The following is a 108,585-nucleotide window of genomic DNA, read 5'->3' as shown; positions in this document are numbered from 1 at the left end:
CCGGGGCGACGCGGACGGGGAAGTGATCGCGGTGGCGCGTGCCTCCGAGCGCCCGCCCGCCTCGCGGCTGGGGCTTCGGTGGTGTTCGTGTCGGCAACTGAGAGACGACCAGCAACCGCGTACGGCCGTGCGACCCGACGTTCGGCGGGCTCCCCCCGACACACGGATTCGCCGGGCTCCGCGATACGCGGGAACCGATCAGCGACCGAGTGTAGCCGGTGACACGTGTGTCCCCACCCACACTATAGGGGTAGAAACCCTACCGTGAGCTATGAATCAGCTCGTGAACGGCGAGTGGCGCACTGACACGTACGAGACGACGAACGAGGAGGGAGCCTTCGAGCGCGGCGAGACCACCTTCCGGAACTGGATCGCCGGCAGCGACGTCCCCGCCCACGTCGACGCCGAGCCCGACGAGCGCTTCCAGCCGGAGGCCGGCCGGTATCACCTGTACGTCTCATACGCCTGTCCGTGGGCGCACCGCACGCTCCTCGCCCGCTCGCTCTTGGGCCTCGAGGACGCGATCAGCGTCTCGGTCGTCGACCCGTACCGCGACGAGGACGGCTGGCAGTTCACCCCCGAAAAGGAGGGCTGTACCCGCGATCACCTCCGCGACAGCGACTACCTCCGCGAGCTGTACGTCGAGGCCGACCCCGACGCAACCTGCCGGGTGACCGTGCCCGTGCTGTGGGACACCGAAGAGGACACCGTCGTCAACAACGAGTCCCGCGAGATCCTGCGGATGCTCTCGACCGCGTTCGCGGACCTCGGCAACGGTACGTCCCTCCTGCCGGCCGACGACGACGACGCGACCGTCGGGGACGTCGACGAAGTGATCACGGACATCTACGAGCCGATCAACAACGGCGTCTACCGCGCCGGCTTCGCCACCTCGCAGGCGGCCTACGACGACGCGATCGACGAGCTGTTCGACGCGCTCGACCGCTACGACGACCACCTCGCGGACCAGCGCTACCTCGTCGGCGACTCGCTGACCGAGGCGGACATCTGCATGTTCACCACCCTGGTCCGCTTCGATCAGGTGTACCACACGCACTTCATGTGTAACCGGCAGTTCGTCCACCAGTACGACGACCTCTGGCCGTACCTGCGTGACCTCTACCAGACGGAGGGCGTCACCGAGACGGTGAACATGGCACACATCAAAGAGCACTACTACACCACGCACCCCGACGTGACACCGACCGGGATCATCGCGCGCGGTCCCGACCTCGACTTCGAGGCGAGCCACGACCGCGACCGGTTCGCCGGCGAAGCGCCGACGCCCGACGCCGCGGACTGAGCGGATGCGGACCGTTTCGTTCGGGGCCGCTTTTTTCGCCCGTGTGGGTTCGAGCAGTCGCGTCGTCAGTCGTCGCCGGGAACCTCGGCGTCGCTGAGCGATGCGTCGGGCTGGAAGACGACGCCCGGGTCGAGGTCGTCGAGCGGTTCGCCCGCCCAGACCCGGTTGGGCCAGTCGTGGTTGGCGAGGGCGCCGGTCCCGAGCGTGATCAGGTCGGCCCCGTCCGCCAACGCCGCCCGGGCCTTGTCGGGGTCTCCGAGACTCCCGTTGGCGATCACGGCCGCGTCGTCGACGTGCTCGACCGCGAGCTCCGCGAGCGTGCGGTCGGTGTCGGGCACTTCGGGAGCGGTCGCGTCGCCGCCGGTGACGTGGACGTAGTCGGCGCCGGCCTCGGAGAGGGCGCCGAACAGCGCGGCGGCGGTCGCCTCGCCGTCGGGCCAGGCCCGCTCCTCGTCGGTCACCGCCGCCTGCGAGGCGCGGACTCCGACGACGAACTCGTCGGGCGTGGCCTCGTCGATGGCCGCGGTCACTTCTGCGGGGAACCGCGCCCGGTTCGCCGGCGAGCCGCCGTACTCGTCGTCGCGGTCGTTGACCAGCGGGTCGACGAACTCGTGGAGCAGGTAGCCGTTGGCGGCGTGGACCTCGATGCCGTCGAAGCCGGCGTCGCGCGCGCGCTCCGCCGCGGCGACGAAGCCCGCTTTCACGTCGTCGAGCCCTTCGTCGTCGAGCCCGTCCGCCTCGGGGAACTCGCCCGAACCGCCGTACAGCTCCGCCATCTCGCCCGGCGGGCGGTACGACGAGGGGGCGACGGGGCCGAAGCCGTAGCGGTTGCCCTGCGACTGTGCCCCGGCGTGCATCAACTGCGCGAAGATCGGACTGCCCGCCTCGTGGACGGCGTCGACGACCGGTTCCCACGCCGCCGCCTGTTCGTCGGTCGCGAGGCCGGGTTGGTTGTGGTAGCCCTGGCTGTGGGTCGCGTCCGGGTGAACGCCCTCGGTGACGAGGAAGGAGAAGCCACCGCGGGCGAAGGAGGCGTAGTACCGGGCCATCCGGTCCGTGGGACGACCTTCGTCCGTCGCGCTCGTCCGCGTCATCGGCGCGAGGCCGACGCGGCCGTCGAGGATGTCACCGTTCAGTTCGAACTCGTCGAAGAGCGGGTCGTCAGCCATCACCGTTCGGTACCGGAGTCAGGCAGATAAGGGGACGGCGGCTGTGCGCGACCGAGTACACAACACGTGTGGTATGACCTCGCATTTACCGGGCGGTCCGGAGATCATCAAACGACGGAGACCGACCGTCGGGCGTCCAAGACCGACCGTCGCACGACGGAAACCGACCCGAGCCACTCGACCGGGACCGGCAAAAACGAGACGTGAAACGCGCGGCCGCGGACGGCGGGACTACCCTTCCATCCCGCCGAACGAGAGGCCGTCCTCGACGGAGCGCTGCGCCGCGAAGTAGACGATCGCGACCGGCAGCGCGAACAGGTTCGCGAACGCCGCGAACTGGGTCCACGGCGTGGAGAACCGCCCCTGCGTCGCGATGTTGTACAGCTCCACCGACAGCGGATAGTTCTCCGGGCGGAGCAGCGTCTGCGCGATGATGAACTCGTTCCAGCCGGCCAGCCAGACGAAGATGAGGACGACGGCGAGCCCCGGCTTCGTCAGCGGGATGATGATCTCTCGGATCGTCTCCAAGAAGCTCGCGCCGTCGACCATCGCCGCCTCCTCGTAGGAGACGGGGATGTTGTCCATGTACGTCTTCAACAGCCACGTGTTGAACGGGATCGCCGACGCGGCGTAGAACAGCCCGAGGACGAACAGGTTGTTCGTGAGCCCGTAGCTGCTGAACAGCGAGTACAACGCCACGAGCGTCGCGATCGACAGCCCGGCGCCGATCTGCGTGAAGAGGACGTAGCCGTAGAGAATGCGCTTGCGACCCACGAACTGTCGCCGAGAGAACGCGTACGCGGCCGGGACGATCATGCCGAACCCGGCGGCGAGCGTCACGCTGACGATGTAGAGGCTGTTGAACAGCGCGCCGGGACCGGTCTCGGTGCCGGCCCACCGGAAGCTGACGAGCCCGTCCGCGCCGCCGAGGACGAGCTGCGGGTACCCCCAGTCGCCGTCGACGAAGAAGAAGTCGGACTCGAAGATCACCCACCGGTACGCGCCGAGGTTGTACGTCGACGGGTCCGGGAAGATGCCGCTGGTGTTGAACAACCGCGAGCCCTCCGCGAGCGACGCGGTGGTGATCCAGAACAGCGGAAACAGCAGCACCAGCACCATCGCGAGTCCGAACAGCGTGAATAAGACGCTCTTCGTGACGTCCCACGCGCTGCGTTTGCCGGTCCGAACGTCGTAGATGGCCCGCTGGATCATGACGACGAACCGCTTCGGCGCGGTCGCGAGCGCGACCAGTTTCGCGGCGACGAGCGACGCGAACGAACGGAGCGCGCTCATTCGTCACCCACCCCCTCGGCGAGGCCGCCGTAGCGCACGGCGGCGTACATGAACAGCCCGACGACGGAGATGCCGACGATCAGTATCGCCGCCGACAGGCCGAACTGGTTGAACGTGATCGCCTCGCGGTAGCCGTACACGATGATCAGCTCGTTCTGTCGCGACGGGCCGCCCTGATTGAACACCCACGGGATCAGGAACTGCTGGAAGGAGGTCGCGGCCGTGAGAATCGACGCGAACAGCACCGGCCCCTTGATCGCGGGCAGCGTCACGGTGCGGAACCGCTGGAGCGCCCCCGCGCCGTCGACCATCGCGGCCTCGTGGAGCGACCGGGGAACGTCCTGTAAGGCGCTCACGATGATGATCACCATGAACGGATACGCCAGCCACACCTCCGTGGTGACATACGCGAAGAACGCCTCCCAACGACCGCTGAGGAAGCCGATCGGAACGTCGAACAGGAGCGCCTGCGGGGCCGACAGCGACGCCATAACGTCGTTGTACCGGCCGAGGATGGTGTTGAACACGCCGTAGCGCGCGTCGCTGAACATGCCGCGCCAGACGGTGATCGTGAAGATGCCGGGGAAGCCCAGCGGGACGATCACCGCCGCACGCATGTACCGCTTCCCGGCGACCCGGACGTGGTTCAACAGGAGCGCGATCCCCACGGCGAGGATCACCTTGAGCACGAGGGAGACGGCGACGAACAGCCACGTCGTCGTCATCGACGTCCAGAACTGCGAGTCGGAGATCAGCTGAACGTAGTTCGCCAGCCCGATCAGCTCGGCGCCGCCGCCGATGACCGACCCGGCGAACGTCGCGTTGGTCAGGGAGATATAAAAGAGGTAGAAGATGGGGTACAGCATGAAACTCGAAAACAGCAGCACGCCGGGCGCGACGAGCAGCAACCCCCAGTCGCGACTGGAGAACGGCAGCGCCGATCGGAGGCGCGCCAGTCCGCTCGCGGCGGTTCCGGGTTGCGAAGAGGCCATCGCTCCGGGCGGGAGTTACAGCGCCTCCCGGATCTCGGAGGCGGCCTGGTCGAGCGCGGCGTCGCTGTCCTGCTCGTCGTTGAAGACGCGCTCGAGGGCCTCCGTCACGGGCGTCCAGACGCTGTCCATGTCCGGATGCGTCGGGATGGGGACGCCGTGGTCGACCTGCTGGGCGAACGCCTGGACCTCGCTGGAGAGGTCGTCGTTGCCCACCACGTCGGCCAGCACGGGGATGTACCCCTGCTCTTCGGCGTTGGTCTGGATGATCTCCTCGTTCGTCGTGTACCACTCGGCGAGGCCGGTCGCGGCGTCGACCGTCGGCTGTTCCGCGTCGGCCAGCATCGACGAGAAGTAGAACAGCTGGATGCCGGAGTACGAGCGCGGGTGGTTGCCGTCGACGGTCGGCAGGGTCGTGACGCCGAGGTTCTCGATCTCGCCGCTGAGGTTGCCGAGCTCCCACGGACCGTTGATCGCGAACGGCGCGAGCCCGTCCGCGAACGCGACGATCTGCGACTCGTAGCCGGGGTCGGCCGGGACGTACCCCGACAGGGTCTCGAGCGCGTCGAACCCGCGCTTACACGCGTCGCTGTCGACGCCGACTTCGAGGTTGCTCTCGTCGAAGATGTCGCCGCCGTACGCCTGGAGGAACCCGCTGACGAAGTACGGGTCCGTCACGGGGTACGAGAGGCCGTACTCCCCGTTCTCCGGGTCGTGGTACTCGTCCATGATCGAGACCATCTCCTCCATCGTCTCCGGGGGCTCGTCGACCATGTCCTCGTTGTAGAACAGCGCGACGGTCTCGGAGGCGAACGGGAGCCCGTAGAGGCCGCCGTTGAACTGCGCCGCCTCCCGCGCCGCCTGCGTGTAGCTGTCGAGCGAGACGTCGACGTCGTCGCTCGCGTCGTAGAGGAACGGCGGCTCCTCGCGGACCGCGAACCGGCCGACCCAGTCGTGCGCCCAGATCCACGAGTCGGGGCCGTCACCGGCCGGGATCGCGGTTTCGAGCTGCTGGTCGAGCTCGCCGCCGGGCGCCTCCTTGTTGATGGTGTTGCCCGTGTCGGACTCGTACTGGTCGATGTACTCCGAGATCGCCTCGTCCTCGGCGTCGGCGAGGTCGGCCCACAGGCGTGCGGAGCCGGTGGTGCCGCCGTCGGAGCCGTCACTGCCGTCCGAACCGTCCGAACCGTCCGAGCCGTCACTGCCGTCCCCACCGTCGCCGCCAGTGCTGATGCAGCCCGCGAGCCCCGCGAGCGCAGTCGATCCCCCCATCGCCTTGAGCAGCGTTCTACGTTTCTCGTTCATGTGGCTAGAACAAATGATGAATTATATTTTCATACATTTAGTGTTTGGGGTATGTTCCGATCGATCCGGATCGATTCGTCGTCGATCGCGGCCACCGGCCCGTCACTGAGGGCGGCCCGGCCGGGCAAATATCTGAGAAGAGATTGTTTACCACATATCAAGAAAACAGCAAAGAACTCATATGCGAGGGGGACCGTCATCAGGGAAATGGCACGCGTCACGCTCGATACGCTCCGGAAGGAGTTCGACCGAGGAACCATCGTCGCCGTCGACGACTTGGACCTGGAGATCGACGACGGGGAGTTCGTGACCGTGGTCGGGCCGTCGGGCTGCGGGAAGACGACGACCCTCAGGATGGTCGCGGGCCTGGAGGAGCCGACCTCCGGGACCGTCGAGTTCGACGACGAGGACGTCACCGACATCCACGCGAAGGAGCGCCCGGTCGCGATGGTGTTCCAGAACTACGCGCTGTACCCGCACAAGACGGTCCGTGAGAACATGGCGTTCGGGCTCAAGATGAGCACCGACATGACGACGGAGGAGCGCCACGAGCGCGTCCGCGAGATGGCGGAGATGATGGGCATCGAGGACCTCCTCGACGACAAGCCCGACGAGCTCTCGGGCGGGCAGAAGCAGCGCGTCGCGCTCGGCCGCGCCATCGCACGCGAGCCCGAGGTGTTCCTCTTCGACGAGCCGCTCTCGAACCTCGACGCGAAGCTCCGCACGGAGATGCGCGCGGAGATTCAGAAGCTGCAAAAGGAGTTCGGCGTCACCGCGATGTACGTCACCCACGACCAGGAGGAGGCGATGACGATGGGCGACCGCCTCGCCATCCTGAACGACGGCGAACTCCAGCAGGTCGGCGCGCCGACCGAGGTGTACCAGAACCCCGTGAACAAGTTCGTCGCCGGCTTCATCGGCTCGCCGTCGATGAACTTCCTCGACGTCGGCGTGGAGACGGACGGGACGACGGCGACGATCCGCGACGAGTCCTCGGGGCTCGCGTTCGCGCTCAGCCGCGACTACGTCGCGGGTCACGACCTCGAAAGCGGCCCGTACACGCTCGGGATCCGCCCCGAGAACATCGGGATCGTCGAGGACCCGACCGGCGGGGAGACGCTGACCGCGACCGTCGAGGTCGTCGAACCGATCGGCTCCGACAACTACGTGCACCTCGACGTGAACGGCGACTTCCTCGCTCGGGCGCCCGCGAACGTCCAGCCCGAGGCGGGCGACGAGGTCGGCGTCGTCTTCGAGGAGACGGACCTCCACCTGTTCGACGCTGAGACCGGCGAGGACGTGTTCCTCACCGACGAGGAGATCGCGGCCGCGGTCGCTTAAGAAGGGTCGAGTCTCGGAGACTGCCCCGGTGTGTGAATCGATCGTTCGTACTTTCTCATCGGATCGGGAAACATCAGAACATCGTTCACGAGATCGGAAACCGCTGCCATCGCGGTGAACACCGCCAAAGCCCCAGCCGCGAGGACGAAGACGCGCGACGTAAGCACCGCAGCGAAGGAGCGATAGCGACTGAGCGAGGAGCGCAACGAGCGCATCGAGTCCTCGCGGCTGCCCCTTTGAGTCCCACCCCGCACAGCACCGCCCCGCACCTCACACCTCCCCAGCCTCGTCAGTCGCCTCCGCTACGCGCCGACGACCTCGCGCGTGCGACTCGCGGCCTCCGGCCGCTCGTCGGCACGCGCCACCGCAGTTTTGTTTATCAATGGCAAATTCGCTGGGCTTCAGTCCGTCTGGCGTCGGCGCGGCCGACAACGGCTTGAAGTGCGCGCTCGTCAGACGGAGCGTACGAATGGAGCCGCCAGACATCGAGCGGTTGGACGAGCGCACCGTCCAGCGGATCGCGGCCGGCGAGGTCGTCGAGCGCCCCGCGAGCGTCGTGAAGGAGTTGATCGAGAACAGCCTCGACGCGGGCGCGAGCCGCGTCGCCGTCTCGGTCGAGGCCGGCGGCACCGAGGGGATCCGCGTCCGCGACGACGGCGTGGGCATCCCCGCGGACCAGTTGGAGGCGGCCGTCGCGGAACACGCCACCTCGAAGATCGGCGACATCGAGGACCTCGACCGCGGCGTCGCGACGCTCGGGTTCCGCGGCGAGGCCCTGTACACGGTCGGCGCCGTCTCCAGACTCACCGTCCGGTCGCGGCCCCCGGACGCCGACGCCGGCGCCGAGATCACCGTCGACGGCGGGAACGTCGGCGACGTCCGCCCCGCGGGCTGTCCCGAGGGGACGACCGTCGAGGTCGAGGACCTCTTCTATAACACCCCCGCCCGCGAGAAGTTCCTCAAGCGGACCGCCACCGAGTTCGACCGCGTGAACGCGGTGGTGACCGGCTACGCGCTGGCGAACCCGGGCGTCGCGGTCTCGTTGGAACACGACGGCCGCGAGACGTTCGCGACCGAGGGGAACGGCGACCTCCGGTCGGCCGTCCTCGCCGTTTACGGCCGCGAGGTCGCCGAGTCGATGATCGACGTCGAGTGGACGCCGGCGGGAGATGGCGCCGGCGCGGACGGCGCCGCGGGGGACAGCGCCGAAGCCGACGCGCCCGTCGGGCGAGTGGCCGGACTGGTCTCTCACCCCGAGACGACCCGTTCGACGCGCGATTACCTCTCGACGTATGTCAACGGCCGGTACGTCACCGCGAGCGCGCTCCGCGAGGCGACGCTCAACGCCTACGGCGGACAGTTGGCCCCCGACCGGTACCCCTTCGCCGTCCTCTTCGTCGAGGTGCCGTCCGGGGACGTCGACGTGAACGTCCACCCGAGGAAGCTAGAGGTGCGCTTCGACGAGGAGTCCGCGGTCCGGTCTGCCGTCGAGACGGCCGTCGAGGACGCCCTGCTCGACCACGGGCTGATCCGGTCGACGGCGCCCCGCGGCCAGTCGGCGCCAGACGAGACCGTCGTCAGCCCGGAGACGCCCGACTCCGAGGCCGTCGGCGGGGCGAACACGGGCCACGAACGCGCCGCGCGCGAAGGGCGCGGGCCCGCGACGACGGGCAACTCGGAGGACACCGAGGACGCCTCCGTGGAGAGCTTCTCCGCGGACTCCGGGGCAGCCACCGACGCGGGCTCGGAGGCCGACTTCGACGCCGGTTCGGACGCCGCCGAAGAGTCGGGCAGCGACTCCGGGAACGCGGACGGCGACTCCGGGAACCCGGAAGCGCCGTCCGAGTTGGATCCGACGGACGACGCGGCGTGGGCCGTCGACGACCTGGGCGGGGGCGGTTCGACGGAGGAACCGGGCGAGGCATCGGCCGAGAGCGGAACGGAGCGCATCGACTCCGGCGCCGACTCGGCAGGTGCCGGCTCTTCAGATGCCGGCGCGTCGGTCGAACCGGCTCCGGGCGCGGACGGATCGACCGACCGGGCGGCCGGAGTCGACGGGAACGAACGCGACCGCCGAGCCCCGGGAACGGGCGAGACCGGACCGGACGCCGGCGTCGAGTCCGCCTCGGACTCGACGGCGCCGCGACCGACTCCCTCGGCGCGCGCCGCGGCGCGACAGCGGACGCTGGACGGCGAGGCGACCGAGGCCGAACGCGAGTTCGACTCGCTGCCCGCCCTGCGAGTGCTCGGCCAACTTCACGACACGTACGTCGTCGCCGAGGCGCCCGACGGGCTCGTGTTGATCGACCAGCACGCGGCCGACGAGCGCGTGAACTACGAGCGGCTCCGGGCCGTCTTCGCGGACGGCGCGGACGCGCAGGCGCTCGCGGAGCCGGTCCGCATCAAGTTGACCGCGCGCGAGGCGGCGCTGTTCGAGGAGTTCGTCGACGACCTCTCGGGGATCGGGTTCCGGGCCGAGCGGGCGGGCGACCGCGAGGTGGCGGTCACCGCGGTCCCGGCCGTCTTCGACGCCGCGCTCGACCCGGACCTCCTCCGAGACGTGCTGTCCGCGCTGGTCGACGACGCCGCCGCGGGCGACGCGCCGGTCGCGGACGTCGTCGACGAACTGCTCGCCGACCTCGCGTGTTACCCCTCGGTGACGGGGAACACTTCGCTGACCGAGGGGCGGGTGGTCGACCTCCTCGACCGGCTCGACGGCTGCGAGAACCCGTACGCCTGTCCGCACGGGCGGCCGGTCGTGATACGGTTCGACGGCGAGGAGATCGGCGCGCGCTTCGAGCGCGACTACCCCGGTCACGGCGGCCGACGCGCCGAGTGAGGCCGCGTGCGTCGTCGGTCGCTGGCCGGAGGGTCGGAGCGCCCGCGGCGATCGATCCGGCCGGTGAGTATCGATTCTGATACGTGGGGGAGGTCGTTTAACAGGCCGGTGTCCTTGATCGCTTACATGCCGATAGCAGCGGTGAAAAACAGCTATGGAGCGAAACTGGGCGTCGGATACGTCGCGACGGGCGCGTTCATCGTCGCCGTCGGTCTCGTCACCGACGACGCGAATGCGACCATCGTCGCGGCCGTCGCCGGACTGTTGACGCTCGGGTCGATCAACGCGGCCGAAACGATCGCCAGCGTCGCGGAGATCGGCGCGCAGACGCAACGCGTCGCAAACGGCGACATCAACCAAGAGGTCCAGTCCACCCGGACCGACGAGTTCGGACAGCTCGCCGGCTCGATCGAAAAGATGCGTCTCTCGCTGAAAGAGCGCCTCGCGGAGATGGAACGGACGCGAGACGAACTCGAGGAGGCGCGAACGGAAGCTACCGAGATGGCGGACCGGTATCGACGGACCGCCGACCGCTACGCGGAGGTCATGGAGGAGGCGGCGACCGGCGACCTCACCCGGCGCGTCGACGTCGACGAGACCGACGAGAGCCTCGCGACCGTCGGCGAGTCGTTCAACCGGATGATGGACGACCTCCAGGGGACGGTGGAGACGGTCCGGGAGATGGCCGACCGGATCGAGGCCGACGCCGGCGAGATGGCCGAGATGAGCAACGAGGTCGAACAGCGCGTCGCCAGCGCGACGGGCAGCGCGACGACGATCCGAGGGCAGGCGAGCGACCAGCGCGCGGAGCTCGAATCCATCGCGTCCGACATCGAGAACGTCAGCGCGTCCGCCGAGGAGATCGCGGCGACCGTCGACGACCTGTCCGACCGGAGCGAGACGGTGGCGACGACGAGCGACGACGCCCGCCAGTCCTCACAGAGCGCGCTAGACGAGATGGCGGAAGTCGAGTCCGAGGCGGAACGCGCCGTCGACCGGGTCGAGCAGCTCGAAGAGGGGATGGACGAGATCACCGAGATCGTCGACATCATCGGCGAGATCGCGGAACAGACCAACATGCTCGCGCTGAACGCCTCGATCGAGGCGGCCCGGGCGGACGGCTCCGGCGACGGGTTCAGCGTGGTCGCCGAGGAGGTGAAGTCGCTCGCCGAGGAGACGCAGTCGCGCGCGAACGAGATCGACACGATGATAGACGACATCGCCGACCAGACCGAGGAGGTGACGGTGTCGATCCGGTCGACACAGGAGCGCGTTCAGACCGGAACCGACACGGTGGAATCGACGCTGAGCGACATCGAGACGATCGCCGACTCCGTCGACGAGATCAGCCGGTCGCTCGACGAGATCCGACGGACGACCTCGGACCAGGCCGACACGGTGCAAGAGACCGCCGGCTCCGTCGACTCGATAACGGAACTCAGCACGGAGACCGCCGAGACGGCGGAGCGGACCGCGACCGAGGTAGAGGAGGGTCAGTCCGTCGTCGAGGACGTGTCCGACTCGCTTCGCGAGTTCCAGACCGACGCCGTGAGGACGCTCCAAGACCGAGTCGCGGCCTTCACCGTCGCCGACGGCGAGTCCGATTCCGGCCCGACGGCCGAGGCCGGGACGGGTCGTTCGCGGGCGACGACTGACGGGGGTGCCCGATGACGGGCGCCGTCAGCGTCGCCTACTGGGTGGCGGCGCTCGGGTTCCTCGTCGGGCTCGGGATCACGGCGGCGCTGTACGCGAAACTGAGCGAGTCGGAGCGGCGGGGTCGGCTCGCCGCCCTGGCGGTGATCCCCGGCTTCGCCGGAATCTGTTACGTCGGGATGGCGCTCGGGATCGGGACGGTCACCGTCAACGGCTCCGAGTTCGTCGGCCTCCGCTACGTCGACTGGATCGTCACCACGCCGCTTCTGGTCGGGTTCATCGGGTACGTCGCCGGCGCGTCGCGCCGCGCAATCGCGGGCGTAATGCTCGCCGACGCGCTGATGATCGCGTTCGGCGCCGGCGCCGTCGTCGCCGGCGGGACGCTCAAGTGGGCGTTGTTCGGCGTCTCAGCGGTGTTCCACCTCTCGCTGTTCGCGTACCTGTACGTGATCTTCCCGCGGGCGGTTCCCGACGACCCGATGCAGCGGGGACTGTTCAGCCTGCTGAAGAACCACGTCGGACTCCTGTGGTTGGCGTACCCGTTCGTCTGGCTGATGGGCCCGGCCGGCATCGGATTCACCGGCGCGGTGAGCGCCGCGCTGACGTACGCCTTCCTCGACGTGCTGGCGAAGGTCCCGTACGTCTACTTCTTCTACACTCGGCGGCAGGCGTTCACCGACGTGACGGCGTCATCGACGGCGGGGGCCGAGAGCGACCCCGCTGCGATAGGCGACGACGCCCCGACGGCGGCCGACTGAGTCGGCGGGCGCGTCTCGCCGCGCTCGACAGGGGGAGACCGAGCGGCGACCGCAGAGAGGTACGTTTTAGGCGACAGCGGTGGACCCACCGGTATGGAACGCGTAGCGATCGTCGGCGCGTCGATGACCCCGTTCGGGCAGCGCGACGCCTGGGTCCGCGAGCTGCTGGCGGAGGCGGGCGCGGCCGCGCTCGACGACGCCGGCGTCGACGGCGACGGCCTCGATCACCTGTACGTCTCGAACATGGCCAGCGGCGAGTTCGAGGGACAGACCGGCGTCCCCAACGCGCTCGCTCACGACCTGGCGGCGCAGCCGGCCTACACCGCCCGGATCGACCAGACCTCCTCGTCTGGCGGCGCGGGCGTGTACGCGGCGTGGCAGTCGGTCGCCTCCGGCGCGAGCGACCTCACGATGTTGGTCGGCGGCGAGAAGATGACCCACCGGACGACCTCGGAGGCGACCGACGTGATCGCGTCGCTCACCCACCCGGTCGAGTACAAACACGGCGTGACGCTCCCCTCGTTCGCGGGGCTCACCGCGCGCCTCTACCTCGACGAGTACGACGCGCCCCGCGAGAGCCTCGGGAGGGTCGCGGTGAAGAACCACAGGAACGGCGTGGACAACCCCCACGCCCAGTTCCGGAAGGAGGTCGACCTCGACACGGTGCTGGACTCGCCGATCGTCGCCGACCCCCTCCGGCTGTACGACTTCTGTCCGATCACCGACGGCTCCGCGGCGCTCGTATTCTGTCCCGAGTCCGTCGCAGAGGAGTACGCCCCCGACGGCAACTACGCCGTCGTCTCGGGGATCGGCGGCGCGACGGACACCCACGTCGTCCACGAGCGCACCGACCCGACGACGATGGGCGGCGTCGTCGACTCCTCCGATATCGCCTACGAGATGGCCGGGATCGGCCCGGACGACGTGGACGTGGCGGAGCTCCACGACATGTTCACCATCCTAGAGTTCCTCCAGAGCGAGGACCTCGGCTTCTTCGAGAAGGGCGGGGGGTGGAAGGCTGTCGAGGAGGGCGTCACCGACCGCGACGGCGACCTCCCGATCAACACCTCCGGCGGCCTCAAATCGAAGGGACACCCGCTCGGCGCCAGCGGCGTCGCACAGGTGTACGAGATATTCAAGCAGGTCACCGGCGACGCCGGACCGCGACAGGTCGAGGCCGACACGGGGCTCGCCTGTAACGTCGGCGGGTTCGGGAACTGCGTGACCACGACGGTCCTGGAGGGAAGCCAATGAGCGACAACGATAGCGGCGAGACGGAACAGGGCGCCGAACCGACCTTCGAGGCCGCCGAGTACGCCGACGGGACCGTCACCTACCCGCCCCACACCGTGGGCCCGAACGGCGCCGAGCGCGTCGGAACGGTCGACCTCCGCGAGTACGAGGGCCGCGTCGTCACCTGGACGACCTCGACCGCGACCCCGCCGGGCGTCCGGGAGCCGAACACCCTCGCGATAGTCGAGTTCGACATGGGCGACGGGTACGACGGACCCCCGGTCCGCGCGCTCGGACAGATCGCGGCGCGCGACGAGGGCGCGAGCGCCGACTCCGAGGACGCCGAGCAGTACGACGTCGACATCGGCGACCGCGTCGAACCCGTCTACGCCGACGAACTCAGGGAGCCGGGCGCGGGGATCCGCGAACCGGAGAGCCAAGACTGGGACGGCTTCCGGTTCCGCCCGGTCGAGTAGTCGGGCAGTCCGCGATCGGCCGACGGCACCGCTGCCGCCGCCCCGGCCGCCGTCGTCCCTCCTTCACGCCCTGAAACGGGCCGCCGCCGAGTCCGTGAGCGGTCCGAGCGTCTCCTCGTGAACCCCGTCGAGCGTGTACACGTCGGGGCGGTACCGTATCTCCTCGGTCACGCCGTGCGCCTCCCTGAGTCGGCGGCGCACTCGGTCGACGTCCGCCCGGTCGAAGTAGTTCGGCGTGAACACGAGCACCGCGTGGTCGGTCTCTCCGAACGCCTCGCAGCCTGCCCGGGTCGAGACCTTCGCGTCCCAGAAGCGGCCGGCCTCAACGTCCGCGACCACGCCCTCCCAGAGGTCGGTCACCGCCTCCGGCGGGCGCTCGACGAGCCACTTGCCGCTCAGATACGTCGAGTCGAGAGCGAGTCGATCCGCGTCAGCGACGGTCGCCGCGTCGACGACGGCCTCCGCGTCGGTCGGCAACACCCCCGGAGTCGCCCCGTCCACCGGCGGCAGGTCCGCCGCCGTCGTCGCCGCCGGTCGCGTCACGTCGTGGGCCGGGAAGTAGCCGTCGCGGGCGTTTCTCGGGAACCCGGTCACGTCTTTCGCCCGGAGCCAGTGCCGGCCGGGGTCGTCGATCTCGGTCGGAGCGCGGTCGACCACCATGGGGTCCGTTCCGGCCGGCGAGAGAAAACGCTCCCGGCGCGGTCGACGCGCTCGCGCCGCGTTCAGATCCCCCGGAACCCGCCGAGTCGCGTCCCGTCCAACAGGTAGGCGTCGCCGGCCGGTAACGCGTCGGGGAGGAAGGGCGCGAGGAACGACTGGCCCTCGACGTTGACCCACGTCCCGCCGGAGCGCTCGTTGAACGCCGGGAAGATCACGAGTTCGGGCGGGTCGTCGACGGCCGCGGGGTTCGGCTCGTCGTCCCCGACGAAGGCCGCCGGATCGACCCGTCCGCGGAGCCACGCGCGCTCCACACGGGATCCGCCGACCGGGTCCTCCAGTCGGACCTGCGGGTGTTCGTGGCCCATACACACCACGTCGGCGCCGAGGAGGGCCGGGTCCGGCCACGTGTGACCGTGGACGACGCCGACGGCTCCCTCGCTCTCCTCGACGGACCCGCCCCCGATCACGCTGCCGGCGGGGTCGATCACGTCCAGGTCGGCCGCGAACGCCTCCGCGACGCCCGCGTCGTGGTTCCCCTCGACGAGCGTCATCGGGACGCGGTCGGTCACGGAGCGGATCAGGGTACCCAGCTCCTCGCGCTCGTCGCCCTCGGGCGCGGCGATCCGGTGTGCGAGGTCGCCGAGGACGACGAGCCGGTCGGCGTCCGTCTCGTCGATCAGGCCGCAGAGCCGCTCTCGGCGCGCGTCGGCCCGGGATTCCAACTCGACGCCGCGCTCGTAGCGCAGGCCGACCTCGATGCCGGCGTGGACGTCCGCCACGAGCAGCGCGCGCTCGCTTCCGAGGTCGGCCACGGCCGCCGGCTCGCCGACGACCGGCTCGACGCGCGCCATCAGATCGGCTTGAGCAGCCCGTCGCCGGGCTCGTAACACTGGCCGCTCATCAGGGCGTCCTGAATGGCGTCTTCCACCGCCTCGGGGTCGACGCCGTGGTCGTCCGCGACGCGCTCGACGACGGCCTGACGGGGCGCACCGTCACCGTCGTCGAGGTCGGACATCGCCTCGACAGACGCGGCCTCGAGGTCGACGTCCTCGCCGTCCGCCTCGGCCTCCGCGTCGTCGGACGCGTCGGCGGTCTCCGCTGCGGGTTCGGCCGCCTCCTCGTCGCCCGCGGGGTCGGCCGCGTCGCTCGCGGTCGGATCGGCCCCGCGGTCCGGTTCCTCGGCCATCTCCTCCGGCTCGGGCACGTCGATGTCGGCCTCGCCGGGCTCGTCGACCTCGGTCCCGGTCGAGAAGTCGGTGCCGAACTCGGACTCGATCTCCTCGCGTTCCTCGTCGTCGAGTTGGTACATGTCGTCGCCGTCGGAGTCAGCCCCCGCGTCCGCGCCGGAGGGACCTCCCTCGTCGGCGCCGGCGTCGAAGTCGCCGAGCCCGCCGCCGTCGTCAGTCGCGGAATCGGGAGCGTCCGCGTCCGCGAGCGGCTCTGACTCCTCGACGGCCGGTTCCGAGTCGGTCGCGGCGCCGACCGCCGTCTCGGCCGATTCGTTCGTCGCCGCCTCGGGCTCGGAGACAGATTCGGCGTCCGCGGTCGAACCCGAGTCAGTCGCCGACCCGGCGTCGGCGGTCGATTCCCTGCCCGCGGTCGGTTCGACGTCCGCGGTCGACTCCGAGTCGACCGTCGGTTCGAGGTCAGAGTCGGGGCCGCCCTCTTCGGAGTCATCGACGGTCCCTTCGAGGTCATCGGCGTCGGCCGCGTCAGAGTCGGTGATCGGCTCGGCGTCGACCGCCGCCGGTTCCGCGATGGTCACGTCCGTCTCGGGGAGGGGTCCGAGCGCCGTCTGCTCGCCCTCGTCGGGGGCGATGTCGAGGGGACGCACCTCGTCGCGGTCGCCAGCGACCAGTTCGAGGGCGTCGACCGCGAGTCGGCGGACCGCCTCGGCGTAGGCCGCGGTCGTCCCGTAGTGATCGAGCGCCTTCGGGATGCCGGCGGCGAGGGGTGCCGGAGCCCCGCCTGCCTCCAGCGCGGCGCGGAGGTCGTCGCCGCGCAGGTCGGAGTCGAGCGCGACCGCGAACACCGCGAGGCGGTCGAGCGTCGCCTCCGCCGCGGTGACGACCCACCGGTTGCGGGTGTCGGCGTCGACCTCGTTGAGACTCTCCGGGCGAACGGAGGTGAAGACGCGGTCGGAGTCCTCGGGCTCGAAGGTGCGTGCCTTGCCCGTGAGCGCGACGAACTCGGGCGGTTCGGCGCGTTCGAGGAACGTCTGCGCCTCGGGCTGGTACTGGCCCGCGTAGGTGACGAACGCGCCGGAGGGGTCGACGACCCGGCCGCGTCGCGTCTCGTCGTTCACGCGCTCTATCTCGGTGAGCACGCCCGCGACGAACAGGCGGTTCACCCGCGCGCCGGTCGGCGTCACGACGTAGTTGGGGGCGCGCTCCTCGTCGCTCTCGGAGTACGACAGCGACGCGTCGTCGAACTCGGCGGCGAACAGCCGGTAGGCGACCTCCCGCGCGCCGGGACCGTCGTCGCTCATTCGCCCACCTCCGCGAGCGCGGCGCGAGCCGCGTCGGCGGGGTCGTCCGTCGCGAGTTCGAATTCGGCCGCGTCGAGGTTGGCGCCGTAGTCGTCGACCGAGAGGTTCCCGCGGACGCGGTAGGCACAGCCCACGAGGTCGTCCGCGATGGCGTCGGCGACGACCTCCTTGTCCATCGCGTCCTTCGCCGCGGCGAGGGCGTCGTCGAGGCCGCCGCCGTACACCTCGGCGGTCAGTTCGTCGTCCAAGACGACGGTGACGGTGTCGGTCCCGTCGTCGAGGATGGCCTTCACCCGCAGGTCGTCCTCGCCGTCGACGTCGCCGTGGCTTCGGCACTGCCCGTTCTGAACGACGCGGCCGCACTCGGGACAGCGCTCGATGAGCCCGGAACCGTCCCGGATCTCCAAGACGTTCCCGACGACCTCGACGTCGAACATGCCGCCGGAGCCGACCGCGTCGGCGACCGACAGCCGCGGGGCGTCCTCGGCGACCTCCACCGGGTCGGGCAGCGGGGTCACGGTCGAGAACTCGGTGAGGTTGAGCGAGGGGACGCCGCGGAACTCGCGGACGTACACGTCCTCGATCCGGAGGTCGGCGCCCGGTTCCAGTTCGGAGCGGGGCTGCCAGTCGGTGAACGGGAGCTTCGCCGTCTCGTCGCCGACGACGCCCTCTAAGATCTCCGTCTCTCCGTCCCGTCCGGAGATGGTCTTCTCGTCGACCTCCAGCACGCGGACCTCCACGTTGCGCCCGCGGTCGCCGGCCGCGATGTCGACGAGGCGCCGGTCGCCGCCGACCTCGTGGTCCACCTCGACCGGCTCGTCGGCGATCGCGACGGTCGTCGAGTCGTTGAGGTTGAGCTCCGGCTCCCCCTCCCACTCGCGGACGCCGGCGTTGCCGATCGTCAGCGAGTCGCCCGGCTCGAACCCGAAGTCCTGCCACGCGGTGTAGGAGATGACGCCCGTCTCGTCGGCGATCTCCCCCTCGCGGATCGTGAGGTCGTCGCCCTGATAGCGGATGGTGCGCGTCCCCTGCGTGAGCACGCGGACCGTCACGGTCACGCCGTCGTTGTCGGTCGTGATCTCGCCGACGTTCACGGCGTCGGGCGTGGGCGTCGACCCGCCGCCACCGCCGCCGTGTTTCCGCCGGACGCTCTGTTTCGCCTCGTCGACCGGGACGCTGTACTCCAGCAGGTTCTCTAGGTCGGCTTTGACCTCCTCTTTGTCGACGCCGAGGTCGGAGGCGAGCTCCTCGGCATGGCTGTTGACGTCCATCGGAATCGGATTCGGCGCGGCCGCACAAAAGGATTCACCACCGTTCGACCGGGCGGCGCGTCGGTCCCGCTCGCCCGTGGCCGCGACACGCCGGCACAGCTAAACGGCTCCCGTTCGCAGGAGGCCCCATGGACGACTCCGACATCGAGATCGACGCGCGCGTCACCGACGAGCGGACCGTGATCGACGTGACCGGCACGCGTGACGTGGCCGTCGTCGTGCGCTCGAACGACGGGGAACGGATCTACCTCCCGCCGGAGGGGTTCGACGACCCCGTCTCGGGCTCGCCGTACACCTCGCCGTATCAGGGGGCCGGCGCGGGCGGCGAAGAGAGCCCGTACGGCGGCGCGAGCGGCAGCACCCGCGGCGTGATCGAGACCGCGGACGGCTTCCGGGTCACGCACCCGGAGGCGGCGAGCGAGTTCGACGTCTACCGCGGCGCGGAGTGAGTCGGGAGAACGGCCGTCCGGAGCGAGCCGCCGGGAGGACGGCGAGGTGGGAAACGCGTGCGGCCGACTACGCGACGTCTTCGTACACCGCGAGCGTGTCCTCGGCGACCGCGGACCACTCGCGGCGCTCGTACTCCGGCAGCTCCTCGCGGTCGAGCGCCTCGATGAGCCCGTCGACGATGGACTCCGAGTCGGTCTCGACCTCGACGAGACAGCCGTCGGGAAGCACCTCCGCGACGCCGGACGGCGTCGCGACGACCTGCGTCCCCGCCTCCAGCGCCTCCGTGATCGTGATCCCGAACGGCTCCGCGTACGAGGGCGAGACGAACGCGTCCGAGGCGGCGTAGTAGTCGCCGAGCTCCGACTCGGGAACGTACCCCACGAACTCGACGCGGTCGTCGATTCCGAGCAGCTCGGCGAACCGCTTCAGCTGTTCGGTCTGGTGACCCGATCCGCCGACGACGAGCGTCGTGTCGCGACCGCGGAGCTTCTTCATCGCGTACAGCAGGTGCGAGATCCCTTTCTGGTCGGTGTGGCGGCCGACGAAGAACAGCATCTCTCCGTCGATTCCGAGGTCGGCGCGCACGTCCTTGCCCGAGAACTGCGGCGTCGAGAACCCGTTGTACACGACCCGCGAGTCGGCGTCGTACAGCTCTTGGATGTCCTCGCGGACGAGTTCGCTGACGGCGATGTTCGTGTCGGCGGCGTTCGCGAGCCGTCGCTCGGTCTCGACCTCTCGGCTCGGCGGGTCGATGTTGCGGTCGCTCGCGAGCGAGTGGAACGACGAGATCCACGTGGCGTCCGACTCGCGGGCGGCGGCGCGGCCGGGACCGTAGCCGAACCAGTCGTGCGTGTGGATCACGTCGTGGTCGGTCGCGAGTTCGGCGAAACGGTCTGAGAGCTCGCCGATTCGCGCGGCGATGTCGCCGTCGCCGGTCGCGACCGGTTCGAGTCCGGGCCTGTCGTCGGGAGCGAACTCCGCCGGTAACACGAGCGTGACGTCGACGCCGAGGTCGTCGCGCAGTCCGGTGAACAGTTCGCCCACGTGGACGTCGAGCCCGCCGGTGATGTTCGGCGGAAACCCCCATCCCAGCATGAGTACGCTCGGCGGCATACTCCCCCGTTTCGGGAGTCACCACTTAGGTATGCCCCTCGGGTGCGAACGGCGAGGGCGTCGACGACCGCGTAAAACGAGACCGCGAGTCCGCTCGGGAAGTACGTCCGGTCAGGCCGCGTGGACCGCGTCGCGCAGCGTGTCCGTGCGTTCGGTGATCGACTCGGCGGCGTCGGCGAGCACGTCGAGCGGGTCGCCCTCCGCGGCCTTGACGGTGAGGACCGGCTCGGTCTGGCCGCCGGACTGCTCGGGGTTCACGTCGTAGGTCGCGGCCGCGACGTCGTCCGACTCCAGCAGGGCGCCCTTCAGCACGTTCATGAACGTGTGGTCCTCGCCCGCGATCTCGATGTGGAGTTCCGTGTCGGTCTTCTCGATGACCCGCAGTTCCATACCCGAGAGGTCGGGCGAGCGGCGTTTCAAGCTTTCGTCTCCGGGTTCTCGCCGGATGCGGACCGGTCGCACACGACCCGAAACGGTTTGTCGGCCCCGCCGGTGGCCGCCGTATGGAGATCCGACGGCTGCCGGCCACCGAGGCCGCGGTCGAACGCCACGCGAGGGAGCTGTGGCTCCCCTACCACCGCGACCTCGCGGCCGCGGTCGAGGCCCACGCCCTCGCCGACCGGCCCGACCGGTTGTTCGTCGGGGACCTCTGCGTCGCGCCCCCGTTCCGCGGGAGCGGGCTCGCCGACCGGCCACTGGACCGCGCGGTCGCCGACGCCAGTGACCGCGGCTGCGGCCAGCTCCGGCTCGACGTGGACGTCGACAACGGGCGCGCCGCGGCGTTCTACGATCGGAGGGGGTTCGAGACGTACCGGAAGGATCTCACGATGGGGGTCGGGCGGGCTTGAGCGCGACGGTCAGGCGGCTCCGCGAGGGCGACGTGCGGCCGCTGGTCGAGGACCTGTGGCTGCCGTTCGCCCGCGAGATGGAGTCGGTCGCCGACCGCAACCGCCTCGCCGACGACGTCGACCTCGTCGAGAGGGGCGTCGAGCACCGGGAAGGCCGCCTCGCCGCCGACGGGGCGGTGACGTGGGTCGCCGTCGACGGCGGCGACCTCGTCGGCTACGCGGCCGCGAGCGTCGAGTCACCGCCGCCCGTGTTCGCCGCGGGCGACCGGCTCCACCTCGGCGAACTGTACGTCCGCGAGCCGTACCGCGGCGAGGGCGTCGCCGGCGCCCTGCTCGACCGAGTCGACGAGACGGCCGCGGCCCGGGACTGCGAGCGCGTGACCCTCGACGTGGACGTCGCCAACGAGCGAGCGCGTGCGTTCTACGAGAAGCGGGGGTTCGCGGTCGCGCGTCACCGCATGACCGACCGAACTCGCGATGGGGAGTGAACGCATCCGGCGCCGCGGCTAGGGGCGAGAATAAACGAAAAACGCCTGTCCGCTGTCGACGAGCCTACTCGTCGGCGTCGACCGCCACTTCGTCGGCGTCGACGTCGACGGCGGCCTCCTCTTCGGCGGCGACCTCGCGCGGTCGCGCTTCGAGGGTCAGCTTCTGGACCTCGACGCGGCGGAGCGGGTAGATCTCCTTGGCGTCGCCGTAGATGGCCGACGAGAGGTTCCCGTCGACGATCGCGTCGACGAACGCCTCAAAGGTGCGCTCCTCGGCGGCGGCGTGGACCTTGTCGATCATGACGCGGCGGATCGCCTTCTCCTGGGAGCGGTCCGCCTTCTTGGTCGTCAGCGCGACGGGCTGGACGCGGATACGGTAGTCGTCAGTCGTCAGCACCGTGATCGACGCCTCGACCTTCGAGGCGCCGCGGCGGACGAGCGAGCGCAGGTAGTCGCGCGTCAGCTCGTACTTGATGAACTCGGTGTACGCCGAGTCGCTGCCCACGTCGGTGATCTTGAAGGTCAGCTTCGTGTTGTTCGCGTTGGAGTCGCCCGTCAGCTGGTCGAGCGTCGTCGTGATGGTGCGCCCGACGACCTGCTGGGGCTCCTCGGCGAGGGTCTCGCCGAGCTGCTGTCGGTCGAACTGTTCGGGCGCCAGCACGTTGTACCAGCGCTTCTGTTCTCTGCTCTTGGATACGGATCGTTCGCTCATGTGTCGGGTAGTGTGTCGGTGTCGGTCGTCTGCGGTTCGTCTGTGGAGTCGGAGTGGAGTTCGGCTGCGGTGCCGCCCGGCGGCTCGTCCGCGGTGTCGGCCGACCGGTCGGCGGCGCCGTCGGCCGGCGGCGCGTCCCGGGCGTGCTCGCCGGCGCGCTCGATCACGCGGTCGGCGACGCGGAGGTTCACGAGGTGGTCGTCCAGCGTGGACTGGAGCCCCCCGGTCGTCGGTCGCGCGACGGTACAGGCGACGGTGTCGCCGTCGACCCGCGTGCGCATCGAGTTGGTCTCGTCCGGGCCGAGCGCGGCCGCGACGGTCGCGGCGTCGGCGTGCGTCGTGCGGACCGTCGCGGTCCGGTCGGCGTCGTCGGCCATCTCAGATCGCCTCCCTGAGCGCGGCCAGCGCCGCCGTCACGTCGCCGCCGGCGTCGGTCGCGCCGGTCTGGTTCGCACCCGTCTCGTCTGCGTCGCCGACGGAGACCCCGCCGCGTGCGGCGGTCCCCCAGCCGGTGCCGCCGACTTCGCCGGCGGCGGTCCGGCAGGCGTCGCCGAGTCCGATCGGATCGGCGGCCGCGGCCGCGAGTCGCCCCGCGCTCTCGTCGAGCGCGACCGCGACCGGCTCCGGCGACCGGAAGTCGCGGACCAGCCGAGCGACCGTCGGGAGGATCGCGGGCGACCCGTCGGCCGCCGCGGCGTCGACGCGAGCGACGACGCAGCCGTCGTATCGGCCGATCGTCGCGGCGTCGACCGCGCGGTGGGCCGCCAGTCCGTGGCGGCGCCACGCGTCGAGCGCGGCCGTCAGGAGCGACTCGTCCGGGTCGCCGGCGAGCGCGAGCGCGACCCCCGTTCCGGGCGCTTCCCGGGCGAGGGCGTCGAGCACGTCGGCGTAGCCGCCGACCGTCTCGAAGGGGCCGTCCGTCGCGTACGGGCGGAGCGCGCGCTCGACCGACGAGGCCGCGCGGGCGCTCACGCCGTCGCCGTCGACGGCGTCGACCGCGACCAGCGACGCGAGTCGCCGGCGGTCGTCCGCGGTCGGCTCGGCCGGCAGTTCCAGGGGGGCGAGCGCGTCGCGCGCCGCCTCGGGGTCGCCGGAGTACCGCGTCGACGCGAGCGTCGAGGCCGCGAGGGCCTCGAATCGCGACGGAGCCGCTTCGGAGCCGCCGGAGACCGGAAGCGCGACGCCGGGGCGCCGCTCGACGCGACCGGCTCGCTCCGCGGCGTCGAGCGCGTCGCCGGAGCCGTCGGCGCCCGGGATCGACCCGGCCGCGACGACGCCGGCGAGCGCGACCACGGGGTCGGGCTCGGCGCCGAGCGCGCTGGCGACCGCGAAGGCCGCCGCGCTCGTCGGTCGTCCGTCCGCGTGGACCGCGTGCGGTCCGCGATCGACGCCGACGGCTACCGCGACGCCGTCGTCGACGTCGCCGGGCACCGGGTCGCGGCCGATCCGCGCCTGGAACGGCGTGCCGGCCGCTCGGAGCGCTCGCGCGAGCAGCCCCGCGGCTGCCAGCGCGTCGCCGTCGTCGGTCGCGACGAGCCGAACGAACGGCGCGTCTGCGAGGACGCCGGCGAGCGCGTCGGGGGCGGGCGTGGCGGACGTCGCTTCGGTCATGTGGGTGAGGTGGTCGGCGTGGTGGCTACCGCTCGGGCCGCGTTACTCCTCGAGGTACTCGACGGCGTTCTCGTAGGTGTACGTGAACTCCTCGTCGATCTCGTCGCCGCGGTAGTAGTTCGCGAGGCGACGGATCTTCGACTCCGTGTTCTGGAGCGCGCGCTTGTTCTGGTGGTCCTGCCCGTTCTCCTCCATGTGCTCGCGCAGGCCGATCGCCTGCGACATGAGGTTACGGAGGTCCTCGGGGATGTCGGCGTCGGCGTCGTGTTCGTCGAGGATCTCGGTGACCTTCTTGCCGGTCGCCAGCTTCACGTCGGGGACCGGGACGCCCTTGACGCCCTCGTCGCGCAGCTTGAGGCCGATGACGCTGGGGTCGTGGCCCTGTTCCGCCAGTTCGACGACGCGGGACTCGATGTCCTCGGCGTCGACGTCGCTCCACTCCGGGGTCTCGTCCGTCGCCGGTTTGTCCGAACCGGACGAACCGCGACGGCGCGTGTGCATTCGTGCCATTGTCTGTCTGGTTGGAACGGCACAACCGCAACGTGACCGCGACTCCGCGCGGCGCGGCTACGAACCACTCCCGATCGAGCGGTCCGACCGGACGGCCCGCGCGAGCGGACGGTCCGACCGCGACGCCGGAGGCGTCGGCGCACTGCTACATTCCCAAGCCGCGGGCGAAAGAGCCCCGGCGAGTCGGATCTGCAGCTGTGCTGTTCCCGTTCCGACGGTCGCCGTCGGGGGTCTTAAGGGTGTTCTTGTCGGCCCGGACGCCACCCGTTTCGGGCCGCACACGGCCCCTGACGGGGCTTCCGTCGCCGTGTTTCGCGTCGGGTCCGTCAGACGGAGCGGACACGGGGATTTAGGTAGGTCGTCGGCATGCGGGGGCGTGTGAGAAAGAGATGACCGAAACAGCAGACGGCGCTCCGTCCGCGACCGACGGCGGGGGGCAACCCGACGGCGGCGAGTTCGGTATCGACGACGGGGGCGACGACGGCCCGCGGATCGAGTTCCGCGGCGGGAAGTGGGCGAGCACGGTCCCGCTCGTCTTCTTCATCGGGTGGGCGATCCTCCAGAGCGGCGTCCTCGGTATCGGCGACACCAACGGCCTCGTGGTGGGCGCGCTTATCGGAACGACCCTCGGGATGTTCCTCGTCCGGGGCGACTGGAAGGCGTACGCGGACACCATCTTCGAGGGGATGACCCAGCGCGTGGCCGCGACCGCCATCGTCGCGTGGCTGTGGGCCGGGATGTTCGCCGAGACGCTCCAGGTCGGCGGGTTCGTCGAGGGACTCATCTTCGCCGCCGACGCCCTCGCGATCGGGGCGGCGTCGTTCCCCGCGGCCGCGTTCGTCCTCTGTGGCCTCCTCGCGACCGGGATCGGGACGGGGTACGGCGCCACCGTGGCGTTCGTGACCCTCTTTTTCCCGGCCGGGGTCCTCATCGGCGCGAATCCGGTGCTGCTGTTCGCGGCCATCCTCTCGGGCGCCGTCTTCGGCGACAACCTCGCGCCCGTCAGCGACACGACGATCGTGAGCGCGGTGACCCAAGACGCCGACATCGGCGGCGTCGTCGCCTCGCGGTTCAAGTACGCGATCACGGCGGCGGTGCCGGCGTTCGCCGCGTACCTGATCGCGGGCTCGATCATGTCCGGCGTGGAGCTTGAGGGCGCCGTCGCGCTCCGCGAGTCCGCGAACGCCCTCGGGCTGGTTCACCTGCTCTCGATGGGCGTCGTCATCGTCACGGCGGTCGCGGGCCGCCACATCGTCGAGGCGATCTCGTGGGGGCTCGTCGTCGCCGTCGTCTTCAACCTCCTGTTCGGCCTGGCGAGCGCGAGCGACATCGTGGTCTTCACCGTCACGGAGGCCGGGTCGCTCTCCGGGCTTCCGGTCGTCGAAGTCGGCGAGACCGCCGGCGTCGGCGGGAGCCTCTACTCCGGCGCCGTCGGCTTCTTCCCGCTCATCGTCCTCACGCTGCTCATCGTCGCGATGGCGCAGATCATGATCCGCGGCGGCGGCTTCGAGGCGATCCAGACGTTCCTCCTGAACCGCGTCGCGACGACCGTCCGCCGGGCCGAGTTGACGATGGTCCTCGGCACCGCGGCGGTCAACGGGATGATCACGATCAACACCGCGGCCGAGATCGCGATCGCTCCGTACATCGCCCGCATCGGTGAGAAATTCAACATCAACGGCTACCGGCGCGCGAACATCTTAGACGCCAACACCTCCGCGCTCGGCTACATCTTCCCGTGGGCGGGCGGCGTCCTCGTCGGCTACCAGGTGATGGTCGGGCCGGACGGCCTCGGCGCCGAGTACGGCCCCGAGATGGTGGTCAACCCGATCGAGGTCGTGCCCTTCGTCTTCCACGGCTGGTTCCTCGTGGCGGTGTTCCTGATCGCCGCGGTGACCGGCTTCGGTCGGGAGTACATCCCCGACCGCACCTCCGAGGAGGTGTCGCGCGCATGAGCGTCTTCGACAAGTTCCTCGCGGGGTGGTCGTTCCGCGGGTCGACCCCCGATTACGCGGCCGGCGACGCGCTCGAAGTCATGGTGACCGGCGTCGAGGACGGCGGCAGGACCGCCGTCGCCCGCATCGGCGACTCGACGCTGCGGATCGAGGGAGCGCCCGCGGACGCCGTGAACACCCGCGTGCTCGTCGACGTGGAGTCGTGGGACGAGTCGGCCCACGCCGGGCGAGCGACCTACCGCGAGACGGTCGGCGAGAGCGCGTTCTGATCGGCGGTCGACGGTTCGGTTTACTTTTCGATCGATTCCGTCGATCACGTATGGATGGGGAGCAACGAGGCAGTGACGAACTCTTCCAAAGCCCCAGCCTCGTCGGCGGACTACGTCCGGCTGTAAGCGAGAGCTTTGGTCTCGCCCCGTCAGTCGCCTCCGCTTCGCGCCGGCGACCTCGCGCGTGCTGTCGCCAGCGCAAAGCGCCGGCTTCCAGAGGGACCGGAGGTCCCTCGGGGCTCGGCCGCGGGGCGGCCTCGCAGGCACGCGCCACCGTGTTATTTTAAATAACATATCGCCGGAGCGGTGTTCAGCCGCCGCGAATCGACGTGGAGCGGCGCGGACCGGGGCGCTTTTGAAGACCACGCTCGAAATCGTACGCGTGCTATCGGTCGAGCTACACGCGCACTCCGCGCTGTCGTACGACGGGCGCGACCCGGTCGACCTCCTCTTAGAGCAGGCGGCCGCGGTCGGCCTCGACGCGCTCGCCGTCACCGACCACGACGAGATCGACGCCAGCATCGAGGCGGCCGAGAAGGCCCCCGACTACGGCCTCGTCGGTATCGTCGGCATGGAGGTGACGAGCGCGGTCGGCCACGTCCTCGCGTTCGGCATCGAGGAGCGCGTCGAGAGCGGGCTTCCCTTCGACGAGACGCTCGACCGGATCCGCGATCAGGGCGGGATCGCGGTCGTCCCCCACCCCTTCCAGAAGTCCCGCCACGGCGTCGCCGCGCACGTCACCGACGAGCAGCTGGCGAGCGCCGACGCGATCGAGGTGTACAACTCCCGGCTGTTCACCGGGCGCTCGAACCGACAGGCCGAGAAGTTCGCGGTCCGCAACGGGCTCCCGATGACCGCCGGCAGCGACGCCCACATCTCCGAGATGGTCGGACAGGCCGTGACGGAGGTGGGCGCCGACGACCGCTCCGCCGCCGCGATCCTCGACGGCATCGCGGACGGCCGGACGAGCGTCGTCGGGAAGCGCACCCCGTGGCGGGTGTCGCTCAGACAGTTCGGCGGGGGCGCGAAACGCCGCGCGCTCCGCGCGATAGACGCCTTGCGGTGACCGCGATGCCGCCGACCTCCTCCGAAGACGCGGCGCTCCGGGGCGCCGGCGCCGAACGCGTCCGAGCCGCCCTCCGCGACGCGGACCCCCTTCCCGGCGGACGCGGATTCGCCGGTCTTCTGACCGAGCCCGCGGACCGAAGCGAACCGGTACTCGTTCGGGACGTCCTCGGCCGCCAGCCGCTGTTCGTCGAGCGCGACGCGCTCGACCCGAAACGCGACCGCCGACCGACGGCGGCCGACGCGTGGGGCTTCGACCGGCGTGCGCTCGACGACCCGGAGCCGGTACCGGCCGGAAGCGTCGTGTCGACGGCCGGCACCGAGCGCGTCTGGCGACTCCCCGACGCCGGCCCGACGACCGACCGAGCGGCCGCGCAGTCCGCGGTCGACGACGCGGTGACCGCCGCGCTCGACGACCTCGCCGCCGCTGCGGCGTCCGAGGGACCCGACGGCGGCGACCTCGCTGTCGCCTTCTCCGGCGGCGTCGACTCCGGGCTCGTCGCCGCCGCGGTCCCGGACGCGCCCTGCTACGTCGCCGGCTTCGAGGGGTGTCACGACGTCTCAGCCGCTCGCGAGGCGGCGGTCGAGATGGACCGCGACCTGCGGGTCGTCGAGATCACGCACGACGACCTCACGCGCGCCGTCCGCGCGGTCGCGGCCGCCACCGGGCGACGGAACCCGATGGACGTCGCCATCGCGGTGCCGCTGTTCCTGACGGCCGAGGCGGCCGCGGCCGACGGAATCGACCGACTCGCCGTCGGCCAGGGCGCCGACGAGCTGTTCGGCGGCTACAGTAAGGTCGTCGACCCCGCCGAGGACGCCCGCGTCGACGCCGACACCGTCCGCGGGGCGCGGACCGAGACGGTCCGGAGCCTCCCCGGCCAACTGGAGCGCGACGTGCTCGCGCTCCGGGCGGCCGGCGTCGAACCCGTGACGCCGCTGCTGGACGACGGGGTGATCGCGGCCGCGCTGGCGCTGCCGGGCGACCTGCTCGTCGACGGCGACGAGCGGAAGGTGGGACTTCGGCGGGTCGCGGCGGGACGCGTGCCGGCGTCGGTCGGCACCGCGGACAAGAAGGCGGTCCAGTACGGGACGTACGTCTCCCGGGAGCTCGATCGGCTCGCCCGACAGGCGGGGTACAAGCGGCGGATGGACGACCACGTCGGGCGGTACATCGAGGCGCTGTGCGCCGAGGAAAAACCGGCCGGTGAGGGCCGGAACTGACCAAGTCGCCGCACGGAGTACCAGTCCTGCGGCCGACGCCCGTTTCGTCGGGCGTCTGTTCGAAAATCGGGCGGATAGGTATAAAATACGGGTAGTACCGACAAATATGACGCCCGTAAGGGAAGAATCAAAAACGAACGGGCAACTATCTCAGCAATTACTGTCGTATCTCTGTATCGGAAACGCCATTTGCCGGTGAAAATTCACGCCTTCCGGTCGAACCGTGATCGGACGGCGTCTCTCGATCCTCGTCAGCGGACCAGATACGGGTCGTTCCCGGCGACGAACCGGCCGAGGTCGCTCTCGCGACGGAAGTCGGTCGATCGGAGCTCTCGGAGCGCCGCGACGAGTCGCTCGGCGTCTCCGTCCGACCAGTCGGCCGGGTCTTTGATCGGGACGACGAGCCAGCCGGCGCCGAGCAGCTCCTCGCCGTGGAGCGCGTCCATGTCGACCTCCGTCTTCCAGGCTCGCGCGGTGTAGGCCTCTAACACGTGACCGGTCGCTCGCGCGCCCACCGGGAGCAGGACGTGGGCCGCGATGGCGCGGAGTTCCGCGTCGAAGAAGCGCTCCATGTCCGCGTACGACCCCTCGTCCGGGGCCTCGTCGCCCCCGCACATGTGGAGGTACGAGAGGAACGTCCGGTCGGTCCGGATCGGGTCGAGCGCGGTCGGATCGCCGTCGATCGCGACCCCGTCGGCGTCGACGCCCTCGGCGAGCCCCGCGATCAGTCCGGCCTCGGTCAGCGCCGACAGGAACGCCGGTGACCACGGTTCGCCGGTGAAGGGGACGCCCGCCGCGGTCCCGCCGTGGACCCCCGGCCGGTCGCCGACGACGTGGAACTCGGCGTTGGCGTCGCCGTAGCCGGGAACGAACGAGGGGCAGTCGGGGCGCATCCCGAAGGGATTCCGGATCCGGTCCGTGACGTTCTGCACGCGACGAGGTAGGCGCGGGTCGAGTTAAATCTCGTTCGGTCCGGCGCGGACCGCGGCGGACCGGTCCCGCCGCGACACCGGGCGAGCGGCCCCGATGCGAGGCGCACGAGCCGCCTTGGATTCACATAACTTACAGAGAAGAACGCGGTCCGACCCGCTTGGGATACGCCTCGATCGCCGGAGTGCGGAAGATGTTTCAGGATCGTTAATTTATGATCGAAAACCGCACGACAGCGTCGGGATCGACTCGGCGGTCGGCACGGAAGGTATTTATATATCCCTCCGTTCGGGTAGGCCAGAAGTCCAATGTTCGACCGCATCCGCACGGCGGCCCTCTTCGGGCTCCACCAAGCGACCGTCGCCGCCGGGATCTCGCTTTTCCCGGTGGCCGTCTTCGCGCGCCAGCGACTCGGTATCAACGTTCCCCTCGGCCGACTCGTCGAGACGACGGGTCAGGCGTACGAGACCGTCAGCGAGGAGTGATCGCCGGCGCTCGGCCGCCTTTTTCGCGTCAGACTTCGTTCCGAACCGGTCCGGAGCGCCGGCGTCGTCGATCGCGACGGACGGTTCGAACCCGGTCCCGTCGGGCGATCGCTCCGCGGCGACGGATAGGCTCGTCGGAACCGGTCGGCGGCCCCCGAAGGGTTGCTTTTATCAGCGCGCCGGGCTTACAGATGGCTAATGCGAACACCGACTGACAACCTCTCGGACGGCCCGTCCGTCGAACTCGGCCGCGACCAGCCGGTCTTCGGACCGGAGCTCGGCGAGTTCGACCAGAGCGAGCAGCGCGCCGCCGCCGGAGGCGACGGCGAGGGCATGAAGACGGGGACGACGACCGTCGGGATCAAGACGGCCGACGGCGTCGTTCTCGCGACCGACATGCGAGCCTCGCTCGGCGGCATGGTCTCCTCGAAGGACGTCCAGAAGGTTGAGGAAGTCCACCCCCGCGGCGCGCTCACCATCGCCGGCTCCGTCTCCCCGGCACAGAATCTCATCTCCACGCTCCGCGCCGAGACGAGCCTCTACGAGGCCCGCCGCGGCAAGGACATGTCGATGGAAGCGCTGTCGACTCTGACGGGGAATCTCCTCCGCTCCGGCGCGTTCTTCGTCGTCAGCCCGATCCTCGGCGGCGTCGACGACGAGGGCTCGCACATCTACTCCATCGACCCCCTCGGCGGCACGACCGAAGAGGAGTACACCGTCACCGGCTCCGGGTCGCAGTACGCGCTCGGTGTCTTAGAACAGGAGTACCACGACGACGTCGACATCGACGAGGCGGAGACCATCGCCGCGAAGGCGATCCAGTCCGCGGTCGAGCGCGACCTCGCGTCCGGCAACGGGATCAACGTCGCCGTCGTCACCGACGATGGCGTCGACATCACCCGCCACAAGGACTTCGACGGCCTCCTGTAAGCGGTCACGCCGAGCGGTCGAGGACGGCTCGCGGTCGAGGACCCCTCCGTATCGACACACTGTCTCGAATTTTCCCGAAAGCGCTACCGACGGGACCGATCCCCTGATCGGCCGGGGATCACCGCTTGAGTCCCGGCGGCGCGCGGATCCCGTCGCCCCAGTAGAACCGCGGGCCGAAGAGGAGATAGCCACACGAGAGGAAAAGCAGCGCGAACGCGAACCCTTCCCCGATCCACGCGGGAAGCGCGTTCGTCGCCATGTGGCCGGCCGGCGTGAGGATCACCGCCGCCTGAACGGCGCCCATCACGAGCGCGTCCTGCGCGTGGAGGTCCGGGTAGGTGACGCCGGTGCCCATGAGCAGCGCGAACGCGGTCGTCGCCGCGACGAGGAGGAACGGGGCCGTGTAGCCGGCGATGACGGCGGCCGCGAGCACCGTCGCCGCCAGCGTCGTCGGGACGCCGACCGTCTCGCGGGCGCCGTCCTCGTCGGCGGTGTAGAGCCCGAGGCGGGCGACCGCGGCGGCGACGAACAGCGCGCCGGCGCCCACGCCGCCGGCGACGAGAACGGGGTCCGTCGCGAGCGAGCGTCCGTCGCGAACGACGGCCGCGACGAGGACGGCGGGCGCGACCCCGAAGGAGGCGACGTCCGCCAGCGAGTCGAGGTACGGGCCGGCCGGCGTCGAACCGCGGTGGCGGGCGACGACCCCGTCGAGCCCGTCCGCGACGGCGGCGAGGAGCACCAACCGGGCCGCGAGCGCGACGTCGACCGTCGCGGCGACGACGGCGAGGAAGCCGACGCCGGCGTTGGCGACGGTCACCGCGTCCGCGAGCCCGAGGCGCCGAACGAACCGCAGAGGCATACCGTATCGGTCGACGAGGCGGGTTTTAGGGCTTGTTATCTCGTCGACTGCGGGCCGACCGCCGGGGATTCACGCGCCGGCGACGGCCGCGGCGCCGTGAGAACGAGACCGGACAGAACGGAGACCGGCCGTCAGGGCACGTGCCAGATGCCGCGGCCGAAGTCGAGCCACTCGCCGACCACGACGTGCGGCATCGCGATGACACAGACGAAGATGGTGTAGAAGGCGACGGCGCCAGACAGCAGCGAACCGCCGGAGAGCGGGTTGGGCGCGACGGTCCACAGGGCCGTCGCGACGCCCGCCGTGGCCAGCGCGCCGACGACGAGGACGCCCCACGCCACGACGAGCGAGACGCCCTCGGTCCGGCTGGGCCGCTCGCGCTCGACGATCATGCTCCGCGCCGACTGCCGCATGGAGTACCAAAGCGGGAAGTAGAGACCGATGGCGACGACCACGGGCACGAGCGCGAAGTACGCGACGAGCAGCAGCGTCTCGGCGGCGTCGAGGAGCCACGACCGACTCACGCCGCCGGTCGAGCGCCAGCTGGTCGCGAGCCCGCCGCCGAGGTGGACGAGCACCGCGAGCCCGTACGCGGCGCCGATCGCCGTGGTGAACGCCTCCGGCGAGGAGGCGGCGGGACCCGCCAACTGGCCGTCGAAGACGCCGAGCATGATGCCGGTGAAGCCGTAGAAGGTCTCCGTCCAGAAGACGGCGGGGACGAGCATCACGGCCCCGCCGCGGACCAGCGCCGCCAGCGCCCGCTGGGAACGGGTCCGGAGGTGGTCGGTGCCGACCAAGGCGTCCATCACGCGGAGGTCCCCGTGGCCGCCCTTCGCGACGGCCGTCCCGAACGCGAGCGCGAGCGCGGGCAGCGGCGCGACCACGAACAGCGCCACGAACGAGGCGACGAAGCCGACGTAGAGCCCGACGTACCGCGCGCCGAACGGGACCCCTCGCCGTCGGAGGTTCGAGAAGTGTTCGTAGCCGCCGTGCGGGAGGTTCAACGCGACCATCCCGACGAGGTACGCGATCATCTGGGTTCGGAGCGACACGTCGGTGCCCGCCGCGGACAGCGCGCCGAAGCCGACCGCGAGCAGGAGCAGCGACGCGCGAGACGCACCGATGGCCGTCCGTTCCGGTTCACCGAGGAGCCGCCGCACCGGGCTCACCGTCGATGTCGACATGGACGGACGTACGGTCGGTACGGGGTTAGGGCCTCGTCGTCATTATTGGGTATTTTATATTCCCCTCGTCGCGGCGAGGACGCCCTCCGGAGCGTTTCGACGGGGACGGTCGGTGCGAACGTCGCGGGACCGCAAAATCGCTCGGTGCGTGCGGCTCGTTGCCACGGGAGCCGCGATCGCTGTCAGTACGTGTGGATCACTTCGCCGCAACGCACGCACTCGATCGTGTCCGAGCGGAACAGTCGTTCCTTCTTCTCGGTCGGCCCGTTACACTCGGGGCAGACGCCGAGGTTGCGCCCGTCGGCGACGCGGGCGGAGAGGTCGAGGAACTGGTCTTCGAGCTTGTCGATCTGCTCGGACTGTTCCTCGACGACCGACTGGAGGTCCTCGATCGTCTCCTCGCGCTCTTCGACCGCGGTGGACAGCTCGTCGATGCGCTGTTCGTAGGCGTCGATCGCCTCGACATCGATGGTGACGTCGTCGGTCTCCTCCGCCTCCGCTTCGGCGGTGGTCTCGATCGATTCGGTCTCCGTTTCGGCTTCGTCTTCGGCCATGTGCCACCTAACGTGCCCCAGGGTCATTACTTTCAGCCCGACAAGGTTCCCCCCGAGCGGGGACGCGGTCGGGACAACGACCGCCGAGACCCCCTCGCGATTGACCCGCTGTGGCCGCCGATACCTGACTGGGTTGGCATCGGTCTCAATAGAGTATATACAGTATCAGGAAGTGGGTATGGACCCGATAGCGCTACAGGCTGGGGCTGACCTCCTTGGGGACGGTCGGCCTGAGACACTCTGGCTGGGAATCGGCACGATACTAATGCTCATCGGCACCTTCTACTTCATCGCCCGCGGTTGGGGCGTGACGAACAAGGAGGCCCGTGAGTACTACGCCATCACGATCCTGGTGCCGGGGATCGCGTCGGCCGCGTACCTTGCGATGTTCTTCGGTATCGGCCTGACGGAAGTCGAGCTCGCCAGCGGGCAGGTGCTCGACATCTACTACGCCCGGTACGCTGACTGGCTGTTCACGACGCCGCTGCTGCTGCTCGACCTCGCGCTCCTCGCGAAGGTCGACCGCGTGACCATCGGCACGCTCATCGGCGTCGACGCGCTGATGATCGTCACCGGTCTCATCGGTGCACTGTCGAAGACGCCGCTCGCGCGGTACACCTGGTGGCTGTTCAGCACGATCGCGTTCATCTTCGTGCTCTACTACCTCCTCACGAGCCTCCGGAGCGCGGCTTCGGAGCTCTCTGAGGACGTACAGACCACCTTCAACACGCTGACCGCACTGGTCGCCGTCCTCTGGACGGCGTACCCGATCCTGTGGATCGTCGGGACCGAGGGAGCCGGCGTCGTCGGCCTCGGCGTCGAGACGCTCCTGTTCATGGTGCTCGACGTGACGGCGAAGGTCGGATTCGGGTTCGTCCTGCTCCGCAGCCGCGCCATCCTCGGCGACACCGAGGCGCCGGAGCCCTCCGCGGGCGCCGACGCCCAGGCCGCGGACTAACGGTCGACCCGTCGACCGTTCCGTGACCGTATCGCACCGCACCAACCGACTTTCACCATTCATTTTTCCATATGACTGACACCGACACCGAACAGCCGCCAGCGATGAACAAACGGTCCGTCGTCGGACTCGCCGTCTGCCTCGTGATCGCGCTCGCCGGGATCTTCCTGATTCCGACCTTCGAGTCGCGAGCGGGGTTTAGCGTGACGTTCTGGACGATGGCGGCGGTCGAGCTGATCGCTATGCTCGGCGTCGCCTACTTCGTACTCAACCTCCACGAGGAGTAGTTCCGGCGCAGCTACGAACCCTTACTCCGCGGGCGGCTCGGCGTCGCCGCGCCCGTCGCGGGTCGAGGGCGACGTCTCGGCCAGCGCGCGTTCGAAGTGATCGCGCCCGATGATCGAGTCGGAGGCCGGGCCGTCGTCGACGATCGCGTCCTCGATCGCGAGCAGTCCGGCCTCACGGACCAGCGCCGCGATGTCGCCGCCGCTGTACCCGGCGGTGCGGTCGGCGAGCGCGTCGAGGTCGACGTCGACCGCCGTCGGCGTCTTCCCGGCGTGAATGGCGAGTATTTCGCGACGCGCGTCCCGGTCCGGGAGCGGCGTCTCGACCGCCTTCTCGATCCGGCCCGGCCGGAGCAGCGCCTCGTCGATGTTGTCCGGCCGGTTCGTCGCCGCGATCACCACGACGTCGGTCAGCGGCTCCAGCCCGTCGAGTTCGGTCAGCAGCTGCGACACCACGCGCTCGCCCGCGCCCGTGTCGTCGCCGCGGCGCTTCGGCGAGATCGCGTCGACCTCGTCGAAGAAGATCACGGCGGGCGAGTTGTCGCGCGCCGTGGCGAACAGGTCTCGGACCGCCTTCTCGCTCGCGCCGACGTACTTGTCGAGCAGCTCGGGGCCGTTAACCGGGATGAAATTCGCGTCGCTGAGGCTCGCCGCGGCCCGCGCGAGCAGCGTCTTCCCGGTGCCCGGCGGCCCGTACAGCAGCACGCCGGACGGCGGGTCGATCCCCAGCTCCGCGAAGCGGTCGGCGTACTCGAGGGGCCAGTACACCGCCCGCACCAGTTCCCGCTTGGCCGCGTCGAGCCCGCCGACCTCGTCCCAGCCGACGGCGGGAAACTCCACCGTGACCTCGCGGAGTCCGGTGGGTTCGACCTCGTCGAGCGCGGCCTCGAAGTCGGCCATCCGGATGGCGGTCCGACCGTCGCGACGGATCGCGCGCTCCAGCGCCGTGTCCGCGAGGACGACCAGGTCGGCGAACACGTAGCCGTTGAGCCGCTCGGCCACCGACTCGAAGTCCACGTCCATCGCGAGCGGCGCGCCCTCACAGAGCGATTCGAGGGCGTCGCGGCGCTCCGCGGTCGTCAGGGGTTCGACCTCCAGTTCGCGGTCGAACCGGCCGCCGCGCCGAAGCGCCGACGGCACGCCGCTCGGGTCGGTCGTCGCGCCGACGACGACCGTTCGGTCCCCGTCGCGGAGTTCGTCGACCGTGGAGCGGAGCCGGTCGGCGAGCGCCGATCCGCCGTCTTCGGCCCCGAGCGCTTCGAGGTCGTCGAGGAGGACCACGGTCGGCTCGCCCGGAGGAACGGCCTCGACGAGCCGGTCGAGTCGCTCGGTCCGGTCGCCGGTCCGCTCGCCGCGGAGCCGCGCCGCCGAGGCGCGGACGAGCGTCGCGTCGGTCGCGGCCGCGACGGCCTCGACTAGCGTCGTCTTCCCCGAGCCGCGCGGGCCGTGAAGGAGGATTCCCAGCGTCGGGTAGCCGGCCGACTCGAAGGCCTCGGCCGCCTCGAACCGGGTCGAGACGGCGTCGCGGAGCCGTTCGAACGTCGCCGTCTGCACGACGTTCGGCCCGTCCTCGCTCGGCCGTTCGGCGACGACCTCGGTCGTGCCGTCGTCCGCCCTGACGACGATGTCGGTCTCCTCGCCGACGACCGCCGGCGAGGAGGGGGCCACGTCCAGCACGTCGAACCGGAGCGTGAGGGCGCCGCCGAGGCGAGTGACCTCGACCTCGTCGCCGACGGCGATCGCCCGGCGGTGCAGCCGGCGGCGGATGGCGTCCTCGCCGCGGGCCAGGTCGACGGACTGCCGGAGCCGTAGCGTGACCGACGACGCCGCCGGGAGGTCCGCGGCAGCCACGGCCGCGGTGTCGCCCGGTTCGACGCCGGCGGTCTCGCGGAGCCGCTCGGACAGGAAGACGGCTCCGTCCGTCTCGTCGACCGCGTCGACCGGCGCGACGACGGTGTGTACGCCCTCGACGCCGACCGAGTCGCCCGGTGCGACGCCGAGGTCGGCGAGGGCTGCCGCAGAGAGTCCGACGCGGCCCTCGGGAAGCGACGCTGGCGGCTTCTGAACCGGGAGGCGCACGGTCATTGCTCTCGGATTCGATCGCGGGATGGCCCGCCGGCGACGGTCGTCGACAGCATACGGCGATCGCTACGCTCAGCGAGCACAAAGTAGTCATGGCCTGACTGACCGTGGTCGGGGCCCGGCGATCCCCGTCCGCAGAGCGGTCGAGGCGCGGTCGGACCGACGAGAATCGGGCGACGGCGGAGACCGCGGAGCGATCGAACCGCGACGAGCCGGCGCGTAGGAAGACTGGCAACCATTAACCCGTACCGGTTCGAACGGTCGGGCATGGCGAACGCTCGGGCTCTGCTCGTCCATCCGGACGAGGGGAGCGATCGGATCGAGACGGCGCTCGACGCTGCGGGTTTCGACGTGACTCGGACGGACACCGCGGCGTCCGCGGTCGCGAAGGCGACGACCGGCGAGTACGACTGCGTCGTCAGTGAGTACGCGCTGTCGGGCGACGACGGGGTGACGCTGGCGACCGCGATCGAGGAGTCCGACACCGGCGTGCCGGTCGTGATGTTCACCGAGACGGACGAGGACGCGGTGACGGAGGCCGCCTTCGAGAACGGCGTCGACAGGTTCCTCCAGAAGAACGGGTCGGCGTCGATCGAACGGCTCGTGGCCGACGTGTCCGCCGTCTCCTCGGGGGTCGCGGACTCCGAGCCGCGGCAGGACATCTCCGATCACGAGCCGACGGCCGGCGAGGTCACGCGGGCCGTCGAGGACGCGCCGATCGGGATCAGCATCAGCGACCCCGATCTGCCGGACTACCCGCTCGTGTACGTCAACGACGCCTGGAAGGACCACACGGGCTACTCGGTCGAAGAGGCGCTCGGCCGCAATCCGCGGTTCCTCCAGGGACCGGGAACGGACCCGGAGACCGTCGAGGAGATATCGGACGCGATCCGGAACGAGGAGGAGGTCACCGTCGAGATACGCAACTACAGGCGGGACGGGACCCCCTTCTGGAACGAGCTGACGGTGGCACCGGTCTACGACGACGGCGGGGAGCTGGCGCACTACGTCGGGTTCCAGAACGACGTCAGCGACCGGAAGGCCGCGGAGCGGCTCGCCGAGGAGCGGGCCGAGAAGCTCGCGACGGAGCGGCGCGCGCTCGACAGGGTACTCGGTCGGGTGAACGGGCTCCTCAGCGAGATCAGCCGGATCCTCGTCGAGAACTGGGACCCCGAGGTCATCCCGAAGCGGGTCTGTGAGGTCGTCGCCGACGAGCCGGACTACGCCGGCGCCTGGATCGGCGAGGTCTCCTCGGCGACGGGGCGCTTCGAGATCGACGCCGCGAGCGGAGTGGCGGTCGAGCCGGGGACGACCCTCGCCGTCGAGGAGACGCCGGTCGAGGTACAGGAGGCGATCGAGGCGGAGGAGCTTCGAGGCGGCTCGGTCCAGGGCGGCGGCGACGGGCCGCTCGCGCCGGAGTCCGTCGGCGGGACGCGGCTGCTCGTCGTCCCGCTCACGTACGGGAAACGGCGGTACGGAGTGTTGGGGATATACGGCAACGGCGCGAACGTCCTCGACCGCCGGGAGCGGAAGGTGTGCGAGTCGGTCGGCAAGATGATCGCCAACGGCCTCCACTCGGTCGAGACGACCCGGATCCTCACCACGGACCGGGTCTGTGAGATCGTCGTCGAGATCCGCGATCCGACGGCGGTGCTCACCCGGATCGCCGACGCGGTCGGCGGGCAGATCGAACACCTCGGGACGACGCGCCTCGACGACGACGCCGGCGAGCTGTACTTCCGCGTCGACAGCAGCGACGTGAGCCTCGAAGACGTTGAGGACCTGCCGATGGTCGAGTCGATGCGGCTGGTCTCCGAGACGAACGGCGGCGTCAGTTTCGCCGTCACCGTCACCGAGTCGCCGCCGCTCACGCAGCTGGCCGACCACGGCTGCGTCCTCGTCGGCGCGACCGCGACGGCAGACGCGGCGACGCTCACGATCGAGACGCCGCCCGAGCGCGACGTGCGGTCGATCCTCGACGTGTTCCGCGCGGAGTACGAGGGCGTCGAGCTCCGGTCGCGCGTCGAGCGCGAGAGCAGAGACCGGACCGTCGCGGAGTTCGCCGCGGCGGTCGACGAGCGGCTCACCGACCGGCAGCGCGCGGCGCTGAAGACCGCCGAGCTGAACGGCTACTTCGAGTGGCCGCGCCCGGTCGACGGGTCGGAGATCGCAGAGCGCATGGGGATCACCCGGCAGACGTTCCACCAGCATCTCCGCGCGGCCGAGCGGAAGCTGGTCGAGGCGTACGTCGACCCGCGGTCGGACGAATGACTCGGAGAGCGGCGGGAGGCCGCGGCGAGCGATGAGCGACGACCCGTTCGCCGCGAGCGACTCGATCCGCGTGGCGGCCGACCCCGAGACCGTGTTCGCGTTCCTCGACGATCCGGCGAACCACGCGGCGATCACGCCGGGACTCACCGACGTGCGGGACGTCGAACCGCTGGCGAACGGCGGGAAGCGCCTCGCGTACACCTACCGGATGGCGGGCGTCGGCATCGACGGCGAGATCGTCCAGACCGTCCACGAGCCACCCGAGCGCCACGCGTTCGAACTCCGCGGGCGACTCTCCGGGACCATCGACCTCCGGCTCGCGCCCGTCGACGGGGGGACGGAGCTGACGTACGCCGCGACGTACGGCCTGCCGGAGAACGCGATCACGAAGGCCGGCGCACCGGTGATCCGCCGGTTCAACGAGCGACAGCTCCGCGCGGCGTTAGAGAACGTCGCGGCGCGGTTCGACGGGAGCGGCTGAGGGGAGGCGACCGCGCGCTGCGACCCCGCGGAGGGGCGACGGAGTCTGCGACTGCGCGGCCGGGAGACCGCGAGCTGACGGGGTGGCGGGCGAACTATTAAGCGTGCGATGCGCTAAGTGAGAGGTATGGATCTGATCCCCCTCCAACTCGGTTTCGGGCTCGTGAGCGTCGGGCTGCTCGCGCTCCTGCTCGTGGTCGTCACGCTCTGGCAGTCGTTCGAGATCGTCGACGCCTACGAGAAGAAGACCCTCACCGTCTTCGGTGAGTACCGAAAGCTGCTCGAACCGGGTATCAACCTCATCCCGCCGTTCGTCTCCCGAACGTACCCGTTCGACATGCGGACGCAGACGCTGGACGTGCCCCGCCAGGAAGCGATCACGCGGGACAACTCGCCGGTGACCGCCGACGCCGTCGTCTACATCAAAGTGATGGACGCCAAGAAGGCGTTCCTCGAGGTCGACGACTACAAGAAGGCCGTCTCCAACCTCGCACAGACCACCCTCCGGGCCGTCCTCGGCGACATGGAACTCGACGACACGCTGAACAAGCGCCAGGAGATCAACGCGAAGATCCGCAAGGAGCTCGACGAACCCACCGACGAGTGGGGGATCCGCGTCGAGAGCGTCGAGGTCCGCGAGGTCAACCCCTCGAAGGACGTCCAGCAGGCGATGGAGCAGCAGACCTCCGCCGAGCGCCGCCGCCGCGCGATGATCCTCGAAGCGCAGGGTGAACGCCGCTCCGCGGTCGAGCAGGCCGAGGGTGACAAGCAGTCCAACATCATCCGCGCGCAGGGTGAAAAGCAGTCGCAGATCCTCGAAGCGCAGGGTGACGCGATTTCGACCGTCCTCCGCGCCCGCTCCGCCGAGTCGATGGGCGAACGCGCCATCATCGAGCGCGGCATGGAAACGCTCGAAGAGATCGGGAAAGGCGAGTCCACGACCTTCGTCCTCCCGCAGGAGCTGACGAGTCTGGTCGGCCGCTACGGCAAGGCCCTCTCCGGCTCCGACGTCCAGCAGATGGAGGGGCTCGACGGCAAGGAGTTCGACGCCGACACTCGCAAGATGCTCGGGCTCGACGACATCGACGAGATCCTCGGCCAGATCGAAGAGTCCGCGGAGATGGACGTCGAGGAGCTCGAGAAAGAGGCCGAGGCCGTGAAGGCGGGCGACTCCGGCGCGAGCATCAAGTCCGCGAACGAGGTCATCCAAGAGATGGATGAAGAAGAGGTGAGCGCCGACATCGAGGGCGAGGAAGTCGAAAAGGAGAGCTAAAGCGGCGCGAGACGCCGCCGACGCTCCGATATTCAGCACCGAACCGGTCCCCGAGCGAAGTGCTTTTGTCGAGGCGTAGACTAATACGCTCGTGACAGAGGGGTTCGACGGACGGAAACGGGAGACGCTCCGCCGGTTCGCCGCGGTCGGAGCCGCCGCGCCGTTCGTCGGCACGGCGAGCGCGGCCGACGGGGACGCGGACACCAACGAGACGCGGGAAGCGATCCGCGGCTACGTGCCGACGACCCCCGGCGCGCACTTCTCCAAACTCCGCGACGACCTCCGACTCGGGACCGGCGAGGCGCAGTACCATCTCCGGAAGCTGGAGGAGTCGGGAGCGATCGAGTCGGTGAAAGACGCCGATTACCGCCGGTTCTTCCCGGCTGGCCGGTTCGACGAGACCGACAAACGGGCGCTCGGCTACCTCCGCCGGGACACCCCGCGCGGGATGATCCTCGCGCTGTTGCGCGACCCCGACGCGACCGGGGCCGACCTGGCGAACGCTCTCGGCGTCTCCCGGCCGACAATAAGCGCCGCGGCCGCGGACTTGGAGCGCGCCGGCCTGCTCGACCGGACCGACGGCTACGCGCTGACCGAGCCGGAGCGGCTGCTCACGCTCGTGGTCCGGTACGCGGACTCCTTCGACGCCGAGGCGGTCGCGCTCGCCGACGACGCCGCGTCGCTGGTCAGGTACGACCCCTGAAAGCGCCGCTGGGAGCGGGAGGGACGAACGAAGCGACTCGTCGAGACGACTGCCGGTCTGCCGAGCGACGCGTCAGTCAGGTCGTGACCATCCACGTCGTCCCCGAGGAGTAGCCCCACTTCTCGACGTCGACGTCGGTGGCCGCGTCGGCGACGGCACCCATGTTCGCGCCGACCTCCTTCGCGGAGAGGTCGAGGTCGTCGGCGATCAGCCGCGACTTGAAGTACGTCCGGTCGGTCGCGTTCTCGCGGAGGTATCCCAGGATGCGGGCCTGCTTCGCGGAGAGGTCGTGCGACTCGACTGCGACCGCGTCCAGTTCCGCGGCCGCGTCCGGCGGGACAGTGCTCATACGGGTACCACGTCGACATCCCGCATAAGGCGGTTGGTAGAGGGAGTTAACACGCCGCTGTCTTGCGGTTTTCGTCCACACGACCGCCGAGAGCGGCGGCTCGACGCTCCATTTGGGTACGGTCTTCGAACCCCGACGCCGGGCGGGCCCGACTCAGTAGCGGTCGGAGACGAACGGGCAGAGCGCCCCGCTCACCGCGGCCGCGAGCGCCTCGGCGCGGTCGACGCGACCGTTGGTGAGCGCGCCGGCCGCGCCCCCGCGCTTCGCGACGCCCTCGGTATCGAGGAGGTCGTCCATCACGGGGCCGAGCTCCGCGCCGTCGTCGACCCGAGCCGCGGCGTCCGCCGGGAGCGCGAGGCTGGGGCCGGCGCCGCGGCCGACCCGTTCGCCGTCGGCGACGGCCGCCCACATGATCAGGAAGAGGCCGTCGGTCCCGTCGAAGCGCGCGACGCCGCCCTCGACCCCGACGCCGAGGTCGTAGTCGGCGGCCGCGTCCGGCTCCGATCGCCCGGATTCGAGGACGGCCGCGGCCCGGTTCTCCGCGCCGGCGATCGTCTCCACGTGGCCCGTCGGCTGTTCGCTCACGCCCGAGTCGACGGCGACCGAGTCGATCGCGACGCCGGTCGGCTCGCCGGGGAGGTCGAGGTCCGCGGCCGACCCGAGCGCCAGTTCGACGGCTCGCCGCTTCACCGGGTTGCCGCTGCCGACGCCGACTCGCAGAGTGCTCATACGGAGGGGTGGTCGGCGGCGACCGAAAACGCGTCGGGATGGAACAGCGCGGCCAGCCGTTCGATCCCGTCGAGGAGCGCGGGGCTCGGCTGGTTCAGGAGGGAGTCGTCAATCACGTGGACGGGAGCGTCGACCCCCCAGTCGCGCGATTCGACCGTCTCGGGGTCGATCCGGTCGCCGTGTCCGCAGACGTGGACGACGACGTGATCCGGGTCGGCCGCGGCGACGGCGTCGAGGTCGACCTCGCGGGAGCGCTCGCCGGGGTCGACGAACGGGTAGCGGCCGCCCGCGGCGCGGACGGCGCCGGGGACCCAGTTGCCCGCGGCCATCGGCGGGTCGGACCACTCCTCGCAGTAGACGGTGGGACGGGGGCGGTCGGCCACCGCGTCGGCGACGCGGTCGAGGCGGTCGCGGGCGTCGACCGCGAGTCGCTCGCCGGCCTCGTGGCGCCCCACGTCGGCGCCGCGGGCGGCGAACCCAGCCACGGCGTCGTCGACGGTCGCCGGCTCGCGGTGGGCCACGTCGAACCCGCGGTCGCGGCAGTCGGCCGCGAGGTCGGCCTGAAGCCCGTCGCTCGTGAGGACGACGTCGGGGTCGAGGGAGTCGACGCGGTCGAGGTCGGGGTTCAGCCAGCCGCCGATCGGCGCGGGGCCGTCGGTCCCGTGCGCGTCGCCGGCGTCGGCGGGCGGGTCGCAGTGATGCGTGACGCCGACGAGCAGGTCGGCTGCCCCGAGCGCGGCGACGGTCGCGGTCGCGCTCGGCGCCAGCGAGACGACGCGGGGCTCGGTCATGGAGCCACTTCCGTCCGCGATCCGCTCAACCGTTTCGGTCGCGGCGGCGCACCGATCCCCGTCCGTCGAGAGACCGACGAAAACGCGTGATAGATCGTGTTCTTTCGTCGGGTTTCGAGCGACACGTTCCGGTCGTTTTAAGTTGTGTTCCGTCGACGGTAAACTAAGATCGCTTCCGGGCAGTTTCAGTTTCCGGGGGCAACCGAGCTATGAGTGAACGAATACACACGCGGGGGAGTCGCTCCCGAACGGAGACGAACGAGGAAGAATCGGAACAGACTGACGAGACGCTGAGCTGCCCGGAGTGTGGCGGACACGTCGTCAACGACGAGGAACACGGCGAGACGGTCTGTAGCGACTGCGGGCTCGTCGTCGAGGCGGACTCGGTCGACCGCGGCCCCGAGTGGCGCGCGTTCGACTCCCGCGAGAAAGACGAGAAGAGCCGCGTCGGCGCCCCGACCACGAACACGATGCACGACAAGGGGCTCTCGACGAACATCGACTGGCGCGACAAGGACGCGTACGGTCGCTCGCTCGGCGCGCGCCAGCGCCAGAAGATGCAGCGGCTCCGCAAGTGGAACGAGCGGTTCCGCACCCGCGACTCCAAGGAGCGCAACCTCAAGCAGGCGCTCGGCGAGATCGACCGCATGGCCTCGGCGCAGGGGCTCCCGGACAACGTCCGCGAGACGGCCTCGGTCATCTACCGTCGCGCGCTCGACGAGGACCTGCTCCCCGGCCGCTCCATCGAGGGCGTCTCCACCTCCTGTGTGTACGCCGCCGCGCGGATGGCCGGCGTCCCCCGCTCGCTCGACGAGATCGCCGACGTGTCGCGCGTCGAGAAGGCCGAGATCGCGCGGACGTACCGCTACGTCGTCCGCGAGCTCAAGCTCGAAGTGAAGCCGGCCGACCCCGAGCAGTACGTCCCCCGCTTCGCCTCCGACCTGGAGCTCTCGGAGGAGTCCGAGATGCGCGCGAAGAGCCTCCTCCGCAACGCCAAGGAGAAGGGCGTCCACTCCGGCAAGTCGCCCGTGGGCCTCGCCGCGGCCGCCGTCTACGCCGCCGCCCTCCTCACGAACGAGAAGACGACGCAGGCCGCGGTCTCCGAGGTCGCCGACATCTCCGAGGTCACCATCCGGAACCGGTACCACGAGCTCCTCGAAGCCGAGGACGGACTCGTCGCGTAACCGCACGACCGACTCCGCGGTCCGAACGTTTCTGTCGGATCGCCCCGACCCCGACCAGCTAAGACCCCGGCGAGTGAACCGCGAGCCATGTTCGAAGAGTTCGTTCTCGCCGCGAGCACGGCCGACCTGGGCGAGGAGCCGGCGGCCCGTGCCCACGCGGACGCGGTGGAGTTCCGAATGGACCTGGCAAACTCCCCGCTCGACCAGCTGGCGAGCTACGACGGCGCCCTCCCGCTTCTCGTCACGAACCGCGCGTCGTGGGAGGGCGGCGAGGCCGACGGGACCGCGCGGTACGACGCGCTCTCGACCGCGGTCGATCACGACGCGGTCGCGGCCGTGGACGTCGAACTCGCGGCGCTGCGCGGCACGCGACCGGACGACGCCGAGGAGTCGCACGCGGTCGCCTTGCGCGAGACCGCCCGCGAGGCGGGCGTCGACGTGGTCGCGTCGGTCCACGACTTCGAGTCGACCCCCGAACCCGCCGCGCTCGTCGACCTGCTCGCGGACGCCGCGAGCGAGGGCGACGTGGGAAAGCTGGCGACGACCGCGACCGCCCCGGCCGACGCGCTGGCGATGCTGGAGGCCACTCACGAGGCGACCGCCGCGGGCCACCGCGTCGCGACGATGTGTATGGGCGAGGCGGGGCGCCACACCCGCGCCGTCGCGCCGGTCTACGGCTCGAAGATCGGCTACGCGCCGGTGGAGGCCGCGGACGCGACCGCCCCCGGCCAGTACTCGCTCGCGACGCTCCGGCGACTCGTCGACGACCTGCGGGCGAGCGAGGCAGGAGATCCGAGCGGGGACTGATTCTCTCACCCGCGGTGGCGCGTGCCTGTGAGCGCCCGGAGGGCGCGAGACAGCACGCGCGAGGGAGTCGGCCGACCGAAGGGAGGCCGACGAGGCTGGGGAGGCGTGAGGCTGCGGTGCCGTGCGGGGCGGGACTCGGAGGGGCAGCCGCGAGGCGGGCGCAGGGGACGCAAGCACCGCAGCGAGGAAGCGATAGCGACTGAGCGAGGAGCATGGTTCGAAACGGCTCCGCCGTTTCGTCGTCACGAGACGCCGGAGGCGTCTCGAACGACAGCGAGCGTGCGCCCGCCTCGCGGCTGGGGCTTCGGTGGCATTCGAATCGGATATCGATCCCAATCAGGTACCGGAGCACGCGACGGCGCCCGAGAGGAATCCGAGCGCCTCGTACGAGAGCCAAACCGCTTTACGACCGCCCGCGTAAGTGACGCCAATGGCGACGTGCGACGTGTGCGGGGAGTACGAGAACCTCCCGTACCAGTGTAAGCGGTGCGGGAAGACGTTCTGCGCCGAGCACCGGCTCCCCGAGAACCACGACTGTCCCGGCCTCGCCGAGTGGGACGACCCCGGCGGCGTCTTCGACAGCGGGTTCGACGAGAGCGTCGAAGGGAACGACGGTGGGGGCGCGAGAGGTGGCGGCGGCCGTACCGTGAGAACCGGCAGTGCCGGCGGCGTAATCGACCGGGTCAAGCGCCGTATCGACCGCGAAACCAGCACCGGGGGGTTCGTGAGCTTCTTCCGCAACAACGCGACGTACGCGATCCTCGCGGCGATCTGGGCCACCTTCGTCGCACAGCTGATCGTGTTCTGGGGGATCAGCCCGACGCTCCACAACACCCTGTTCGTTCTCCGGCCCGACGCGCTCGGCAACGTCTGGACGGTGGTCACCTCCGTGCTCTCGCACTCGCCGGTGAGCCTCTACCACATCATCGGCAACAGCGTCGTGATCCTGTTTTTCGGCCCGCTCGTCGAGCGCGCCGTGGGGTCGAAGAAGTTCGTCGCGTTCTTCTTCGCGTCCGGGATCATCGCCGGCCTCGGTCACATCCTCTTCGCGATCGCGACGAGCGCCCCCCTCGCGGGCATCCTCGGCGCCAGCGGCGCCGGGTTCGCGATCCTCGGCGTGCTCACCGTCTGGCGGCCGAACATGCAGGTGCTCCTCTTCTTCGTGATTCCGATGAAGATCAAGTACCTCACGTGGGGAATCGCGCTGGTATCGGCGGTGCTCGTGGTCCGGAGCCTCCTGGCCGGCGGCGGCGGCGCCGCCGGCGGAATCGCCCACCTCGCGCACCTGATCGGCTTCGCCATCGGGCTCGGGTTCGGGAAGCGAAACGAGGGCCTCGCCCGGTCCGCCGGCGGCGGAGGTGGTGTCTCGATGGGGAGCGCTCGCGGCCCGCGCGGGCCGGGCGGTCCCGGCGGTCGGTTCTGATGCCCCTCGCCCGGCCCGACCTCCGGCCGGACCCCTCGCTCTCGCGGGACGAGATGGAGGCCCTCCAGCGCGACATCGCGGCGGCCGCGACGTTCGACGACGACCACGCGCTCGACCCGGCCGGCGTCGCCGTCAGCGAGGCCGCCTCGCTCGCGGACGGACTCCCCCCGGCTCGCGACGGGGACCAGGCGTGTCTCGACGCGGGTACGGACTCGGCGACCGCGCACGACGCGGACGCCCCGGTCGTCGTCGGCGTCGATCAGGCGTTCCGCACCGACCGGGCCGACGCGCCCGACGCCGCCGTCTCCGCCGCGGTCGCGTTCCGCGACGGCGACGTGATCGAGTACGCGAGCGCGACGACCCCGCTCTCGATCCCGTACGTTCCCGGACTCCTCGCCTTCCGGGAGGGCGGGCCGATCCTGGCCGCGCTCGACGCCCTCGACGCCGACCCCGACCTGCTGGTCTGTGACGGCTCCGGTCGGATCCACTTCCGGGAGGCCGGACTCGCGACGCACGTCGGGGTCCTTCACGACGTGCCGAGCGTCGGCGTCGCGAAGAGCCTCCTCTGTGGCGAGCCGGACGAACCGACCGACGAGCGCCCCGCCGGCTGGCGAACGCCGGTCCGCGCCGGCGACGCGGTGACGACCGCCGAGACGGGGACCGTGATCGGCCACGCCTTCCAGTCGCGGCAGTACCCGACGAGCAAGCGGGTGAATCCGCTGTACGTGAGCCCGGGGCACCGCGTCTCGGCCGCGAGCGCGGTCGACCTCGTCGACGCGCTGTGTGCGGGCTACAAGCTCCCCGAACCCACGCGGCTCGCCGACGCCTACGCGGACGCCGCGAAGCGGGACGAGGAGTGAAGCGTCGACGGAGTTGAGAGAGACGCCGACGCGCGACCCGGAGCGCGGACGGCCGCAGCTCGTGCCATGAGTTGTCACGGGCAGGCGGTTTTTAGACGATCGCCTGCGAACGCGAACACATGGGAGACGACGACACGGAGAGTCCGATGTCCGCCGAGGAGTTCCGGTCGCTGACGGACGGGTTGGTGCGCCAGAGCTCCGGCGGCGGCACGACGGTGTACAAGAACGCGGCCGGCGTCGGCTGTCCGAACCCCGACTGCGACCGCGGCGTCTTCCAGACGCTGTTCGTCAGCGACCACGGCTGGCAGCAGATCGGGGCGACCCGCGACGGGATCGACCTCTGTCTCGTCAACACGGACTCGAAGCGGCTCGTCTTCATTCACGACGACTGAGTCCGCCGCGGCGGGGACCCCGGCGTTCGGACGCCGCGAGCCCCGCGTTTTTTGAGCGGTCCGCCGCCAACGGGGGCATGGTCGCCCTCCCGATCGGCTTCGACGACCTCGCCGACGCGCTGTTCATGCTGTTGACGACCGCCGTGGGCTTCCTCCTCGGCGGCGTCGTCGGCCTCGTCGTCGGGCTGTCCGCCGGATACGCCTACCTCGAACTGTTGAGCCGCGTCGCCGACCTCGAAGCGACCGTGAACGCGCTCGTCCGCGAGAAGGAGGACCTCCGCGACCGCGTGGAGACGCTGGAGGCCGAGGGGGACTGAGCCGGGTGGGACCCCGCCGCGCTCAGTCGTCGTCGGCCGTCGAGCCCGACCCGGAGTCCGCCGCACAGCGGTTCGGCCCGAGTTCGAGTTCGATCGCCGCGGTCTCGTCGGGCGGCGTCTCGACGCCCCGGTTGGCCGCGATCACCGACTCGTAATTCGGCGGCTTCTCCGGCAGCGTCCGCGTGATCCGGTCGACGAACGCCTCTCGGTCGAGTCCGAGGACCTCGATCCCGCGGCGGGCGTCACCGACCGTCGTGAACACGGGCTCGCCCGGGACCACGTCCCCGGTCGTCCCGTCGTTCGCGACCGCGAAGTGGCCGGGACAGACGGCGATGTCGTCGGGTTCGGCGAGCAGCGTGCCGTGGAGCGAGTCGTAGAGCCGGCGGGCCGCGCCCGCGGCGCCCTGGTCGGACGCGCCGTCGTCTTCTTCGGCGTCCTCGCCGTCCTCGCCGGCCGAGAACTGGAGTTCCGTCCGTCCGACGCTGTCGGTGAACAGCGTGTCGCCCGTGAGCACCGCGGCGTCGCCGACGAGGTAGCTGGCGCCGTCGTCGGTGTGGCCCGGCGTCGCGAGCGCCTTCAGGTCGATCCCGCCGACGTCGAGCGTCTCGTTGCGTCCGATCGGTTCGAACTCGGCGGCCACGTCGCGGTCGGCCGCCGCGGCGGGCAGGTAGTACGGGACGCCGAGGTCGTCCGCCAGCGCCCGGCCGCCGGAGAGGTGGTCGGCGTGGACGTGCGTGTCGAGGACCGCCGCGATCGACGCGTCGCGTTCGGCGGCGGCCTCGACCCACTCGTCTCCGTGTCGGGAGACGTCGATAGCGACGGCGACGCGGTCGGAGCCGTCGGAATCAGCGACGGCGACGCGGTCGGAGCCGTCGGAATCAGCGACGGCGACGCGGTCGGAGCCGTCGGAATCAGCGACGGCGACGCGGTCGGAGCCGTCGGAATCAGCGACGGCGACGCGGCCGGAGCCGTCGGAGTCCGAGGCGCCCGGAACGTGGTCCGCCGACCCGCGCTCGCGTCCGCCGACGGCGAGGTATCCCAGACACCCCTTCGCGCGACGCTGAATCTGAACGATGTCGAGCCCCGGGGCGGCGTCGGACCCGTCGGCGATGGGGACGGCGGTCCGGTCGTAGACGGCGGACCAGCCGCGCATGCCGTCGGCGACGACGACGACGTCCTCGTACCCCGCCGCGTCGAGTTCGGCGGCGAAGTCGTTCGAGGCCTTTCCCTTGGCACACAGCGTGACCACGCTGTCGTCGGGCGAGAGGCCCGTCTCGCGCTCGAAGTCGTCGAGGTCGAACTCGTGGAACGGCTTGTAGAAGTAGTGGATCGCGTCCGCCACGTGCCACCCCGCGAAGCTCTCCTCCGGGCGCGTGTCGACGAGGGCGAACGAGCGGTCGCCGCGCCGTCGCGCGTCGATCATGTCCCGGAACGTCGCTGCGTCGACGGTTCTGACCATGTACACGACTCGCGTCCGACCCTGAAAGCTCTCCCGCTCGGACCGGTCGTCTGGGGCGCGGAGAGACGCTACCGCGCCGGGAGACCGGTCGCGCGATGGACAGCTTTTAGCCCGACCGACCGGAGAGCGGGCGTATGGTCGAGGCGTTCGCGGTCGCCAGCGGCAAGGGCGGCACGGGGAAGACGACGAGCACGCTCGCGCTCGGGATGGCGCTCGCCGAGGACCACGACGTGACGGTCGTGGACGCCGACACGGGCATGGCGAACCTCCTCTTTCACGCCGGACTCGACGACGCGGCGGTCACCCTCCACGACCTGCTCGTCGCCGGCACCGCGACGGACGTGACCGAGGCCACCTACGACCGGTTCGGGCTCTCGGTCGTCCCCTGTGGCACCTCGCTGGCGGGCTTCGAGGCCGCGGAACCGGAGCGGCTCCGCGACGTGGTGGCGGAGCTCGCGCGCGACACCGACGTGCTCCTGCTCGATTCGCCGGCCGCGCTCGGGTCGAAGTCCGCCGTGCTGCCGGTGGTGTTGGCCGACCGCGTCGTGGTCGTCGTCGAGCCGACGATACCCGCGCTCTCGGACGGCCTGAAGGTACAGGAGTACGCGCGCTCGTACGGCACCGAGACCGCCGGGGTCCTGTTCAACAAGGTGCGGAGCGAGGCCGACGACGTGGCCGCGCAGGCGGAGCGCCACTTCGGCGGCCCCGTCCTCGCGAACGTCCCCGAGAGCGACGCCGTCCGAGCGGCGCGGCGGGCGGGAGAGCCGCTGCTCGCTCACGCGCCCGAGAGCGAGGCGGCCGCGCGCTACCGTCGGGCCGCCGCCCGGCTCGACGTGCGCGACGGCGACGGTGACGCGGTCGCCGACCGGTTCCGCAGCGCGGTCGTCCCCGACACGCCATGAGCGGCGAGTCGGAGCGGCGACCCTCGGAGCCGGCCGCGCTCACTATCCCGAGAGGGACGCTGCTGCGCTCGCGGGTGGTCTCGGACGTCGGAACGACGCTGTCGCGCGCGCTCGACCGGGAACTCACCGGCTACGCGACGCTCGTTCCCCAGGAGACGCTGCTCCTGTCCGGCGAGGCCCGCGGCGTCATCACCTTCGCCGACGGCGTCCCGGTGTTGGCCTACAACACGGTGACCGACAGCGGCGGCCCGGACGCGCTCGCGGAGCTCGCGGTCCCCGGCCCGTATCGCGTCGAACTGTACGCCGTCGACGCGGACGGCCTGGCCGCGGCTCACGAGGAGGACGCGCTGCGGGTCGCACCCGACGCGGCCGCGACCGAGTTGGCCGACGCCGCCGACCTCGCGGAGCGGACCCGGGAGGCCGCGCCGGACGAGCGCCTCGGGGACGGCGCGGACGAGGACGACGCGGTCGCGGCGTTCCTCGAGGACGACGACCGGATCGAGGCGATCCGCGAACAGGCGCGGGCGGAGGCCCGCGACCGCGCCGCCGAGTGGGGCCTCGACGACGCCCTCGACGATTCCGGTGGGGCCGGCGAGGACACGGGAGAGCCGGCCCCGACCGATGACCCATTCGAAGGCCGGGGCGGTTCGCCCCGGTTCGGGCGCGATTCGAGCGAGTGAGACGGGTCGCGTGTCGACCCCTCCAGAACGGTTATTTCGACTCGACCCCTCCCTCCGGTATCACGGTCCTCCGACTCCTGCGACTGACGACGCCCGCCGACTTCGCCGCCTGGTACGCCGCCGGTCGCGCCTACACGACCGAGGTCGCCGAGGGCATGGGATTTTCCGGGGTCGACGCCCTCGACGACGACCGGACCGTCGAGCGGCTCCGAACGGCGCCCGACGAACTGACGCCGGCGGCCGCCCGGTCAGTCGCGGCGACGTTGCTCGCGGACGGCGCGTTCTCGGAGCCGTACTGCGAGTGGCTGCCGACGTGGTACGAGCTCGCGCTGATCGCTCCGGTCCGGTACGCCGACCGGCAGCTTCGGAAGGTCGCCGGTAGGGTCGCCGCGGGCGCGTCCGTGACCGCGACCGCACCCCGGTTCTCGCGTCCCGCCGACGTCTTCATCGACGGCGAACCGGCGCTGTCGCGGGTCTCGGGCTTCCGTGGGCGGTTCCTCCTCGCCGACTCGCTGCTTCACTTGGAGTGGTTCGACCACGTCGCCGCCGCCGACGAGATCGACGTGCCCGCCGACCTCGTCGCCCGGACCCGCGAGGAGTCGCTGTCGTACTACGGCGGCGACCGCGACCGACTCTCCCCGGAGGTGCGGCGGTTCCAACGCCACCTGTTCGCCGACGACGCGTGGGTTCGACGCGTCGACGACGCCTACGACCTCGACAGCCGCCTCTTCGGCCTCTGGGAGCGACTGCTACGCGACGAGCGACGACGGCTCGAGGACGCGTAGCCGCAGCGAGGCGGTGTCGGCGGCGTTCGCCGCCGCGCGGATGTGTTACAACACCTGTAACACGTGTTAGGACCTGTTCGTGGAACGGTGGATAAGTATAGGCGGAAACGGCCCGTCAGAGAGAGTACGAACCGCAGGGCGGTTCGCTGTCTCCGACGCTTCGGCCCTCGTCTTCGGTCGGCGTCCCCGCGCTTCGGCCCTCCCCTTCGTTCGTTCCCGTGAGCGTCGCGTCTCTCAGGACACTCACGGTTTCTGTGGACGGCGTTCCGGTGCGAGCGGCCTTCGCGTCGTCAGGAGACAACTCGCCGGCGAGTAACATTTTATTCAGTGTTGTTCCTGCCGGAAGCTTCATACGTCGTCTCGCGGATCGTCCGGGTACACGAATGGCAGTACTCTTGCTGGAGGACGTCAACGCCGACGACGTCGGTACCGTCGGCGGGAAGGCGGCGTCGCTCGGCGAACTCATCGGTGCGGGGCTTCCGGTGCCGCCGGGGTTCGTCGTCACCGCGGGCACGTATCGCACCTTCATCGAGGAGGCCGGAATCGACGAGGAGCTGTTCGACGCGGTCGACGTCGACCCGGAGGACTCCGCCGCGCTCCGCGAGGCCGAGGCGACGGCGGAACGCCTGATCCTCGACACGCCGCTGCCCGAGGAGGTGCGTGAGGAGATCCTCGAACGGTACCGGTCGATGGGCGAGGACGGCGCGGAGGCGTTCGTCGCGGTCCGGTCGTCGGCCACGGCCGAGGACCTGCCCGACTCCTCGTTCGCGGGCCAACAGGAGACGTTCCTCAACGTCCGGGAGGACGACCTCCTCCGGCGCGTCAAGGAGTGTTGGGCCTCGCTTTTCACCCAGCGAGCGATCTACTACCGTCAACAGCGGGGGTTCCCGCACGCCGACGTCGACATCGCGGTCGTCGTCCAGCGGATGGTCGACGCCGACAAGTCGGGCGTCATGTTCACGAGTCACCCCTCGACGGGCGAGCCGCAGGTCACCATCGAGGCCGCGTGGGGGCTCGGCGAGGCGGTGGTCTCCGGCACCGTCTCGCCCGACAACTACGTGTACGACCGCGGGCGGGGCGAGGTCGACGAGGTCACGATCGCGGACAAGAAAGTCGAGATGATGAAGGACCCGGAGACGGGCGAGACGGTCCAGCTCGACGTCGACGAGGACCGGCGGAGCGAGCGAGTGCTCTCGGACGCGGAGATCGGCGACCTCGTCGCGCTCGGCGAGCAGGTCGAGGCGCACTACGAGACCCCCCAAGACGTCGAGTGGGCGATCTACGACGGGGAGATCTACATGCTCCAGTCGCGGCCGATCACGACGATCCGCGAGGGCGAGGGCGAAGCTGACGCGTCCGGCACCGGCGGCAAGACCCCGCAGAAGTCGACCGCCGGCGACGCGTCGTCGGGTCGGCCGGGCGCGACCGGCGTCCCGAACGGCGGCGAGGCCGACGACGCCGACGTCCTCGTCGACGGACTCGGCGCCAGCCCGGGAATTGTCTCGGGCGCCGTCCGGATCGTCCACAAGCTCGACCACCTCGATCAGGTCCAAGAGGGCGACGTGATGGTGACGGAGATGACGATGCCGGACATGGTGCCCGCGATGAAGCGCGCGGCCGGCATCGTCACCGACGAGGGCGGGATGACGAGCCACGCGGCGATCATCTCGCGCGAGCTCGGCGTCCCGGCCGTCGTCGGGACCGGTAACGGGACGCGGGTCCTCGAAGACGGGCAACAGGTCACCCTCGACGGCGACAAGGGGACGATCCGGGCGGGCGAAGACGAGTCCGCCGAACCGGGCGAGGAGTTCGAGCCGGTGGAGGCCGCGCGGCCCGAGACGCCCGTCAAGCCGATGACGGCGACGGAGGTGAAAGTGAACGTCTCGATCCCGGAGGCGGGAGAGCGCGCCGCCGCGACCGGCGCCGACGGCGTCGGCCTGCTCCGGATCGAACACATGGTGTTGTCGCTCGGGAAGACGCCCGAGAAGTACATCGCCGACCACGGCGCCCGCGCCTACCAGGACGAACTCATCGAGGGCGTCCGGCAGGTGGCCGACGAGTTCTACCCGCGTCCGGTCCGGGTGCGGACCATCGACGCGCCGACCGACGAGTTCCGCGAGTTGGAGGGCGGCGACGGCGAGCCGGCCGAACACAACCCGATGCTCGGGTGGCGCGGGATCCGGCGGAGCCTCGACAAGCCGGAGCCGTTCCGGCAGGAGCTGGCCGCGTTCGCGCGCCTCTACGAGATGGGGTACGACAACCTGGAGGTGATGTTCCCCCTGGTCAACGACGCGGCCGACGTCGAGGGGATCACGCGCCACATGCGCGAGGCCGGGATCGACCCCGAGACGCACCGCTGGGGCGTGATGATCGAGACGCCCGCCAGCGCGCTCCAGATCGAAGAGCTGGCTGCCGCCGGCATCGACTTCGCCTCCTTCGGCACGAACGACCTCACGCAGTACACGCTCGCGGTCGACCGCAACAACGAACACGTCGCCGACCGGTTCGACGAGCTCCACCCGGCCGTGCTGCGGCTCATCGGCGACACCATCGAGGCGTGCCGCGAGCTCGGCGTCGACACCAGCATCTGCGGACAGGCCGGCTCGAAGCCCGAGATGGTCGATTTCCTCGTCGAGAAGGGCGTCTCCTCCATCTCCGCGAACATCGACGCGGTCCGGGACGTTCAACACGAGGTCAAACGGACCGAACAGCGCCTGCTGCTCGATTCCGTCCGTTGACGACGTGACGTGGGTCCGAGACGGCGGGTCAGAGAGCGGAACGGGTAAGACCCGTCCCCTGTAACGGGAGGGCGGATGCAACAGCCGGAGCCGCGACCGCAGTCGTTCGACCGGGTGCTCTCGTCGATGTGTACCGAGCCGCATCCGGCGGCCCGCGCGGCCGCCGAACGGTTCCTCGCGACGAATCCCGGTGACCCGGCCACCTACGAGACGGTGGCGTCGCTGGAGGAGCGCGCGGTCGAGCGGCTCGCGACGCTGGCGGACCACCCGAGCCCGAGCGACGCCGCGGGGTACGTCACGAGCGGCGGCACGGAGGCGAACGTTCAGGCGGTGCGGTCGGCGCGGAACCGACACGACCGGAGCGACGTCAACGTCGTCGTCCCGGAGAGCGCACACTTCTCGTTCACCAAGGCGGCCGAGGTGCTCGGCGTGGAGCTCCGGACGGTTCCCGTCGACGACGCGTACCGGGCCGACACGGCGGCGGTCGCGGCGGCGGTCGACGACGCGACCGCGCTCGTCGTCGGCGTCGCCGGCAGCACCGAGTACGGCCGCGTCGACCCGATCCCGGAGCTGGCCGCGATCGCGGACGAGGCGGGCGCGCGGCTCCACGTCGACGCCGCGTGGGGCGGCTTCGTCCTGCCGTTCACCGACCACGCGTGGTCGTTCGGCGACGCCGCGGTCGACACGCTGACCGTCGACCCCCACAAGTTCGGCCAAGCGCCGGTCCCCGCCGGCGGGTTGCTCGCCCGCGACGACGCCGCCCTCGACGCGCTCGCGGTCGACACGCCGTACCTCGAGAGCCGGTCGCAGGCGACGCTGACCGGGACCCGGAGCGGGGCGGGCGTCGCGGGAGCGGTCGCGGCGATGGACGAGCTGTGGCCCGCCGGCTACCGCGAGGCCGCCGAGCGCGCGGCCGACAACGCCGCGTGGCTCGCCGAGGGGCTCGCGGACCGCGGGTACGAGGTCGTCGAGCCCGAGCTCCCGCTCGTCGCCGCGGCCGTCCCCGAGCCGGAGTTCGCGGCGCTCCGCGACGCCGGGTGGAAGGTCTCGCGGACCGGCGCGGACGAGCTGCGCGTGGTGTGTATGCCCCACGTGACGCGGTCCGCGCTGCGAGCGTTCCTCGACGACCTCGACCGCGTTCGCCGGTGATCGGGGCTCGGTCGCTCCGCGACGTTGGCTTTTGACGATCCCTCGACCGAGATCGGCCGCGAGAGACGCGTGAAACGGGCCGACGCCGGGCGGGCGTGAGATGACCCGCTCCGCGGTCGGATCAACATATTCACTACGGGTCATCACGAACCGGGCAGTATGAGCTCGGACGACGTCTCTCGGCGCGCGTTCATGCGGACGGCCGGCGGTGCGACGGTCGCCGCCGGCGCGGCGACGGCGACGGCGGGGACGGCGGCGGCACAGGAAGTTGAACCCGACTGGCCGAGCGGTGCCTCAAGCGGGAACGTCGGGTCCTACACGGACGCTCGCGGGCAGGACTCGGTGACCATCTCGGTGGGCGCCGGGGACCAGGGCCTCGCGTTCGACCCGACGCTCGTGTGGGTCGACGAGGGGACGACGATCACTTGGGAGTGGACGGGCGCCGGCGGCAGCCACAACGTCCAGACGGTCGAGGGCGGCGGCCCGGCCAGCCTCGACAGCGGCAACCCCGTCGGCGAGGAGGGGACCACCTACGAGTACGAGACCTCCGGCGAGGACGCCGGCATCACGCACTACCACTGCGTTCCCCACACCGCGGTCGGCATGCACGGCGGCATCGCCGTCGGCGGCGACATCGCCACCGTCGAGGTCGGCGGCGGCAGCTCTGACGCCGTGTTCGTCCCGGACGCCGCCCGCGCGCTCGGTATCGCGACGTTCATCGCGATGGTGAGCACGCTGGGGCTGGCGTTCGTCTTCATGAAGTACGGCGGCACGATCAGGCGGGGAGACGAAGCGTAGCCGAGCCGGTTCGACTCCCGACCCCGGTGTGACCCGACCCGGGGCCGATTCTTGACTCCGGGCCGATTCCTGGCTCGGGGCCGATTCTTGACTCCGGGTCGACTTCCGGCCCGGGCGTTTTCTGACTCGTTCCGGTTTTCCACGACTCGAAGTCGCGAAGACACCGGAGAGCGGGGGCAACGCGCTCAGTCGTCGGCGGCGAGCGCCTCGTAAAGCGCGACGTAGCGGTCGATCACCGCGTCGTGGTCGTAGCCGGCGAAGTCGCGGTCGACGGAGCGGCGCTCCAAGTCGCCGACCGCGACGAACTCGTCGGCCAGCTCCGCCGGACTGGTCACGAGCCGGCCGCGCTCGCGTCCCTCGACGAGCTCGTGGGCGCTGGAGTCCGCCTGGTACTCGACGAGGGCGACGCAGCCGCACGCGACCGCCCACAGCAGGTCGGTCGCGAACGTCTCCCACGTGGCGGTGGCGACCGCGACGTGCGTCCCCTTGAATATCGGTATCCGCTCCGCCGTCGGCAGGTCGCCGAGGAACGTCACGCGGTCCTCGATGCGGAGGTCGCGGGCGGTCGCCTCGATCCGACCCCGCTCGGGGCCGTCGCCGATCACCGCCGCGGTCCAGTCGCGACCGCGGAGCTCGGCGAGGCCGAGGAGGAACGTCTCGACGTTGGCGTGGCGGTCGAGCCGGCGCGAGTACACGGCGTCGAACCGGTCGTCGACCGACGCGTCCTCGACCGCGCCGAAGTCGATGCTCTCGGGGACGACGCGGACGTCGTCGCCGTCGGCGCCGTACTCGCGGACGCGGGTCTTCGTGGTCCGCGACGGCGTCGTGACCGCGTCCGCGCGCCGCGCGAGCGGGCGGTACCAGCGACGGGCGTCGGCCGGGTGGTCGCGCCACCAGTCGACGACGACCGGCGTCCGCGAGAGCGTTCCCCCGACCGTGGCGGCGAGCGCCGGGGTCGGCGGGGTGTTGACCGCGTGGACCACGTCGGGGGCGGCGCGACGGAGCGCCCCCGGGAGCCGGGCGGAGAAGGCGCCCGGCGCGGGCTCGGCGGTGACGGAGCGATACTCGATGCCGTCCTCGTCGAAGGCGTCGTGGTCGCCGCCCCACCAGCGGGCACAGAGCCAGACGACCTCGTGGCCGCGGTCGGCGAGGCGCCGGGCGGTCCGGAGGGTTCGCGTTCGTGCCGGGGTCTCCCCGTGTCCGGGAGCGAAGAGCGAGACGAACGCGACGCGCATACGCCGACCGGACGGCGGGCGCCGATAAAAAGACACGGCATCCGGGCGGGAGACGGCGTGCCGCCGGCCCGTCGACGGCGCGTCGAACACCGACCGAGCGGGGCACCGCCACCCGAAACGGTTTCCGGTCACGCGCGGAACCGAGTGACATGCGACAGTACGACATCGAGCGCTACCTCAACGTGCGGAACGCCGGCGGCGCCGACCTCGGTCCCGACGGACGGCTATCCTTCCTCCTCAACACGACCGGGACGGGGCAAGTGTGGTCGCTCCGCGAGACCGAGTCGTGGCCGGAACAGCACACCTTCTTCGAGGAGTCCGTCTCCTTCGTCGACTCCTCGCCGGAGCGCTCCGAGGCCGTCTTCGGCATGGACGAGGGCGGCAACGAGCGCGCGCAGCTCTACCGGCTCGACTACGAGTCCGGGGCGATCACCGACCTGACGGCGAAGCCGGAGTCGAAGCACCGGTGGGGCGGCTGGGACTCCGCGGGCGACCGGTTCGCGTTCGCGTCGAACCGCCGCGACGAGGCCGTCTTCGACGTGTACGTCCAGGGCCGCGACGAGACCGGCGACGACGCCGAACTGGTCCACGAGGGCGACGGCTGGCTCTCGGTCGCCGGGTGGTCGCCGAGCGACGACCGCCTGATCGTCCACGAGGCGTCCTCCTCGTTCGACCACGACGTGTACACCCTGGAGCTGGAGAGCGGCGAGTTGACCCACCACACTCCCCACGAGGGCGACGTGCGGTACGCCAGCCCCGAGTGGGGCCCCGACGGCGAGGGGATTTACCTCGTCACCGACCGGGGGAGCGACACGCTCCGGTTGGAACGGCTCGACCTCGCGACCGGCGAGTTCGCCGTCGTCGTCGACGGCGACGAGTGGAACGTCGACGGCATCGCGATAGACGAGGACTCGGGGCGGCTCGTCTACTCCCGGAACGTCGACGGCTACACGGAACTCACCGTCGGCGAACTCGACGGTCCCGGTCGGATCGACGAGCTCCGCGCGCCCGACCTGCCCGAGGGCGTCGCGGGCGGCGTGAGCTTCGGCCCGGACGGCGAGCGGTTCGCGGTGACCGCGACGGGCAGCACGCACAACGCGAACGTCTACGTCGTCGACGCCGCCACCGGGGAGGCCGAGCGGTGGACGCGCGCCTCGACCGCCGGGATCCCGGCGGACTCGTTCGTCGAGCGCGAGCTCGTCCACTACCCCACCTTCGACGGGCGGGACATCCCGGCGTTCTTCTCCGTGCCGGAGACGGAGCCGCCCGAGTCGGGGTACCCGGTCGTCGTCGACATCCACGGCGGCCCGGAGTCGCAGCGGCGCCCCTCCTTCGCGTCGGTCACGCAGTACCTGCTGAACAACGGGTACGCCGTCTTCGAGCCGAACGTCCGCGGGTCGTCGGGGTACGGGAAGGCGTACTCCGGGCTCGACGACGTGGAAAATCGGATGGACTCGGTGAAGGACATCCGCGAGGGCGTCGGGTGGCTCCACGACCACCCGGAGGTCGATCCCGACCGCGTCGTCGCGATGGGCGGCTCCTACGGCGGGTTCATGGTGCTCGCGTCGCTCACCGAGTACCCGGAGCTGTGGGCCGCGGGCGTCGACATCGTCGGCATCGCGAACTTCGTCACGTTCTTGGAGAACACCGGCGACTGGCGGCGCTCGCTCCGCGAGGCCGAGTACGGCTCGCTCGACGCGGACCGCGAGTTCCTCGAATCCGTCTCCCCGATCAACAACATCGACCGGATCGAGACCCCGCTGTTCGTCCTCCACGGCGAGAACGACCCGCGGGTGCCCGTCGGCGAGGCCGAACAGATCGTCGAGAAGGCGCGGGAACAGGGCGTCCCCGTCCGGAAGCTCATCTTCGACGACGAGGGGCACGGCTTCGCGAAGCTCGACAACCGGATCGAGGCGTACCGCGGGATCGTCGACTTCCTCGCCGAACACGTCTGAAGGGTCGCCGTCCGGTCCCTCGTCGCCGCGCTCAGGACCGGCACGCCCGTCCCGTGGCCGCCGAATGCGGGCCCGGTGTGGACGGGACGGCTGTCACCGTCGTTCGTCTCTCCGATTTTTCCAGAGCGGATACAGCTCCAAGAGCGCGATCAGCGAGATCGCCACACCCGCTACCAACATCAGCGTGTCCGGATCAATGTCACGCATGCTCACAGTACGGTCCGCGGCCTCAAATCGTTTCGTGCGGTTCGTGGGAAGGTGGGCCGGCCGTCGGCGGTCGAGAGACGGCGTCCGCTCGTGCGGAGTCGCCAGTGTTGACGGGGACGAAGCGCGTTCGTCGCCGATACCGAGATACATTAGGGTGGGGGCCGTACCGGAAGTATGCTCCAAGATCCGGTCGACGCCGTGATAGACGACGAGCGCGTGTTCGCGGCGGTCATGATCGTACTGTCGGTCCTGATCTTCGTGCTCGTGTTTCGGAGCGAGCGGTCCCGGTCATCGTGACGCCGCCGCCGGCGACGTGAGACGGATACGGCCCGAAGTAGAGCTCACAGCAAGGAAACACATATGCCCGTCTGGGGCGTTCGTTGTATGTGAGCGATACAACAGAGGAAACGGCGGCCGAAGTTGTCGAAGAGGTCGGTAGTGACGGACTCGGACCCGCGGTGTTCGCGTCAGTGGGGTCGGTGGCACTCGCGCTGTACTTCTACTACGTGCGCGGCGACAAGCAGCGCGGGCAGTTCGTCGGGCTGTGGCCCGTGACGATACTCGGTCTCGCGTCTTATTTCAAGCTGGAAGAGATTCGAGAAGCGCTCTCGGCGAGCGACGACTGAACGGAGTCCACTCGGACCGTCCGGTTGCGTCCCGACACGCCGTGGTCCCTTCCGGTGCCGTAGTTCGTCCGTGACCGCCGACGGACACGAACGGCCGTGACGGTTATACGCACGCGCGGAGGAGCATGAGGGAATGAACGGGTCCGAACCGCTCGGGTTGCTTCTCGATCAGGCCCGAGACAAGATCGCCCTGGTCGACGACGAAGGGCGGTTCACGTTCGTCAACGGGGCTTCAGAGCGGATTCTCGGCATCCCGCCGGCGGAGCTCGTGGGCGAGATCTCCTTCGAGTACATGCACCCGGACGACCGCGAGGCGATCCGTGCGGCGTTCCAGCGAGCGATCACCAGCGACGAGTTCGCCGAGGAGACCGTCGAGTACCGCCACCGCACCGCGGACGGGTCGTGGGTCTGGCTGGAGAGCCGGATGTCGAATCTCACCGACGAGGAACTCGACGGGTACGTCGTCAGCTCGCGGGACGTCACCGACCGCGTTCAGGCCGAACGCGACCGCAGAGAGACGGCGTCGCACCTCCAGGAGCTCGCCGCCGTCTCCAGTGACGCCCTCTGGATGTTCAACGCCGACTGGTCGGAGCTCCTGTTCGTGAACCCCTCCTACGAGGAGATATACGGGTCGTCCGTCGACACGCTCGAAGGCGACCCGAAGGCGTTCCTCGAAACGGTCCACCCCGACGACGTGCCCGCGGTCACGGACGCGATGGACCGGCTCGCCGAGGGCGACTCCGTCGACATGGAGTACCGGGTGAACCCCGAAGAGAACTACAACCGGTGGGTGTGGGTCCAAGGCGAGCCGATAATCGAGGACGGCGAGGTCGTCCGCATCACGGGGTTCACGAAGGACGTCACCGACCGCCGCCGTCGGGAACGACAGCTCGTCGTGATGGACAACCTCCTCCGCCACAACCTCCGGAACGATCTCAACGTCGTCCTCGGGCAGGTCGAGGTCCTCGAGTCCGAGGTCCCGGGCGTAGACGGACAGACTGCGGTGATCCGACGGGTCGGGGAGCGGCTGCTCGAGACCGCGGAGAAGGAACGCGAGATAATCGAGCTGATCACCGAACAGGCGGAGACGGAACGGATCGCCCTCCACGAGGTGGTCGCCGACTGCGCCGAGACCGTCCGGGAGCGGTATCCCGACGGAACGGTCGTGGCCGAGGCGCTCGACGCCGCCGTCGTCGACGGCCGCGCGGAGCTGCGGTCGGCGGTGATCGAGCTGCTCGAGAACGCGATCCGACACGCGGACGGGGACGACCCGACCGTGACGGTCGCCCTCCGGCGCACCGAGGACGACGCCGAACTCGTCGTCAGCGACAGCCACGCGCCGATACCCGCCGTCGAGCGACGCGTGCTCACCGGCGATCACGACATGACCGACGTGTACCACAGCAGCGGGCTCGGGTTCTGGCTCGTCTACTGGAGCGTGGAGCTCTCGAACGGATCGATCGCCGTCGACGCCGACGCCGCCGACGGCAACGAGATCACGGTCAGCCTTCCGCGACGGCGCGACTGACCGGCGACTTCACTCCCAGTCGGGCCCGAAGTCGGGGTTCAGCTGGCGGTCGGTGCGGCCGAGCGTGTCGATGGCCTCGACGTCCTCGTCGTCGAGTTCCAGGTCGAGGCTCGCGAGGTTATCGCGGATGTGGTCGATCCCGGTCGCCTTCGGGATGGCGGTGATCCCGGACTCGCGCAGCCACGCGAGGCTCACCTGTGCCGCGCTGACGCCGTGTTTCTCGGCGATGTCGGACACCGTGGGGTCGTCGAGGATGTTCCCGCGGGCGAGCGGCGAGTAGGCCACGAGTTCGACGTCGTTCGCGTCCGCGTACTCGCGGAGCTCCTCCTGTCGGAGCAGCGGGTGACACTCGACCTGGTTCGCGAACGGCGCCTCCCCGAGCGCGTCGGTCGCGGCGTCGAGGTGGTGCGGCTCGAAGTTCGAGACGCCGATCCGGTCGATCAGCCCCTCGTCACGCAGTTCGGCGAACGCCGGCAGCGTCTCCTCGGGCTCGTACTCCCCGGCCGGCCAGTGGACGTACATGAGATCGACCGAGTCGACGCCGAGCTTGTCGAGGCTCTCGCGGGTCGACGAGGCCACGTCCGCGGGCGAGAGCTGGTCGATCCACACCTTCGACGCGAGGAAGATCTCGTCGCGGTCGACCTCGCTCTCCGCGATTCCCTTCCCGACGGCCGCCTCGTTGCCGTAGATCTGTGCGGTGTCGACGTGGCGGTAGCCGGCGTCGAGCGCGTTCGTCACCGACTCGGTACACTGGGCCGGGTCGTCGTTCTCCCACGTGCCGAGCCCGAACACGGGCATCCCGTTGCTGGTCGGCACCGCCGGCTGCTGCTGTTGGTCTGTCATCGATCGCTCCTACTCGCGTGAGCCGAAAACCGTTTGCGGTAGGGGCGGGGGCCGCCGCGGAAGCGGCGCGGGCGACCGGGCGGCGGTCGCGATCGGGTGCGGCGGCCGTCGCGCCTCAGTCGTCCAGCAGCGCCCGCGAGGAGTTGGTGACCACGAGCAGGCTCGACGCCCCCATCGCGACCGCGGCGAAGAGGGGGTTGAGGAGGCCGGTCGCCGCGAGCGGGATGGCGACCGCGTTGTAACAGAACGCCCAGCCGATGTTCCCCTTGACGCGGCGGCCGGCCGCGCGCGAGAGCTCGAAGACGGTCGCCACGGAGCCGAGCTCGTCGTCGACGATGGCCACGTCGGCGGCGTCGGCCGCCATCGCGGTGCCGCCGCCGAGCGCGACCCCGAGGTCGGCCGCCGCGAGCGCCGGGGCGTCGTTGGTCCCGTCGCCGACCATCACGGTGACGCCGCGCGCCTTCAGCCGCTCGACCGTCTCGGCTTTGCCCTCCGGCGGGACGCCGGCGAACACCGACGAGACGGCGTCGTGCTCGGCGAACACCGTCGCGGCGCGCTCGTCGTCGCCGGTGAGGACGATAACCTCGACGCCCGACTCGTCGAGCGCCGTCACCGTCTCCTCCCAGCCGTCGCGCAGCTCGTCGCCGACGACGACGAACCCCTCGGCGGCGCCGTCGCGCCCGACCGCGACCGGGACGCGGCCCACGTCGCGCGCGTCGGCGACCGCCTCGCGGATGTCGCCGGGGACGGCCCACCCGCGCTCGTCGAAGAGGTCCGGGTGACCGACGACGACTTCGGTCCCGTCCACGACGCCTGAGACGCCCCGCGCGTGGCTCTCGAAGGACTCGACCGCGGGCGCGTCGGGCTGAGCGTCGCCCGCCGCGGCCGACTCGGCCGACTCCGTGCCGCCGTCGGCGACCGCGGGCGACGCGCCGGCCGTCGGGTCCGCGTCGGGGCCCGCGGCTTCGAGGTCGGCCCGGGCCGCCGCGATGGCCTGTCCGACCGGGTGCGCGGAGCGCGATTCGAGCGCGGCCGCGAGCCGAAGCAGGTCGTCGTCGACCTCGCGGGCGGTGAGTCGCATCTCGCCGGTCGTCAGCGTCCCCGTCTTGTCGAAGACGACCGTGTCCGCGTCGCGGATGCGCTCGAAGACGGTGTCGTCGAAGACGACGATGTTCCGCTCCAAGGCGTCGCGGATCCCGGCGGCGACCGCGAGCGGGGTCGCGAGCCCGAGCGCGCACGGACACGAGACGATGAGCACCGTGAGCCCGACGAGCATCGCGTCGGTCGGGCCGCCGCCGAGCGCGAGCGACGCGCCGGCGGCCACGGCCGCGATGACGAGGACGGCGGGCACGAAGACCGTCGCGAGCCGGTCGGCGAGCTTCTGGACGCCGTGGTTCCCGCTCTGGAGGTCGTAGACGAGCTCGGCGACGCGGTCGAGGCTGGAGGTCGCGTCCGGGCCGACCGCGACCGTGAGGGAGCCGTCGGCGACGACGGAGCCGCCGACCACGGCGTCCCCGGCGACCTTCCGGACCGCGAGCGACTCGCCGGTGACGACCGACTCGTCGACCGCGGCGTCGCCGTCGACCGCCTCGCCGTCGACGGGGATCCGCTCGCCGGCGCGGACGAGGATCCGGTCGTCCGGCCGCAGCGCGTCGACCGCGACCGACTCCGTCTCCCCCGCGTCGGTCAGCCGCCGGGCGTCGTCGACTTGGACCGCGGAGATCTCGGAGAGCAGCTCCGTCGCGCGGTCCTTCACCGAGTCCTCGTAGTGGTTGCCGACGGTGACGATGACGATGATCGCGACGGTCACGTCGTAGTAGATCGACGGGGAGTCGACAAATATCACCGCGAGCGTGCTGTAGAGGTAGGCGCTCACCGCCGCGATGGCGACGAGGAGGTCCATGTTCGGCGAGCGCGTCTTCGCGCTGACGTACGCCCCGCGTAAGATCGGCTTCCCGGTGAAGAAGAGGACGATGGTGGTCAACACGGCGATGACGATGAAGAAGTACGTGCCCGAGGTCGAGGCCATCGCCTCGTTGAGGTAGTCGAGGGTCCGTTGGTTGTAGAAGGGGAACGCGAAGTACGTCGGATAGATGAGGACGATGTACTGCAGCATGACGGCCATCCCGACGAGGACGCCGGCCGCGAGCCGCGCTGTCGCCATGTTGCTCGCCTGCCGGCGCGAGAAGGCGTCGTCGCGGGCGTACGCGCTGTACCCCAGCCCGCTCACCGTCTCCGTGAGGTCGTCGATGGTGATCGCGGTCGGGTCGTGGTCGATCCGGACCGTGTCGGTGACGTAGCTCGCGCTCGCCGCGCTGACGCCGTCGGCGCCCGTCGCCACCGTCTCGATGAACGCCTCGCAGGTCGCGCAGTGCATCCCGTCGACTTCGAGGAACGTCGCCTCGTGGTCGTCGGGGACGTCGCGGTCGTCGAGATCACCCGCGTCAGTCTCGACGGCCCCTTCATCCGCCCGCCGGCGCTCGCGGACCGCGTCGGCGTCGACGTCCACGTCGCCGAGGGCGCCGTACACGTCGCGACAGCCGGTACAGCAGAACCGGTTGCCGTCGCCGTCGGTCACGTCGACCCCCTCGGTCGGCAGCTCACAGAGGGTACACTCGCCGGCTGTCGTCTCGCTCATCTCACATCCCTCCGTGGCCGGCGCCGGCGACGTCGAGCGGGTTCCAGAACGGGAGCCGCGGGTGCGGGATCTGGACCCCGATCGCCATCAGTCCGTGCGCGAACAGCACGTAGCCGAGCGCGACGAACGCGACGCCGAGCAGCCGGTGGACCCGGCGACGGTGGACGGGGTCGATGCCCTCGATCAGCGTCCCGTAGACGAAGACGGCGGGGATCGTCCCGAGCCCGAGCGCGGCGAGGGCGACGCCGCCCGCGGCCGGCGAGCCGCTCGCGAAGGCGTACAGGTACGCCGGGTAGAGGATCGGACAGGGGAGGAGTCCGTGGACCGCGCCGAGCGCGACGATCCCGGGGCCGTTCGCCAAGCGGTCGACGTGGCCCGTGAGCCAGCCCGTGACGCGTTCGAGCCCGGGGAGATGGACGCCGCCGGTGGCGCCGCCGAGGAGATAGCGGACGCCGACGAGGATCACGGCCGCGCCGACGAGGAGACCGACCCCGCCGCGGACGGCCTCGGCGGCGCCGGTCAGGGTCGCGGTGGTCACGAGGACCGCGCCGCCGAGCGCGCCGAGGGCCGTCCCGATGGTGGCGTAACTCGCCGCGCGGCCGACGTTGAACAGCGCGTGCTGGCGGACCTCGTAGGTGGTGAGGTGGCCGTCGCGAGCCCCCGTCCGGCCCGAGGTCCCGGCGGCGTTCGCGCCGCCGTCGGTCCGCCCGGCGTCGGCGTCCATCCGGCTCGCGTACACCGTGACGAGCGGGCCGCACATCCCGATACAGTGTGCGCCGCCGAGCAGCCCGATGGCGAGGAACAGCAGGACGTCGGCCCCGAGGAGCGCGGAGAGGGTCATTCGGGTCGGTCACTCCTCCACGACGACCGTCCCGAACATCCCGCCCTCGCGGTGCGGGATACAGACGTACTCGTAGACGCCCGGGACGGTGAACGTGTGTTCGAACCGGTCGCCGCTCTCCAGTAGCCCGCCGAAGTCGGCGTCCCACGCCGTCTTCGCGGACTGGTAGTCGTCGAATCCGCCCGAGGCGAAGAACTCGGCGGCGTCCGGGATGCCGCCCTCGGTGGCGGTGACGGTGTGCCCCCGCGCGCTCGTGTTCTCCCAAATGACGGTGTCGCCGGTCGAGACCGTGATCTGTCGGGGTTGGTACGCGGCGGCGAGCATGCCGACGTCGTAGTCCGGTTCGCCGCCCACGCCCGCGCACCCGGCGAGACCGACGGTCGTCGCCGCGCTCCCGACGGCGCCGGCCCGTCGAAGGAACCGTCTCCGGTACATACCATGACTCGGGGCCTGAGCCGTTTCAATATCGCGGTCGCCCCCGCCGACTGGGAAGGAGTGCTCGCCGGCCGCGGGTCGGTCTCAGCCGCCGACCAGTTCCTCGAAGACGCGGCGCTGCGCGGCCGCGAGGTGCTCGGAGAAGGTGGCCCGGGCGATACCGATCGCGTCGGCGACCTCGGTCGCGCTCGCCCCGCGGGGGTGTTCGAAGTAGCCGAGCCGCTGTGCGGTGCGGACGACCTCGCGCTGTCGCTCCGTGAGCCGCGCGCGGTCGACGACGACGGGGTCCGACCGGGTGTCCGCCCCGCCGGAGCGCGTGAGCCGTTCGAGCCGCACCGACCCGCCGGTCGCCTCCAGCGCGTCGACGACGTCGCCGAGGGGGTCGGCGGTGGGCAGCGAGAGCCCGAGCCGGACCCGATCGGGCGCCGTCCGGACCGAGACGGTCGAGACCGGGTAGCCGAGCGACTCGACGGCGTCGGCCGGGTACGGACCCGTCGCTCGGCTCCGACACCGGTAGACGAACTCGCCGCCCCCGTCGAAGACGAGTTCGGCGTCGACCGCGCTGTCGGCCCGGAACTGCGAGACGACCGCGTCGTCGACGCGCACGCGGTCGACGTCCTCCGCGACCGCTCCAGGCGGCAGCGCCTCCGCGACCGGGGCGGGAGCCGGGTCGCGGACGACGAGCTCGACGCGGACCCCCGCGTCCCCGGACGCGCCGCGCGGCGTCTCGGAGGGCCCGGCGCTCGCGTCCGTCACGGTTCCCCCGTCGTCCGTCGCGGCGTCGACCGCGGCGGCGTCGACCCGGTCGGCGCGGCCGGCGGCGTCGGCGCCGGTCGACCCGGAGCGCAGGCGGTCCACGGAGCCGGAGTCGGACGACTGTGACCGCCGTTCCATACATCGATCGTGTGTTCGGAGCCGGAAAAAAAGCGAGCCGAACGAGTAGGCGTCCGCCCGCCGCGTCGGCGGTCCTCATAAAGCCCCGTCGAAAGTTGGCAACCGCTCACACGGCCCGAGTGCGTACTGGGCGTATGGGCGATGACGCACTCCGAGGGCAGTCGATCGGGGTGGTAGGCGGCGGGATCGGCGGGCTCTCCGCGGCGGCCTACCTCGCGGCCGCCGGCGCGGAGGTGACCGTGTACGAGCGCGGCGAGCGCGTCGGCGGCGTCGCCGGCCGACTCGAAGTAGACGGGTTCCAGTTCGACACCGGGCCGTCGTGGTACCTCCTTCCGGACCTGTTCGAGCGCTTCTTCGACGACTTCGGGCGGTCGCCGGCGGAGTTCTACGACCTCGCGCGGCTCGACCCGCACTACCGCGTGTTCTGGGACGACGGCGACCGCGCCGACGTGCCGGCCGATCCCGCGGCGGCCGCCGACCTGTTCGAGTCGTACGAGGAGGGGGCGGGAGCGGCGTTCCGACAGTACCTCGCCGACGCGGAACAGGCGTACGACGCCGGGATGGAACGGTTCGTCCTCCCGGGTCGGTCGCGGTTCCGCGACTACCTCTCGCTGGACGTGCTCGCCGGGGGGCGGGAGCTGGACCTCCTCTCCAGCCTCGACGAGACGGTGCGCTCGTACGTCGACCACCCGAAGCTCAGGCAGCTGCTGGAGTACACGCTCGTCTTCCTCGGGGGATCGCCGCACAACACGCCGGCGCTGTACCAGCTCATGAGCCACGTCGACTACGGGCTCGGCGTCTACTACCCGATGGGCGGGATGTACGAGGTCGTCGAGGCGGTCGAGACGGTCGCCCGCGACACCGGCGCCGACGTCCACACCGGCGTCGAGGTGACGGGGTTGGACCCGCTCGGCGACGGAATCGAGGTCGAACTCGGCGGCGACCGCTACGTCCACGACCGGGTGGTCTGTAACGCGCCGCCGGCGCACGTCGAACGCGAGCTGCTCCCGGAGGGGACGGTCCCCCGGCTCGGCGACTACTGGGAGCGGCGGACGTACGGGCCGGCGGCGCACCTGCTGTACCTCGGCGTCGAAGGAGAGATAGAGGAGTTGACACACCACACGCTCGCGCTCCCGACCGACTGGGACCCGCACTTCGCGGCGATCTTCGACGACCCCGCGTGGCCGACGGGAGAGACGGAGCCGGTCGTGTACGTGAACGTCCCGTCGCGGACCGACCCCGCGGTCGCGCCGGACGGCCACGAGGCGGTCGTGACGCTCGTGCCGCTCGCGCCCGGCCTCGACGACACGCCGGAAAACCGGGCCGCGCTCAGGGATCGCGTCCTCGACGCGGTGGCGTCGCGGACCGGCGTCGACCTCCGCGACCGGATCGTCGTCGAGGAGTCGGCGTGCGTCTCGGAGTTCGCGGAGCGGTTCGACCAGCCGGGCGGGAGCGCCCTCGGACTCGCGCACACGATGCGCCAGACCGGACCGCTCCGCCCCGGACCGCGCGTTCGAGGAACCGACCGCCTCTACTACGTCGGCGGAAGTAGCAATCCCGGGATCGGCGTGCCGATGTGCCTGCTGGGCGGCGAACACTGCGCGGCCGCGATCGAGGCGGACGTTGCCGGCGGGCGGTTCGACCGGCTACCGCTTGTTGGACGCTGAACGGCGTGTTCGTAAATTCTCGTCCAATTTTGGTACAGAGAACAAGAATATTTCTAATAATCCGGCACAAGATGAGAATCCGTAAGAAAAGCCTTACCTGTCAGGTTGGTCCTTTTAATTGATACGTTACGTACCCGGGGACGTTACATGCTCGAAACAGCAGCGGCCGACGTACTCGCGCAGGGAATCGTCCCGCTCGAAATGACACAGACCGAGATATTCGAATACATTCAGGCGGACGCGCTGTTGAGCGCCTCGCTGTGGGTGAACATCGCTCTCGCGGGCCTGTCGATCCTCGCGTTCGTCTATATGGGGCGGAACGTCGAGGACCCGCGCGCGCAGTTGATCTTCGTCGCGACGCTGATGGTCCCGCTGGTATCGATCTCCAGTTACACCGGGCTCGTCTCCGGGCTCACCGTCAGCTTCCTCGAAATGCCGGCCGGACACGCGTTGGCCGGGGCGGGGACCGGACCGAACGGCGGCGTGTTCACCCCGTGGGGGCGGTACCTCACGTGGGCGCTGTCGACGCCGATGATCCTCATCGCGCTCGGCCTCCTCGCCGGCACGAACATGAGTAAGCTGTTCACCGCCGTGGTCGCCGACATCGGAATGTGTGTCACCGGTCTCGCCGCCGCGTTGACCACGTCCTCGTACCTGCTGCGCTGGGTCTGGTACGGGATCAGCTGTGCGTTCTTCGTCGTCGTCCTCTACATCCTGCTCGCCGAGTGGGCCGAGGACGCCGAAGTCGCCGGCACCGCGGACATCTTCAACACGCTGAAAGTCCTCACCGTGGTCCTCTGGCTCGGCTACCCGATCTTCTGGGCGCTGGGCGCAGAGGGGATCGCGGTGCTCGACGTCGCCGTCACCTCGTGGGCCTACAGCGGGATGGACGTCATCGCGAAGTACCTCTTCGCGTTCCTCCTGCTGCGGTGGGTCGTCAACAACGAGAGCACGGTCGCCGCCATGGCCTCGGGCCTCGGCTCGGCCTCTCGCGGCGGCGCGGCTCCCGCGGACGACTGACGACGCGGTTTCGGTCGGCGTTTTTTTCAGTCGCCGCTCGCCAGCCGAAGCCGCGGCGGTCGAGAGAAAAGCGCTAAACCCGCGGCGGCGGTGGAGACGGTATGAAACAGGCGATCGTCGCGCGCGCTGACATCGGGATGGGCGAGGGGAAACTCGCCGCCCAGGTCGCGCACGCCTCGCTGTCGGCGTACCAGGACGCGGGCCGACGGACGCGGAAGAAGTGGCAGGGGGAGGGACAGAAGAAGGTCGTTCTCAAGGCGAACTCCGAGGGCCAGCTGTTCGAGCTGGCCGACAAGGCCGACACCGAGGGACTGCCGTACGCGATCGTTCGGGACGCCGGCCACACCCAGCTAGAGCCCGGCACCGTCACCGCGCTCGCGGTCGGGCCGGGGCGCGACGAGACCGTCGACCGCGTGACGGGCGACCTCTCGCTGTACTGAATGGCCCCCGAGTACACCCTCCGCGAGGCGCACCCGACGGAGCGGGCGGTCGGGATCGAACACTACGTCAGCGGCGCCGAGGGGATCGGCGGGCGGCTCCGCGCCAGCCCCGAGGACTTCCGCGTCCGAGAGGTCGAGGCGTTCGACGCGGAGCCGCTCGACGCCGACGTCGGGAGCTACCCGGAGCTCGTCGTCCGCGTCACGCTGCGGGATTGGGACACCAACGACTTCGCGCGACGGGTCTCCGACGCGCTCGGGATCAGCCGCGAGCGCGTCTCGTGGGCGGGGACGAAGGACAAGCGCGCCGTCACCACGCAGCTGTTCACCCTCCGCGGCGTCGACCACGGGGACCTCCCCGAGATCCGCGGGGCCGAGATCGAACCGCTCGGGCGGGCGGGCCGGCGGCTCTCCTTCGGCGACCTCGCGGGCAACGCCTTCGACATCCGGGTGGCCGACACCGTCGACGAGGCCCCCGAGCGCGTCGCCGACGCGGCGAGAGACCTCCGGGCGTTCGCGGGTGACGACTCCGATGGCGACCCCCTGACCGACGCGACCGTCGGCGTCCCGAACTACTTCGGCCAGCAGCGGTTCGGGAGCCGACGACCGGTCACGCACGTCGTCGGCCTCGCCGTCGCCCGGAACGACCCGCGCGAGGCGGTCCGCCTGTACGCGGGCAACCCGGCCGAGACGGAGCCCGACGACACCCGGGCCGCGCGCGACCGGGTCGACGCCGCCTTCGGCGTGGACGCCGCCGTCGCCGAGGGGGGCGTCGCGACCGGCGGCGACGACGCGGAGCGTTCCGCGGCCGACGGCAGCGGCGACGGCGACTGGAGCGGCTGTCTCGACGCGATTCCGGGCAAGCTCCGGTTCGAGCGCTCCATGGTCCACCGGCTCGCCGACCGCGACGTCGACCCCGCCGCGCCGCCGGACCACGACGACTGGTGGCACGCGCTGGAGGCGGTGCCGTCGAACCTCCAGCGGCTGTTCGTCAACGCCGCCCAGTCGTTCTGCTTCAACCGGATCGTGAGCGAGCGGCTGCGTCGCGGGCTCCCGTTCGACCGCCCCGTCGCCGGCGACGTGGTCTGTTTCGCGGACGACGACGCGCCCGACGGGCTGTACGCGCCGGACACGGACCGGCTCCAGCGGGTCGACGCCGACCGCGTGTCGGTGGTCTCGCGCCACTGCGAGCGCGGACGGGCGTTCGTCACCGCGCCGCTCGTCGGCACCGAGACGGAACTCGGCGACGGCGAACCCGGGGAGATCGAGCGTGAGGTCCTCGCCGACGCCGGGATCGAGCCGAGCGACTTCGCGCTTCCCGGCGAGTTCGACTCGAAGGGGACCCGGCGGGCGCTCCTCCTCCGGACCGACCTCGACGCGTCGTTCGCGGGCGGCGACCCCCGCTTCGAGTTCGCGCTCCCGAGCGGCTCGTACGCGACCGTGCTGCTACGCGAGTTCACGAAGAGCGGCCCGCTCGACCTCTGAGGAGGGGGAGTCGGTCGCGCGGGATCGAGCCGTTTGATCCACGTCTGTGTATTTCGAGAGTCGTTCAGTCACCGGAACCACCACGATACTGCGTTCGTTCCGAGCCGCTTTTGTGCGGGTGCCGTCAATCGGAGCCATGACTCGGATCGTCGTCATCGACCTCCACGGCCAGTTCACGCACCTCGAACGGCGGGCGCTCCGCGACATCGGCGTCGACACCGAGATCGTCTCGGCGGACGCGCCGGTCGACGAGGTGGAGGCGGACGGGATCGTCCTCTCGGGCGGCCCGGACATGGACCGCGTGGGCAACGCGCCCGAGTACCTCGACCGCGACCTCCCCGTCCTCGGGATCTGTCTCGGCATGCAGCTGATCGCCGCCGAACTCGACGGCACCGTCGGTTCGGGCGACTACGGCGGCTACGCCGACGTCGACGTGGAGATCGTCGACGAGGAAGACCCGCTCGTCGGCTCGCTCGCGCCGGAGACGCGCGTCTGGGCCTCCCACGCCGACGAGGTGACGGAGCTTCCCGACGGGTTCGCCCGCACCGCCACCTCCGACGTCTGCGGCATCGAGGCGATGTCCGACCCCGACGCGGACCTGTACGGCGTCCAGTGGCATCCGGAGGTCGCACACACCGAACGCGGCGAGGAGGTCTTCGAGAACTTCGTCGCGATCTGCGAGTCGACGTAAGCGCTCGGCGCTCAGGGTCCGAGCCGCGCGGTCAACACCGGAACCTCGCTGTGTCGCACGACCCGCTCGGCGACCGACCCGGCGGTGAGGAACCGTCCCACGCCGGTCCGGCCGTGCGTTCCCATCACGATCAGGGCGGCGCCGTAGTCGGTCGCGGCGTCGAGGATCTCCTCGTGAGGGCGACCCCGTCGGAGGTGTTTCTCGACCCGGACGCCCCGTTCGGCGCCCGCTGCGCCGACAGCGTCGAGCGCCCGCTCGCCGCGCTCCTCCTCGCGCTCGACGATCATGTCCCACCTGTCCGCACCCGCGGTCATCTCGTCGACCACGAACAGCGCGTGTATCTCCGCGTCCGCCAGGTCGGCGAGGGAACACGCGTGCTCGACGGCCGCGTCGCTTCCCGGACTCCCGTCGGTCGGACAGAGGATCGCGTCGTACATCGCAAGGCGGCCGCTTCGTCCGTCTCAGAGCCGATACCGTCGGACGTGCTCGGTCCCGCAGCTCGGGCACTCCCGGCGGTACTCGACGGTCGCCCCCGTAGTGGCCGCCTCCCACTCGCTCGCGTCGTCGACGAACCCGCACTCCTCGCAGGCGTGCGACCGCTCGTCGAGACGCGCGCGCAGCCGCTCGAACGCCGACCTGCCGCCGCGCTTTATTGACATGCGCTAACAGTTCCCACGCAGGTGGCTAATAGCTATCGGTGGTCGAGTGCCGCAGGGACGAGACGGCCTGCGCGCGCCGGTTTCGGTCGGAAACCGTGCGGAAACGCGTGGAGACGTGGCTGAGCGTCGGCTCGTGGACCGTAGAAAACGAGAGGAGACGGCCACCTACTCCGCGAACAGCTCGTCGACCGCCTCGCCGGCGGTCTCGGCCGCCTCGCGGGCGACCTCGTCGGGGTCGGGGTCGTCGGGGGCGTTCAGGTAGACGTCGACGTCGAGCACGCCCTCCTCGAACGTCACCGTGACGTCGAGGTCCGTCACCGCCGACTGGTCGTAGTGGGCGAAGACGACGCCCTCCGCGGCTTCCGCCGCGGTACGGACCACTTCCTCGTCCGTCGGCTCGTCGCTCATCGCTCGCTTACGCGCCGCCCGCGCCCGGACCGCCGGGACCCATCGGACCGCCGCCGCCCGCGCCGCCCTGGAGCATCTGCTGGAGCTCGCTCTGGAGGTCGTCGAACTGCTCTTCGACGCGCTCCTCCTGTTTTTCGAGCTGCTCGACGCGGACCTCGAGCGAGTCGACCTTGTTCTCGAGGTCGTCGTAGGCGGACTCGTAGTCCGTCTCGACGAGGACCTCGCCGATCTCGCGGTACATTCCGGCGTCCTCGTCGACGTCTTCGAGGGCGTCGAGGGCCGTCTTCGACTCGTTGAGGGCGCTCTGCGCCTGCTCTCGCTGTTCGGAGACCTGCTGTGCTGTCTCCTGAAGCTCCTGCAGTTCCTCGATCTTCTCCTGTGCCTCGGGCGGCATGTTCCCTTGCATGGGCGGACCGAGGCGGCCCGGACGGAAAAACCCCCGACTTCTCCGACGACGGGGCAGCCGGGGGGTAGAGCCCCGGAAAGGCGTGTTAACGGCAGTCTCACTCGACACTCATTCGCGTTTCGCACCGACGCGTTCGGCGACGGAGACGAGTCGCGACCAACTGTTGACGCCGGCGCGCAGCGCCACGAGGTCGTCTGCGCGGACGCGGACGCGGACCGCGTCGCCCTCGCGGTCGACCGTCGCGGCCGACCGGGCGTCGTCGATTTCGCCGACCTCGGGGCCGAGGGCGGCGGCCACGAGGCGAGCGCGGCGCTCGGAAGGGTAGGTGAACGAAAGGAGCGTCTCGTGTGCGCGCGTCGCCGTCACGGGGGAGAAGACCGCGTTACTCGACGTTGACTTCTTTCATGCCGCCGCCGCGCTCCTTCAGGAGGACGCGGTGGCCGCAGTACGGACAGCGCACGCCGCCGTACTCGTCGAGGGTGACGTCGCGCTTACAGCGGGAGCACTTGTAGCTCATCGCCTTACTCCTCGTCGGCGAGCGCGGCGCGGATGGAGCGGCGGACGGTGCGACCGCCGGGCGTCTCGGGGCGGTACGCGCCGCCGGTGAACGTCTCGCCGGTCTCCTCGTTGACCCAGATGCCGGTACCCTTACGCTTGACGTCGTCGCCGTCGACGGTCGCGTTGCGCATCTCCTCTTCGATGTCCTGAACACGCTTGCGGGCGACCCGGCCGTAGCGAGCCCCGAATCGGCCCGCGCTCCCGGTGCTTCGTGCCTTGTCCTCAGCCATAGTAGCCACTTCTACCGCCAGCGCGGGTAAAAAGGCTACGAGTTGGGGCGGTCGGTGACGGTGGCGGGAATCCGGACGCGACAGCGACAGTCGGCGTAGCGATGATACTCAATCGGCAACGCGAATGCGGTGGCGCGTGCCTGCGAGCGGTCGCCCTCGGCGACCGCGAGGAGCGCCGCGCGAGGGAGTCGCGACCGGAGGGAGCGACGAGGCTGGGGAGGTGTGAGGCTGCGGTGCTGTCCGGGGCGGGACTCGAAGGGGCAGCCGCGAGGGCGAAGGCGCGCGACGCAAGGACCGAAGGAGCGAACGAAGTGAGCGACGAGGACCGAAGGAGCGAACGAAGTGAGCGACGAGGACCGAAGCGAGCGCACCGAGCCCTCGCGACTTGGGCTTTGGCGGTGTACGCCGCCGTGCTACCGGTACGTCATGTGAATACGACCGAGTCCCGACCGCAACGCCTTTCACAACCTAGTAATACTACCAAGTTGTATGAAAGGATTCGACGGCTTCAGCGACGTGAGCGAGACAGACGTGACGAAGGCCATCGGGAACGAGTGGACCGATGGGTTCCTCGATTTCACCGACTCCGACGCGATCGTTCTCGGCGGCGGTCCCTCGGGACTGATGGCCGCGAAGGAGCTGGCCGAGCGCGGCGTGAAGGTGATGATAGTCGAGAAGAACAACTACCTCGGCGGCGGGTTCTGGCTGGGTGGATTCCTCATGAACACCGTGACCGTCCGGGACCCCGCACAGGAGATCCTCGACGACCTCGACGTCGAGTACGAACCGGTCGACGACGTGGACGGCCTCTACACCGCGGCGGGACCGGAGGCCTGTTCCGGGCTGATCAAGGCGGCCTGTGACGCCGGCGCGCGCGTCCAGAACATGACCGAGTTCACCGACCTCGTCGTGCGTGACGACCACCGCGTCGGGGGGATCGTGATGAACTGGACGCCCGTCCACGCGCTCCCGCGCGAGATAACCTGCGTCGACCCCATCGCGGTGGAGTCCGACCTGGTGATCGACGCGACCGGTCACGACGCGGTCGCGATCAGCAAACTCGACGAGCGCGGCGTCCTCTCGGCGCCGGGCATCGAACACGCGAAAGAGCACAACACCGGGATGGACCAGACCGGCGACGGCGAGTACGGCGCGCCCGGTCACGACTCGCCCGGCCACGACTCGATGTGGGTCGACGAGAGCGAGGACGCGGTCGTCGAACACACCGGCGTCGTCCACGACGGCCTGATCGCCTCGGGGATGGCGGTCGCGACCGCCCACGGGCTCCCGCGGATGGGCCCGACGTTCGGCGCGATGCTCGTCTCCGGGAAGCGCGCCGCACAGGCCGCCCTGGACGAGCTGGAGGTGGACGCGCCCGAGGTGTCGCTGTCGACCGGCAGCGCGCCCGCACCCGCCGACGACTGATACCCCACCGCTGACGCTCCGGCAACCCTCCCCTTCGACGCCTCAATCTATCAGCGATCACTGACTACCCCCAGATAGCCTGCGAACTCCTCCAAAGCCCCAGCCGCGAGACCGCCGTACGCTCGCTGTCGTTCGAGACGCCTCCGGCGGTCTCGCGACTGCCCCTTTGAGTCCCGCCCCGACCGCACCGCAACCGCAGCCTCACACCTCCCCACCCTCGCGGCTCCCTCCGCTTCGCTCCGGTCGCCGCGTCCCTCGCGCGTGCTGCTTCGCGGCCACCGGTGGCGGCCGCTCGCAGGCACGCGCCACCGCACCGCTCTTGATAGCTAAGATTCCTTCGCAGTTCCCGATTCCGGCCGTATCGCGGCCGCTCGGGCGACTGTCACGAACGTTTACTCGGTGGCGACGCAACCGGATGCCTTTTTCCGGCCCTGCGTCGAACCCGGCGGTATGCGAAACGCCAAGATCGTCTGTACGATCGGTCCCGCCTCGGACGACCGGGACACGATCCGCGGCCTCGCCGACGCGGGGATGTCCGTCGTCCGGCTCAACGCCAGTCACGGGACGACCGACCACCGGGAGACGGTGATCGAGCGCGCCCGCGAGGTCGACGACGAGATCGACGACCCGCTCGCGGTGATGGTCGACCTGAAGGGCCCGGAGGTCCGGACCGCCGAGATCGACGAGCCGATCTCGCTCGCGAGGGGCTCCGAGGTCACCTTCCTCGAAGGCGACGAGGCCACGCCCGAACGCGTCGGCCTCACCCACTCGATCGGCGCCGCTGGCCCGGGCGACACCATCCTGCTCGACGACGGTCGGATCGAGTGCCGCGTCGAGCGCGTCGACGGCGAGTCCGTGGTCGCGACGGTCGTCTCCGGCGGGAAGCTCGGCTCCCGCAAGGGCGTGAACCTCCCCGGCGTCGCCATCGACGTGGACCTCATCACCCCGGAAGACGAGGCCGAACTCGACCTCGCGGCCCGGGCCGACGCGGACTTCGTCGCCGCCTCGTTCGTGCGCAACGCGGACGACGTCTACCAGATCGCCGACGAGCTCGAGGCCCGCGGCGGCGACGACATCCCGATCGTCGCGAAGATCGAGCGGGCGGGGGCGGTCGAGAACTTGGAGGGGATCGTCGACGCCGCCGACGGCGTGATGGTCGCCCGCGGGGACCTCGGCGTGGAGTGTCCGCTGGAGGACGTGCCCGTGATCCAAAAGCGGATCATCCGGACCTGCGTCAACGAGGGCGTCCCCGTCATCACCGCGACGGAGATGCTCGACTCGATGGTCTCCTCGCGGCGGCCGACGCGCGCCGAGGCCTCCGACGTGGCCAACGCGGTCCTCGACGGGACCGACGCCGTGATGCTGTCGGGCGAGACCGCCATCGGGGACGACCCCGTGAACGTCGTCGAGACGATGGACCGGATCGTCCGGCAGGTCGAGTCCAGCGACGAGTACGCGGAGACGCGCGAGCAGCGCGTCCCGACGGCCGACGAGGGGTCGCGCACCGAGGCGCTGGCGCGCTCGGCGCGGTACCTCGCGCGCGACATCGGGGCCTCGACGGTGGTCGCCGTCTCAGAGTCCGGCTTCACCGCCCGGAAGACCGCGATGTTCCGGCCGGGCGTCCCCGTGGTGGCGACGACGCCGAACGACCGCGTCCGCCGACAGCTCGCGCTCTCGTGGGGGGTTCGCCCCGTGTTGACCGAGTACGCCCACGACATGGAGGCGGTCCTGGACAACGCCGTCGACGCCGCCCTCGACACCGGCGGGGCCGAGTCGGGTGACACGCTCGTCGTCCTCTCCGGCATGCTCACCGAGTTCGAGGGGACGAACACGACGAACACCCTGAAGGTCCACGTCGCCGCCGAGACGCTCGTGACCGGGAAGGCGGTCGTCGCCGGCCACGTCGCCGCGCCCGTCCACCGGACCGCGGACGGCGACCTCGACGCGCTGCCGGAGGGGGCCGTGATCGCGCTCGGCCCGGACTTCGACGGGGAGTTCTCCGGCGACCTCGACCGGGTCGCCGGCATCATCGACGCCCGGGAGGGGATGACCGGCTACCCCGCCGTTGTCGCCCGCGAACTCGGCGTCCCGATGGTCTCCGGCGCCCACCTGCCCGAGTCGGTCGCGGACGGGACCACGGTGACCCTCGACGGCGAGCGCGGCGTCGTCTACGACGGCGACGTCCTCCGGGCGGCCCGCAACCGGTAAGATCGGTCAGCGGTTCGGGGTGTCGCATCCGGCGGTCACCCCACCCGTCAGTCATTTACCCGCGACTCGCGTAGCCGCGGCCATGAGCGACGACGACGCCGACGGCGACACGCGCAGCCGGGCGAACGAGACCCGGACCGACGACGCCGACGGCGAGGGATGGCGGTTCGCGGTCGACGAGGTCGGACCCGACGGCGTCACCGAGGACACGCACACCCCCGAAGACGTGCCGATCGAGCCCGGCGACGTCGAGGTCGAACACGCCGTTTTCATCGTTCTCGGCGTCGCGATCACGGTCGGCGTGCTGTTCGTCGGCCTCTGAGCGCGGTCGGCCCCGGAGCGGCCGGCGGCGCCGGCGACGCGGGCGGGGCCGGCCGGTCCACTCGGGCTGTCGCGGCCGGAAAACGACTCGCACCACAACTTATCACGCCGGGGCCGTAGGGGCGAACATGGACGCGCTCGCACAGTCCGGGCTCATCTCGCCGGACACCCTCCCGCTGCTGCTTCTGACCGCCGGGCTGCTGCTCTCGATGGCGGAGGCGCTGGCGCCGGGCGCGAACTTCATCGTCGTCGGCATCGCGCTCATCGGTGCGGGCCTCGGCGGCCTGGTCCTCGCATCGCTCGGCGTCGCCGGGGCGTTCCTCACGCTGTTCATGGCCCTGCTGACGCTCGTGTTCGGGGCCGCCGCCTTCTACGGGTACCACGAGTTCGACCTCTACGGCGGGAAGGGCCAACAGCAGACGAGCGACAGCGACGCGCTGAAGGGGAAGACCGGCACCGTCACGGAGCGGGTGACCCCGACCGGCGGCGAGGTGAAACTCGCCGGCGGCGGCTTCAACCCGCACTACTCCGCCCGCTCGATGGAGGGGGCGATCGAGGAAGGCGAGGAGGTGATGGTCGTCGACCCCGGCGGCGGCAACGTCGTCACCGTGGAGTCGATGGGGTACGTCGAAGACGACATCGACCGCGAGCTGGCGGCCGACCGCGCTCGGAAGGCCGCGGCGAGCGAGGCCGGGGAAGGGACCTCGGTGGACGCCGACGACGAGGACGCCTCGACGGACGCCGTCGACGAGTCCGATCCGGAGACCGAGTTGGAACGAGAGTGAGGCCGGCGCGATCGAGCGAAAAGACACTTACTTTCGACTGAGAACCGTCAAGTCGTGCCCTCCCCGCTCGCCGCCCTCATCCGTCCGTTCGGCGCCCTTCTCGACCGCGTTCGCGGCGCCTTCCGCGGCCGCGACGCCGCCACGGTCGCGGTCGCGACCCTCGTGCTCGTCACGATCGGAACGAGCGTCGGTATCCTCGCGCTCGGCGCCGTCTTCGACGCGACCGTCGACCGGCAGGTCACCGTCGACAACCCGGACCGTCCGCCCGAGTCGACCTGCGAGACGTTCGGCGACGACGCCGACTCCGCGTTCGACGAAGCGTGCGACGAGCCGGCGCGGATCGAGGTCGACGCCGGTTCGGAGCTCCGGGAGGCCGCGGCCGGCTACCTCCACTACGGGCTGCTCGGCGTGCCGCTCTGGTGGGGGCTGTTCGCGCTCGCGCTCCACGCCGGCGCGCTGGTCGCCGGCGGGTCCGGGTCCGTCGGCGACAGCTTCGTGATCGCCGGCTGGGCGCTCGTCGGCGAGCTGCTCCGGGTGATCGCCGGCGTCGCGGCGATCTGGTACACGCTCTCGACCGCGACGCTCACGGGAACGACGATCGAGGCGCTCACCCGGGAACTCGTGGCCGCGATCACGACCGCGACCGGTCCCCTCCTCGTCGCGTCCGCGGTGGCGATCGGGATCCAATGGTTCGTCGTCGTCGGGGGGTTGGAGGCCGAACACGACCTCGACCGCGCGAGCGCGGCGGGCGTGGCGACGCTCTTCGCCGCCGTCGCGCTCCTGATCGCGGCGGCCTGAACGAGCCGGAACGACGGCGTCGGCCGCGGAACGACGACCGGGCGCCCGCGGATTCGGGAGTTTTTAACCCGCCGGCGCTCCCCCTCTCGGTATGATCCTGTCGGACGCCGACATCCTCGACCGGCTCGCCGAGGGCGACCTGGCGATCGAGCCGCTCGACGACGTCGACCAGCAGGTCCAGCCCGCGAGCGTGGACCTGCGGCTCGGCGAGCGCTTCCTGGAGTTCCAGCGCACCAACATCCCCTGTATCCACCCGACCGACGCGGGCGAGGTGAGCGAGTACGTCACGGAGACGACCGTCCCCGAGGGCGAGGAGTTCATCCTCCATCCCGGCGACTTCGTGCTCGGGACCACCGTCGAGCGCGTCGCGATCCCGGACGACCTCGTCGCGCACGTCGAGGGGCGGTCCTCGCTCGGCCGGCTCGCGATCGTCGTCCACGCGACCGCCGGCCTGTGTGACCCCGGCTACGAGGGGCAGATCACCCTCGAACTGTCGAACCTCGGGACCGCGCCGGTGGCGCTCTCGCCGGGCATGCGCGTCTCGCAGCTCACCTTCACGGAGCTGAAACGCCCCGCCGACCGCCCGTACGGCGCCGAGCGGGGGTCGAAGTACCAGGGGCAGGACGGACCGCAGGCGTCGCGGATCGGCGACGACCCAGAGTTCACGGGGAGGGGCGGGGACGGGCGGGACCCGTCGGGCGGTGATCGGGAATGAGGTTCATCGAGGAGGTCGTCGTCGACGAGTTCCTCCCGACGGTCCGCTCGATGCTCGCGGAGGACCTCCGCGACCGCGGGTTCACCCAGTCGGAGGTCGCCGACGCGCTCGGCATCTCGCAGTCGGCCGTCTCGAAGTACGCCGCCGGCGACGTGGCCCGACACGGTCGGATCGTCGCGGACGAGCGCGTGCGCGACCTCGTCGAGCGCGTGGGCGAGGGGCTGGCGAGCGGCGACCTCACGCCCGTGGCCGCGCTCGTCGAGATCGAGGTGCTGATCCGCCAGCTGGAGGAGGGGGACCTCCTCGCCGACCTCCACGAGGAGGCGATGCCGGCGCTCGCCGAGGCGGACGTGGAGTTCTCCGTCCACGACCCGGACAGCGGGCTCCGCGAGCGCGAGCGCGTCCTCACGTCGGTGCGCCGCGGGCTCCGGACCCTGACGAACGCCTCGGGCTTCGCCGGGCTCATCCCGAACGTCGGCGCCAACGTCGCGGAGTGTCTCGCCGACGCCGCGACGGTCGACGACGTGGCCGCCGTCCCCGGGCGGCTCGTCGACGTGAAGGGCCGGGCGATGGTCCCCGGCGAGCCGGAGTTCGGCGTCAGCGAACACGTCGCGACGGTGCTGCTCGCGGCTCGGGAGGGCGGCGCGGACGTCCGCGGCGCGGTCAACCTCCGGTACGACTCCGAGACGGTCGACGCGCTCGCCGCCGACCACCCGACCGTGGAGTTCGACGCGGAGCGACCGACCCGCGAGGCGGTCGCCGACGCGGTCGCGGGCGCCGACCTCCCCGCCGACGCGGACGCGCTCGTCTGCTACCAGACGGGCGCGGTCGGCGTCGAGCCGATCATCTACGTCCTCGCGCCGACCGCCGCCGATGCGGCCCGGATCGTCCGCGGCCTGCTGTGAGCCACCGAGGCGAGTGGTTTTATTTCCCGCGACGACGAACGATCGGTCGTGACGCGACACCGGCGGCTCGGGATGCGGATGCGCTCCTTCTAGCGGCGGGTGGACCCGTCGCGTCGGCGCCGACCGGTAACGCGGTCGACGACGGCGCGGCGGCGAATCCCGTCGCCTTCCCGTAGCGCTCGGGCCGCCGGCGACGAGACGCGATCGAGACCGCCGCCATCGCGTGAGCGGGACGCTCCGCGGACGGCCCCGAACCAGCGGGCTTTAGACCCGATCGACCGACACACGACATACACACACCACATGAGCCACGACGACTTCCCCACCGACCACCCGGCGGTGGTGACCTGTGGACTGCCGTACGCCAACGGCGACCTCCACATCGGCCACCTCCGCACCTACGTCGGCGGCGACGTGTACAGCCGCGCGCTCGAACGACTCGGCCAGGAGACCGCGTTCGTCTCCGGCTCGGACATGCACGGGACGCCCGTCGCGGTCAACGCCGAACAGGCGGGGGTCTCCCCCGAGGACTTCGCGCTCGACTGGCACGAGCAGTACGCCGAGACGTTCCCGAAGTTCAACGTCGACTTCGACAACTACGGCCACACCCACGACGAGACGAACACCGAGATCACTCAGCAGCTCGTCCGCGACCTCGACGAGGCCGGCCACCTCTACGAGAAGGAGATCATGGTCGCGTACGATCCCGTGGACGACCAGTACCTCCCGGACCGGTACGTCGAGGGCACCTGCCCGTACTGCGGCGCGCACGCCCGGGGCGACGAGTGCGACGAGGGGTGCCAGCGTCACCTCGAGCCCGGCGAGGTCGAAGAGCCCGAGTCCACGATCACCGGCAACCCCGCCGAGTACCGCGAACGGACCCACCAGTTCTTCGCGGTCTCCGAGTTCGCCGACTACCTCACCGGGTTCCTCGACCGGCTCGAAGGGACCTCGAACGCCCGGAACCAGCCCCGCGAGTGGATCGAACAGGGGCTTCAAGACTGGTGTATCACCCGCGACATGGACTGGGGGATCGACTACCCGGGCGGCGAGGCGACGGAGTCGCCTCGTGAAGGCGGTGAAGCCGCCGACCCCCAGGACCTCGTCTTGTACGTCTGGGTCGACGCCCCGATCGAGTACATCTCCTCGACGAAGCAGTTCACCGAGCGCGTCGGCGCCGACGCCTTCGACTGGGAGACCGCCTGGAAGGAGGGCGCGAGCGACGCGCACCCGGAGGGCGGCGAGATCGTCCACGTGATCGGCCGCGACATCATCCAGCACCACACGATCTTCTGGCCCGCGATGCTGGAGGCGACCGACCACGCCGAACCGCGCGCGGTGATGGCCAGCGGCTTCGTCACGCTCGGCGGGAAGGGGTTCTCGACCAGCCGCGACCGCGCCGTCTGGGCCGACGAGTACCTCGACGAGGGGTTCCACCCCGACCCGCTGCGCTACTACCTCGCGACCAACGGCGGGTTCCAACAGGACGTGGACTTCTCGTGGGAGAAGTTCGCCGAGCGCGTGAACACCGAGCTCGTGGGCACCGTCGGCAACTTCCTCTACCGCTCCCTCCTCTTCGCCCACCGCAACTACGAGGACGGCCCCGACGCCGACGCGCCGAGCGGCGACGTGGCGGCGCGGATCGACGAGGCGGTCGACGAGTTCGCGGCCGCGGTCAACGACTACTCCGTCCGCGCGCTGGGCGACGCCGTCACCGGTCTCGCCCGGTTCGGCAACGAGTACATCCAGCGCAACGAACCGTGGAAGCTCGTCGACGAGGAGCCCGACGAGGCCGAACAGGTCATCTACGACTGCGTCGCGGTCGCGAAGGCGATCGCGGTCCTGTTCGAGCCCCTGGCCCCCGAGAAGAGCGAGCGGCTCTGGGCCCAGCTCGGCGAGCCCGGCTCCGTCCACGACGCGACCGTCGAGGCGGCCCGCGGGGGGCCGGCCGGCGACCTGAACGAGCCCGAGGAGCTGTTCGAGCAGATCGAAGACGAGCGAGTGGAGGCGCTCAACGAGAAGCTCGAAGCGCGCGTCGCCGAGTCGGAGAGCGACGACGACGACGACGGCGACGATGGCGACGCGGCCGACGAAGGCGGTGAAGACGACGCGGGCGACGCGGCCGAAACGACCGACGACACCGACATGACCGACATCGAACCCATCAGCGACGACCGCATCGGCTTCGAACAGTTCCAGGACCTCGACATCCGGGTCGGTCGGATCGAGGCGGCCGAGGGGATCGAGGGCGCCGACGACCTGCTGAAGCTCAGCGTCGACGTCGGCCCGGAGACGCGGACGATCGTTGCGGGCCTCAAGCAGCTTCACGACATCGACGATCTGCCGGGTACGAAGGTTATCGTGCTCGCGAACCTGGAGAAGGCGGAGCTGTTCGGCGTCGAGTCGAACGGGATGGTGTTGGCCGCCGGCGAGGAGGCCGATCTCCTGACGACCTTCGAGGACGCCGGGCCGGGCACGAAGGTGAAGTGAGGCGAACGGGCGGCGAGACCGCGCCGCTCAGGCGTCCAGCACTTCGATCAAGTTCCCCTCCGGGTCGCGAACGAACAGGACCGTCGTCCCGCTCGCGGTCGTCCGCGGCGGGCTCAGCGTCTCCACGTCGTCGGCGAGGTCTGCGTGGAACGCCTCGACGTCGTCGACCGTGAGGCCGAGGTGGGTCGCGCCCGGTCGGTTCAGCTCGGGGTCGGCGGTCGGCTCGCCGGTCGGGTCGTACGCGACGAGCTCGACGACCGCGTCGCCCGCGTCGAGGTGCGCGAACGAGGCGGACGCGTCGTCGACGGCGACGGCCTCGGCGAAGGCGTCGCCGCCGACCGAGAACTCGGCCAGCACGTCGAGGTCGAACGTCTCGGCGTAGAACTCGACGGCGCGGTCCAGATCGGCGACGGTGATCCCGACGTGGTGCGCTGTTGGGTCGGACACGGGTGAGCGCTCGGCCAGGGGCGGCAAAACGGTGTCGAGTCAGAGCCCGAACAGGCGAGCGGCGAGCCCCGCGAACGCGATCAGCGCGCCGAGGACGAACGTGCCGGGGATCGGGAGGACGAACACCACCGCGCCGAGGATGATGAGAACCGTTGACAGCCTCATTGTCACCACCATGAGACCTCGTCGGATAGGTATTGTGCCGGGAGCGTCCGCCCCACCGAAACGACCAACCGGGAGCCGCGAGAGGGTGGTCACATGTACGTGGTCGTCAACGCGGCCCAGAGCGTCGACGGGAAACTCGCCAGCCGCCGCCGGGAACAGCTCCGGATCTCCGGACCGGAGGACTTCGACCGCGTCGACCGCGTCAGGGCGGCCGCGGACGGGGTGCTGGTCGGCGTCGGGACCGTCCTCGCGGACGACCCGCACCTCACGCTCGACGAGGAGGACCGCCGCGTCGAGCGGCTACGGAACGGACGGTCCGGCGATCCCGCACGGGTCGTCGTCGATTCCACCGGTCGGACTCCGGTGGACGCCCGGATCTTAGACGACGCCGCGACGACGTACCTGCTCGTCTCGGGCGCGACCGACCGGGAGCGCCGGGAGGAACTCGCCGACGCCGGCGCGGAGGTGATCGTGGCCGGCGAGGAGCGCGTCGACATCGCGACCGGGCTCGATCGGCTCGCCGACCGCGGCGTCGACCGCCTGATGATCGAAGGGGGCGGCGAGGTCATCTTCTCGTGTTTCGAGGCGGGCGTCGTCGACGAACTCCACGTGTACGTCGGCTCGCTGGTGATCGGCGGGCGCGACGCGCCCACGCTGGCGGACGGCACCGGCTTCACCGAGGGGTTCCCCGATCTGACGCTCACCGAGACGGAGCGGCTCGACGACGGCGTCGTCCTCTCGTACGCGGTCGAGGGAGACGACGGGCCGTGACCGGCGACGAGGGGGCGCGACCGGGGTCGCCCGCGGCGGACGGGGGACCCCCACAAAGTATACCACGCTCCGCCCCTCGCCACCGCGCATGGTGACCGAGGAGTTCACGGGAGCGCTCTCCGCGCTCGCGAACGAGACGCGGGTGAAGATCCTCAGGGCGCTGGCCGACGCCGACGAGTCGCTGTCGTTCACCGAGTTGAAGTCCCGCGTCGGCGTGACCGACCCGGGTCGGTTCAATTACCACCTGAGCGAACTGCTAGACCAGTTTGTCAGGGAGAGCAGCGAGGGCTACGCGCTGACCTATCGGGGCGAGGGGCTCGTCGTCGCCGGCGGGTCCGGCGTGTCGGTCGGCGAGTCCGATCTGGCCGGCGAGACGTCCGACTGCCCGGTCTGCGGCGAGGCCGACTGCGACCGGCTCGTCCACGTCCACCTCGCCGCGGGCCCCTGACGGCCGCGCGATCCCGGTCCGCCGTCCGCCTCAAGACGGTAGCGCGTTCCCTGCCCGTCGGCCGTCTCCAGACGGACGCCCGTCCCGCGACGTGTCAGATCGTTTTATGAAAAGTGTTTCTAAAATGACTTATTTCGCTTCGGGGACACGGTTCGTGTATGCGGACCACACAGGTCACGTTTCGGATGCCGCTGGACGCGGAGCGGCGGTTCCTACGGACGTACATGCCGCCGGCGCTCGATCGGCTCGACGCCCGCGACGACGTGGTGTCGGCGTACTTCTGGCGGTTCGGCGACACCGCCACGCACGAGCCGCCGGTCGAGCTCGCGGGCGGCACCGTGGTCGACGGCGGCGGCGCCATCCTCGTGGTGACGGGCGAGCCGGACGCGGCGGCCGCGATCGACGCCGAGCGCCCGCATTGGGATCGATGCCGGGAGCGGGGACTGCTGGAGACCGTCGACGTGCTGCCGTGGACGGAGGGCCCGTACGAGAACGCCCGCGAAAAGATGGTCGACGGCTTCGGCGAGCGGGGCGGAGACCTCGTCTTCCGGCTCCGGCCGATAATCTCGCGGACGACAGCTGACCTGCTGCGGGAGTTCGAGGAGGACCTCCCCGCCGTCGGCGAGCCGACGGACGCGAACCCGAAACCGGTCGGCGACTGGGTGCTGATCCACTACCTCATGAAACAGAACGGACACGACTGGGACGACGAGGTAGACGCCTGCTGCGAGGCGATCGCGAACCGTGCGCAGTCGCTGACGCACTTCTACGACGAGGAGCGCGGGCGGGAGTCGCTGGACCGGGCCATCGAGACGCTGGAGGCGGTCCGGACCGAACTGCTCGAGACGGCCGGATCGTCGGCGGAGTGAGCGGCCCGGACGACGGGATCACCGGCCGGGTACCCCGTCGGACCGCCCGTGCGTCCCGAATCGCGGCCGTCGGCCCGCTGGGAAACGGCGTGTGAACCGTAACCACGGAAATCCTGGGGTACACGCTCCGTGGCACCGGTACGCACGAAAATCACCGAAGTATTTATATGGCATCCAGAGGTAGTTAGCGGTACCAGAACGCCTCTGGCGCTGGTGGAATCGCACGCTGAAATGAACGGAAGTTCTTGCCGACGGCCCGACGCACCACAGCGAGCGTCCGCTATCGCCGGAGCGGTGATGGAGAGATAACAAATGGTAACGAAAGAAGAAGTCATTGAGCAGTACGACGTGGAACCGATGGACGAGGCGGACAACGTGGACCTTTCTGAAGACGACTTGGAGAACGGCTCCAAGGGCCAGCTCATCAAACGAGCCGGTCAGCTGCGAGACCGACGCAACGAGCTGAACCAGATGGCCTCCGAGCGCGCCTCCAAGCGCGACGACCTCAACGCGAAGACTCGCGAGAAGGTCGACGAGGCCCAGGAACACCGCGAGAACCGCGACGAGCTCAACGAGCAGGTCCAGGAACACAAGGACAAGCGCAACGAGCTCAACGCCGATGCCAACGAGCTGTTCGACGAGGTCGAGGAGCTCAAACAGGATCTGGAGCTCGGCTCCGGCAAGTCCATCGAGGAGCTCAAAGAGGAGATCGAAGACCTCGAGTTCCGTCAGCAGACGGAGGTCCTCGACGCGGAAGACGAGCGCGAGCTCATCGAGAAGATCGACGACAAACGCGAGAAGCTCGCCGAGAAGAAGGAGAAGGTCGACGACACGAGCGAGCTCGACGAGCTCGTCGAGGAGGCCGAGGAGGTCCGCTCCGAGGCGTCCCAGCACCACCAGAAGGTGACGGAGCTCGCGGACAAGGCCCAGGAACACCACAACCAGATGATCGAGGCCTACCGAGAGGCCGACGACATCCGTGACGAGGCCGACGAGATGCACGAGCTGTTCGTGGAGGCGCAGGAGGCGGCCGACCGCCACCACGAGGACTTCGTGCGCGTCCAGAAGCGCCTGCGCGAGCTGGACAAGAAGGAGGAGGAAGAGCGGAAAGACGAGCGCGCCGAGAAGCGCGAAGAGGAGAAGGAAGAGGCCGAGGAGATCTATCAGAAGTTCAAGGAGGGCGAGACGCTCGACACCGAGGACCTGATGAAGCTCCAGAAGACCGGCCTCCTGTAAGCCGGCCGACAGCGCGGTTCGACGGCGATTTTCTGCGGTTTTTCTAACGGCGAGCGCCGCGAGCGTCGGTCGAAGCGACGCCGAGCGCGACGACCGGGACGACCGACCCCAGCTACGGCAGCTTATAAACGCGTGCGTCGCCAACCGTCGGTATGGACGACGCGCCGGCGAACGGACGGAAGGGCTTGCTCGCGGCCGCAGCGGTGGGTGCGGCGACGACGCTCGCGGGACGCGCGGTCTTCGCGCGGCTCACCGGGGGACGGTTCGGTGACGCCGAGACGTACAACACCGCGAAGGTGACCGTGTCGGGACCGATCCGGCGGAATCAGGGGCGGCCGTCGCCGCTGTCGGGGTCGGGCGCCGCGACCGCCGACCAGATCGTCGAACAGGTCGAGGCGGCCGACGAAGACGAGGACGTCGAGGCGCTGCTCGTCGAGCTCAACACGCCGGGCGGCGAGGTCGTGCCGAGCGACGACATCCGCCGGGCCGTCGCCGAGTTCGACGGGCCGACCGTGGCGTACGCGACCGACCTCTGTGCGTCCGGGGGCTACTGGATCGCGAGCGGCTGCGACGAGCTGTGGGCGCGCGACGCGAGCCTCGTCGGCTCCATCGGCGTCGTCGGCTCGCGGCCGAACGCGGCCGGCCTCGCGGACAAGCTCGGCATCTCTTACGAGCAGTTCACGGCCGGCGAGTACAAGGACGCCGGCGTCCCGCTCCGCGAGATCGAGGAGGACGAACGCGAGTACCTCCAGGGGATCATCGACGGCTACTACGAGCAGTTCGTCGAGACGGTGAGCGAGGGCCGCGACATGGACCCCGACGAGATCCGGGAGACCGAGGCCCGCGTGTACCTCGGCGACGACGCCGCGGAGATGGGGCTCGTCGACGACCTCGGCACCATAGACGACGTGGAAGCGCGGCTCGCCGACCTCCTCGGAGCGGAGCCCGAGGTGCGGGAGTTCACGCCGGAGCGCGGGCTCGCGGAGCGACTCGGTATCGGCGCCGAGCGGGTGGCGTTCGCGGCCGGTAACGGCGCCGCCAGCGTGTTCGGCGGCTCGGGCGGCGACATCGACGTGGAGCTTCGGTGACGACCGCCGGGGGCCGCTGACGACCACTGGAGTCCGGACGAGGGCCCGGCGATATCGGCGCGATCGGCCGGTTTCCGGGGGCGAACGCGGCGCGGCGCCGCACGGGGAGGATTTTTGTCCGACCGCGGTGTGAGTCGACACGTGACGACGCTGGTCATCTGCGTCGACCGCTCCGGGGCGATCGGTCGCGCCACCAACGTCCCGATGCCGGTCGCCGGCTGGGAGGCCGTCCGGTCGCTGGTCACCGACGCCGGGCTGGACGACCCCGAAGACGCCAGCGTGAACTGCCTGCTGGAGTCGCTGCGGGTGGCTCGCGACCTCAGGGACGAACGCGAGGAGTCGGTGGTAGCGGTCGTCTCCGCCGAGAGCGACACCGCCGTCGGCGCGGACCGGTCGATCGCGTCCCAGCTAGACGACCTCGTGGACCGCTACGAGCCGCGGGCCGCGATCGTCGTCGTCGACTCGGCGGAGGACGAGCGCGTGCTTCCCGTCGTCGAATCGCGGATCCCGGTCGACTCCGTCGACCGCGTCGTCGTCCGACAGGCGCGCGACATCGAGTCCACCTACTACCTGCTCAAACAGTTCCTCGCCGACGAGCAGCTGCGCTCGACGGTGTTGGTCCCCATCGGCGTCGCGCTGCTGTTGCTTCCCGCGCTGTTCTACTGGTTCTCCGCGGGCGAGGCGATCGCGGGCGTCGCCGGGCTGCTCGGCGCCGCGCTGCTGTACAAGGGCCTCGCGATCGACCGGCTGGTGGCCGGGATGCCCGAGCGGATCCGCGAGGCCCTGTACGCCGGACAGGTGTCGATCGTGACGTACGTCGTCGCCGGCGGACTCGCCCTCGTCGGCGGCTTCTTCGGGTTCCTCGCCGCCTCGAACCTCGGCCCCGAGTCGGCCCGGCTCGTCGAGGCCGTAGAATTCGTCTACTCGGCGGTGCCGTGGTTCGCGATCGCCGGGGTGACCGCCTCCGTGGGGCGCCTGCTCGACGAACTGATCCGCGACGAGGAGATCCGAACGCCCTACCTCAACCTGCCGTTCGTCATCGCGGCCGTCGCCTTGGTCGTCCGGGGGTTCGCCGGCTACTTCCTCGCGCAGGAGGCGATCCACGAGCCGCTGTCCGTGTACGGCGTCGCGATGACGCCGGTCCAACAGCTCGCGGCGTTCATCGTCGGCGGCATCGTCGTGTCGCTCGTCGGGGTCAAGGTCGCCAGCGACGTCGGCACCGAGACCCTCGAGGACGTCATCGACACGGAGCGGGACGCGGACGGTCGGCGGGAGTGAGAGCCGGCGAAAGGCGCTGACCCGACCGAGACCCGCGGCGGCGGTCGGAAGGCCTCGCCGCCGGGCGACCGACCGGCTTTTGACGGTCGCGGCCGCGTGAGCGGGCATGGACGTGTACGGACTGATCGGGAACCCGGTCGGACACTCGCTTTCGCCGCCGATGCACGAGGCGGGCTACGAGGCGCTCGGACTCGACGCGCGGTACGTGACCTTCGAACCCGACGCCGACGCCGCGGCCGCGGCGATCGAAGGCGGTGCCGACCTCGGCGTGGCGGGACTCAACGTCACGGTGCCGTTCAAGCGGGACGTGTTGGAGGCGGTCGACCCCGCCCCGCTCGCGGAGCGCATCGGCGCGGTCAACACGGTCGACTACGGCCCGGTCAGGGCCGGCGAGGCCGACCGACCGCACGGTCACAACACCGACGCGGCCGGGGTGACGCGGGCGCTCGCGCACCACGACGTGGCGATCGACGGCCGCGACGCGCTCGTCGTGGGCGCGGGCGGCGCGGGGCGGGCGGCCGCGTTCGCGCTCGCCGACGCGGGCGCGACGGTCCACGTCGCGAACCGCACCCCCGGTCGGGCGGTCGAACTCGCGGAGGCGGTCCCAGGCGCGACCGGCGGCGGTCTCGACGACCTCGCCGAGCGCGTCGCGGCCGCCGACCTGCTCGTCAACGCGACGAGCGTGGGCATGGAGGCGCCCGAGGAGACGCCGGTCCCCGCGGCGCACCTCCACGGCGACCTCGCGGTGCTCGACGCGGTGTACGCGCCGATCGAGACCCGCCTGCTCCGGGAGGCGGCCGACGCGGGCGCGACGACCGTCGACGGGGCGTGGATGCTGCTGTTCCAAGGGGTGGAGGCGTTCGAGGTCTGGACGGGCGAGACGGCGCCGGTCGACGCGATGAACGCGGCGCTGCGGGCGGAGTTGGAGTGAGCCAGGCCGGCGTCGCGGGCGGTCGATCCCGCCGAGACGCTCGGCGCCCGACCCGCGTCGCTCCCGGCGCGGTCAAAACGAGGGGTCGGGCTCGTCGCCCGCTTCGCCCTCGAGCGTCACGCTTCCGCGGTCGTCGTAGTACTTGCGGCCGATGAACGTCTCGTCGAGGTTGCCCACGATCGTGGCGTAGAGGGCGTCCGAGCTCAGATAGCTCTCCTCTTCGACCGGATCGAGGATATCCCGGATGGTCACCGAGTCGCCGGAGGGAGACTCTATTTCGACGGAACCGATTCCTTCGAGCACGGTTTCGCGCGTCACCGGGAACTCGAACGACTGCTCGACGACCCGCTCGGCGTCTGAGTATTCCATGTGTGTGTCGAGAACCGAAGTGTCGGCCTCTGTGTCACTGGCTAGGCGACAGAAACCGATAAACACGGACGCATTTTACGCGGCGGTGATTTCTGATTATATGCGTCACAGTTCTGCGGACGAGACGAGCGGCTCGGCGGTCGGTTCCGGCCGGGGACGGGTTCAAAACCGACCGTCGACAGCGGCGGGCGTTAACTCAGCGTCGGGGCGGCGAGCAGGCCCGCGGTGACGATCAGTCCGACGGAGACCGCCGACGCGCCGTAGAGGAACGGCTTGGCGTCGCGGGCGGGCTCGCGGAGTTTGTCCGCGTCGAGTCCGTCGGCCAGCTTCGAGCCCGCGACCTCGACGAGCCCGGTCCCGACGAACCACAGGCCCAGCATCGTCAACACGAGGTGGCCGCGGGGCGTGCCGGTCAAGCCCTCGAACGTGTACAGCGTGCCGGCCATGTGGCCGCCGGAGAGGACGAACGCGACCGCACCGATCCGGGTGATCCAGCGCAGTCGACCGACGACGGATCCGAGCGCCGTGGTCCCGATATCGCCGCGGAGCGCCGGCGGCAGGACCGCGAGCGTGACGAACAGCACGCTGCCGACCCAGAGGACGGCGAAGCCGACGTGGACCGACCACATGACGGGGTTGAGAACGTCCATACGGCCGGAATGTGCCGACGGCACTTATAAACCGGCAGGACGAGCGAGCGGCGATCGCGGCGGAGACGGTTTTTAAATATCTCGCACGTGTAGCGGTCGCCAATGGCTCTACTCCAGAAGCTCAAGGAGAAACTCGGATTCGGGAGCGGCTCGACTGAGCGCGAATCCACCGAGACGGAAGTGACCGTCGAGCGCGAGTCGGAGTCGGCCGCCGAGGACGACGCGACCGACGACGTGCCCGTCGACAAGACCGAGCCGACCGACGACGTGCCCGTCGACAAGACCGAGCCGACCGACGACGTGCCCGTCGACGAAGCCGAATCGACCGACGAGGCCGAGGGGGGCGCCGAGGAGCCAGTCGCCACGGAGACGGAGGCCGCCGCCTCGACCGAGTCGCTCGTCGACGACGGGGGCGGCGAGACCGACGATACCGCGGCCGACGCGGTCGACGATACCACGGCGGCCGAACCGGCGGAAGCCGCGGGCGAGGCGGACGACGTCGCGGTCGACGACGACGACCGCGGCCCGAGCGTCGAGGAGATCAAAGGCATCGGGCCCGCCTACGCCGAGCGACTCGCCTCGATCGGGATCGAGTCGATCGGCGACCTCGCCGACGCGGACGCCGCCGAGGTGGCCGAGGGAACGAGCGTCGGCGAGAAGCGCGCCGCGACGTGGATCGACCGCGCGACGGAGTTCTGACGGGCGCGTCCGTTCGGGCGACCGCAACTGTTTCGTCGCCTCCGCCGAACGGATTCACATGAGGCGAACGGTACACACCGATCGGGACCGGTTCCGCGCGGTCGCCGCCGCGGCGCCCGACGGCGCACGGGTCCCGGTCGAGGTTCGGGTCGAGGTCGACGACCCGTTCGCGGCCTACCGCCGGGCGCGGGACGGCCCGGGCGGCGTGTTCTACGAGACGACCGGCGGCCAGTCCGGCTGGGGATACTTCGGCGTCGACCCGGTCGAACGCCTGACCGCCGACGCCGAGGCGGCGGTCGTCGAGTCCGAGGGCACGGGTGACTACCGGCGGCCGTCGCCGTCGCTGGCGGCGCTGGAGGGACTTCTCGACGCAGAGACGCTGGCGCGTGGCGACTGCGAGGTGCCGTACCCCTGTGGCGCGTTCGGGTGGCTCTCGTACGATGTCGCCCGCGAGTTGGAGGCGTTTCCGCCCGCGGCCCCCGAGGGCCCCGGCGCGGTCGACGACCGGGGAGTCCCGCGGCTTCAGGCGGCGCTTTTCGACCGGGTCGCGGCGTGGGAGTGCCCGGTAGAAGCGGGTGAGCCGACTACTGACGACGACGCGCCCGTCACCCTCCGGGTCACCGCGTGCCCGCGGGTTCCGGACGGCCTCGACGATCCGAGCGCCGACCGCGACGCGCTCGACGCGCTGTTCGAGGCGGGGCGAGCCCGGGCGACGGACCTGACAGACCGCATCGAGACCGGCGACCCGGCGTCGGGGGGCGCGCCGGCCCCGGGAGCCGAGAGCGCGACCTTCGAGAGCGACGTGGGCCGCGAAGGGTACGCCGACGCGGTGCGGCGAGTGAAGTCGCACGTCCGCGAGGGCGACACGTTCCAGGCGAACGTCTCCCAGCGGCTGACCGCGCCGGCCGCGGTTCACCCGCTCGACGCGTACGGCGCGTTGCGACGGGTGAACCCCGCCCCGTACTCCGGACTGATCGAGTTCGGCGGCCGGCCGAGCGGCGTCGACCTCGTGAGCGCGAGCCCGGAACTCCTCTTGGAGCGCGAGCCGACTGCCGACCCCGAGCGCGGCGCGCGTCTCGTCACGGAGCCGATCGCGGGGACGCGTCCGCGGGGAGCGACGGCGAGCGACGACGCGGCGCTGGAGGCCGAACTGACCGGCGACGGGAAGGAGCGCGCGGAACACGCGATGTTAGTCGATCTGGAGCGCAACGACCTCGGCAAGGTGTCGCGGTTCGGCACGGTCGACGTCGCCGAGTACCGCCGCGTCGACCGCTACAGCGAGGTGATGCATCTCGTCAGTCTGGTCGAAGGCGAGGCGCGGATCGACGTGGGTCTCGCGGACGCCGTCGCCGCCTGCTTCCCCGGCGGGACGATAACCGGCGCGCCGAAGCCGCGGACGATGGAGATAATCGACGAGTTGGAGCCGACGCGCCGAGGGCCCTACACCGGGTCGATGTTCGCGGCCGGGTTCGACGGGCGCGCGACGCTGTCCATCGTCATCCGGACGCTCGTCCGCCACGCCGCCGAGTACCACCTCCGCGTCGGGGCGGGGATCGTCCACGACTCCGACCCGGAGGCCGAGTACGAGGAGACGCTCGCGAAGGCGCGCGCCCTCGTGAGCGCGGTCGACGAGGCGCTCGCGGCCGGCGGCATGGCGGTCGACGAGACGGTCGAGGAGGCGGTCGAGCGATGACGGGTACCGACGCGACCGAAGGGGGAGCGGGCTGGCGTCCGGGCGCGGGCGAGTCCGACGCGCGCGTCCTCGTCGTCGACAACTACGACTCGTTCGCGTACAACCTCGTCCAGTACGTCGGCGAGGTCGCCGGCGCGGTGACGGTGCGACGCAACGACGCGATCGACGTGGCCGGGATCCGCGCCCTCGACCCCGACGGCGTGGTCGTCTCGCCCGGCCCGGGCACCCCGGCGGAGGCGGGCGTCTCGACCGCGGTCTTCGAGCTCGATCGCCCCGTGTTCGGCGTCTGTCTCGGGCACCAAGCGCTGTGTGCGAGCCGCGGGAGCCGCGTGGGACACGCCCCCGACGTCGTCCACGGGAAGCCGTCGACGATCACCCACGACGGTGAGGGCGTCTTCGCCGGGCTCCCCGACCGGCTTCGCGTCGGCCGGTACCACTCGCTCTGCGTCGAGCGGGAGGACCTCCCGGACGAACTCGTCGAGACCGCGCGCACCGAGGACGAGCGCGAGGTCGTGATGGGCGTGCGCCACCGCGAGAAGCCGCACGTCGGCGTCCAGTTCCACCCGGAGAGCATCCTCACCCCTCGGGGAAAGCGGCTGGTGCGAAACTTCGTGGCGGGGTGTGAGCGATGAGCGACGCGGCCGAGGGGGCGGACGCGAGCGACGCCGACCGGGTCTATCACGTCGACGGCGACCTCGTCCCCGCCGCGGAAGCGACCGTCTCGGTGGAGGACCGCGGGTTCGCCTACGGCGACGCCGCCTTCGAGACGATGCGCGCGTACGGCGGCGACCTCTTCGGGTGGGAAGCCCACGCCGACCGGTTGGCGGGAACCTGCGAGACGCTCGGGCTCGACCACGGAATCGCCGACGCGGAGCTGAAGCGACGAGTCGACGAGACGCTGGCCGCCAACGAGTTCGCGGACGCGTACGTGAAACTCTCCGTCACGCGCGGCGTCCAGCCGGGGACGCTCGATCCGGCCCCCGAGGTCGATCCGACCGTCGTGGTGATCGCGAAGCCGCTCCCCCGGGGCGGCGCCGGGAGCGACCCGGTCCACGACGGGCCGGCCGCGGTACAGACGACGAAGACGCGCAAGGTCCCGGACCGTGCGGTCCCCGCGGCGGCCAAGACGCACAACTACCTCAACGGCATCCTCGCCCGACTGGAACTCCGGGTGACCGGCGCCGACGAGGCGCTGATGCTCGACTCGGACGGGCACGTCGCGGAGGGGGCGACGTCGAACATCTTCTTCGCCGACGGCGCCGCGCTCCGGACGCCCTCGCTCGACGGTCCCGTCCTCCCCGGCATCACCAGAGAGACCGTGATCGATATCGCGGAGTCGGAGGGGATCCCGGTCGAGGAGGGGACCTACGCGCCGGACGCCGTCCGCGACGCCGACGAGGTGTTCCTCACGAACTCGACGTGGGAGGTCCGGCCGGTGGCGACCGTCGACGGGATCGCGGTCGACGGCGACGGCGAAGCGGTCGCCGGCCCGCTCACCACCCTGATCTCGCGGCTGTTCGACCGCCGGATCGAGGAGGCGCACTACGACGGCGAACGGCTGTGAGTGAGTCACGGGAGCGCCGAGGTGCCGTCGGATCGGCGGCGGAAAGCCCCTCGGACCGCTCAGAGAGGGTCGAACGCCCTCGACCATAGCATTATCCCGCCGAGGGACCTAGATGGACGAATGGCAGACGACAAGAGCGGCCGCGACAAGCAGGCCCGAGACGAGGAGCGACGCCAGCGCGAACGAGAGATATCCGCCGAGTTGGAGCGCGGCGACGAGGTCGAACCGCCGGTCGACACCTCCGAGCTCGCCTACTTCGAGACGGCGCTCGACGCGGTGACGTTCCCGGCGACCGGGGCGGCGATCGTCTCCGCGGTCGGCGACCGCGAGATCGAGTCGGCCGTCGGCACCTACGCCGTCGCCGACCTCGTGCCCGACGCCGAGGCGGAGACGTTCGACTCGCCCGCGGCGGTGAGGGCTCGGATTCAGCGACCGACGATCGCCGCGGCGATGAAGCGGATCGTCGAGGCGAGCGACCCGCTCCCGAACAGGGAGCTGAGCGCGTCCCAGCGCGAGGCCTACGTGCGGACGTTCCGAGCGCTCGAAGCGATAGACGGCGACGACGACGACGAGGGGATCACGGTCATGGCCGACTGGATCGTCGAGAAGATACGCGACGACGAGAAGATTCCGGGGTCGCGAGACGTCCGCCGAGAGGCCGCGAAGTACTGCCGGAAACACGGCTACGAGGTCCGCGACGACGAGTGGCTCGGCGTCTAGGGGGTTTCGGGCGCCGCGCCGTGCCGTAGCGCCCGCCTCCGACGCGGGAACGCACAACGTTCAAACCCGCAGCGGGCCTCGTTCTGACATGGACGAGCACCGCCGGATCGCCGGCGTCGAGGAGGTACCGGAGGAGAGCACGCTGCTCGCGACGCTGCGACCGGTCGACCCCGAGACGGTCGACGAGGGCGAGGGCGACCTCGGCGAGGGCGAGGACGGGTCGCCGGAGGTCGAGGCGATCCTCACCCGGGCCGCCGGCGAGGTGCGCGCGTTCCGGAACTACTGTCAGCACTGGACGGACGTGCGCCTCGACAAGGACGACGGTGCGTTCGTCCGGAACGGCGAGGTGTTCTGTCAGACGCACGGCGCGACCTTCGAGGCCGACGGCGGCTACTGTAACTTCGGCCCCTGTGAGGGCGCCGTCCTCGAATCGGTCGCCGTTGCGGTCGCGGACGGCGCGGTGTACCTCGACGACGACGCCTACGAGTTCGTGCGGATCGGCCCCTCCGACGGGAAGGGCGACGGCAGCGGCTCGCGGATCGACTTCACCGGAAACTGAGGGTCGGACGCCGCCGGCGACGGCTCAAAAGCGCGTCCGCCCGCCGCTCCCGCCCGCGTCGTCGCGGCCGAGCGCCTTCCGCAGGAAGCTCATCCATCGCTTCTGGTCGGCGGCCTCCTGTCGCTTCGCCTCGGTCTCCGGGTCGGGGGCGTCGAGCCCCTCCAGCGCCTCCAGCGCGCGGTCGATGCCGATGATCGACGCCGCCAGATCCTCGCCCTCCTCGCGGCTCACCTCGTTCTCTTCGATGGGTTCGAGCCGGTCGATCCGCTCGCGCCGGAGGTTCCGCTTGGCGCGCTCGACGCGGTCGCGCTCGCCGGGCGGGACCGAGTCGCGGCGCTTGATCTCGAAGACGAACGAGCGCAGGTCGATCGCCTCGCCCTGTATCTCGATCGACTCCGGGATCTCGACGCCGACCGTCGAGGCCTCGCGGTTGACCCGTTCTAAGAGTTGTTTCCGCTCGAACTCCTTCACGCCGAGCCGGTAGGCGGCGGACGTACTTCGCTCCTTCGCCCCGGTCGGTCCCGGGCGAACCGGTCGCAGGCCCGCAAGGGACGACGTTAACCGCGCCGCGCCGCAAGTGGAAGGTATGGAGTCGCTCGAAGCCGAACTCGACGCGGCCCGCGACCTCGCCGTCGCGGATCTGGCGGACGCCATCGAGTCCATCGGCTTCGAGTGCACGCGCTGTGGGGGCTGCTGTACCGGGTACGCCCCCGACGAGGCGGGAGGCGCGCCCGCAGGGGCGGGCGCGGACGAGGGCGACGGAGCGGCAAGCGCCGAGAGCGGGTCCGGTTGCCACGACGGCGACGACGCCGACCGCGAGCCCCACACGGCGACCGTCTTTCCGGACGAGGTCCGCCAGGTCGCCGACGCCGCCGAAGACGGCACCGACGAGGCGTACGACTGGCGCGACGTGGCCCGCCCGATGCCGTTCGGGCTCGACGCCGACGCGGACGGCGAGCCGAGCGGCGAGACGTTCGAGTGGGCGCTCGCGACCGACGGCTGCGGCGACTGTACCTTCTACGAGGAGTCGGACGGGCAGGGGGCGTGTGCGGTCCACGACGCGCGCCCGCTCATCTGTCAGACGTATCCGTTCAGCGTCGCGTTGGAGGGGACGAGCCAGCCGATGGGCGAGGCGGTCGACGAGGCCGGCGTCGTCCGCGCCCACGAGTGCGAGGGGCTCGGGCGCGACATCTCGCGGGAGGACGCCGAGGAGCTGGCCGCCGCGCTGAAGGAGCGCGCCGTCCGGGAGCTCGAAGAGGCCATCGGCGTCCGCGACGGCTACGACCCCGGCGCCCGAGAGCGAGCCGACGGCGACGTCGTCGTCTTCGACTCCGAGGGCCCGAAGGAGGCGGACGGCCGACCGGTCGACGGAGCGTGAACGGGAGGGGTCGACGGGGCGAGCGCAGGTCTCACGCCACGTCCAGCGCCGCGTCCACGTCGGCGCGGATCGCCTCGCGGGCGGGCTCGTCGGGGAGCGTGAGCGGCGGCCGGACGCGGGGGTCGGGAACGAACCCGCGGTGCGCGGCCGCGACCTTCGTGGCGGGCGCGAACCCGTGGTCGGCGCAGCGCGCGAACAGCGGGGCGACCGCGTGCCGGTGGAGCGTCAGCGCCCGGTCGTCGTCGCCCTCGCGGATTGCCTCGCCGAGCGCGACGAACACCTCCGGGATCACCTGCGAGAGGGCGTGGATGCCGCCGTCGACGCCGAGGCTCGCGCTCGGGTACAGGAGATCGTCGACGCCCTGAAACACGGTGAAATCGTCCGGCGTCCGGTCGACTGCCGCGTCTATCGCCGACACGTCGCCGCTGGTGTCCTTCAGCCCGACGACCGACTCGTGCTCGGCGACGGCCGCGAGGACATCGGGTTCGATCGCCTCGCCGACCGTCGACGGGATGTCGTAGAGGAACACCGGAAGGGGAGCCCCGTCGGCGACCGCGTCGAGGAAGGCCCGCTGTCCCGCCGGTGTCGTCGAGTTGTGGTAGTACGGAAGCGTCACCAGCCCCGCGTCCGCGCCGACGTCGGCGGCGGCCCGGAGCCGGTCGAGGACGCCCGAGACGGTCGTGTCCGCCGCACCCGCGATCACGGGCACCCGCCCGTCGGCCGCGTCGACGACGGTCTCGGTCACGGTCCGGCGCTCGTCGTCGTCGAGGCTGGCGAACTCGCCGGTCGTCCCGCAGGGGACCATCCCGTCGAGGCCGGCCTCGACGAGCGCGTCGACGTGGCTCGCGAGCGCGTCGGCGTCGACGTCGCCGTCCGCGTCGAACGGCGTCACGATCGGGGGCGAGACGGCCGCGTGGGGGAGATCGAGTATCGTCATGTGCGGCCGTTCGGCCGGTGGCGACAAAGGCGTTGGTCCTCGCGGGGCTCGCCGCCCGCCGATTCCTAACTGTGTCGGCGGTACAACTATACTGGCCCGCTACCAGCATTCGGTGGAGTCTACTATGGAAATCTCCGAGAAGCTCCTTTGTCTGTTCAGCGCCGAAGTACGCGAAGCCGACGACGGCGAGTACGTCGTCGACATCCCCAACCGAGAGATCGACACCGGATCCCTGGAGCCGGGCGAGACGTACCGCGTCGCGCTCGTCGCTCGCGACGGGTCCGCGGACGCGGGCGGGGACGTCGACGACTCCGCCTCGCGGAGCGACGACGGCCCGCAGCCGCCGGTCGAACCGGGCGAGATGCGGTACGTCGAGATAGAGGACCTCGGCAAGCAGGGCGACGGGATCGCCCGCGTCGAGCGCGGCTACGTGATCATCGTCCCCGACACCGAGGTCGGCGAGCGCGTGAAGATCGAAGTGACGGAAGTGAAGTCCAACTTCGCCGTCGGCGAGGTCGTCGAAGCGGCGGTGTAGACGGCGGCGCGCCCGCTTAGGCGTCGTCCGGAACGCGCGCGTCCCAGTACGACACCGAAGCGACGTAGTCGCCGGGGATCGTGTTCCCGGCGAGTTCGTCGGCGGCTCGAAACGGCCTCGCGACGGGACCCGGAAGCTCCCGGTAGAAGCCGTACGGTAGCACGAAGTCGTGTTCCTCGTTCGAGAGGGTGAGCCCCGCCTCACCGAGCATGGCGGCGACCTGCCGCTCGGAGTAGAGCCGGGACCCCATCGGGAGCAGCCAAGTGTACAGCGTCCGCAGGCTGCGTCTGTTGAACGTGTCGAAGAACACCTGATCGCGGCTGACCCGGCGGAGCTCCTTCGCGAACGGGACCGGGTCGTCCATCAGATGGAAGAATCGCATCGCGACGACCGTGTCGAAGTGATCGTCCGGGAACGGGAGCCGCGATGCGTCGCCGCGGAGGAACTCGACCGTGTCGGCGTGGCCGGCGGCGGCGACCTTCTCGCGGGCCTGTTCGAGCATCTCGCGGGAGACGTCGAGACCGACGACGTCCGCGCCCTGGTCTGCGAGCATCGTCGTGAACCGACCGGTGCCGCAGGCGACCTCCAGCACGCGGTGACCCGGATCGATGGGGCCCAACGCCGCGAGGACGGCCTCCTTCTCCCGGCGGTCGATGAGCTGTCCGCCGCCGGAGAAGCGGACGTCGTCGTACTCCTCGGCGACCTCGTCGGCCTGGTACCAATCCTGTCCCTTCACGTTGTCCGTGATGGACGCCGGACCGACAAAACCGTACTGGATACGGTCCGGCCCCGACCCCGACGCGGTCGGCCGGAGTCGGGGCGGTCGGTCCCGCTCGGAGCGACCGCAACGGGCGCGACGCGCGACTCGATCATCCGCTCGTGACGACGCTCTCGGCGGGGATCCGCGCTATCACCCGCGCGCCCCCCTCCTCGTCGTGGTGCGGGTACTCGTCGACGCCGAAGTACCGGCGGGCGAGTTCGTCGATGTGCTCGCGCGCGCCCTCCTCCGTCAGTTCGGCCTCGCCGCGGACGGAGACGTATCTGTACGGGTCGTCCGGATCGAGCACGCTGACGCCCACCTTCGGGTTGTTGCGGACGTTCCGCTCCTTGCGTCGCCCGCGGGCGGTGTTCACGAGGACGTACTCTCGGTCCTCGTGGTCGACCCACACCGGCGTGACGTGGGGGAGCCCGTCCGGGCCGACGGTGGCGAAGTGCGCGTACGATTCGGCTTCGAGGATGTCGACGTGGGACTCGGGTATCACGCCGCGGAGTACGGACGCTCGCCGGAAAACGTGCCTGATCGATCACCAATGACGGTTCGCCGACGAGTGATATTAACACATTATATTATCACAGGCAGATTCCCCTATATGTAGCCAACCTTTACCACTATCCGCAGGATTCGTGTGAGACATGAGTACCAGTCCCGCGGAGACCGTTGACCAAGATCGCCTGTCGGAAAGTGAGTATCGCGACCGCCTGCGCGAGCTCCCCCCGAGCGCCAAACTCGTCGCGAAGGTACTGGAGGGCGACGCGCCCCTCTCGCAGGGCGGCCTCGCCGAGGAGTCGCTCCTGCCCGACCGCACCGTCCGCTACGCGCTCAACCGCCTCGAAGAGGAGGGTCTCGTCGACTCGCGGTACAGCTTCAAGGACGCGCGCAAGCAGGTCTACTACCTCACCGTCTGAGCCGGTTCGGCCCGCGTCCGTCGGCCTGACGCGAAACGGCCGGTCCGGTCGGCCACACACGCAGTCCTTTTTACCCTCTCGCACCGATACCACAGCGTATGGACCTCTCGGTCGTCGTTCCGACGCTCAACGGTCGGGACAGGCTCGGCGCCTGTCTCGATTCGCTGGCGGCGCACGCCCCCGACGCAGAGGTGGTCGTTGTCAACGGCCCCTCGGCCGACGGCACGACCGGGATGGTTCGCGACCGCGACGACGTCGACGTGTTGGTCGAGATCTCCGACCGCACGGTGAACGTCGCCCGCAACGCCGGCATCGAGGTGGCGACGGGCGACGCGGTCGCGTTAGTCGACTACGACAACCGGATCGATCCGGGGTGGCGCGAGGCGGTCACGGCCGGCCTCAACGAGGCGCCCGTGGTCTCGGGGCCGGTGACGCCGATTCCCCGGGACGAGACGACCGACGGATCTGAAGCCGCGGGCGGGGCGAACGGCGGCGACAGGGACGACGCGATGGAGGGCGACAGGGACGACGCGATGGAGGGCGACAGGGACGACGCGGTCGCCGACGAGCCGAGCGAGCCGGAACGCAGTCGGATCTCGGGCCGGGACGTCACCTACTTCGAAGGCGGCAACGTCGCGTTCCGAGAGGACGCCGTTCGGGACCTCGACGGCTTCGACGAGTACCTGCGCGTCGGCGGCGCGCGCGACGCCGCCCACCGACTCGCGCGGATGGACTGCGGGGTCGCGTGGCGGCCGGAGATGGCCGCGCGGAAGGAACTACCGACGCCGACCGCCGCCGACGGCGGCCGAAGCGCCCACGAGTGGGGCTGGAAGTACCGCGCGCTCGCCTACCGGCTGACGAAGAACTACGGCGTGCGGCCCTCGGTGCTCCTCCGGACCGGCTCGCACGCGGTCAGCGACGCGGTCGACGCCGCCGGGGACGTGGTCCGCGGCGAGTCGACGCCCTCGCGGTGGGCGGCGACGGGCCGCGACGTGTTGTTGGGGCTCACCGGCGGGACCTCCGACGGACTGGTCGCGCGGCGGAAGGACCGAAGCCCCGCCCGGAACCCGAACGGCATCTCGACGCGCGCGGACCGCGCCGTCGCGAAGTACGACGGACGGGTCGAGGCGGACGGCGACGGCCGAGGCGAGGCGGACGGCGAGCCCCGGACCGAGGCGGACGACAGGCTCGACTGAGTCGTAGAGTGACGAACCCGACGGGGTCGACCCCGACCGAGCCGACATCGCCGAGCGAGCCCCGCGCATTTTAACCCGAGCCGCGGACTACGGCCAGGTAACGAATGGGACTCACGAAGCGTATCATCCCCTGTATCGACGTCGACCTCGACGACGAGGGCGACGCCGCCGTGTACACCGGCGTCAACTTCGAGAACTTGGAGTACACCGGCGACCCCGTCGAACTGGCGAAGAAGTACAACGCGGCCGGGGCCGACGAGTTCGTCTTCCTCGACATCACCGCCAGCGCCGACGGCCGGGAGACGATGCTCGACGTGGTCAACGCGGTCGCCGACGAGTGTTTCATCCCGCTGACCGTCGGCGGCGGCATCCGCACCAAGGCCGACATCAAGGAGACGCTCCGTGCCGGCGCGGACAAGGTGTCGATCACGACCGGGGCCTTGGATCGCCCCGAACTCATCGAGGAGGGCGCGGCCGCGTTCGGCAGCCAGTGCATCGTCATCTCCATCGACGCGCGCCGCCGCCACGACGACGCCGGCGAGCACTTCTACGAGGACGAGGACGGCGAGACGGTGTGGTTCGAGTGCACGAAGAAGGGCGGCCGCGAGGGGACCGGCATCGACGCCGTCTCGTGGGCGAAGGAGGCCGAGGAGCGCGGCGCCGGCGAGCTGTTCGTCAACTCCATCGACAAGGACGGGACGAAGGACGGCTACGACGTTCCCCTGATGAAGGCGGTCGGCGAGGCGGTGTCGACGCCGCTCATCGCCTCCTCCGGCTGCGGGAGCCCCGAGGACATGTACGAGGTGTTCACCGAGGCGAACGCCGACGCCGGCCTCGCGGCCTCCATCTTCCACTTCGGCGACTACTCCATCGAGGAGACGAAGGCGTACCTCGACGAGCGCGGCGTCCCGGTCAGGCGCTGACGGGGCGTTCACTACCTTCGTACTCTTTCTTTCTGGCCGATCGAAACCAACAGTTATTATCCGACCGAGAGCGAATTGTCACGTATGTCCACGTCCACGTCATCCGCACGTGTTCGCGACGGGTCGCCGGAGCTCGTCTGCAAACGGACCGACGACGGCGACGGCGGCGGCGAGGTGACGTTCTTCGAGCGGGACGTCGACCCCGACGAGCGGACGACCCGCTGGGTCACGGTCCGGGAGTCGGACTGTGTCCCGCGCGAAGAGTGGCGATAGAGGCGGTTTTGCGGCGTTTCTGGCACTCAGTTGTTTTTGTCGATCGTGACTGGATAGCGACTAGCTTCGAAGCCCTGATCGCTCGCTCATCGGCCGTTGCTGGCGAGCGGCACACCACCGAAGCCCCAGTCGCGAGGCCGGCGCAGGCGAACCAAGGACCGCAGGGAACGAACGCCGTGAGTGACTGAGGACCGCAGCGAGCGTGCGCCGGCCTCGCGACTGCCCCTTCGAATCCCGCCCCGTACCGCTCCGCACAGCACCTCACGCCTCCCCAGCCTCGTCGGTGGTCCTCGCTTCGCTCCGGACCACCGACTCCCTCGCACGCGCTGTTCGCGCTCTTCGAGCGCTCACAGGCGCGCGCCACCGCACTAAGGGGGCAGAAAGAATCGTCTCCGTCGGTCAGTCGTCCGCGGCGGCGGGGTCGGCGAACTGCGGCAGTTCGTCGTCGAGCAGCGCGACGGTCGCCAGTCGGATCGCGTGCGGCCACCCGAGCGGCGTCGCGCTGTCGGGCGTCCCGTCGTCGAAGAACTGCTCGGGGAGGTACGTCGTCGGCTCACAGAGCGAGCCGCCGGGCGAGACGTGCGAGAGCAGGTCGCGGGCGCGTTCGACCATCTCGGCGGCTCGCGGGTCGTCGCGGGCGGCGAGCAGCGCGGCCAGCTCCGCGCACGCGTTCGCGCCCCAGGCGGTCGAGACGGTCCACACCTTCTCCGAGTCCTGTCCCGTCCGCCGCCAGCCGTCGCCCTCGTAGCGGATCAGGCCGGTGATCGCGTCGGTCTCGTGGTAGAGCCCGTCGACGACCGTCTCGACGTGCGAGACCAGTCGGTCGAGCCGCTCCTCGTCGACCGCGCCGCCCTCGCCGGAGCCGGTCGCGCCCCCACCGAGCGCGTCGAACGAGCGGTGCGCGGCCGCGAGCGCGAGCGTCGAGGAGTCGATCCGGTCGTCGATCCCGCCGTCGGGCGTCTCGCGGAGCGCGTAACACCCGCGTTCGGGCACCCACAGGTCGTCGAGCGCCGCGTACACCTCGCGGGCCTGGTCGCGGGCGTGCGCGGCGAGGTCGTCCGGCAGCGACTCCGCGCCGGGGACGGCGTCGGGGTCGTCGAGCGCGTCGACCGCGAGCCCCTCGCCGTGGCGGCCGAGTTCGCTGTACGCCTCCAGGAACGTCGCGGCGGTGTGGGTGAACCGACCGGCCGAATCCTCCCACGCGTTCTGACAGACCACCGGTCGACCGTCGATCTCCAGCGTCCGGTCGAGTCCCGCGAGCGCGGCGACCAAGGTCCGGTCGAGACCGTCGACGGAGACGCCGGCGGCGCGCGCCTGCGAGAGGTACGCGACGACGCTGCCGGTCTGGTCGGCCTGGTAGTCGAGGTCCGGCCCGTCCTCGATGCGGGCGTTCGCCCACCCGGGCGCGAGCGCGCCGTCGCGGGGCCACACTCGGTGGGGCCACGACCCGTCGGGGCGCTGCGTGTCGACGTACATCCGCGCGGAGCGGGCGTGCCAGTCGTCGAGGTCGACGCCGACCGCGTCCGCGGCGCCGAGCAGGAACCCGGATATCTCGGCGTCGTCGCGGAACCAGGTGTAGCCGTAGCCGCCGGAGTGCTCGTAGTAGGGGTCGAAGTCGGGGCCCGCGATCCGGAGCCCGGAGGGCGCGGACAGAAGCGAGAGGACCCGGAGGTCGGCGACGACCGAGTCGCGCGCCGGCGCCGACTCGGGGACCGAGGGGAGCGCGTCGGCGGCCGCGTCGGTCAGCGCGTCGACGCCGTCGAGGTCCGAAAAGAGCGCGTCGAGACGGTCGCGGGCCGCCTCGCGGTCGGTCTCGTTCCGGTCCGTCAGGAGGGTGGCGACCGTCGCGACGCCGTCTTCGAACGGGACGTCGGCGATCACCTCGCCGGAGAGGCGCTCCTCCTCGTAGCGGTCGCCGTCGCGGTCGCGGGGGAGCTCCGTCGGGTCGTCGTCGAGGAGTTCGGGGAAGGTCGTCGGGAGCTGTCCGCGGAGGTCGGAGAAGCCGGTCGCGCTCGCGAGGAAGTCGTGCTCGTCGGCGTGGTACACCTCGACGGCGTCGTCGAACCGGAGCTGTCCCACGCGGTCGTCGCGGCCGTCGGGGGCGAAGCGGGCGTAGACGACGAGCGAGGCGTCATCGGGGTCGGCGTCGTCCGAGAGATCGACCGACGCTCGGGTGAGGTGTGCGTCGCCGAGCGTGACGTCGTGGCGGGCCACCGTCCCGCGGGCCGTCTCGTGGGTCGTCTCGATCAGCGCGGTGTCGCCGACGTACCGCTGTGTCGTGTCGGCCTCGTCGAGCCAGGTGACCTCGTCGCCGACGGCGAGCCCGATCCGCGACCGGACGAGGCCGGTCTGGCCCGTCAGCGGGTAGCCGAAATCGCGGA

The 108,585-nt window shown here is 70.6% G+C and carries 115 protein-coding genes (1 of these 115 cut by a window edge); 70 read left to right on the top strand and 45 right to left on the bottom strand.

Translation table 11 applies throughout. The annotated features are described in order from the left end of the window. Positions 1-271: 271 nt before the first annotated feature. The gene (locus tag ABDZ89_RS05530; RefSeq protein ID WP_343777305.1) at positions 272-1,303 is read left to right on the top strand and encodes a glutathione S-transferase family protein; all 1,032 of its coding nucleotides are present in this window, start codon (positions 272-274) and stop codon (positions 1,301-1,303) included. 65 nt (positions 1,304-1,368) lie between these two features. Here ABDZ89_RS05530 and ABDZ89_RS05525 read toward each other — a convergent pair whose 3' ends face one another. From ABDZ89_RS05525 to ABDZ89_RS05510, 4 genes are all read right to left on the bottom strand, one after another. Continuing rightward, positions 1,369-2,472 carry an NADH:flavin oxidoreductase gene (locus ABDZ89_RS05525; protein ID WP_343777303.1) on the bottom strand — a complete coding sequence of 368 codons (1,104 nt, stop codon included), beginning with the start codon at positions 2,470-2,472 and terminating at the stop codon, positions 1,369-1,371. Positions 2,473-2,703: 231 nt separating this feature from the next. Continuing rightward, entirely contained in the window at positions 2,704-3,765 is a 1,062-nt protein-coding gene (locus tag ABDZ89_RS05520) for a sugar ABC transporter permease (RefSeq protein WP_343777301.1), read from the bottom strand. After that, positions 3,762-4,757 carry a carbohydrate ABC transporter permease gene (locus ABDZ89_RS05515; protein WP_343777300.1) on the bottom strand — a complete coding sequence of 332 codons (996 nt, stop codon included), beginning with the start codon at positions 4,755-4,757 and terminating at the stop codon, positions 3,762-3,764. The genes ABDZ89_RS05520 and ABDZ89_RS05515 overlap by 4 nt, the downstream gene beginning before the upstream one ends. A 15-nt stretch (positions 4,758-4,772) precedes the next feature. Further along, a complete protein-coding gene (locus ABDZ89_RS05510) occupies positions 4,773-6,059 on the bottom strand; it encodes an extracellular solute-binding protein (RefSeq protein ID WP_343777298.1) in 1,287 nt (428 codons plus the stop codon). Between the two features lie 207 nt (positions 6,060-6,266). Between ABDZ89_RS05510 and ABDZ89_RS05505 the strand changes: the two genes are divergently transcribed. The 6 genes from ABDZ89_RS05505 to ABDZ89_RS05480 all read left to right on the top strand — a co-directional run bounded on the left by ABDZ89_RS05505 (position 6,267) and on the right by ABDZ89_RS05480 (position 14,359). After that, positions 6,267-7,400, top strand: coding sequence for an ABC transporter ATP-binding protein (locus tag ABDZ89_RS05505; protein ID WP_343777296.1), 1,134 nt, complete (start codon positions 6,267-6,269; stop codon positions 7,398-7,400). Between the two features lie 469 nt (positions 7,401-7,869). Further along, the gene (gene mutL, locus ABDZ89_RS05500) at positions 7,870-10,239 is read left to right on the top strand and encodes a DNA mismatch repair endonuclease MutL (protein ID WP_343777294.1); all 2,370 of its coding nucleotides are present in this window, start codon (positions 7,870-7,872) and stop codon (positions 10,237-10,239) included. A gap of 126 nt (positions 10,240-10,365) precedes the next feature. After that, positions 10,366-11,910, top strand: coding sequence for a methyl-accepting chemotaxis protein (locus ABDZ89_RS05495; RefSeq protein ID WP_343777293.1), 1,545 nt, complete (start codon positions 10,366-10,368; stop codon positions 11,908-11,910). Then, positions 11,907-12,650, top strand: a complete 744-nt coding sequence (locus ABDZ89_RS05490) for a bacteriorhodopsin (protein WP_343777292.1) — start codon at positions 11,907-11,909, stop codon at positions 12,648-12,650. Before ABDZ89_RS05495 ends, ABDZ89_RS05490 begins: the two co-directional genes overlap by 4 nt. 93 nt (positions 12,651-12,743) lie before the next feature. Further along, positions 12,744-13,904, top strand: coding sequence for a thiolase family protein (locus tag ABDZ89_RS05485; RefSeq protein ID WP_343777291.1), 1,161 nt, complete (start codon positions 12,744-12,746; stop codon positions 13,902-13,904). After that, positions 13,901-14,359 (top strand): Zn-ribbon domain-containing OB-fold protein, encoded by a 459-nt coding sequence (locus ABDZ89_RS05480; RefSeq protein ID WP_343777290.1) that lies wholly within the window; start codon positions 13,901-13,903, stop codon positions 14,357-14,359. Before ABDZ89_RS05485 ends, ABDZ89_RS05480 begins: the two co-directional genes overlap by 4 nt. A 63-nt stretch (positions 14,360-14,422) precedes the next feature. Here the strand turns inward: ABDZ89_RS05480 and ABDZ89_RS05475 are convergent, their stop codons facing one another. From ABDZ89_RS05475 to ABDZ89_RS05460, 4 genes are all read right to left on the bottom strand, one after another. Continuing rightward, on the bottom strand, positions 14,423-15,019 hold the full coding sequence (locus ABDZ89_RS05475; protein WP_343777289.1) for a putative phosphothreonine lyase domain-containing protein: 597 nt from the start codon (positions 15,017-15,019) through the stop codon (positions 14,423-14,425). 62 nt (positions 15,020-15,081) lie between these two features. Beyond that, positions 15,082-15,870: a metallophosphoesterase gene (locus ABDZ89_RS05470; RefSeq protein WP_343777288.1), complete on the bottom strand. Its 789-nt coding sequence runs from the start codon at positions 15,868-15,870 to the stop codon at positions 15,082-15,084. Continuing rightward, positions 15,870-17,507 carry a hypothetical protein gene (locus tag ABDZ89_RS05465; RefSeq protein WP_343777287.1) on the bottom strand — a complete coding sequence of 546 codons (1,638 nt, stop codon included), beginning with the start codon at positions 17,505-17,507 and terminating at the stop codon, positions 15,870-15,872. The genes ABDZ89_RS05470 and ABDZ89_RS05465 overlap by 1 nt, the downstream gene beginning before the upstream one ends. Beyond that, complete coding sequence (locus tag ABDZ89_RS05460) at positions 17,504-18,778, bottom strand: Single-stranded DNA binding protein (RefSeq protein WP_343777286.1); 1,275 nt, start codon at positions 18,776-18,778, stop codon at positions 17,504-17,506. The genes ABDZ89_RS05465 and ABDZ89_RS05460 overlap by 4 nt, the downstream gene beginning before the upstream one ends. Before the next feature lie 128 nt (positions 18,779-18,906). Between ABDZ89_RS05460 and ABDZ89_RS05455 the strand changes: the two genes are divergently transcribed. After that, positions 18,907-19,227 carry a DUF7510 family protein gene (locus ABDZ89_RS05455; RefSeq protein ID WP_343777285.1) on the top strand — a complete coding sequence of 107 codons (321 nt, stop codon included), beginning with the start codon at positions 18,907-18,909 and terminating at the stop codon, positions 19,225-19,227. A gap of 67 nt (positions 19,228-19,294) precedes the next feature. Here ABDZ89_RS05455 and ABDZ89_RS05450 read toward each other — a convergent pair whose 3' ends face one another. Then, on the bottom strand, positions 19,295-20,323 hold the full coding sequence (locus tag ABDZ89_RS05450) for a glycosyltransferase family 4 protein (protein WP_343777391.1): 1,029 nt from the start codon (positions 20,321-20,323) through the stop codon (positions 19,295-19,297). Positions 20,324-20,452: 129 nt separating this feature from the next. Continuing rightward, entirely contained in the window at positions 20,453-20,731 is a 279-nt protein-coding gene (locus ABDZ89_RS05445) for a DNA-directed RNA polymerase subunit L (protein ID WP_343777284.1), read from the bottom strand. 113 nt (positions 20,732-20,844) lie between these two features. Here ABDZ89_RS05445 and ABDZ89_RS05440 point away from each other — a divergent pair, with 113 nt between their 5' ends. After that, a complete protein-coding gene (locus ABDZ89_RS05440) occupies positions 20,845-21,189 on the top strand; it encodes a GNAT family N-acetyltransferase (protein WP_343777283.1) in 345 nt (114 codons plus the stop codon). Beyond that, positions 21,186-21,677: a GNAT family N-acetyltransferase gene (locus ABDZ89_RS05435; RefSeq protein ID WP_343777282.1), complete on the top strand. Its 492-nt coding sequence runs from the start codon at positions 21,186-21,188 to the stop codon at positions 21,675-21,677. The genes ABDZ89_RS05440 and ABDZ89_RS05435 overlap by 4 nt, the downstream gene beginning before the upstream one ends. 64 nt (positions 21,678-21,741) lie before the next feature. Here ABDZ89_RS05435 and ABDZ89_RS05430 read toward each other — a convergent pair whose 3' ends face one another. The 4 genes from ABDZ89_RS05430 to ABDZ89_RS05415 are packed head-to-tail and all read right to left on the bottom strand — an operon-like array spanning position 21,742 to position 24,510. Then, on the bottom strand, positions 21,742-22,389 hold the full coding sequence (locus ABDZ89_RS05430) for a 30S ribosomal protein S3ae (protein ID WP_343777281.1): 648 nt from the start codon (positions 22,387-22,389) through the stop codon (positions 21,742-21,744). Beyond that, positions 22,386-22,766, bottom strand: a complete 381-nt coding sequence (locus tag ABDZ89_RS05425) for a KEOPS complex subunit Pcc1 (protein ID WP_343777279.1) — start codon at positions 22,764-22,766, stop codon at positions 22,386-22,388. The genes ABDZ89_RS05430 and ABDZ89_RS05425 overlap by 4 nt, the downstream gene beginning before the upstream one ends. Position 22,767: 1 nt before the next feature. Further along, a complete protein-coding gene (locus ABDZ89_RS05420; RefSeq protein WP_343777277.1) occupies positions 22,768-24,000 on the bottom strand; it encodes an exonuclease RecJ in 1,233 nt (410 codons plus the stop codon). A gap of 42 nt (positions 24,001-24,042) precedes the next feature. Further along, positions 24,043-24,510 carry a 30S ribosomal protein S15 gene (locus tag ABDZ89_RS05415; RefSeq protein ID WP_343777275.1) on the bottom strand — a complete coding sequence of 156 codons (468 nt, stop codon included), beginning with the start codon at positions 24,508-24,510 and terminating at the stop codon, positions 24,043-24,045. 389 nt (positions 24,511-24,899) lie between these two features. Between ABDZ89_RS05415 and ABDZ89_RS05410 the strand changes: the two genes are divergently transcribed. The 4 genes from ABDZ89_RS05410 (at position 24,900) to ABDZ89_RS05395 (ending at position 29,023) form a co-directional block, all read left to right on the top strand. Next, a complete protein-coding gene (locus tag ABDZ89_RS05410) occupies positions 24,900-26,465 on the top strand; it encodes a Na+/H+ antiporter NhaC family protein (protein ID WP_343777274.1) in 1,566 nt (521 codons plus the stop codon). Beyond that, positions 26,462-26,734, top strand: coding sequence for a DUF7513 family protein (locus tag ABDZ89_RS05405; protein ID WP_343777273.1), 273 nt, complete (start codon positions 26,462-26,464; stop codon positions 26,732-26,734). Before ABDZ89_RS05410 ends, ABDZ89_RS05405 begins: the two co-directional genes overlap by 4 nt. 382 nt (positions 26,735-27,116) lie before the next feature. Then, positions 27,117-27,800, top strand: a complete 684-nt coding sequence (locus ABDZ89_RS05400) for a PHP domain-containing protein (RefSeq protein ID WP_343777272.1) — start codon at positions 27,117-27,119, stop codon at positions 27,798-27,800. A 5-nt stretch (positions 27,801-27,805) separates the two neighbouring features. Continuing rightward, the gene (locus ABDZ89_RS05395) at positions 27,806-29,023 is read left to right on the top strand and encodes an asparagine synthase C-terminal domain-containing protein (protein WP_343777270.1); all 1,218 of its coding nucleotides are present in this window, start codon (positions 27,806-27,808) and stop codon (positions 29,021-29,023) included. Between the two features lie 251 nt (positions 29,024-29,274). On the opposite strand, the gene ABDZ89_RS05390 is transcribed toward ABDZ89_RS05395, so the two are convergent. After that, on the bottom strand, positions 29,275-29,955 hold the full coding sequence (locus tag ABDZ89_RS05390) for a uracil-DNA glycosylase family protein (RefSeq protein ID WP_343777268.1): 681 nt from the start codon (positions 29,953-29,955) through the stop codon (positions 29,275-29,277). Between the two features lie 306 nt (positions 29,956-30,261). Between ABDZ89_RS05390 and ABDZ89_RS05385 the strand changes: the two genes are divergently transcribed. Further along, on the top strand, positions 30,262-30,438 hold the full coding sequence (locus tag ABDZ89_RS05385) for a hypothetical protein (protein ID WP_343777266.1): 177 nt from the start codon (positions 30,262-30,264) through the stop codon (positions 30,436-30,438). A gap of 198 nt (positions 30,439-30,636) precedes the next feature. Then, a complete protein-coding gene (gene psmB, locus ABDZ89_RS05380) occupies positions 30,637-31,368 on the top strand; it encodes an archaeal proteasome endopeptidase complex subunit beta (RefSeq protein WP_343777264.1) in 732 nt (243 codons plus the stop codon). A gap of 118 nt (positions 31,369-31,486) precedes the next feature. Here the strand turns inward: psmB and ABDZ89_RS05375 are convergent, their stop codons facing one another. The 3 genes from ABDZ89_RS05375 to ABDZ89_RS05365 form a co-directional block, all read right to left on the bottom strand. Continuing rightward, the gene (locus ABDZ89_RS05375; RefSeq protein ID WP_343777262.1) at positions 31,487-32,227 is read right to left on the bottom strand and encodes a protein sorting system archaetidylserine synthase; all 741 of its coding nucleotides are present in this window, start codon (positions 32,225-32,227) and stop codon (positions 31,487-31,489) included. Between the two features lie 131 nt (positions 32,228-32,358). Then, entirely contained in the window at positions 32,359-33,411 is a 1,053-nt protein-coding gene (locus ABDZ89_RS05370; protein ID WP_343777261.1) for a Brp/Blh family beta-carotene 15,15'-dioxygenase, read from the bottom strand. Between the two features lie 182 nt (positions 33,412-33,593). Continuing rightward, positions 33,594-33,965 (bottom strand): SlyX family protein, encoded by a 372-nt coding sequence (locus tag ABDZ89_RS05365; protein WP_343777260.1) that lies wholly within the window; start codon positions 33,963-33,965, stop codon positions 33,594-33,596. A 178-nt stretch (positions 33,966-34,143) separates the two neighbouring features. On the opposite strand from ABDZ89_RS05365, the gene ABDZ89_RS05360 reads away from it, so the two are divergent. Continuing rightward, a complete protein-coding gene (locus ABDZ89_RS05360) occupies positions 34,144-34,923 on the top strand; it encodes a bacteriorhodopsin (RefSeq protein WP_343777259.1) in 780 nt (259 codons plus the stop codon). 71 nt (positions 34,924-34,994) lie between these two features. After that, positions 34,995-35,210 (top strand): hypothetical protein, encoded by a 216-nt coding sequence (locus ABDZ89_RS05355; RefSeq protein ID WP_343777258.1) that lies wholly within the window; start codon positions 34,995-34,997, stop codon positions 35,208-35,210. Positions 35,211-35,231: 21 nt separating this feature from the next. On the opposite strand, the gene ABDZ89_RS05350 is transcribed toward ABDZ89_RS05355, so the two are convergent. Continuing rightward, complete coding sequence (locus ABDZ89_RS05350; RefSeq protein WP_343777257.1) at positions 35,232-37,292, bottom strand: AAA family ATPase; 2,061 nt, start codon at positions 37,290-37,292, stop codon at positions 35,232-35,234. A gap of 264 nt (positions 37,293-37,556) precedes the next feature. On the opposite strand from ABDZ89_RS05350, the gene ABDZ89_RS05345 reads away from it, so the two are divergent. The 4 genes from ABDZ89_RS05345 (at position 37,557) to ABDZ89_RS05330 (ending at position 42,016) form a co-directional block, all read left to right on the top strand. Further along, positions 37,557-39,560: a bacterio-opsin activator domain-containing protein gene (locus ABDZ89_RS05345; RefSeq protein ID WP_343777256.1), complete on the top strand. Its 2,004-nt coding sequence runs from the start codon at positions 37,557-37,559 to the stop codon at positions 39,558-39,560. Between the two features lie 31 nt (positions 39,561-39,591). Then, a complete protein-coding gene (locus ABDZ89_RS05340; protein WP_343777255.1) occupies positions 39,592-40,041 on the top strand; it encodes an SRPBCC family protein in 450 nt (149 codons plus the stop codon). 126 nt (positions 40,042-40,167) lie between these two features. After that, the gene (locus ABDZ89_RS05335) at positions 40,168-41,313 is read left to right on the top strand and encodes an SPFH domain-containing protein (RefSeq protein WP_343777254.1); all 1,146 of its coding nucleotides are present in this window, start codon (positions 40,168-40,170) and stop codon (positions 41,311-41,313) included. A 91-nt stretch (positions 41,314-41,404) separates the two neighbouring features. Next, on the top strand, positions 41,405-42,016 hold the full coding sequence (locus ABDZ89_RS05330) for a winged helix-turn-helix transcriptional regulator (RefSeq protein ID WP_343777252.1): 612 nt from the start codon (positions 41,405-41,407) through the stop codon (positions 42,014-42,016). 76 nt (positions 42,017-42,092) lie between these two features. Here the strand turns inward: ABDZ89_RS05330 and ABDZ89_RS05325 are convergent, their stop codons facing one another. The 3 genes from ABDZ89_RS05325 to ABDZ89_RS05315 form a co-directional block, all read right to left on the bottom strand. After that, on the bottom strand, positions 42,093-42,365 hold the full coding sequence (locus ABDZ89_RS05325; protein WP_343777250.1) for a DUF7123 family protein: 273 nt from the start codon (positions 42,363-42,365) through the stop codon (positions 42,093-42,095). A gap of 153 nt (positions 42,366-42,518) precedes the next feature. Next, positions 42,519-43,094, bottom strand: coding sequence for a DUF84 family protein (locus ABDZ89_RS05320; protein ID WP_343777249.1), 576 nt, complete (start codon positions 43,092-43,094; stop codon positions 42,519-42,521). Beyond that, positions 43,091-43,885 carry a cobalamin-binding protein gene (locus ABDZ89_RS05315; protein WP_343777247.1) on the bottom strand — a complete coding sequence of 265 codons (795 nt, stop codon included), beginning with the start codon at positions 43,883-43,885 and terminating at the stop codon, positions 43,091-43,093. The genes ABDZ89_RS05320 and ABDZ89_RS05315 overlap by 4 nt, the downstream gene beginning before the upstream one ends. A 209-nt stretch (positions 43,886-44,094) precedes the next feature. Between ABDZ89_RS05315 and ABDZ89_RS05310 the strand changes: the two genes are divergently transcribed. The 6 genes from ABDZ89_RS05310 (at position 44,095) to ABDZ89_RS05285 (ending at position 48,868) form a co-directional block, all read left to right on the top strand. Next, positions 44,095-45,069, top strand: a complete 975-nt coding sequence (locus ABDZ89_RS05310) for a transcription initiation factor IIB (protein WP_343777245.1) — start codon at positions 44,095-44,097, stop codon at positions 45,067-45,069. 87 nt (positions 45,070-45,156) lie between these two features. After that, the gene (locus ABDZ89_RS05305; RefSeq protein ID WP_343777243.1) at positions 45,157-45,876 is read left to right on the top strand and encodes a type I 3-dehydroquinate dehydratase; all 720 of its coding nucleotides are present in this window, start codon (positions 45,157-45,159) and stop codon (positions 45,874-45,876) included. 430 nt (positions 45,877-46,306) lie between these two features. Beyond that, positions 46,307-47,299, top strand: a complete 993-nt coding sequence (locus ABDZ89_RS05300) for a rhomboid family intramembrane serine protease (RefSeq protein WP_343777242.1) — start codon at positions 46,307-46,309, stop codon at positions 47,297-47,299. Further along, positions 47,299-48,159 (top strand): endonuclease V, encoded by an 861-nt coding sequence (locus ABDZ89_RS05295; RefSeq protein ID WP_343777241.1) that lies wholly within the window; start codon positions 47,299-47,301, stop codon positions 48,157-48,159. The genes ABDZ89_RS05300 and ABDZ89_RS05295 overlap by 1 nt, the downstream gene beginning before the upstream one ends. A gap of 119 nt (positions 48,160-48,278) precedes the next feature. After that, entirely contained in the window at positions 48,279-48,551 is a 273-nt protein-coding gene (locus ABDZ89_RS05290; RefSeq protein ID WP_017342530.1) for a DUF7385 family protein, read from the top strand. A gap of 77 nt (positions 48,552-48,628) precedes the next feature. Beyond that, positions 48,629-48,868 (top strand): hypothetical protein, encoded by a 240-nt coding sequence (locus ABDZ89_RS05285; RefSeq protein WP_343777239.1) that lies wholly within the window; start codon positions 48,629-48,631, stop codon positions 48,866-48,868. Positions 48,869-48,890: 22 nt separating this feature from the next. Here the strand turns inward: ABDZ89_RS05285 and ABDZ89_RS05280 are convergent, their stop codons facing one another. After that, positions 48,891-50,327, bottom strand: a complete 1,437-nt coding sequence (locus tag ABDZ89_RS05280) for an MBL fold metallo-hydrolase (protein WP_343777237.1) — start codon at positions 50,325-50,327, stop codon at positions 48,891-48,893. A gap of 134 nt (positions 50,328-50,461) precedes the next feature. On the opposite strand from ABDZ89_RS05280, the gene ABDZ89_RS05275 reads away from it, so the two are divergent. The 6 genes from ABDZ89_RS05275 (at position 50,462) to ABDZ89_RS05250 (ending at position 57,379) form a co-directional block, all read left to right on the top strand. Further along, a complete protein-coding gene (locus ABDZ89_RS05275; protein ID WP_343777235.1) occupies positions 50,462-51,229 on the top strand; it encodes a nucleotide-binding protein in 768 nt (255 codons plus the stop codon). Next, positions 51,226-51,909 (top strand): DUF8054 family protein, encoded by a 684-nt coding sequence (locus tag ABDZ89_RS05270; protein WP_343777234.1) that lies wholly within the window; start codon positions 51,226-51,228, stop codon positions 51,907-51,909. Before ABDZ89_RS05275 ends, ABDZ89_RS05270 begins: the two co-directional genes overlap by 4 nt. Positions 51,910-51,968: 59 nt before the next feature. Beyond that, the gene (locus ABDZ89_RS05265; protein ID WP_464388591.1) at positions 51,969-52,694 is read left to right on the top strand and encodes a DUF8116 family protein; all 726 of its coding nucleotides are present in this window, start codon (positions 51,969-51,971) and stop codon (positions 52,692-52,694) included. Positions 52,695-53,077: 383 nt separating this feature from the next. Further along, the gene (gene ppsA, locus ABDZ89_RS05260; protein ID WP_343777233.1) at positions 53,078-55,432 is read left to right on the top strand and encodes a phosphoenolpyruvate synthase; all 2,355 of its coding nucleotides are present in this window, start codon (positions 53,078-53,080) and stop codon (positions 55,430-55,432) included. A gap of 75 nt (positions 55,433-55,507) precedes the next feature. Then, positions 55,508-56,581: a tyrosine decarboxylase MfnA gene (mfnA, locus tag ABDZ89_RS05255; protein ID WP_343777231.1), complete on the top strand. Its 1,074-nt coding sequence runs from the start codon at positions 55,508-55,510 to the stop codon at positions 56,579-56,581. 159 nt (positions 56,582-56,740) lie between these two features. Continuing rightward, positions 56,741-57,379, top strand: a complete 639-nt coding sequence (locus ABDZ89_RS05250; protein ID WP_343777230.1) for a halocyanin domain-containing protein — start codon at positions 56,741-56,743, stop codon at positions 57,377-57,379. Between the two features lie 185 nt (positions 57,380-57,564). Here the strand turns inward: ABDZ89_RS05250 and ABDZ89_RS05245 are convergent, their stop codons facing one another. Further along, positions 57,565-58,614 carry a glycosyltransferase gene (locus tag ABDZ89_RS05245; protein WP_343777228.1) on the bottom strand — a complete coding sequence of 350 codons (1,050 nt, stop codon included), beginning with the start codon at positions 58,612-58,614 and terminating at the stop codon, positions 57,565-57,567. A 149-nt stretch (positions 58,615-58,763) separates the two neighbouring features. On the opposite strand from ABDZ89_RS05245, the gene ABDZ89_RS05240 reads away from it, so the two are divergent. The 4 genes from ABDZ89_RS05240 to ABDZ89_RS05225 all read left to right on the top strand — a co-directional run bounded on the left by ABDZ89_RS05240 (position 58,764) and on the right by ABDZ89_RS05225 (position 62,930). After that, complete coding sequence (locus ABDZ89_RS05240; protein ID WP_343777227.1) at positions 58,764-60,569, top strand: S9 family peptidase; 1,806 nt, start codon at positions 58,764-58,766, stop codon at positions 60,567-60,569. Positions 60,570-60,950: 381 nt separating this feature from the next. Then, the gene (locus ABDZ89_RS05235; RefSeq protein ID WP_343777225.1) at positions 60,951-61,073 is read left to right on the top strand and encodes a hypothetical protein; all 123 of its coding nucleotides are present in this window, start codon (positions 60,951-60,953) and stop codon (positions 61,071-61,073) included. 89 nt (positions 61,074-61,162) lie between these two features. Further along, the gene (locus ABDZ89_RS05230) at positions 61,163-61,402 is read left to right on the top strand and encodes a hypothetical protein (RefSeq protein WP_049932464.1); all 240 of its coding nucleotides are present in this window, start codon (positions 61,163-61,165) and stop codon (positions 61,400-61,402) included. A 133-nt stretch (positions 61,403-61,535) separates the two neighbouring features. Next, complete coding sequence (locus ABDZ89_RS05225) at positions 61,536-62,930, top strand: PAS domain-containing sensor histidine kinase (protein WP_343777224.1); 1,395 nt, start codon at positions 61,536-61,538, stop codon at positions 62,928-62,930. A 9-nt stretch (positions 62,931-62,939) separates the two neighbouring features. Here ABDZ89_RS05225 and ABDZ89_RS05220 read toward each other — a convergent pair whose 3' ends face one another. The 5 genes from ABDZ89_RS05220 to ABDZ89_RS05200 form a co-directional block, all read right to left on the bottom strand. Next, positions 62,940-63,728: an aldo/keto reductase gene (locus ABDZ89_RS05220; RefSeq protein WP_343777387.1), complete on the bottom strand. Its 789-nt coding sequence runs from the start codon at positions 63,726-63,728 to the stop codon at positions 62,940-62,942. Positions 63,729-63,888: 160 nt separating this feature from the next. After that, a complete protein-coding gene (locus ABDZ89_RS05215) occupies positions 63,889-66,411 on the bottom strand; it encodes a heavy metal translocating P-type ATPase (protein ID WP_343777223.1) in 2,523 nt (840 codons plus the stop codon). 1 nt (position 66,412) lies between these two features. Then, complete coding sequence (locus tag ABDZ89_RS05210; protein WP_343777221.1) at positions 66,413-67,252, bottom strand: sulfite exporter TauE/SafE family protein; 840 nt, start codon at positions 67,250-67,252, stop codon at positions 66,413-66,415. A gap of 9 nt (positions 67,253-67,261) precedes the next feature. Next, positions 67,262-67,687, bottom strand: a complete 426-nt coding sequence (locus ABDZ89_RS05205; protein WP_343777220.1) for a plastocyanin/azurin family copper-binding protein — start codon at positions 67,685-67,687, stop codon at positions 67,262-67,264. A gap of 84 nt (positions 67,688-67,771) precedes the next feature. Further along, positions 67,772-68,581, bottom strand: coding sequence for a helix-turn-helix domain-containing protein (locus ABDZ89_RS05200; RefSeq protein ID WP_343777219.1), 810 nt, complete (start codon positions 68,579-68,581; stop codon positions 67,772-67,774). A 134-nt stretch (positions 68,582-68,715) separates the two neighbouring features. Between ABDZ89_RS05200 and ABDZ89_RS05195 the strand changes: the two genes are divergently transcribed. From ABDZ89_RS05195 to ABDZ89_RS05175, 5 genes are all read left to right on the top strand, one after another. Next, positions 68,716-70,248, top strand: a complete 1,533-nt coding sequence (locus ABDZ89_RS05195) for a phytoene desaturase family protein (RefSeq protein WP_343777218.1) — start codon at positions 68,716-68,718, stop codon at positions 70,246-70,248. Positions 70,249-70,449: 201 nt separating this feature from the next. After that, positions 70,450-71,268: a bacteriorhodopsin gene (locus ABDZ89_RS05190; protein WP_343777386.1), complete on the top strand. Its 819-nt coding sequence runs from the start codon at positions 70,450-70,452 to the stop codon at positions 71,266-71,268. 101 nt (positions 71,269-71,369) lie between these two features. Beyond that, complete coding sequence (gene pth2, locus ABDZ89_RS05185) at positions 71,370-71,708, top strand: peptidyl-tRNA hydrolase Pth2 (RefSeq protein WP_343777216.1); 339 nt, start codon at positions 71,370-71,372, stop codon at positions 71,706-71,708. Further along, positions 71,709-73,190: a tRNA pseudouridine(13) synthase TruD gene (gene truD / locus ABDZ89_RS05180; RefSeq protein WP_343777215.1), complete on the top strand. Its 1,482-nt coding sequence runs from the start codon at positions 71,709-71,711 to the stop codon at positions 73,188-73,190. It begins immediately after the preceding gene. A 136-nt stretch (positions 73,191-73,326) separates the two neighbouring features. Then, entirely contained in the window at positions 73,327-73,881 is a 555-nt protein-coding gene (locus tag ABDZ89_RS05175; protein WP_343777214.1) for a GMP synthase subunit A, read from the top strand. A gap of 11 nt (positions 73,882-73,892) precedes the next feature. Here ABDZ89_RS05175 and ABDZ89_RS05170 read toward each other — a convergent pair whose 3' ends face one another. The 7 genes from ABDZ89_RS05170 to ABDZ89_RS05140 form a co-directional block, all read right to left on the bottom strand. Further along, positions 73,893-74,318: a universal stress protein gene (locus ABDZ89_RS05170; protein WP_343777213.1), complete on the bottom strand. Its 426-nt coding sequence runs from the start codon at positions 74,316-74,318 to the stop codon at positions 73,893-73,895. A gap of 24 nt (positions 74,319-74,342) precedes the next feature. Beyond that, positions 74,343-74,540, bottom strand: a complete 198-nt coding sequence (locus tag ABDZ89_RS05165; protein ID WP_343777212.1) for an HVO_0649 family zinc finger protein — start codon at positions 74,538-74,540, stop codon at positions 74,343-74,345. A gap of 165 nt (positions 74,541-74,705) precedes the next feature. Then, positions 74,706-74,948 (bottom strand): DUF3194 domain-containing protein, encoded by a 243-nt coding sequence (locus ABDZ89_RS05160; protein WP_343777210.1) that lies wholly within the window; start codon positions 74,946-74,948, stop codon positions 74,706-74,708. A gap of 7 nt (positions 74,949-74,955) precedes the next feature. Beyond that, complete coding sequence (locus ABDZ89_RS05155) at positions 74,956-75,342, bottom strand: prefoldin subunit beta (RefSeq protein WP_343777385.1); 387 nt, start codon at positions 75,340-75,342, stop codon at positions 74,956-74,958. 120 nt (positions 75,343-75,462) lie between these two features. Continuing rightward, a complete protein-coding gene (locus tag ABDZ89_RS05150; RefSeq protein WP_343777209.1) occupies positions 75,463-75,720 on the bottom strand; it encodes a KEOPS complex subunit Pcc1 in 258 nt (85 codons plus the stop codon). Between the two features lie 16 nt (positions 75,721-75,736). After that, positions 75,737-75,871: a DNA-directed RNA polymerase subunit P gene (locus ABDZ89_RS05145; RefSeq protein WP_007998131.1), complete on the bottom strand. Its 135-nt coding sequence runs from the start codon at positions 75,869-75,871 to the stop codon at positions 75,737-75,739. 4 nt (positions 75,872-75,875) lie between these two features. Then, the gene (locus tag ABDZ89_RS05140) at positions 75,876-76,142 is read right to left on the bottom strand and encodes an eL43 family ribosomal protein (protein ID WP_343777206.1); all 267 of its coding nucleotides are present in this window, start codon (positions 76,140-76,142) and stop codon (positions 75,876-75,878) included. 489 nt (positions 76,143-76,631) lie between these two features. Here ABDZ89_RS05140 and ABDZ89_RS05135 point away from each other — a divergent pair, with 489 nt between their 5' ends. The 8 genes from ABDZ89_RS05135 (at position 76,632) to metG (ending at position 85,789) form a co-directional block, all read left to right on the top strand. Further along, a complete protein-coding gene (locus tag ABDZ89_RS05135) occupies positions 76,632-77,567 on the top strand; it encodes a sulfide-dependent adenosine diphosphate thiazole synthase (RefSeq protein ID WP_343777204.1) in 936 nt (311 codons plus the stop codon). 450 nt (positions 77,568-78,017) lie between these two features. Beyond that, entirely contained in the window at positions 78,018-79,775 is a 1,758-nt protein-coding gene (gene pyk, locus ABDZ89_RS05130) for a pyruvate kinase (protein ID WP_343777202.1), read from the top strand. A gap of 82 nt (positions 79,776-79,857) precedes the next feature. Beyond that, a complete protein-coding gene (locus ABDZ89_RS05125; protein ID WP_343777200.1) occupies positions 79,858-80,097 on the top strand; it encodes a DUF7312 domain-containing protein in 240 nt (79 codons plus the stop codon). 127 nt (positions 80,098-80,224) lie between these two features. Then, positions 80,225-80,881: an NfeD family protein gene (locus ABDZ89_RS05120; protein ID WP_343777198.1), complete on the top strand. Its 657-nt coding sequence runs from the start codon at positions 80,225-80,227 to the stop codon at positions 80,879-80,881. Positions 80,882-80,935: 54 nt separating this feature from the next. Continuing rightward, entirely contained in the window at positions 80,936-81,679 is a 744-nt protein-coding gene (locus ABDZ89_RS05115) for a YIP1 family protein (protein WP_343777196.1), read from the top strand. 91 nt (positions 81,680-81,770) lie between these two features. Next, positions 81,771-82,394, top strand: coding sequence for a dCTP deaminase (dcd, locus tag ABDZ89_RS05110; protein ID WP_343777195.1), 624 nt, complete (start codon positions 81,771-81,773; stop codon positions 82,392-82,394). Further along, positions 82,391-83,299, top strand: a complete 909-nt coding sequence (locus ABDZ89_RS05105) for a thiamine-phosphate synthase family protein (protein ID WP_343777194.1) — start codon at positions 82,391-82,393, stop codon at positions 83,297-83,299. The genes dcd and ABDZ89_RS05105 overlap by 4 nt, the downstream gene beginning before the upstream one ends. Before the next feature lie 303 nt (positions 83,300-83,602). Further along, positions 83,603-85,789 carry a methionine--tRNA ligase gene (gene metG / locus ABDZ89_RS05100; RefSeq protein WP_343777192.1) on the top strand — a complete coding sequence of 729 codons (2,187 nt, stop codon included), beginning with the start codon at positions 83,603-83,605 and terminating at the stop codon, positions 85,787-85,789. A 27-nt stretch (positions 85,790-85,816) separates the two neighbouring features. Here the strand turns inward: metG and ABDZ89_RS05095 are convergent, their stop codons facing one another. Then, positions 85,817-86,236, bottom strand: a complete 420-nt coding sequence (locus tag ABDZ89_RS05095; RefSeq protein WP_343777191.1) for a VOC family protein — start codon at positions 86,234-86,236, stop codon at positions 85,817-85,819. A gap of 39 nt (positions 86,237-86,275) precedes the next feature. Next, on the bottom strand, positions 86,276-86,401 hold the full coding sequence (locus ABDZ89_RS05090; RefSeq protein ID WP_343777189.1) for a hypothetical protein: 126 nt from the start codon (positions 86,399-86,401) through the stop codon (positions 86,276-86,278). Positions 86,402-86,494: 93 nt separating this feature from the next. Between ABDZ89_RS05090 and ABDZ89_RS05085 the strand changes: the two genes are divergently transcribed. From ABDZ89_RS05085 to ABDZ89_RS05055, 7 genes are all read left to right on the top strand, one after another. Beyond that, a complete protein-coding gene (locus ABDZ89_RS05085) occupies positions 86,495-87,172 on the top strand; it encodes a 2,5-diamino-6-(ribosylamino)-4(3H)-pyrimidinone 5'-phosphate reductase (protein ID WP_343777187.1) in 678 nt (225 codons plus the stop codon). An 88-nt stretch (positions 87,173-87,260) separates the two neighbouring features. Then, the gene (locus ABDZ89_RS05080; RefSeq protein ID WP_343777185.1) at positions 87,261-87,620 is read left to right on the top strand and encodes an ArsR/SmtB family transcription factor; all 360 of its coding nucleotides are present in this window, start codon (positions 87,261-87,263) and stop codon (positions 87,618-87,620) included. A 158-nt stretch (positions 87,621-87,778) separates the two neighbouring features. Then, a complete protein-coding gene (locus ABDZ89_RS05075) occupies positions 87,779-88,489 on the top strand; it encodes a hypothetical protein (protein ID WP_343777184.1) in 711 nt (236 codons plus the stop codon). Between the two features lie 312 nt (positions 88,490-88,801). Next, on the top strand, positions 88,802-89,725 hold the full coding sequence (locus ABDZ89_RS05070; RefSeq protein ID WP_343777182.1) for a coiled-coil protein: 924 nt from the start codon (positions 88,802-88,804) through the stop codon (positions 89,723-89,725). A 152-nt stretch (positions 89,726-89,877) separates the two neighbouring features. Further along, positions 89,878-90,813: a signal peptide peptidase SppA gene (gene sppA / locus ABDZ89_RS05065; protein ID WP_343777180.1), complete on the top strand. Its 936-nt coding sequence runs from the start codon at positions 89,878-89,880 to the stop codon at positions 90,811-90,813. A gap of 141 nt (positions 90,814-90,954) precedes the next feature. Then, positions 90,955-92,091, top strand: coding sequence for a DUF373 family protein (locus ABDZ89_RS05060; RefSeq protein ID WP_343777178.1), 1,137 nt, complete (start codon positions 90,955-90,957; stop codon positions 92,089-92,091). Between the two features lie 106 nt (positions 92,092-92,197). After that, positions 92,198-93,022, top strand: coding sequence for a shikimate dehydrogenase (locus tag ABDZ89_RS05055; protein ID WP_343777177.1), 825 nt, complete (start codon positions 92,198-92,200; stop codon positions 93,020-93,022). Positions 93,023-93,094: 72 nt separating this feature from the next. Here the strand turns inward: ABDZ89_RS05055 and ABDZ89_RS05050 are convergent, their stop codons facing one another. Together ABDZ89_RS05050 and ABDZ89_RS05045 are read right to left on the bottom strand one after the other, a co-directional pair. Continuing rightward, the gene (locus ABDZ89_RS05050) at positions 93,095-93,457 is read right to left on the bottom strand and encodes a DUF5789 family protein (protein ID WP_343777175.1); all 363 of its coding nucleotides are present in this window, start codon (positions 93,455-93,457) and stop codon (positions 93,095-93,097) included. A gap of 125 nt (positions 93,458-93,582) precedes the next feature. Further along, positions 93,583-94,041, bottom strand: a complete 459-nt coding sequence (locus tag ABDZ89_RS05045) for a transporter (protein ID WP_343777173.1) — start codon at positions 94,039-94,041, stop codon at positions 93,583-93,585. A 102-nt stretch (positions 94,042-94,143) separates the two neighbouring features. On the opposite strand from ABDZ89_RS05045, the gene ABDZ89_RS05040 reads away from it, so the two are divergent. From ABDZ89_RS05040 to ABDZ89_RS05015, 6 genes are all read left to right on the top strand, one after another. Beyond that, positions 94,144-94,740 carry a helix-hairpin-helix domain-containing protein gene (locus ABDZ89_RS05040; protein WP_343777171.1) on the top strand — a complete coding sequence of 199 codons (597 nt, stop codon included), beginning with the start codon at positions 94,144-94,146 and terminating at the stop codon, positions 94,738-94,740. 58 nt (positions 94,741-94,798) lie between these two features. Next, positions 94,799-96,433, top strand: a complete 1,635-nt coding sequence (locus tag ABDZ89_RS05035; protein WP_343777169.1) for an anthranilate synthase component I family protein — start codon at positions 94,799-94,801, stop codon at positions 96,431-96,433. Next, complete coding sequence (locus ABDZ89_RS05030; protein ID WP_343777166.1) at positions 96,430-97,065, top strand: anthranilate synthase component II; 636 nt, start codon at positions 96,430-96,432, stop codon at positions 97,063-97,065. The genes ABDZ89_RS05035 and ABDZ89_RS05030 overlap by 4 nt, the downstream gene beginning before the upstream one ends. Further along, entirely contained in the window at positions 97,062-97,997 is a 936-nt protein-coding gene (locus tag ABDZ89_RS05025) for an aminotransferase class IV (RefSeq protein ID WP_343777164.1), read from the top strand. The genes ABDZ89_RS05030 and ABDZ89_RS05025 overlap by 4 nt, the downstream gene beginning before the upstream one ends. A gap of 120 nt (positions 97,998-98,117) precedes the next feature. Continuing rightward, positions 98,118-98,717 carry a DUF5789 family protein gene (locus ABDZ89_RS05020; protein WP_343777161.1) on the top strand — a complete coding sequence of 200 codons (600 nt, stop codon included), beginning with the start codon at positions 98,118-98,120 and terminating at the stop codon, positions 98,715-98,717. A gap of 88 nt (positions 98,718-98,805) precedes the next feature. Next, positions 98,806-99,276 (top strand): Rieske (2Fe-2S) protein, encoded by a 471-nt coding sequence (locus tag ABDZ89_RS05015; RefSeq protein ID WP_343777159.1) that lies wholly within the window; start codon positions 98,806-98,808, stop codon positions 99,274-99,276. 24 nt (positions 99,277-99,300) lie between these two features. Here ABDZ89_RS05015 and ABDZ89_RS05010 read toward each other — a convergent pair whose 3' ends face one another. Continuing rightward, positions 99,301-99,747, bottom strand: coding sequence for a DUF5788 family protein (locus ABDZ89_RS05010; RefSeq protein ID WP_343777157.1), 447 nt, complete (start codon positions 99,745-99,747; stop codon positions 99,301-99,303). Between the two features lie 115 nt (positions 99,748-99,862). On the opposite strand from ABDZ89_RS05010, the gene ABDZ89_RS05005 reads away from it, so the two are divergent. Further along, complete coding sequence (locus ABDZ89_RS05005; RefSeq protein WP_343777155.1) at positions 99,863-100,654, top strand: YkgJ family cysteine cluster protein; 792 nt, start codon at positions 99,863-99,865, stop codon at positions 100,652-100,654. 31 nt (positions 100,655-100,685) lie between these two features. Here ABDZ89_RS05005 and ABDZ89_RS05000 read toward each other — a convergent pair whose 3' ends face one another. Further along, complete coding sequence (locus ABDZ89_RS05000) at positions 100,686-101,591, bottom strand: dihydrodipicolinate synthase family protein (RefSeq protein WP_343777153.1); 906 nt, start codon at positions 101,589-101,591, stop codon at positions 100,686-100,688. Between the two features lie 124 nt (positions 101,592-101,715). Between ABDZ89_RS05000 and ABDZ89_RS04995 the strand changes: the two genes are divergently transcribed. After that, positions 101,716-102,126, top strand: coding sequence for a TRAM domain-containing protein (locus ABDZ89_RS04995; RefSeq protein WP_343777151.1), 411 nt, complete (start codon positions 101,716-101,718; stop codon positions 102,124-102,126). A 16-nt stretch (positions 102,127-102,142) separates the two neighbouring features. On the opposite strand, the gene ABDZ89_RS04990 is transcribed toward ABDZ89_RS04995, so the two are convergent. After that, positions 102,143-102,862, bottom strand: coding sequence for a class I SAM-dependent methyltransferase (locus ABDZ89_RS04990; RefSeq protein ID WP_343777150.1), 720 nt, complete (start codon positions 102,860-102,862; stop codon positions 102,143-102,145). Positions 102,863-102,995: 133 nt separating this feature from the next. After that, on the bottom strand, positions 102,996-103,388 hold the full coding sequence (locus ABDZ89_RS04985) for a PPOX class F420-dependent oxidoreductase (protein WP_343777149.1): 393 nt from the start codon (positions 103,386-103,388) through the stop codon (positions 102,996-102,998). A 151-nt stretch (positions 103,389-103,539) separates the two neighbouring features. Here ABDZ89_RS04985 and ABDZ89_RS04980 point away from each other — a divergent pair, with 151 nt between their 5' ends. The 4 genes from ABDZ89_RS04980 (at position 103,540) to ABDZ89_RS04965 (ending at position 106,204) form a co-directional block, all read left to right on the top strand. After that, positions 103,540-103,812 (top strand): MarR family transcriptional regulator, encoded by a 273-nt coding sequence (locus ABDZ89_RS04980; protein WP_343777147.1) that lies wholly within the window; start codon positions 103,540-103,542, stop codon positions 103,810-103,812. Positions 103,813-103,910: 98 nt separating this feature from the next. After that, on the top strand, positions 103,911-105,008 hold the full coding sequence (locus ABDZ89_RS04975; RefSeq protein WP_343777146.1) for a glycosyltransferase: 1,098 nt from the start codon (positions 103,911-103,913) through the stop codon (positions 105,006-105,008). 104 nt (positions 105,009-105,112) lie between these two features. Next, the gene (gene hisF / locus ABDZ89_RS04970) at positions 105,113-105,931 is read left to right on the top strand and encodes an imidazole glycerol phosphate synthase subunit HisF (protein WP_343777144.1); all 819 of its coding nucleotides are present in this window, start codon (positions 105,113-105,115) and stop codon (positions 105,929-105,931) included. 84 nt (positions 105,932-106,015) lie between these two features. After that, the gene (locus tag ABDZ89_RS04965) at positions 106,016-106,204 is read left to right on the top strand and encodes a DUF7511 domain-containing protein (RefSeq protein ID WP_343777142.1); all 189 of its coding nucleotides are present in this window, start codon (positions 106,016-106,018) and stop codon (positions 106,202-106,204) included. A 399-nt stretch (positions 106,205-106,603) separates the two neighbouring features. Here ABDZ89_RS04965 and ABDZ89_RS04960 read toward each other — a convergent pair whose 3' ends face one another. Then, positions 106,604-108,585: the 3' portion of a DUF7997 domain-containing protein gene (locus ABDZ89_RS04960; protein ID WP_343777140.1), read on the bottom strand. 139 nt of this gene lie beyond the right edge of the window; only the last 1,982 of its 2,121 coding nucleotides appear in the window; its start codon lies off the right edge, out of view; it ends in the stop codon at positions 106,604-106,606.

This window comes from Halorubrum ejinorense, from assembly GCF_039522565.1.
Classification (GTDB): Archaea; Halobacteriota; Halobacteria; order Halobacteriales; family Haloferacaceae; genus Halorubrum; species Halorubrum ejinorense.
Note: the sequence above shows the minus strand (reverse complement) of the source record. Positions and strands in the feature narration are given on the sequence as shown.

What these genes read in the sequence shown, in the direction of transcription:
- ABDZ89_RS05285 (WP_343777239.1), top strand. Translation starts at nt 48,629, where the DNA reads ATGGTCGCCCTCCCGATCGGCTTCGACGACCTCGCCGACGCGCTGTTC.
- ABDZ89_RS05385 (WP_343777266.1), top strand. Translation starts at nt 30,262, where the DNA reads ATGTTCGACCGCATCCGCACGGCGGCCCTCTTCGGGCTCCACCAAGCG.
- ABDZ89_RS05410 (WP_343777274.1), top strand. Translation starts at nt 24,900, where the DNA reads ATGACCGAAACAGCAGACGGCGCTCCGTCCGCGACCGACGGCGGGGGG.
- ABDZ89_RS05085 (WP_343777187.1), top strand. Translation starts at nt 86,495, where the DNA reads ATGTACGTGGTCGTCAACGCGGCCCAGAGCGTCGACGGGAAACTCGCC.
- ABDZ89_RS05125 (WP_343777200.1), top strand. Translation starts at nt 79,858, where the DNA reads ATGAGCGACGACGACGCCGACGGCGACACGCGCAGCCGGGCGAACGAG.
- ABDZ89_RS05025 (WP_343777164.1), top strand. Translation starts at nt 97,062, where the DNA reads ATGAGCGACGCGGCCGAGGGGGCGGACGCGAGCGACGCCGACCGGGTC.
- ABDZ89_RS05005 (WP_343777155.1), top strand. Translation starts at nt 99,863, where the DNA reads ATGGAGTCGCTCGAAGCCGAACTCGACGCGGCCCGCGACCTCGCCGTC.
- ABDZ89_RS04965 (WP_343777142.1), top strand. Translation starts at nt 106,016, where the DNA reads ATGTCCACGTCCACGTCATCCGCACGTGTTCGCGACGGGTCGCCGGAG.
- mutL (WP_343777294.1), top strand. Translation starts at nt 7,870, where the DNA reads ATGGAGCCGCCAGACATCGAGCGGTTGGACGAGCGCACCGTCCAGCGG.
- ABDZ89_RS05345 (WP_343777256.1), top strand. Translation starts at nt 37,557, where the DNA reads ATGGCGAACGCTCGGGCTCTGCTCGTCCATCCGGACGAGGGGAGCGAT.
- ABDZ89_RS05195 (WP_343777218.1), top strand. Translation starts at nt 68,716, where the DNA reads ATGGGCGATGACGCACTCCGAGGGCAGTCGATCGGGGTGGTAGGCGGC.
- ABDZ89_RS05225 (WP_343777224.1), top strand. Translation starts at nt 61,536, where the DNA reads ATGAACGGGTCCGAACCGCTCGGGTTGCTTCTCGATCAGGCCCGAGAC.
- ABDZ89_RS05415 (WP_343777275.1), bottom strand. Translation starts at nt 24,510, where the DNA reads ATGGCACGAATGCACACGCGCCGTCGCGGTTCGTCCGGTTCGGACAAA.
- ABDZ89_RS05365 (WP_343777260.1), bottom strand. Translation starts at nt 33,965, where the DNA reads ATGGCCGAAGACGAAGCCGAAACGGAGACCGAATCGATCGAGACCACC.
- ABDZ89_RS05055 (WP_343777177.1), top strand. Translation starts at nt 92,198, where the DNA reads ATGGACGTGTACGGACTGATCGGGAACCCGGTCGGACACTCGCTTTCG.
- dcd (WP_343777195.1), top strand. Translation starts at nt 81,771, where the DNA reads ATGATCCTGTCGGACGCCGACATCCTCGACCGGCTCGCCGAGGGCGAC.
- ABDZ89_RS05425 (WP_343777279.1), bottom strand. Translation starts at nt 22,766, where the DNA reads ATGGCCGACGACGCCGACCGGACCGCGACGGTCCGCACGACGCACGCC.
- ABDZ89_RS05350 (WP_343777257.1), bottom strand. Translation starts at nt 37,292, where the DNA reads ATGACCGTGCGCCTCCCGGTTCAGAAGCCGCCAGCGTCGCTTCCCGAG.
- hisF (WP_343777144.1), top strand. Translation starts at nt 105,113, where the DNA reads ATGGGACTCACGAAGCGTATCATCCCCTGTATCGACGTCGACCTCGAC.
- ABDZ89_RS05020 (WP_343777161.1), top strand. Translation starts at nt 98,118, where the DNA reads ATGGCAGACGACAAGAGCGGCCGCGACAAGCAGGCCCGAGACGAGGAG.
- ABDZ89_RS05395 (WP_343777270.1), top strand. Translation starts at nt 27,806, where the DNA reads ATGCCGCCGACCTCCTCCGAAGACGCGGCGCTCCGGGGCGCCGGCGCC.
- ABDZ89_RS05310 (WP_343777245.1), top strand. Translation starts at nt 44,095, where the DNA reads ATGAGTGAACGAATACACACGCGGGGGAGTCGCTCCCGAACGGAGACG.
- ABDZ89_RS05205 (WP_343777220.1), bottom strand. Translation starts at nt 67,687, where the DNA reads ATGTACCGGAGACGGTTCCTTCGACGGGCCGGCGCCGTCGGGAGCGCG.
- ABDZ89_RS05510 (WP_343777298.1), bottom strand. Translation starts at nt 6,059, where the DNA reads ATGAACGAGAAACGTAGAACGCTGCTCAAGGCGATGGGGGGATCGACT.
- ABDZ89_RS05140 (WP_343777206.1), bottom strand. Translation starts at nt 76,142, where the DNA reads ATGGCTGAGGACAAGGCACGAAGCACCGGGAGCGCGGGCCGATTCGGG.
- ABDZ89_RS05045 (WP_343777173.1), bottom strand. Translation starts at nt 94,041, where the DNA reads ATGGACGTTCTCAACCCCGTCATGTGGTCGGTCCACGTCGGCTTCGCC.
- ABDZ89_RS05275 (WP_343777235.1), top strand. Translation starts at nt 50,462, where the DNA reads ATGGTCGAGGCGTTCGCGGTCGCCAGCGGCAAGGGCGGCACGGGGAAG.
- ABDZ89_RS05075 (WP_343777184.1), top strand. Translation starts at nt 87,779, where the DNA reads ATGCGGACCACACAGGTCACGTTTCGGATGCCGCTGGACGCGGAGCGG.
- ABDZ89_RS05245 (WP_343777228.1), bottom strand. Translation starts at nt 58,614, where the DNA reads ATGCGCGTCGCGTTCGTCTCGCTCTTCGCTCCCGGACACGGGGAGACC.
- ABDZ89_RS05515 (WP_343777300.1), bottom strand. Translation starts at nt 4,757, where the DNA reads ATGGCCTCTTCGCAACCCGGAACCGCCGCGAGCGGACTGGCGCGCCTC.
- psmB (WP_343777264.1), top strand. Translation starts at nt 30,637, where the DNA reads ATGCGAACACCGACTGACAACCTCTCGGACGGCCCGTCCGTCGAACTC.
- metG (WP_343777192.1), top strand. Translation starts at nt 83,603, where the DNA reads ATGAGCCACGACGACTTCCCCACCGACCACCCGGCGGTGGTGACCTGT.
- ABDZ89_RS04995 (WP_343777151.1), top strand. Translation starts at nt 101,716, where the DNA reads ATGGAAATCTCCGAGAAGCTCCTTTGTCTGTTCAGCGCCGAAGTACGC.
- ABDZ89_RS05370 (WP_343777261.1), bottom strand. Translation starts at nt 33,411, where the DNA reads ATGTCGACATCGACGGTGAGCCCGGTGCGGCGGCTCCTCGGTGAACCG.
- ABDZ89_RS05295 (WP_343777241.1), top strand. Translation starts at nt 47,299, where the DNA reads ATGCCCCTCGCCCGGCCCGACCTCCGGCCGGACCCCTCGCTCTCGCGG.
- ABDZ89_RS05040 (WP_343777171.1), top strand. Translation starts at nt 94,144, where the DNA reads ATGGCTCTACTCCAGAAGCTCAAGGAGAAACTCGGATTCGGGAGCGGC.
- ABDZ89_RS05445 (WP_343777284.1), bottom strand. Translation starts at nt 20,731, where the DNA reads ATGGAACTGCGGGTCATCGAGAAGACCGACACGGAACTCCACATCGAG.
- ABDZ89_RS05440 (WP_343777283.1), top strand. Translation starts at nt 20,845, where the DNA reads ATGGAGATCCGACGGCTGCCGGCCACCGAGGCCGCGGTCGAACGCCAC.
- ABDZ89_RS05325 (WP_343777250.1), bottom strand. Translation starts at nt 42,365, where the DNA reads ATGAGCACTGTCCCGCCGGACGCGGCCGCGGAACTGGACGCGGTCGCA.
- ABDZ89_RS05340 (WP_343777255.1), top strand. Translation starts at nt 39,592, where the DNA reads ATGAGCGACGACCCGTTCGCCGCGAGCGACTCGATCCGCGTGGCGGCC.
- ABDZ89_RS05190 (WP_343777386.1), top strand. Translation starts at nt 70,450, where the DNA reads ATGACACAGACCGAGATATTCGAATACATTCAGGCGGACGCGCTGTTG.
- ABDZ89_RS05280 (WP_343777237.1), bottom strand. Translation starts at nt 50,327, where the DNA reads ATGGTCAGAACCGTCGACGCAGCGACGTTCCGGGACATGATCGACGCG.
- ABDZ89_RS04980 (WP_343777147.1), top strand. Translation starts at nt 103,540, where the DNA reads ATGAGTACCAGTCCCGCGGAGACCGTTGACCAAGATCGCCTGTCGGAA.
- ppsA (WP_343777233.1), top strand. Translation starts at nt 53,078, where the DNA reads ATGGCAGTACTCTTGCTGGAGGACGTCAACGCCGACGACGTCGGTACC.
- ABDZ89_RS05505 (WP_343777296.1), top strand. Translation starts at nt 6,267, where the DNA reads ATGGCACGCGTCACGCTCGATACGCTCCGGAAGGAGTTCGACCGAGGA.
- ABDZ89_RS05375 (WP_343777262.1), bottom strand. Translation starts at nt 32,227, where the DNA reads ATGCCTCTGCGGTTCGTTCGGCGCCTCGGGCTCGCGGACGCGGTGACC.
- ABDZ89_RS05420 (WP_343777277.1), bottom strand. Translation starts at nt 24,000, where the DNA reads ATGACCGAAGCGACGTCCGCCACGCCCGCCCCCGACGCGCTCGCCGGC.
- ABDZ89_RS05290 (WP_017342530.1), top strand. Translation starts at nt 48,279, where the DNA reads ATGGGAGACGACGACACGGAGAGTCCGATGTCCGCCGAGGAGTTCCGG.
- pth2 (WP_343777216.1), top strand. Translation starts at nt 71,370, where the DNA reads ATGAAACAGGCGATCGTCGCGCGCGCTGACATCGGGATGGGCGAGGGG.
- ABDZ89_RS05315 (WP_343777247.1), bottom strand. Translation starts at nt 43,885, where the DNA reads ATGACCGAGCCCCGCGTCGTCTCGCTGGCGCCGAGCGCGACCGCGACC.
- ABDZ89_RS05220 (WP_343777387.1), bottom strand. Translation starts at nt 63,728, where the DNA reads ATGCCCGTGTTCGGGCTCGGCACGTGGGAGAACGACGACCCGGCCCAG.
- truD (WP_343777215.1), top strand. Translation starts at nt 71,709, where the DNA reads ATGGCCCCCGAGTACACCCTCCGCGAGGCGCACCCGACGGAGCGGGCG.
- ABDZ89_RS04975 (WP_343777146.1), top strand. Translation starts at nt 103,911, where the DNA reads ATGGACCTCTCGGTCGTCGTTCCGACGCTCAACGGTCGGGACAGGCTC.
- ABDZ89_RS05485 (WP_343777291.1), top strand. Translation starts at nt 12,744, where the DNA reads ATGGAACGCGTAGCGATCGTCGGCGCGTCGATGACCCCGTTCGGGCAG.
- ABDZ89_RS05105 (WP_343777194.1), top strand. Translation starts at nt 82,391, where the DNA reads ATGAGGTTCATCGAGGAGGTCGTCGTCGACGAGTTCCTCCCGACGGTC.
- ABDZ89_RS05490 (WP_343777292.1), top strand. Translation starts at nt 11,907, where the DNA reads ATGACGGGCGCCGTCAGCGTCGCCTACTGGGTGGCGGCGCTCGGGTTC.
- ABDZ89_RS05530 (WP_343777305.1), top strand. Translation starts at nt 272, where the DNA reads ATGAATCAGCTCGTGAACGGCGAGTGGCGCACTGACACGTACGAGACG.
- ABDZ89_RS05015 (WP_343777159.1), top strand. Translation starts at nt 98,806, where the DNA reads ATGGACGAGCACCGCCGGATCGCCGGCGTCGAGGAGGTACCGGAGGAG.
- ABDZ89_RS05305 (WP_343777243.1), top strand. Translation starts at nt 45,157, where the DNA reads ATGTTCGAAGAGTTCGTTCTCGCCGCGAGCACGGCCGACCTGGGCGAG.
- ABDZ89_RS05030 (WP_343777166.1), top strand. Translation starts at nt 96,430, where the DNA reads ATGACGGGTACCGACGCGACCGAAGGGGGAGCGGGCTGGCGTCCGGGC.
- sppA (WP_343777180.1), top strand. Translation starts at nt 89,878, where the DNA reads ATGGACGACGCGCCGGCGAACGGACGGAAGGGCTTGCTCGCGGCCGCA.
- ABDZ89_RS05520 (WP_343777301.1), bottom strand. Translation starts at nt 3,765, where the DNA reads ATGAGCGCGCTCCGTTCGTTCGCGTCGCTCGTCGCCGCGAAACTGGTC.
- mfnA (WP_343777231.1), top strand. Translation starts at nt 55,508, where the DNA reads ATGCAACAGCCGGAGCCGCGACCGCAGTCGTTCGACCGGGTGCTCTCG.
- ABDZ89_RS05035 (WP_343777169.1), top strand. Translation starts at nt 94,799, where the DNA reads ATGAGGCGAACGGTACACACCGATCGGGACCGGTTCCGCGCGGTCGCC.
- ABDZ89_RS05170 (WP_343777213.1), bottom strand. Translation starts at nt 74,318, where the DNA reads ATGTACGACGCGATCCTCTGTCCGACCGACGGGAGTCCGGGAAGCGAC.
- ABDZ89_RS05460 (WP_343777286.1), bottom strand. Translation starts at nt 18,778, where the DNA reads ATGGACGTCAACAGCCATGCCGAGGAGCTCGCCTCCGACCTCGGCGTC.
- ABDZ89_RS05160 (WP_343777210.1), bottom strand. Translation starts at nt 74,948, where the DNA reads ATGAGCGACGAGCCGACGGACGAGGAAGTGGTCCGTACCGCGGCGGAA.
- ABDZ89_RS05250 (WP_343777230.1), top strand. Translation starts at nt 56,741, where the DNA reads ATGAGCTCGGACGACGTCTCTCGGCGCGCGTTCATGCGGACGGCCGGC.
- ABDZ89_RS05495 (WP_343777293.1), top strand. Translation starts at nt 10,366, where the DNA reads ATGCCGATAGCAGCGGTGAAAAACAGCTATGGAGCGAAACTGGGCGTC.
- ABDZ89_RS05210 (WP_343777221.1), bottom strand. Translation starts at nt 67,252, where the DNA reads ATGACCCTCTCCGCGCTCCTCGGGGCCGACGTCCTGCTGTTCCTCGCC.
- ABDZ89_RS05355 (WP_343777258.1), top strand. Translation starts at nt 34,995, where the DNA reads ATGACTGACACCGACACCGAACAGCCGCCAGCGATGAACAAACGGTCC.
- ABDZ89_RS05465 (WP_343777287.1), bottom strand. Translation starts at nt 17,507, where the DNA reads ATGAGCGACGACGGTCCCGGCGCGCGGGAGGTCGCCTACCGGCTGTTC.
- ABDZ89_RS05360 (WP_343777259.1), top strand. Translation starts at nt 34,144, where the DNA reads ATGGACCCGATAGCGCTACAGGCTGGGGCTGACCTCCTTGGGGACGGT.
- ABDZ89_RS05405 (WP_343777273.1), top strand. Translation starts at nt 26,462, where the DNA reads ATGAGCGTCTTCGACAAGTTCCTCGCGGGGTGGTCGTTCCGCGGGTCG.
- ABDZ89_RS05240 (WP_343777227.1), top strand. Translation starts at nt 58,764, where the DNA reads ATGCGACAGTACGACATCGAGCGCTACCTCAACGTGCGGAACGCCGGC.
- ABDZ89_RS05470 (WP_343777288.1), bottom strand. Translation starts at nt 15,870, where the DNA reads ATGGCGCGCGTCGAGCCGGTCGTCGGCGAGCCGGCGGCCGTGGCCGAC.
- ABDZ89_RS05135 (WP_343777204.1), top strand. Translation starts at nt 76,632, where the DNA reads ATGAAAGGATTCGACGGCTTCAGCGACGTGAGCGAGACAGACGTGACG.
- pyk (WP_343777202.1), top strand. Translation starts at nt 78,018, where the DNA reads ATGCGAAACGCCAAGATCGTCTGTACGATCGGTCCCGCCTCGGACGAC.
- ABDZ89_RS05270 (WP_343777234.1), top strand. Translation starts at nt 51,226, where the DNA reads ATGAGCGGCGAGTCGGAGCGGCGACCCTCGGAGCCGGCCGCGCTCACT.
- ABDZ89_RS05430 (WP_343777281.1), bottom strand. Translation starts at nt 22,389, where the DNA reads ATGAGCGAACGATCCGTATCCAAGAGCAGAGAACAGAAGCGCTGGTAC.
- ABDZ89_RS05300 (WP_343777242.1), top strand. Translation starts at nt 46,307, where the DNA reads ATGGCGACGTGCGACGTGTGCGGGGAGTACGAGAACCTCCCGTACCAG.
- ABDZ89_RS05480 (WP_343777290.1), top strand. Translation starts at nt 13,901, where the DNA reads ATGAGCGACAACGATAGCGGCGAGACGGAACAGGGCGCCGAACCGACC.
- ABDZ89_RS05475 (WP_343777289.1), bottom strand. Translation starts at nt 15,019, where the DNA reads ATGGTGGTCGACCGCGCTCCGACCGAGATCGACGACCCCGGCCGGCAC.
- ABDZ89_RS05215 (WP_343777223.1), bottom strand. Translation starts at nt 66,411, where the DNA reads ATGAGCGAGACGACAGCCGGCGAGTGTACCCTCTGTGAGCTGCCGACC.
- ABDZ89_RS05145 (WP_007998131.1), bottom strand. Translation starts at nt 75,871, where the DNA reads ATGAGCTACAAGTGCTCCCGCTGTAAGCGCGACGTCACCCTCGACGAG.
- ABDZ89_RS05335 (WP_343777254.1), top strand. Translation starts at nt 40,168, where the DNA reads ATGGATCTGATCCCCCTCCAACTCGGTTTCGGGCTCGTGAGCGTCGGG.
- ABDZ89_RS05080 (WP_343777185.1), top strand. Translation starts at nt 87,261, where the DNA reads ATGGTGACCGAGGAGTTCACGGGAGCGCTCTCCGCGCTCGCGAACGAG.
- ABDZ89_RS05455 (WP_343777285.1), top strand. Translation starts at nt 18,907, where the DNA reads ATGGACGACTCCGACATCGAGATCGACGCGCGCGTCACCGACGAGCGG.
- ABDZ89_RS05200 (WP_343777219.1), bottom strand. Translation starts at nt 68,581, where the DNA reads ATGGAACGGCGGTCACAGTCGTCCGACTCCGGCTCCGTGGACCGCCTG.
- ABDZ89_RS05090 (WP_343777189.1), bottom strand. Translation starts at nt 86,401, where the DNA reads ATGAGGCTGTCAACGGTTCTCATCATCCTCGGCGCGGTGGTGTTCGTC.
- ABDZ89_RS05000 (WP_343777153.1), bottom strand. Translation starts at nt 101,591, where the DNA reads ATGACGATACTCGATCTCCCCCACGCGGCCGTCTCGCCCCCGATCGTG.
- ABDZ89_RS05175 (WP_343777214.1), top strand. Translation starts at nt 73,327, where the DNA reads ATGACTCGGATCGTCGTCATCGACCTCCACGGCCAGTTCACGCACCTC.
- ABDZ89_RS05165 (WP_343777212.1), bottom strand. Translation starts at nt 74,540, where the DNA reads ATGTCAATAAAGCGCGGCGGCAGGTCGGCGTTCGAGCGGCTGCGCGCG.
- ABDZ89_RS05320 (WP_343777249.1), bottom strand. Translation starts at nt 43,094, where the DNA reads ATGAGCACTCTGCGAGTCGGCGTCGGCAGCGGCAACCCGGTGAAGCGG.
- ABDZ89_RS05235 (WP_343777225.1), top strand. Translation starts at nt 60,951, where the DNA reads ATGCTCCAAGATCCGGTCGACGCCGTGATAGACGACGAGCGCGTGTTC.
- ABDZ89_RS05070 (WP_343777182.1), top strand. Translation starts at nt 88,802, where the DNA reads ATGGTAACGAAAGAAGAAGTCATTGAGCAGTACGACGTGGAACCGATG.
- ABDZ89_RS05450 (WP_343777391.1), bottom strand. Translation starts at nt 20,323, where the DNA reads ATGCTGGGATGGGGGTTTCCGCCGAACATCACCGGCGGGCTCGACGTC.
- ABDZ89_RS05155 (WP_343777385.1), bottom strand. Translation starts at nt 75,342, where the DNA reads ATGCCGCCCGAGGCACAGGAGAAGATCGAGGAACTGCAGGAGCTTCAG.
- ABDZ89_RS05120 (WP_343777198.1), top strand. Translation starts at nt 80,225, where the DNA reads ATGGACGCGCTCGCACAGTCCGGGCTCATCTCGCCGGACACCCTCCCG.
- ABDZ89_RS05525 (WP_343777303.1), bottom strand. Translation starts at nt 2,472, where the DNA reads ATGGCTGACGACCCGCTCTTCGACGAGTTCGAACTGAACGGTGACATC.